The sequence below is a fragment of the Nonomuraea sp. B1E8 genome (assembly GCF_039871515.1).
Classification (GTDB): domain Bacteria; phylum Actinomycetota; class Actinomycetes; order Streptosporangiales; family Streptosporangiaceae; genus Nonomuraea.
On sequence record NZ_JBDPLS010000001.1, the window covers coordinates 1,297,349 to 1,408,231 of the forward strand.

Annotated in this window: 120 protein-coding genes and 3 pseudogenes (2 of these 123 only partly in view); 38 read left to right on the forward strand and 85 right to left on the reverse strand. The window is 69.8% G+C overall.

All coding sequences use genetic code 11. The features are described 5' to 3' along the window. Together ABGA98_RS06200 and ABGA98_RS06205 are read right to left on the reverse strand one after the other, a co-directional pair. A protein-coding gene (locus ABGA98_RS06200; protein ID WP_347617176.1) for a glucose-1-phosphate cytidylyltransferase crosses the window boundary here: on the reverse strand, positions 1–176 show its 5' end (the start). 604 nt of this gene lie to the left of the window's left edge; 176 of the gene's 780 nt are visible here — the first part of the coding sequence; it begins with the start codon at positions 174–176; its stop codon lies beyond the left edge, outside the window. Continuing rightward, on the reverse strand, positions 173–1,384 hold the full coding sequence (locus ABGA98_RS06205; protein WP_347617715.1) for a class I SAM-dependent methyltransferase: 1,212 nt from the start codon (positions 1,382–1,384) through the stop codon (positions 173–175). The genes ABGA98_RS06200 and ABGA98_RS06205 overlap by 4 nt, the downstream gene beginning before the upstream one ends. 47 nt (positions 1,385–1,431) lie before the next feature. On the opposite strand from ABGA98_RS06205, the gene rfbC reads away from it, so the two are divergent. Next, positions 1,432–2,010: a dTDP-4-dehydrorhamnose 3,5-epimerase gene (gene rfbC, locus ABGA98_RS06210; protein WP_347617177.1), complete on the forward strand. Its 579-nt coding sequence runs from the start codon at positions 1,432–1,434 to the stop codon at positions 2,008–2,010. Here rfbC and rfbD read toward each other — a convergent pair. From rfbD to ABGA98_RS06295, 17 genes are all read right to left on the reverse strand, one after another. Next, positions 1,992–2,849, reverse strand: a complete 858-nt coding sequence (gene rfbD, locus ABGA98_RS06215; protein WP_347617178.1) for a dTDP-4-dehydrorhamnose reductase — start codon at positions 2,847–2,849, stop codon at positions 1,992–1,994. The genes rfbC and rfbD overlap by 19 nt on opposite strands. An 11-nt stretch (positions 2,850–2,860) precedes the next feature. Beyond that, positions 2,861–3,784, reverse strand: coding sequence for a dTDP-glucose 4,6-dehydratase (gene rfbB / locus ABGA98_RS06220; protein ID WP_347617179.1), 924 nt, complete (start codon positions 3,782–3,784; stop codon positions 2,861–2,863). Further along, a complete protein-coding gene (locus ABGA98_RS06225) occupies positions 3,781–4,848 on the reverse strand; it encodes a glucose-1-phosphate thymidylyltransferase (protein ID WP_347617180.1) in 1,068 nt (355 codons plus the stop codon). Before ABGA98_RS06225 ends, rfbB begins: the two co-directional genes overlap by 4 nt. Positions 4,849–4,850: 2 nt before the next feature. Beyond that, positions 4,851–6,305, reverse strand: a complete 1,455-nt coding sequence (locus ABGA98_RS06230; protein WP_347617181.1) for a sugar transferase — start codon at positions 6,303–6,305, stop codon at positions 4,851–4,853. A 342-nt stretch (positions 6,306–6,647) separates the two neighbouring features. Beyond that, a complete protein-coding gene (locus tag ABGA98_RS06235; protein ID WP_347617182.1) occupies positions 6,648–6,998 on the reverse strand; it encodes a hypothetical protein in 351 nt (116 codons plus the stop codon). 94 nt (positions 6,999–7,092) lie between these two features. Continuing rightward, the gene (locus tag ABGA98_RS06240; RefSeq protein WP_347617183.1) at positions 7,093–7,722 is read right to left on the reverse strand and encodes a GntR family transcriptional regulator; all 630 of its coding nucleotides are present in this window, start codon (positions 7,720–7,722) and stop codon (positions 7,093–7,095) included. Then, the gene (locus ABGA98_RS06245) at positions 7,719–8,591 is read right to left on the reverse strand and encodes an EamA family transporter (protein ID WP_347617184.1); all 873 of its coding nucleotides are present in this window, start codon (positions 8,589–8,591) and stop codon (positions 7,719–7,721) included. The genes ABGA98_RS06240 and ABGA98_RS06245 overlap by 4 nt, the downstream gene beginning before the upstream one ends. 29 nt (positions 8,592–8,620) lie before the next feature. Then, positions 8,621–8,998, reverse strand: coding sequence for a hypothetical protein (locus tag ABGA98_RS06250; RefSeq protein WP_347617185.1), 378 nt, complete (start codon positions 8,996–8,998; stop codon positions 8,621–8,623). A gap of 178 nt (positions 8,999–9,176) precedes the next feature. Further along, positions 9,177–9,992 carry a glucose 1-dehydrogenase gene (locus tag ABGA98_RS06255; RefSeq protein WP_347617186.1) on the reverse strand — a complete coding sequence of 272 codons (816 nt, stop codon included), beginning with the start codon at positions 9,990–9,992 and terminating at the stop codon, positions 9,177–9,179. A 63-nt stretch (positions 9,993–10,055) separates the two neighbouring features. Beyond that, positions 10,056–11,381, reverse strand: a complete 1,326-nt coding sequence (locus ABGA98_RS06260; protein ID WP_347617187.1) for an MFS transporter — start codon at positions 11,379–11,381, stop codon at positions 10,056–10,058. Between the two features lie 62 nt (positions 11,382–11,443). After that, positions 11,444–12,163 carry an isocitrate lyase/phosphoenolpyruvate mutase family protein gene (locus ABGA98_RS06265; protein WP_347617188.1) on the reverse strand — a complete coding sequence of 240 codons (720 nt, stop codon included), beginning with the start codon at positions 12,161–12,163 and terminating at the stop codon, positions 11,444–11,446. Positions 12,164–12,215: 52 nt separating this feature from the next. Further along, positions 12,216–12,536, reverse strand: a complete 321-nt coding sequence (locus ABGA98_RS06270; RefSeq protein WP_347617189.1) for a DUF3870 domain-containing protein — start codon at positions 12,534–12,536, stop codon at positions 12,216–12,218. Between the two features lie 35 nt (positions 12,537–12,571). Continuing rightward, a complete protein-coding gene (locus tag ABGA98_RS06275) occupies positions 12,572–13,036 on the reverse strand; it encodes a cupin domain-containing protein (protein WP_347617190.1) in 465 nt (154 codons plus the stop codon). 216 nt (positions 13,037–13,252) lie between these two features. Beyond that, positions 13,253–13,771, reverse strand: a complete 519-nt coding sequence (locus ABGA98_RS06280; RefSeq protein WP_347617191.1) for a GNAT family protein — start codon at positions 13,769–13,771, stop codon at positions 13,253–13,255. An 11-nt stretch (positions 13,772–13,782) separates the two neighbouring features. After that, positions 13,783–14,154, reverse strand: coding sequence for an MmcQ/YjbR family DNA-binding protein (locus tag ABGA98_RS06285; RefSeq protein WP_347617192.1), 372 nt, complete (start codon positions 14,152–14,154; stop codon positions 13,783–13,785). A 78-nt stretch (positions 14,155–14,232) separates the two neighbouring features. Next, a complete protein-coding gene (locus ABGA98_RS06290) occupies positions 14,233–14,652 on the reverse strand; it encodes a VOC family protein (protein ID WP_347617193.1) in 420 nt (139 codons plus the stop codon). A 373-nt stretch (positions 14,653–15,025) separates the two neighbouring features. After that, positions 15,026–15,793 carry a class I SAM-dependent methyltransferase gene (locus ABGA98_RS06295; protein WP_347617194.1) on the reverse strand — a complete coding sequence of 256 codons (768 nt, stop codon included), beginning with the start codon at positions 15,791–15,793 and terminating at the stop codon, positions 15,026–15,028. Between the two features lie 158 nt (positions 15,794–15,951). On the opposite strand from ABGA98_RS06295, the pseudogene ABGA98_RS06300 reads away from it, so the two are divergent. Beyond that, positions 15,952–16,164: pseudogene (locus tag ABGA98_RS06300) on the forward strand (cellulose binding domain-containing protein); the annotation flags it as partial. 80 nt (positions 16,165–16,244) lie between these two features. Next, positions 16,245–17,438 carry an ROK family transcriptional regulator gene (locus ABGA98_RS06305; protein WP_347617195.1) on the forward strand — a complete coding sequence of 398 codons (1,194 nt, stop codon included), beginning with the start codon at positions 16,245–16,247 and terminating at the stop codon, positions 17,436–17,438. 74 nt (positions 17,439–17,512) lie between these two features. On the opposite strand, the gene ABGA98_RS06310 is transcribed toward ABGA98_RS06305, so the two are convergent. Then, positions 17,513–17,983 carry a hypothetical protein gene (locus tag ABGA98_RS06310; protein WP_347617196.1) on the reverse strand — a complete coding sequence of 157 codons (471 nt, stop codon included), beginning with the start codon at positions 17,981–17,983 and terminating at the stop codon, positions 17,513–17,515. A 132-nt stretch (positions 17,984–18,115) separates the two neighbouring features. Continuing rightward, positions 18,116–19,090, reverse strand: a complete 975-nt coding sequence (locus ABGA98_RS06315) for a YafY family protein (RefSeq protein WP_347617197.1) — start codon at positions 19,088–19,090, stop codon at positions 18,116–18,118. 62 nt (positions 19,091–19,152) lie between these two features. On the opposite strand from ABGA98_RS06315, the gene ABGA98_RS06320 reads away from it, so the two are divergent. Continuing rightward, a complete protein-coding gene (locus ABGA98_RS06320; RefSeq protein ID WP_347617198.1) occupies positions 19,153–20,337 on the forward strand; it encodes an epoxide hydrolase family protein in 1,185 nt (394 codons plus the stop codon). Positions 20,338–20,390: 53 nt separating this feature from the next. Further along, a complete protein-coding gene (locus ABGA98_RS06325) occupies positions 20,391–21,233 on the forward strand; it encodes an NAD(P)H-binding protein (RefSeq protein ID WP_347617199.1) in 843 nt (280 codons plus the stop codon). An 86-nt stretch (positions 21,234–21,319) separates the two neighbouring features. Here ABGA98_RS06325 and ABGA98_RS06330 read toward each other — a convergent pair whose 3' ends face one another. From ABGA98_RS06330 to ABGA98_RS06345, 4 genes are all read right to left on the reverse strand, one after another. Beyond that, positions 21,320–21,646 carry a PIN domain-containing protein gene (locus tag ABGA98_RS06330; protein ID WP_347617200.1) on the reverse strand — a complete coding sequence of 109 codons (327 nt, stop codon included), beginning with the start codon at positions 21,644–21,646 and terminating at the stop codon, positions 21,320–21,322. Between the two features lie 52 nt (positions 21,647–21,698). Then, positions 21,699–22,217, reverse strand: a complete 519-nt coding sequence (locus tag ABGA98_RS06335; protein WP_347617201.1) for a type II toxin-antitoxin system RelE/ParE family toxin — start codon at positions 22,215–22,217, stop codon at positions 21,699–21,701. Between the two features lie 3 nt (positions 22,218–22,220). Then, positions 22,221–22,529 (reverse strand): type II toxin-antitoxin system prevent-host-death family antitoxin, encoded by a 309-nt coding sequence (locus tag ABGA98_RS06340; RefSeq protein ID WP_347617202.1) that lies wholly within the window; start codon positions 22,527–22,529, stop codon positions 22,221–22,223. 139 nt (positions 22,530–22,668) lie between these two features. Next, the gene (locus ABGA98_RS06345; RefSeq protein ID WP_347617203.1) at positions 22,669–23,235 is read right to left on the reverse strand and encodes a helix-turn-helix domain-containing protein; all 567 of its coding nucleotides are present in this window, start codon (positions 23,233–23,235) and stop codon (positions 22,669–22,671) included. Positions 23,236–23,339: 104 nt separating this feature from the next. Between ABGA98_RS06345 and ABGA98_RS06350 the strand changes: the two genes are divergently transcribed. Continuing rightward, positions 23,340–24,296, forward strand: coding sequence for an NADP-dependent oxidoreductase (locus ABGA98_RS06350; RefSeq protein ID WP_347617204.1), 957 nt, complete (start codon positions 23,340–23,342; stop codon positions 24,294–24,296). Positions 24,297–24,441: 145 nt separating this feature from the next. After that, positions 24,442–25,041, forward strand: coding sequence for an SMI1/KNR4 family protein (locus tag ABGA98_RS06355; protein WP_347617205.1), 600 nt, complete (start codon positions 24,442–24,444; stop codon positions 25,039–25,041). On the opposite strand, the pseudogene ABGA98_RS06360 reads toward ABGA98_RS06355, so the two are convergent. After that, positions 24,926–25,447 (reverse strand): annotated as a pseudogene (locus tag ABGA98_RS06360) (transposase); the annotation flags it as partial. The gene ABGA98_RS06355 and the pseudogene ABGA98_RS06360 sit on opposite strands and share 116 nt — an antisense overlap. 143 nt (positions 25,448–25,590) lie before the next feature. Next, a complete protein-coding gene (msrA, locus tag ABGA98_RS06365) occupies positions 25,591–26,253 on the reverse strand; it encodes a peptide-methionine (S)-S-oxide reductase MsrA (protein WP_347617716.1) in 663 nt (220 codons plus the stop codon). 121 nt (positions 26,254–26,374) lie between these two features. Between msrA and rarD the strand changes: the two genes are divergently transcribed. Further along, on the forward strand, positions 26,375–27,346 hold the full coding sequence (rarD, locus tag ABGA98_RS06370) for an EamA family transporter RarD (protein WP_347617206.1): 972 nt from the start codon (positions 26,375–26,377) through the stop codon (positions 27,344–27,346). Here the strand turns inward: rarD and ABGA98_RS06375 are convergent. The 19 genes from ABGA98_RS06375 to ABGA98_RS06465 form a co-directional block, all read right to left on the reverse strand. Continuing rightward, positions 27,322–28,311 (reverse strand): polyprenyl synthetase family protein, encoded by a 990-nt coding sequence (locus tag ABGA98_RS06375; protein ID WP_347617207.1) that lies wholly within the window; start codon positions 28,309–28,311, stop codon positions 27,322–27,324. The genes rarD and ABGA98_RS06375 overlap by 25 nt on opposite strands. A gap of 11 nt (positions 28,312–28,322) precedes the next feature. Next, positions 28,323–29,906: an NADH-quinone oxidoreductase subunit NuoN gene (gene nuoN, locus ABGA98_RS06380; RefSeq protein WP_347617208.1), complete on the reverse strand. Its 1,584-nt coding sequence runs from the start codon at positions 29,904–29,906 to the stop codon at positions 28,323–28,325. Beyond that, positions 29,903–31,462, reverse strand: coding sequence for an NADH-quinone oxidoreductase subunit M (locus ABGA98_RS06385; protein ID WP_347617209.1), 1,560 nt, complete (start codon positions 31,460–31,462; stop codon positions 29,903–29,905). Before ABGA98_RS06385 ends, nuoN begins: the two co-directional genes overlap by 4 nt. Then, positions 31,462–33,309, reverse strand: a complete 1,848-nt coding sequence (gene nuoL / locus ABGA98_RS06390; protein WP_347617717.1) for an NADH-quinone oxidoreductase subunit L — start codon at positions 33,307–33,309, stop codon at positions 31,462–31,464. Before nuoL ends, ABGA98_RS06385 begins: the two co-directional genes overlap by 1 nt. Before the next feature lie 73 nt (positions 33,310–33,382). Beyond that, positions 33,383–33,679: an NADH-quinone oxidoreductase subunit NuoK gene (gene nuoK, locus ABGA98_RS06395; protein WP_132329277.1), complete on the reverse strand. Its 297-nt coding sequence runs from the start codon at positions 33,677–33,679 to the stop codon at positions 33,383–33,385. Next, positions 33,676–34,470 (reverse strand): NADH-quinone oxidoreductase subunit J, encoded by a 795-nt coding sequence (locus ABGA98_RS06400; protein WP_347617210.1) that lies wholly within the window; start codon positions 34,468–34,470, stop codon positions 33,676–33,678. Before ABGA98_RS06400 ends, nuoK begins: the two co-directional genes overlap by 4 nt. After that, complete coding sequence (gene nuoI / locus ABGA98_RS06405) at positions 34,463–34,978, reverse strand: NADH-quinone oxidoreductase subunit NuoI (RefSeq protein ID WP_347617211.1); 516 nt, start codon at positions 34,976–34,978, stop codon at positions 34,463–34,465. Before nuoI ends, ABGA98_RS06400 begins: the two co-directional genes overlap by 8 nt. Next, entirely contained in the window at positions 34,965–36,266 is a 1,302-nt protein-coding gene (gene nuoH, locus ABGA98_RS06410) for an NADH-quinone oxidoreductase subunit NuoH (protein ID WP_347617212.1), read from the reverse strand. The genes nuoI and nuoH overlap by 14 nt, the downstream gene beginning before the upstream one ends. Beyond that, entirely contained in the window at positions 36,263–38,650 is a 2,388-nt protein-coding gene (locus ABGA98_RS06415; RefSeq protein ID WP_347617213.1) for an NADH-quinone oxidoreductase subunit G, read from the reverse strand. The genes nuoH and ABGA98_RS06415 overlap by 4 nt, the downstream gene beginning before the upstream one ends. Further along, entirely contained in the window at positions 38,647–39,936 is a 1,290-nt protein-coding gene (gene nuoF / locus ABGA98_RS06420; RefSeq protein ID WP_347617214.1) for an NADH-quinone oxidoreductase subunit NuoF, read from the reverse strand. The genes ABGA98_RS06415 and nuoF overlap by 4 nt, the downstream gene beginning before the upstream one ends. Continuing rightward, positions 39,933–40,589 carry an NADH-quinone oxidoreductase subunit NuoE gene (gene nuoE / locus ABGA98_RS06425; RefSeq protein WP_347617215.1) on the reverse strand — a complete coding sequence of 219 codons (657 nt, stop codon included), beginning with the start codon at positions 40,587–40,589 and terminating at the stop codon, positions 39,933–39,935. The genes nuoF and nuoE overlap by 4 nt, the downstream gene beginning before the upstream one ends. Before the next feature lie 64 nt (positions 40,590–40,653). Further along, positions 40,654–41,979, reverse strand: a complete 1,326-nt coding sequence (locus ABGA98_RS06430) for an NADH-quinone oxidoreductase subunit D (protein ID WP_347617216.1) — start codon at positions 41,977–41,979, stop codon at positions 40,654–40,656. Next, positions 41,976–42,680 carry an NADH-quinone oxidoreductase subunit C gene (locus ABGA98_RS06435; RefSeq protein WP_347617217.1) on the reverse strand — a complete coding sequence of 235 codons (705 nt, stop codon included), beginning with the start codon at positions 42,678–42,680 and terminating at the stop codon, positions 41,976–41,978. Before ABGA98_RS06435 ends, ABGA98_RS06430 begins: the two co-directional genes overlap by 4 nt. Continuing rightward, a complete protein-coding gene (locus ABGA98_RS06440) occupies positions 42,677–43,228 on the reverse strand; it encodes an NADH-quinone oxidoreductase subunit B family protein (protein WP_347617218.1) in 552 nt (183 codons plus the stop codon). The genes ABGA98_RS06435 and ABGA98_RS06440 overlap by 4 nt, the downstream gene beginning before the upstream one ends. Positions 43,229–43,230: 2 nt before the next feature. Then, a complete protein-coding gene (locus tag ABGA98_RS06445; RefSeq protein WP_132592415.1) occupies positions 43,231–43,626 on the reverse strand; it encodes an NADH-quinone oxidoreductase subunit A in 396 nt (131 codons plus the stop codon). 64 nt (positions 43,627–43,690) lie between these two features. Then, entirely contained in the window at positions 43,691–44,971 is a 1,281-nt protein-coding gene (locus ABGA98_RS06450; protein WP_347617718.1) for a geranylgeranyl reductase family protein, read from the reverse strand. 230 nt (positions 44,972–45,201) lie between these two features. Beyond that, a complete protein-coding gene (locus ABGA98_RS06455; RefSeq protein WP_347617219.1) occupies positions 45,202–45,306 on the reverse strand; it encodes a DUF397 domain-containing protein in 105 nt (34 codons plus the stop codon). A gap of 202 nt (positions 45,307–45,508) precedes the next feature. Continuing rightward, positions 45,509–45,808, reverse strand: a complete 300-nt coding sequence (locus ABGA98_RS06460) for a Scr1 family TA system antitoxin-like transcriptional regulator (protein WP_347617220.1) — start codon at positions 45,806–45,808, stop codon at positions 45,509–45,511. Between the two features lie 279 nt (positions 45,809–46,087). Further along, positions 46,088–46,804, reverse strand: a complete 717-nt coding sequence (locus ABGA98_RS06465; protein ID WP_347617221.1) for a demethylmenaquinone methyltransferase — start codon at positions 46,802–46,804, stop codon at positions 46,088–46,090. 77 nt (positions 46,805–46,881) lie between these two features. Here ABGA98_RS06465 and ABGA98_RS06470 point away from each other — a divergent pair, with 77 nt between their 5' ends. Further along, on the forward strand, positions 46,882–48,087 hold the full coding sequence (locus ABGA98_RS06470; RefSeq protein ID WP_347617222.1) for a hypothetical protein: 1,206 nt from the start codon (positions 46,882–46,884) through the stop codon (positions 48,085–48,087). Here the strand turns inward: ABGA98_RS06470 and ABGA98_RS06475 are convergent. Next, positions 48,084–48,302: a DUF4229 domain-containing protein gene (locus ABGA98_RS06475; protein WP_347617223.1), complete on the reverse strand. Its 219-nt coding sequence runs from the start codon at positions 48,300–48,302 to the stop codon at positions 48,084–48,086. The two genes, ABGA98_RS06470 and ABGA98_RS06475, sit on opposite strands and share 4 nt — an antisense overlap. A gap of 256 nt (positions 48,303–48,558) precedes the next feature. Here ABGA98_RS06475 and ABGA98_RS06480 point away from each other — a divergent pair, with 256 nt between their 5' ends. Continuing rightward, complete coding sequence (locus ABGA98_RS06480) at positions 48,559–48,780, forward strand: BldC family transcriptional regulator (protein WP_026214226.1); 222 nt, start codon at positions 48,559–48,561, stop codon at positions 48,778–48,780. A 146-nt stretch (positions 48,781–48,926) separates the two neighbouring features. Here the strand turns inward: ABGA98_RS06480 and ABGA98_RS06485 are convergent, their stop codons facing one another. Continuing rightward, positions 48,927–49,169: a hypothetical protein gene (locus ABGA98_RS06485; RefSeq protein ID WP_347617224.1), complete on the reverse strand. Its 243-nt coding sequence runs from the start codon at positions 49,167–49,169 to the stop codon at positions 48,927–48,929. A 10-nt stretch (positions 49,170–49,179) separates the two neighbouring features. Next, entirely contained in the window at positions 49,180–50,400 is a 1,221-nt protein-coding gene (locus ABGA98_RS06490; RefSeq protein ID WP_347617225.1) for a hypothetical protein, read from the reverse strand. Between the two features lie 134 nt (positions 50,401–50,534). Between ABGA98_RS06490 and ABGA98_RS06495 the strand changes: the two genes are divergently transcribed. After that, positions 50,535–50,828, forward strand: coding sequence for a PLD nuclease N-terminal domain-containing protein (locus ABGA98_RS06495; protein WP_132592429.1), 294 nt, complete (start codon positions 50,535–50,537; stop codon positions 50,826–50,828). Here the strand turns inward: ABGA98_RS06495 and ccsA are convergent. From ccsA to ABGA98_RS06520, 5 genes are all read right to left on the reverse strand, one after another. After that, positions 50,825–51,901 carry a cytochrome c biogenesis protein CcsA gene (gene ccsA, locus ABGA98_RS06500; RefSeq protein WP_347617226.1) on the reverse strand — a complete coding sequence of 359 codons (1,077 nt, stop codon included), beginning with the start codon at positions 51,899–51,901 and terminating at the stop codon, positions 50,825–50,827. The genes ABGA98_RS06495 and ccsA overlap by 4 nt on opposite strands. Next, positions 51,891–53,450 (reverse strand): cytochrome c biogenesis protein ResB, encoded by a 1,560-nt coding sequence (locus ABGA98_RS06505; RefSeq protein ID WP_347617227.1) that lies wholly within the window; start codon positions 53,448–53,450, stop codon positions 51,891–51,893. The genes ccsA and ABGA98_RS06505 overlap by 11 nt, the downstream gene beginning before the upstream one ends. Further along, positions 53,450–54,172, reverse strand: coding sequence for a cytochrome c biogenesis protein CcdA (locus tag ABGA98_RS06510; RefSeq protein WP_347617228.1), 723 nt, complete (start codon positions 54,170–54,172; stop codon positions 53,450–53,452). The genes ABGA98_RS06505 and ABGA98_RS06510 overlap by 1 nt, the downstream gene beginning before the upstream one ends. Beyond that, a complete protein-coding gene (locus tag ABGA98_RS06515; protein WP_347617229.1) occupies positions 54,165–54,731 on the reverse strand; it encodes a TlpA disulfide reductase family protein in 567 nt (188 codons plus the stop codon). The genes ABGA98_RS06510 and ABGA98_RS06515 overlap by 8 nt, the downstream gene beginning before the upstream one ends. A gap of 83 nt (positions 54,732–54,814) precedes the next feature. After that, positions 54,815–55,453, reverse strand: coding sequence for a histidine phosphatase family protein (locus ABGA98_RS06520; RefSeq protein WP_347617230.1), 639 nt, complete (start codon positions 55,451–55,453; stop codon positions 54,815–54,817). Between the two features lie 114 nt (positions 55,454–55,567). Here ABGA98_RS06520 and ABGA98_RS06525 point away from each other — a divergent pair, with 114 nt between their 5' ends. Then, a complete protein-coding gene (locus tag ABGA98_RS06525) occupies positions 55,568–56,425 on the forward strand; it encodes a DMT family transporter (RefSeq protein ID WP_347617231.1) in 858 nt (285 codons plus the stop codon). Here the strand turns inward: ABGA98_RS06525 and ABGA98_RS06530 are convergent. The 8 genes from ABGA98_RS06530 to ABGA98_RS06565 form a co-directional block, all read right to left on the reverse strand. Continuing rightward, complete coding sequence (locus ABGA98_RS06530; protein WP_347617232.1) at positions 56,418–57,338, reverse strand: LysR family transcriptional regulator; 921 nt, start codon at positions 57,336–57,338, stop codon at positions 56,418–56,420. The genes ABGA98_RS06525 and ABGA98_RS06530 overlap by 8 nt on opposite strands. Positions 57,339–57,765: 427 nt before the next feature. After that, positions 57,766–59,055 carry a glutamate-1-semialdehyde 2,1-aminomutase gene (hemL, locus tag ABGA98_RS06535; protein ID WP_347617233.1) on the reverse strand — a complete coding sequence of 430 codons (1,290 nt, stop codon included), beginning with the start codon at positions 59,053–59,055 and terminating at the stop codon, positions 57,766–57,768. Positions 59,056–59,183: 128 nt separating this feature from the next. Next, positions 59,184–59,813, reverse strand: a complete 630-nt coding sequence (locus ABGA98_RS06540) for a bifunctional DNA primase/polymerase (RefSeq protein ID WP_347617234.1) — start codon at positions 59,811–59,813, stop codon at positions 59,184–59,186. A gap of 203 nt (positions 59,814–60,016) precedes the next feature. Next, positions 60,017–61,000 carry a porphobilinogen synthase gene (gene hemB, locus ABGA98_RS06545; protein WP_347617235.1) on the reverse strand — a complete coding sequence of 328 codons (984 nt, stop codon included), beginning with the start codon at positions 60,998–61,000 and terminating at the stop codon, positions 60,017–60,019. Then, on the reverse strand, positions 60,997–62,511 hold the full coding sequence (locus tag ABGA98_RS06550; RefSeq protein ID WP_347617236.1) for a uroporphyrinogen-III synthase: 1,515 nt from the start codon (positions 62,509–62,511) through the stop codon (positions 60,997–60,999). The genes hemB and ABGA98_RS06550 overlap by 4 nt, the downstream gene beginning before the upstream one ends. A gap of 35 nt (positions 62,512–62,546) precedes the next feature. After that, on the reverse strand, positions 62,547–63,467 hold the full coding sequence (gene hemC / locus ABGA98_RS06555) for a hydroxymethylbilane synthase (protein ID WP_347617237.1): 921 nt from the start codon (positions 63,465–63,467) through the stop codon (positions 62,547–62,549). Further along, positions 63,464–64,720 carry a glutamyl-tRNA reductase gene (locus ABGA98_RS06560; protein ID WP_347617238.1) on the reverse strand — a complete coding sequence of 419 codons (1,257 nt, stop codon included), beginning with the start codon at positions 64,718–64,720 and terminating at the stop codon, positions 63,464–63,466. Before ABGA98_RS06560 ends, hemC begins: the two co-directional genes overlap by 4 nt. After that, positions 64,717–65,394 (reverse strand): redox-sensing transcriptional repressor Rex, encoded by a 678-nt coding sequence (locus ABGA98_RS06565; RefSeq protein ID WP_347617239.1) that lies wholly within the window; start codon positions 65,392–65,394, stop codon positions 64,717–64,719. The genes ABGA98_RS06560 and ABGA98_RS06565 overlap by 4 nt, the downstream gene beginning before the upstream one ends. 138 nt (positions 65,395–65,532) lie before the next feature. Here ABGA98_RS06565 and ABGA98_RS06570 point away from each other — a divergent pair, with 138 nt between their 5' ends. Continuing rightward, on the forward strand, positions 65,533–65,769 hold the full coding sequence (locus tag ABGA98_RS06570) for a glutaredoxin family protein (RefSeq protein WP_347617240.1): 237 nt from the start codon (positions 65,533–65,535) through the stop codon (positions 65,767–65,769). On the opposite strand, the gene ABGA98_RS06575 is transcribed toward ABGA98_RS06570, so the two are convergent. Continuing rightward, positions 65,766–67,211 carry an antibiotic biosynthesis monooxygenase gene (locus tag ABGA98_RS06575; RefSeq protein ID WP_347617241.1) on the reverse strand — a complete coding sequence of 482 codons (1,446 nt, stop codon included), beginning with the start codon at positions 67,209–67,211 and terminating at the stop codon, positions 65,766–65,768. The genes ABGA98_RS06570 and ABGA98_RS06575 overlap by 4 nt on opposite strands. A gap of 239 nt (positions 67,212–67,450) precedes the next feature. Between ABGA98_RS06575 and ABGA98_RS06580 the strand changes: the two genes are divergently transcribed. The 3 genes from ABGA98_RS06580 to ABGA98_RS06590 are packed head-to-tail and all read left to right on the forward strand — an operon-like array spanning position 67,451 to position 69,786. After that, positions 67,451–68,089, forward strand: coding sequence for a sigma-70 family RNA polymerase sigma factor (locus tag ABGA98_RS06580; protein WP_347617242.1), 639 nt, complete (start codon positions 67,451–67,453; stop codon positions 68,087–68,089). 59 nt (positions 68,090–68,148) lie between these two features. Then, positions 68,149–68,892, forward strand: coding sequence for a DUF5667 domain-containing protein (locus ABGA98_RS06585; RefSeq protein WP_347617243.1), 744 nt, complete (start codon positions 68,149–68,151; stop codon positions 68,890–68,892). Positions 68,893–68,922: 30 nt separating this feature from the next. Beyond that, entirely contained in the window at positions 68,923–69,786 is an 864-nt protein-coding gene (locus tag ABGA98_RS06590; RefSeq protein WP_246083048.1) for an HAD-IB family hydrolase, read from the forward strand. Between the two features lie 87 nt (positions 69,787–69,873). On the opposite strand, the gene ABGA98_RS06595 is transcribed toward ABGA98_RS06590, so the two are convergent. The 6 genes from ABGA98_RS06595 to ABGA98_RS06620 all read right to left on the reverse strand — a co-directional run bounded on the left by ABGA98_RS06595 (position 69,874) and on the right by ABGA98_RS06620 (position 74,547). Beyond that, on the reverse strand, positions 69,874–70,743 hold the full coding sequence (locus ABGA98_RS06595) for a lysophospholipid acyltransferase family protein (RefSeq protein WP_347617719.1): 870 nt from the start codon (positions 70,741–70,743) through the stop codon (positions 69,874–69,876). A gap of 35 nt (positions 70,744–70,778) precedes the next feature. Next, positions 70,779–71,774 carry an NAD-dependent epimerase/dehydratase family protein gene (locus ABGA98_RS06600; RefSeq protein WP_347617244.1) on the reverse strand — a complete coding sequence of 332 codons (996 nt, stop codon included), beginning with the start codon at positions 71,772–71,774 and terminating at the stop codon, positions 70,779–70,781. Positions 71,775–71,798: 24 nt separating this feature from the next. Next, entirely contained in the window at positions 71,799–71,897 is a 99-nt protein-coding gene (locus ABGA98_RS06605) for an AURKAIP1/COX24 domain-containing protein (protein ID WP_018654693.1), read from the reverse strand. Positions 71,898–72,069: 172 nt separating this feature from the next. Continuing rightward, complete coding sequence (locus tag ABGA98_RS06610; protein ID WP_026214222.1) at positions 72,070–72,273, reverse strand: helix-turn-helix domain-containing protein; 204 nt, start codon at positions 72,271–72,273, stop codon at positions 72,070–72,072. A gap of 306 nt (positions 72,274–72,579) precedes the next feature. Continuing rightward, a complete protein-coding gene (locus ABGA98_RS06615) occupies positions 72,580–73,368 on the reverse strand; it encodes a phosphatase (protein WP_347617245.1) in 789 nt (262 codons plus the stop codon). A gap of 15 nt (positions 73,369–73,383) precedes the next feature. Then, positions 73,384–74,547 (reverse strand): acetoin utilization protein AcuC, encoded by a 1,164-nt coding sequence (locus tag ABGA98_RS06620; protein ID WP_347617246.1) that lies wholly within the window; start codon positions 74,545–74,547, stop codon positions 73,384–73,386. Between the two features lie 124 nt (positions 74,548–74,671). Here ABGA98_RS06620 and ABGA98_RS06625 point away from each other — a divergent pair, with 124 nt between their 5' ends. The 4 genes from ABGA98_RS06625 (at position 74,672) to ABGA98_RS06640 (ending at position 78,178) form a co-directional block, all read left to right on the forward strand. Further along, entirely contained in the window at positions 74,672–75,799 is a 1,128-nt protein-coding gene (locus ABGA98_RS06625) for a histidine kinase (RefSeq protein WP_347617247.1), read from the forward strand. Then, on the forward strand, positions 75,796–76,467 hold the full coding sequence (locus ABGA98_RS06630) for a response regulator transcription factor (protein WP_347617248.1): 672 nt from the start codon (positions 75,796–75,798) through the stop codon (positions 76,465–76,467). Before ABGA98_RS06625 ends, ABGA98_RS06630 begins: the two co-directional genes overlap by 4 nt. A gap of 80 nt (positions 76,468–76,547) precedes the next feature. Next, positions 76,548–77,438 (forward strand): ATP-binding cassette domain-containing protein, encoded by an 891-nt coding sequence (locus ABGA98_RS06635; RefSeq protein ID WP_347617249.1) that lies wholly within the window; start codon positions 76,548–76,550, stop codon positions 77,436–77,438. Beyond that, positions 77,435–78,178 carry an ABC transporter permease subunit gene (locus ABGA98_RS06640; RefSeq protein WP_347617250.1) on the forward strand — a complete coding sequence of 248 codons (744 nt, stop codon included), beginning with the start codon at positions 77,435–77,437 and terminating at the stop codon, positions 78,176–78,178. Before ABGA98_RS06635 ends, ABGA98_RS06640 begins: the two co-directional genes overlap by 4 nt. A 4-nt stretch (positions 78,179–78,182) precedes the next feature. On the opposite strand, the gene proC is transcribed toward ABGA98_RS06640, so the two are convergent. Together proC and ABGA98_RS06650 are read right to left on the reverse strand one after the other, a co-directional pair. Continuing rightward, entirely contained in the window at positions 78,183–78,977 is a 795-nt protein-coding gene (gene proC / locus ABGA98_RS06645) for a pyrroline-5-carboxylate reductase (protein ID WP_347617251.1), read from the reverse strand. A 60-nt stretch (positions 78,978–79,037) separates the two neighbouring features. Next, positions 79,038–79,919, reverse strand: a complete 882-nt coding sequence (locus tag ABGA98_RS06650) for a proline dehydrogenase family protein (RefSeq protein ID WP_347617252.1) — start codon at positions 79,917–79,919, stop codon at positions 79,038–79,040. Between the two features lie 88 nt (positions 79,920–80,007). On the opposite strand from ABGA98_RS06650, the gene ABGA98_RS06655 reads away from it, so the two are divergent. The 7 genes and pseudogenes from ABGA98_RS06655 to ABGA98_RS06685 all read left to right on the forward strand — a co-directional run bounded on the left by ABGA98_RS06655 (position 80,008) and on the right by ABGA98_RS06685 (position 88,181). Then, positions 80,008–80,436 carry a hypothetical protein gene (locus ABGA98_RS06655; protein ID WP_347617253.1) on the forward strand — a complete coding sequence of 143 codons (429 nt, stop codon included), beginning with the start codon at positions 80,008–80,010 and terminating at the stop codon, positions 80,434–80,436. 231 nt (positions 80,437–80,667) lie between these two features. Next, positions 80,668–82,542, forward strand: coding sequence for a molecular chaperone DnaK (gene dnaK / locus ABGA98_RS06660; RefSeq protein ID WP_347617254.1), 1,875 nt, complete (start codon positions 80,668–80,670; stop codon positions 82,540–82,542). Continuing rightward, positions 82,542–83,132 carry a nucleotide exchange factor GrpE gene (gene grpE / locus ABGA98_RS06665; protein WP_347617255.1) on the forward strand — a complete coding sequence of 197 codons (591 nt, stop codon included), beginning with the start codon at positions 82,542–82,544 and terminating at the stop codon, positions 83,130–83,132. Before dnaK ends, grpE begins: the two co-directional genes overlap by 1 nt. Before the next feature lie 21 nt (positions 83,133–83,153). Continuing rightward, positions 83,154–84,329, forward strand: coding sequence for a molecular chaperone DnaJ (dnaJ, locus tag ABGA98_RS06670; RefSeq protein WP_347617256.1), 1,176 nt, complete (start codon positions 83,154–83,156; stop codon positions 84,327–84,329). 3 nt (positions 84,330–84,332) lie between these two features. Beyond that, positions 84,333–84,614 (forward strand): annotated as a pseudogene (locus ABGA98_RS06675) (helix-turn-helix transcriptional regulator); the annotation flags it as partial. A 73-nt stretch (positions 84,615–84,687) separates the two neighbouring features. Further along, the gene (gene clpB / locus ABGA98_RS06680; protein WP_347617257.1) at positions 84,688–87,258 is read left to right on the forward strand and encodes an ATP-dependent chaperone ClpB; all 2,571 of its coding nucleotides are present in this window, start codon (positions 84,688–84,690) and stop codon (positions 87,256–87,258) included. A gap of 260 nt (positions 87,259–87,518) precedes the next feature. Continuing rightward, positions 87,519–88,181, forward strand: coding sequence for a hypothetical protein (locus tag ABGA98_RS06685; protein ID WP_347617258.1), 663 nt, complete (start codon positions 87,519–87,521; stop codon positions 88,179–88,181). Between the two features lie 189 nt (positions 88,182–88,370). Here ABGA98_RS06685 and ABGA98_RS06690 read toward each other — a convergent pair whose 3' ends face one another. Further along, a complete protein-coding gene (locus tag ABGA98_RS06690) occupies positions 88,371–88,901 on the reverse strand; it encodes a tetratricopeptide repeat protein (protein WP_347617259.1) in 531 nt (176 codons plus the stop codon). 157 nt (positions 88,902–89,058) lie between these two features. Between ABGA98_RS06690 and ABGA98_RS06695 the strand changes: the two genes are divergently transcribed. Further along, positions 89,059–89,394 (forward strand): hypothetical protein, encoded by a 336-nt coding sequence (locus ABGA98_RS06695; protein ID WP_347617260.1) that lies wholly within the window; start codon positions 89,059–89,061, stop codon positions 89,392–89,394. Between the two features lie 4 nt (positions 89,395–89,398). On the opposite strand, the gene ABGA98_RS06700 is transcribed toward ABGA98_RS06695, so the two are convergent. From ABGA98_RS06700 to ABGA98_RS06710, 3 genes are read right to left on the reverse strand one after another with little or no spacing between them, the layout of a single operon-like run. Further along, positions 89,399–90,058, reverse strand: coding sequence for a TetR/AcrR family transcriptional regulator (locus ABGA98_RS06700; protein ID WP_347617261.1), 660 nt, complete (start codon positions 90,056–90,058; stop codon positions 89,399–89,401). A 29-nt stretch (positions 90,059–90,087) separates the two neighbouring features. Next, the gene (locus ABGA98_RS06705) at positions 90,088–91,812 is read right to left on the reverse strand and encodes an SDR family oxidoreductase (protein ID WP_347617262.1); all 1,725 of its coding nucleotides are present in this window, start codon (positions 91,810–91,812) and stop codon (positions 90,088–90,090) included. A gap of 49 nt (positions 91,813–91,861) precedes the next feature. Continuing rightward, positions 91,862–92,956 carry a CapA family protein gene (locus tag ABGA98_RS06710; RefSeq protein ID WP_347617263.1) on the reverse strand — a complete coding sequence of 365 codons (1,095 nt, stop codon included), beginning with the start codon at positions 92,954–92,956 and terminating at the stop codon, positions 91,862–91,864. Positions 92,957–93,335: 379 nt separating this feature from the next. Between ABGA98_RS06710 and ABGA98_RS06715 the strand changes: the two genes are divergently transcribed. Further along, entirely contained in the window at positions 93,336–93,929 is a 594-nt protein-coding gene (locus ABGA98_RS06715; RefSeq protein WP_347617264.1) for a DUF6082 family protein, read from the forward strand. 138 nt (positions 93,930–94,067) lie between these two features. Here ABGA98_RS06715 and ABGA98_RS06720 read toward each other — a convergent pair whose 3' ends face one another. Continuing rightward, a complete protein-coding gene (locus tag ABGA98_RS06720) occupies positions 94,068–94,292 on the reverse strand; it encodes a DUF397 domain-containing protein (protein ID WP_347617265.1) in 225 nt (74 codons plus the stop codon). A gap of 50 nt (positions 94,293–94,342) precedes the next feature. Further along, complete coding sequence (locus ABGA98_RS06725; RefSeq protein WP_347617266.1) at positions 94,343–95,206, reverse strand: helix-turn-helix transcriptional regulator; 864 nt, start codon at positions 95,204–95,206, stop codon at positions 94,343–94,345. A 656-nt stretch (positions 95,207–95,862) separates the two neighbouring features. Here ABGA98_RS06725 and ABGA98_RS06730 point away from each other — a divergent pair. The 5 genes from ABGA98_RS06730 to ABGA98_RS06750 all read left to right on the forward strand — a co-directional run bounded on the left by ABGA98_RS06730 (position 95,863) and on the right by ABGA98_RS06750 (position 99,299). Further along, a complete protein-coding gene (locus tag ABGA98_RS06730) occupies positions 95,863–96,078 on the forward strand; it encodes a hypothetical protein (RefSeq protein WP_347617267.1) in 216 nt (71 codons plus the stop codon). 1 nt (position 96,079) lies between these two features. Continuing rightward, positions 96,080–96,730 (forward strand): hypothetical protein, encoded by a 651-nt coding sequence (locus ABGA98_RS06735; RefSeq protein WP_347617268.1) that lies wholly within the window; start codon positions 96,080–96,082, stop codon positions 96,728–96,730. A gap of 153 nt (positions 96,731–96,883) precedes the next feature. Next, the gene (locus ABGA98_RS06740) at positions 96,884–97,495 is read left to right on the forward strand and encodes an HD domain-containing protein (RefSeq protein WP_347617269.1); all 612 of its coding nucleotides are present in this window, start codon (positions 96,884–96,886) and stop codon (positions 97,493–97,495) included. Positions 97,496–97,615: 120 nt separating this feature from the next. Beyond that, positions 97,616–98,437: a Rieske 2Fe-2S domain-containing protein gene (locus tag ABGA98_RS06745; RefSeq protein WP_347617270.1), complete on the forward strand. Its 822-nt coding sequence runs from the start codon at positions 97,616–97,618 to the stop codon at positions 98,435–98,437. A gap of 28 nt (positions 98,438–98,465) precedes the next feature. After that, positions 98,466–99,299, forward strand: a complete 834-nt coding sequence (locus ABGA98_RS06750; RefSeq protein ID WP_347617271.1) for an NAD(P)H-binding protein — start codon at positions 98,466–98,468, stop codon at positions 99,297–99,299. Here the strand turns inward: ABGA98_RS06750 and ABGA98_RS06755 are convergent. From ABGA98_RS06755 to ABGA98_RS06770, 4 genes are all read right to left on the reverse strand, one after another. After that, positions 99,292–99,513, reverse strand: coding sequence for a hypothetical protein (locus ABGA98_RS06755; protein WP_132514846.1), 222 nt, complete (start codon positions 99,511–99,513; stop codon positions 99,292–99,294). The genes ABGA98_RS06750 and ABGA98_RS06755 overlap by 8 nt on opposite strands. A gap of 30 nt (positions 99,514–99,543) precedes the next feature. Further along, positions 99,544–100,299, reverse strand: coding sequence for a sulfite exporter TauE/SafE family protein (locus tag ABGA98_RS06760; protein ID WP_347617272.1), 756 nt, complete (start codon positions 100,297–100,299; stop codon positions 99,544–99,546). Positions 100,300–100,386: 87 nt separating this feature from the next. After that, positions 100,387–101,310, reverse strand: coding sequence for an SPFH domain-containing protein (locus ABGA98_RS06765; RefSeq protein WP_347617273.1), 924 nt, complete (start codon positions 101,308–101,310; stop codon positions 100,387–100,389). A gap of 107 nt (positions 101,311–101,417) precedes the next feature. Then, positions 101,418–102,206 carry an ABC transporter ATP-binding protein gene (locus ABGA98_RS06770; RefSeq protein WP_347617274.1) on the reverse strand — a complete coding sequence of 263 codons (789 nt, stop codon included), beginning with the start codon at positions 102,204–102,206 and terminating at the stop codon, positions 101,418–101,420. A gap of 69 nt (positions 102,207–102,275) precedes the next feature. Here ABGA98_RS06770 and ABGA98_RS06775 point away from each other — a divergent pair, with 69 nt between their 5' ends. Further along, positions 102,276–102,995: a hypothetical protein gene (locus tag ABGA98_RS06775; RefSeq protein WP_347617275.1), complete on the forward strand. Its 720-nt coding sequence runs from the start codon at positions 102,276–102,278 to the stop codon at positions 102,993–102,995. A gap of 5 nt (positions 102,996–103,000) precedes the next feature. Here ABGA98_RS06775 and ABGA98_RS06780 read toward each other — a convergent pair whose 3' ends face one another. Continuing rightward, on the reverse strand, positions 103,001–103,624 hold the full coding sequence (locus ABGA98_RS06780) for a response regulator transcription factor (protein ID WP_347617276.1): 624 nt from the start codon (positions 103,622–103,624) through the stop codon (positions 103,001–103,003). Then, positions 103,621–104,736, reverse strand: coding sequence for a GAF domain-containing sensor histidine kinase (locus ABGA98_RS06785; protein ID WP_347617277.1), 1,116 nt, complete (start codon positions 104,734–104,736; stop codon positions 103,621–103,623). Before ABGA98_RS06785 ends, ABGA98_RS06780 begins: the two co-directional genes overlap by 4 nt. A 94-nt stretch (positions 104,737–104,830) precedes the next feature. On the opposite strand from ABGA98_RS06785, the gene ABGA98_RS06790 reads away from it, so the two are divergent. The 3 genes from ABGA98_RS06790 (at position 104,831) to serB (ending at position 107,929) form a co-directional block, all read left to right on the forward strand. Further along, a complete protein-coding gene (locus ABGA98_RS06790) occupies positions 104,831–105,487 on the forward strand; it encodes an SDR family oxidoreductase (protein ID WP_347617278.1) in 657 nt (218 codons plus the stop codon). Continuing rightward, positions 105,484–106,506 carry an S-adenosylmethionine:tRNA ribosyltransferase-isomerase gene (locus tag ABGA98_RS06795; RefSeq protein WP_347617279.1) on the forward strand — a complete coding sequence of 341 codons (1,023 nt, stop codon included), beginning with the start codon at positions 105,484–105,486 and terminating at the stop codon, positions 106,504–106,506. Before ABGA98_RS06790 ends, ABGA98_RS06795 begins: the two co-directional genes overlap by 4 nt. A gap of 202 nt (positions 106,507–106,708) precedes the next feature. Beyond that, positions 106,709–107,929: a phosphoserine phosphatase SerB gene (serB, locus tag ABGA98_RS06800; protein ID WP_347617280.1), complete on the forward strand. Its 1,221-nt coding sequence runs from the start codon at positions 106,709–106,711 to the stop codon at positions 107,927–107,929. 1 nt (position 107,930) lies between these two features. Here the strand turns inward: serB and ABGA98_RS06805 are convergent, their stop codons facing one another. Beyond that, entirely contained in the window at positions 107,931–108,398 is a 468-nt protein-coding gene (locus ABGA98_RS06805; RefSeq protein WP_347617281.1) for a histidine phosphatase family protein, read from the reverse strand. A 375-nt stretch (positions 108,399–108,773) separates the two neighbouring features. After that, positions 108,774–110,883: the 3' portion of a sodium-translocating pyrophosphatase gene (locus tag ABGA98_RS06810; protein WP_347617282.1), read on the reverse strand. It continues 206 nt past the right edge of the window; 2,110 of the gene's 2,316 nt are visible here — the last part of the coding sequence; its start codon lies off the right edge, out of view; its stop codon occupies positions 108,774–108,776.

Consider the following 110,883-nt stretch of genomic DNA (forward strand, 5'->3'; position numbering starts at 1 on the left):
TCCGCGCCGTAGCCGAGGCAGAGCACGAAGTCCTTGTGACCGAAGTGCGCGTAATAGCGCATGACGTGCCAGAGCAGCGGCCTCGGGCCGACGAGCTGCATGGGCTTGGGCACGTCGCCCGGCGCCCCGGTGCGCATCCGCGTGCCGTACCCGCCGCAGAAGAGGACGACCTTCACACGACCTCCAACATGGGGATGGGGAAGACCAGCCGGCCACCCCAGTCATGGACGTACGCGAGCTGCTCGACCAGCTCGTCGCGCAGGTTCCACGGCAGGACGAGCACGTAGTCCGGCCGGTCGGCGGCGATCCGGTCCGGCGGGAAGATCGGGATACGGGCGCCCGGCGTGAACTTGCCGTGCTTGTACGGGTTGCGGTCCACCGTGTACGCGAGCAGGTCGGGCCGGACACCGCAGTGGTTGAGCAGGGTGTTGCCCTTGCCGGGAGCCCCGTACCCGACCACCGTCCGGCCCGCGTCCGCGGCGCCGACCAGGAAGCGCAGCAGGTCACGCCGGACCCGCGCCACCCGCCCCGCGAACTCGGCGTAGCCCGCGATCTCGTGCAGCCCGGCCGCCTTCTCCAGGGCCAGGACGTCGGCCACGCGCGGCGACGGCGCGACGCCGGCCTCCACGGGCCTGGCCCACAACCGGATGGAGCCGCCGTGGGTGTCCAGCAGCTCGACGTCCACCACCGCCAGGCCGCCGCTCGCCAGCGCCCGCTGCGCCGAGGCGACGGTGTAGTACTGGAAGTGCTCGTGGTAGATCGTGTCGTACTGGTTGCGCTCGATCAGCGTGAGCAGGTGCTGCACCTCGATGGAGACCAGCCCGTCGTCGGCGACCAGCGTGCGCAGCCCCTCGGTGAAGCCGATCACGTCGGGGATGTGCGCGTAGACGTTGTTGGCCACGACGTGGCCGGCGCGCCCGTGCTCCCGCACGATCTCCCGCGCGCTCTCCGGCGTCAGGAACGCCGTCACCGTCGGCACGCCACGCTCCCTCGCCGCCGCGCCCACGTTCACCGACGGCTCGACGCCCAGGCAGCGCACCCCCCGATCGACCACGTGGCGCAGCAGGTAGCCGTCGTTGCTGGCCACCTCGACCACGAAGGAGCCGGGCCCGAGGTCGAGCCCGGCCACGAAGGAGCGGGCGTGCTCCACCCACGAGGTGGAGTAGGAGGAGTAGTAGGCGTAGTCGGTGAAGGTCTCCTCGGGGGAGATCAGCGGCGGGATCTGCGCCAGCCAGCACGACGTGCACACGCGCAGATGCAGCGGAAAGGTGAGCTCCGGCTCGTCGAGCTGGCCGGCGGTGAGGACCCGCTCGCACGGGGGCGTCGCCCCCAGGTCCACGACGCCGGTCATGTCGGTGGAGCCGCATAAACGGCAAGAGGTCATTCGCACGCTCCGGAAGATGGGTGTTTCTCATTGGTACTGTGCGCCCCATGGATCCCCTCGGCATCGACGGCGCGTGGGTGCACACGCCGCGCGTCCACACCGACCCCCGTGGCTCGTTCCTCGAGGCGTTCCGCGCGGCCGACCTGCCGCGGCGGTTCGACCTCGCCCAGGTCAACTGCTCGGTGTCCGGCCGCGGGGTGCTGCGGGGCGTGCACTTCGCCGACGTGCCGCCCGGCCAGGCGAAGTACGTGATGTGCGTGTCCGGCAGCGTTCTCGACGTGGTCGCCGACCTGCGGGCCGGCTCGCCCACGTTCGGCCGCTGGGAGGCGCGGACGCTCGACGACCGCACGCGGCGCGGCATGCTCGTCGCCGAAGGGCTCGGGCACGCCTTCATGGCGCTCAGCGAGCAGGCCACGGTCGTCTACCTGTGCTCGCAGCCGTACGCGCCGGGCCGGGAGCACGGGGTCCACCCGCTCGACCCGGCGCTCGCGATCGGCTGGCCGCCCGAGGTGGAGCCCGTGCTGTCGGAGAAGGACGCCGCGGCTCCCTCGCTCGACGAGGCGCTCGCGGCCGGGCTGCTGCCGGACTATCGTGCGTGCCAGGAGTTCTACGCCACGTTGCATTGAGGCCCCGCATTCGCGGCGATGACCGGCCAGGCCGCGTGCAGCGCCGCCCGCCAGTGGCGCAGCGGCTCCGCTCTGGTGCAGGCCAGCACGCTGCCGGCCGGACGCCGCGCGGGGCGCGGGCAGTCGGCGCTGGTCACCGGCCGCACCCGCCCGGGGTCCGCGCCGAGCAGCGTGAAGACCTCCTTGGCCAGGCCGTACCACGTCGTCTCGCCCGAACAGGCGCCGTGGTAGACGCCGGGCGGCAGATCCGACTGCGCCAGCCGTACGAGGAAGTCGGCCAGGTCGGCCGCCCACGTCGGCTGCCCGCGCTGGTCGTCGACCACGTCCACGAACGGCCGCTCACCGGCCAGCCTGATCATGGTCCGGACGAAGTCGGTGCCGGCCGTGCCGTACAACCAGGCGGTCCGCACGACGTAATGGCCGTGCTCCAGCGCCGCGCGCTCCCCCGCCAGCTTGGTGCGCCCGTAGGCGTTGACCGGCCCGGTGGCCGCGTCCTCGCGGTACGGCGCCGCGCTCGCGCCGTCGAAGACGTAGTCGGTCGACACGTGCACCAGCCGCGCCCCGGCCTGGTCGCACGCCTCGGCCAGCCAGCGCACCGCGTGCCCGTTGACCGCCAGCGCCTCCGCCTCGCGCGACTCGGCCTCGTCCACGGCGGTCCACCCCGCGCAGTTGATCACCGCTCGGGGGCGGTAGGCGCACACGAAGTCGCGCACCGCGCGCCGGTCGCGCAGATCCAGCTCGCTGCGGGCGAGCGCCACCACCGGGTCGCCGGTCAGCGCCGTACGGTCGAGCACGTCGGTGGCCAGCATGCCGCCCGCGCCCGTGATGAGCCATCTCATGACGCCTCCTGTCAAGCCGCCCACCAGCCCCGGTGCTCGGCGTACCAGCGCACGGTGTCCTTCAGCCCCTGCTCGAACGGGATCTCCGGCCGGTAGCCCAGGGCGCGCAGCTTCGCGTCGTCGAGCGAGTATCGGCGGTCGTGGCCCTTGCGGTCCTCGACGTGCTCGACCAGGTCCCAGTCCCGGCCGCAGGCCTCCAGCAGGCGGCCGGTCAGCTCCAGGTTGGTCAGCTCGGCCGTGCCCGCGATGTGGTAGACCTCGCCGGGCTCGCCCTTGTGCATCACCAGGCGGATGCCCGCGCAGTGGTCCTGGACGTGGATCCAGTCGCGCACGTTGCCGCCGTCGCCGTACAGCGGGACGGTCGCGCCGCGCAGCAGCCGCGTGACGAACAGCGGGATGATCTTCTCGGGGTACTGCCGGGGCCCGTAGTTGTTGCCGCACCGGGTGATGGAGACGTCCATTCCGTGGGTGATCGCGTAGGAGCGGGCGATCAGGTCGGCGCCCGCCTTGGAGGCCGCGTACGGCGAGCGCGGCGCCAGTGGCGCGTCCTCGGTCCAGGAGCCGGACTCGATCGTGCCGTACACCTCGTCGGTCGACACCTGCACCACCTTGGCCACCCCGGCCTCCAGGCACGCCTGCAACAGCGTCTGCGTGCCCAGCACGTTGGTGCGCACGAACGCGGCCGCCCCCTCGATCGACCGGTCCACGTGGGACTCGGCGGCGAAGTTCACCACCACGTCGTGGCCGGGCACGACCTCGGCCAGCAGGCCGGCGTCGCAGACGTCGCCGTGCACGAACGTGTGCCGCGCCCCGCCGAGATTGGCCCGGCTTCCCGCGTACGTGAGCTTGTCCAGCACGGTCACGTCCGCACCGTCGAGGCCGTGCACGAAGTGGGAGCCGATGAACCCCGCGCCACCCGTCACCAGAATTCTCATGAACTGATTTGCACCTTGCTGTGATCGCCCAGCACGAGACGGTGGGCTCTGGGTGTGTGGGGCGCGGGGGTGACCTCGACGTCGTGGCCGATCAGCGACCACTCGATCCGGCCCACGCCCTCGATGGAGGCCCTGGGCAACACGATCGAATACTCGATCTCGCTGCCGGTGATCGTGCACGACGCGCCGATGGAGGTGAACGGGCCGACGTAGCTGTCGCGGATCCGCGCGCCGCCGCCGATGATCGCCGGGCCGACCACGCGCGAGCGCTCGACCACCGCGCCCGGCTCGACCACGACCCGGCCCACCAGGTCGCTGGCCGCGTCCACGTGCCCGCTCACGCGCGGCTCCACCGACTCCAGCACCAGCCGGTTGACCTCCAGCATGTCGGTGACGTTGCCGGTGTCCTTCCAGTAGCCGGTGATCACGGATGACTCGACGCGCAGTCCCGCCTCGATGAGCCACTGGATGGCGTCGGTGATCTCCAGCTCGCCCCGCCACGACGGCTTCAGCTCCGCCACCGCCGTGTGCACCGCCGGGTTGAACAGGTAGACGCCGACCAGCGCCAGATCGCTCTTGGGCCGCGCGGGCTTCTCCTCCAGGCCGACGACCCGCCCCGCGCCGTCGAGCTCGGCCACGCCGAACTGGCGCGGGTCGCCGACTTCGGTGAGCATGATCTGGGCGGCGGGCCGCTCGCGGGCGAACCGGGCGACCAGGTCGGTGATGCCGCCCACGATGAAGTTGTCGCCCAGGTACATGACGAAGTCGTCGTCGCCCAGGAAGTCGCGGGCGATCAGCACGCCGTGGGCCAGCCCGAGCGGCGCCTCCTGCCGCAGGTACGTCACCTGCAGCCCGAACGCCGACCCGTCGCCCACGGCCGCCTCGATCTCGGCCTGGGTGTCGCCGACCACCATGCCGAGCTCGGTGATCCCCGCCGCCGCGATCGCCTCCAGGCCGTAGAACAGGACAGGTTTGCCGGCGACCGGCACGAGTTGCTTGGCCGAGGTGTGCGTGATGGGCCGCAGCCGTGTGCCCGACCCTCCGGCGAGCACGAGTGCTTTCACAGCTAGTAGGCCCCTTCTCCGCGGGTGACGACGGACCAGGTCTTCCAGAGAATCTGCAGGTCGAGGATGAGCGACCAATTCTCCACGTACCGCAGGTCGAGGCGTACGGACTCCTCCCACGTCAGGTCGGAGCGGCCGCTTACCTGCCAGAGCCCGGTCATGCCCGGTTTGACCACCAGGCGGCGGCGGACGTCGGCCCCGTACTTGCCGACCTCTTCCGGCAGCGGCGGGCGCGGGCCGACGAGGGACATCTCGCCGCGGATGACGTTGAGGAGCTGGGGCAGCTCGTCGAGCGAGTATTTGCGCAGGTAGGCGCCTACCCGGGTGATCCTTGGATCGTTCCTCATCTTGAAGAGCACTCCGTCGAACTCGTTCGCGTCGAGGAGTGCACGCTTGCGCTGCTCCGCATCCACCACCATCGTACGAAATTTCACGACGCGGAATTCTTCGCCGCCTTTGCCGACCCTGACCTGGAAGAACAGCGCGGGCCCCGGGCTCGTCAGCCGGATCACCAGCGCGATCGCCAGCAGCGGCAGGGCGAGCAGCAGCAGCGCGGCCCCGGCCACGAGCCGGTCGAACATGCTCTTGACGAGCTGCTTCGTGCCGTCGAACTCCGGATGCTCCACGTGCAGCAGCGGCATCCCGGCCACCGGCCTGATGCTGATGCGCGGCCCGGCCACGTCAAGGAGCGCGGGCGCGACGAAGAGGTCGGTACGCGCGGTCTCCAGGCTCCAGGCCAGCCTGCGCAGCGCCGCCCCGTCCAGCTCCGGGCAGGCCAGGACGGCCACGGCGTCGGCCTTCTCGCGCTCCACCACGCTCGCCACGTCGCCGAACGAGCCCAGCACCGGAACACCGTCCAGGTCGACGTCCATGTGGCCCTCGGGAAGGCAGGCCCCCACCACGCGCATCCCGTGATAGGGCTGGCGCCTGAACTGCAGCACGAGGTCGAGAATCGACTCCCGGTGCCCGACCGCGACCACCTGGCGCATGTACTCGCCCACCGCTCTTCTCCGGTGCAGACGTTTACGCATGCGATAACGGAAATAGAGCGTGGCGAGCAGCGCGAGCGGCAACATCGCCATGACGAAACTGCGCGCGATCGTGGTCTGCGTGGCATAGGCCATGATGGCGACCGTGGCCATCAGCCCGGCGCCGCCGTTGAAGACGGCCTTGAACTCGTCGGTGCCCTCGCCGTTGGCGCGCTGGCGGTAGGCGCCGCCCATCATGAGCGCGACGGGCCAGGCGACGACGAGGCCGGAACCCAGCAGATATTCGGCCGGCGGAATGTACACGCCGGCGACGAGCCGGACACCCAGCACGCAGACGCACGCGAGCAGCACGCACATCGTGTCGCCGGATAACAGGAGCCGCAGGTACGCCCGCGTCCAGATGCTCGACGCACGACGTGGTACGGCCTCGAGGAGCACGACAGCGGACTCCCCAGTCCCCACCCTCATAACACCACCTGATACTCGATGCACCGCTGTTCCCGACAGGAGACCTGCTCATCGACCACCGCACCGGCGCCTCCTCCGGTCAGGCCGTGGCGGCGGTCCGTTCAGCAGGTTTTCCGATCGGGACTTGACGTTCCTTGCACCACACGGGTTGACAAGTCCCTCGAACAATCAAGGGCGGCGGCCCCCACTAAAGATTAAAGATCGATTCGAGTAGGGGGAATAACGGTATATGTCCACAATCGGACGATTGCCGAGCCGCATGAGGGCTTGACGGAACGGTCCAGAAGTGGCAGTGAACGATGAAATACGGCGACAAATTCGTGAATTGTCCAGCCGGTCGCGCTAGTCGTACTCCAGGTCCGGCAGCGCCGACGGCGGATCCGGGCTGCGCCACACGACCACCACCCCGTCACGCGTGGAGTCGGCGGCCAGGGCGAGCCGGTCGAGGTCGAAGTCCGGCAGGTAGCGCAGGCGGGCGAGAAAGCCGGCGTCCGTGGCGGAACGCGGCACGACGCAACCCTCTCCGTCGCGGTCGAGCAGGATGTAGAGGACGTCCGCGCCGGCTTCCGTGGCGACACGGACCTCGACGACGTCCTCCCAGGCGAGAGCCTCGACGCTGCCGTCAGCGTAGTGACGGGTGACGCCCTCTTCCGTGACGTACACGTAGGAGTCCGGCATCGGGTTGCCGTGCATGGGCGCGATTCTTGCGAGTTCAGGGGTGGTCCCGCAAGGGTTCGTCCGCAATGGAGGGCGTTTGCCGGGCACGCATTCGCCGCCCCTGAACGCCTCAGCGGTGGCGGCCGCCCCACGAGTGGCCGAGATGCGCCGCCACCGCCGCCCGCGCCGCGTCCCGCGGCCCTTCGGCGATCGTGTCGAGCAGCTCGCGGTGCTCGCGCACCAGCACCTCCCTGTCCTCGTAGACCTCGCGCAGCCGGACCAGCCCGAGCCTGGTCTCGGCGGCCAGGGCGCCGTAGAGGCGTTCGAGCCGAGGGCTTCCCACCGCCTCGATCAGCGCCTCGTGCAGCGCCATGTGCTCGGCCACGCTCTCCGACCACGGCGCCGTGGCCGGGAGCGCGGCCATCCGGTGCAGGGCCGCGTCGGCCTCCGGCACCCGGCGCCCGGCCACCGCCTGGGCCATCAGGTCCTCCAGCGGCCGCCGGACGTACATGAGATCGTCGAGATCGGAAAGCGTCACTTCCGGAACGTAGGCGCTGCGGTTGCGCTCGCGCCTGAGCAGGCCCTCGTGCACCAGCGTCGCCAGCGCCTCCCGTACGGTCGGCCTGGCCACGCCGTAGGACGCGGCGATCTCCTGCTCGGGCAGCGGGGTGCCGGGCGCGATCTCGCCGGAGAGCACCCTGCTGCGCAGGGCGTCGGCGAGCGCGCCCACGGTGGAGACGGGTCTGAGCGGCAACGTCACGGCTGCGACTCTAACGCCCTTTCCTGCCTTCTTTCCGGTACGGCCACCGCGACGAGGCTCAGGGCCAGCAGGACGAGCCCGGCGACGGACACCGGGGCGAGCCGCTCGCCCAGCACGACCAGGCCGAGCAGCGCCGCGACGGCCGGCTCGGCCAGCGCCAGCGTGGCGGCCGTGGCCACGGGGGTGGTGCGCAGCCCTCGGCCGTACAGGAAGTAGGACAGGGCGGTGGTGCCGAGCCCGAGATAGAGCACGGCGGCCAGCCCGCGCGGCTCCCCCAGCCAGGAGACCCCGTTCGCCATCAGGATCGGCAACATGATCACCGCCGACCCGCCGAACATCACCCCCATCACGGCGTCCGGTCTGACCCCCCGGCCGATCTCGCGGGCCGCCATGACGGCGTAGAAGGCGTACAGCAGCCCGCCCAGCAGCGCGAACAGCACCCCCGACACCACCTCCCCACCCGCCTGCGCCCCGCCGCCGACGATCAGCGCGGCGGACCCGCAGATGGCCGCCGTGGTGGCGACGGTCCAGCGCCCGCTCGGCCTGCCGCCGTGCAGGAGCCAGGAGAGCAGCCCGGTGAAGATGGGCCCGCTGCCGATCGCGACCACCGTCCCGATGGCCACACCGGTGCGGCCGACCGCGGCGAAGAAGCAGAGCTGGTAGGCGGCCACCGCCGCGGCGGCGGGCAGGAGCCCCGGCCTGAACGCGCTCCTGAGGCCGGCTCCGGCGTGGAGCGCGAGCGCCGTGCCCCCGATGACGAGCCGCGCGGCGGCCAGCGCCACGGAGTCGGCGGAGACGAGCAGCCCGGCCGTGCCCGCCGTGCCCCAGAGCACGGACGCGCCGACGACGGCGAGCGGTCCCTTCCTCATGCTCGCCATTGTGCCTTACTGTCTGACAATCAGACAACTCCGTCCAGGAGCCGGTCGATCAGCCGTCCCGCCGGGGCCGCCACCTCCCCCGCGTAGTCGTCGAGCACGGCGAGAGCGTCGGAGACTCCGGTCAGGCTCTTGCGCGGCAGGTCGAGCAGGGACTCACCCTCCGCCGTGATCGCGCCCGCCACGTGGAAGGCGCCGCCCGAGACGGCGATGGACACCTCGAACCGCACCTCGCGACCGTCGGGCAGGATGAAGGTGGCGCCTGTCCTGGCGCCCGCGGGAGGGAAGAAGTAGGAGAAGCGCTCGCTTCTCACGAAGGGATGGCGTAAGTCCGCGAGGATCTCCGACGCCCGGTTCAGGGCCGCCAGCAGCCCGGCCGCCGCCAGACTCCCGCTGTCCACGTGCAAAGGGTAGATCAGCGCGCCGGTCGGTGACCAGGAACGCCCGGAACCCTCTGCCACCCCGCCCAACCGGCCCTGTACGAGGACGTCACCCGGTGATCGGGGCCGGAGGCGAGTCTCCCGGCAGGACGGCGCGGACGGCAACCCGGGCCGGGCCTGCGGCATCAGCGGTCACACCCTAGTGACCATCGATGGCACGAGGGTCCCACGCGCCCGCACCGCCGGAGGCGCGAACGGTGCTCACCCAGGCGGCTCCCCCATCGACGGAGAGCACTTCGCCATTGACGTAGCCCGCGTCGTCGCTGAGGAGGAACGCCACCACCGCGGCGACCTCCTCCGGCGTTCCTGTTCGCCGTTGCGGCACCGTGGTCCCGCGTCGGAGCATGTCGGCCTCGGCGGCGGGCGACGCGGCGGCCGGGCCTGTGGGCACCAGACCGGGAGCGACCGCGTTGACCCGCACCCCCTTCGGCCCGCCGTACACGGCCGCGCCTCGGACCACGCCGAGCACTCCATGTTTGGAGGCTTGGTAGGGCAGCAGGTCGTGGCTGGCCCGTAGCCCCGCGATCGACGAGGTGACCACGATGGCCCCGCCGCCGCCCTGCCGTTCGTACTGGCGGAAGGCGGCGCGTACGCCGAGGAAGGGTCCCCGCAGGTTGACTGCGACGACGCGGTCGAACTCCTCGACGCCGACGTCGGTGAGCGGGGCAAGGCTGCCGGCGATGCCGGCGTTCAGGTGGTGCAGATGCAACTGGCCGAACGCCTCAACCGCGGCGGTGACGTACCCCTCCACCTCGTCCTCCCGGGACACGTCGGCCGCCACGGCGAGCGCGGGTGCCGGCAGTTCCGCGGCGACCCGTTGCGCTCCCTCGCCGTCGACGTCCACGACGACCACGTTCGCTCCTTCGGCGGACAGGCGCCGCGCGCTCGCCGCGCCGATCCCGCTCGCCGCCCCGGTGACCACCGCCACCTTGCCTGTCAGCGATCCGCTTGGCATCTGGTCTCCTTCACGTCACGGCTCGACGGGGATACGGCTCGATCATGGCGCAGATGCGGGCCGTCACCGGGCATCGAGTACCGCCCCGCGACCCGCGGACGTTTCGGTACGCCGTATATGGTGGTCGAGCGCCAGGGCGAGCGCGGACGAAGTCAGGATGCCGGCTCCCAGCACCAGCACGGCGAGCGTGAAGTCGCCGGTCGCCTCGCGGATGATGCCCGTGATCTGAGGGCCGATGTAGCCGCCGATGTTTCCGAGACCGTTGATGGTGGCCAGGCCGGCCGCGAGCGCCGAGCCCGCCAGGAAGGTGGAGGGGATGGACAACTGGATCGGGATGCAGCAGTAGAGCCCGACGCCTGCCACGCAGAAGCCGGCGATGGCGAGCACCGGCTGCTCGATGAGCAGGCCGGCGGCCAGGAAGCCGACGCTGGCCGTGGCCGCGGCTGCGGCGAAGTGCCGGATCCGCTCCTGGGTGCGGTCGGAATGCCGGGACCACCACACCATCGGGACGACGGCAAGGACCGGCGGCAGGGCCGCAACCCAGCCGATGGCGTTGGTGTCCAGCCCGAACTGGCGCAGGATCTGCGGGATGAAGAACTGGTATCCGAACAGGCTGAACGCGAACAGGATGTAGATGACGACCAGCACCGCGACGCGGGAGTTGAGCACGCCGCGCCTGAACGGGTGCGCCGCGTGGCCGCCGAGGCCCTCGCTCTCCTTGGCCAGCTCCGCGGTGAGCCAGGCCTTCTCGTCCGGGTCCAGGAAGGTCGCGTCCGCGGGCCGGTTGCGGATCACCAGGTAGAACACGAAGCCGAGGATCACGGGCGGCAAGCCTGTGACGAGGAACATCCACCGCCAGCCGGGCAGGCCGAGCAGGCCGTCCATCCCGGTCATGATGTGCGCGGAGATCGGCGTGCCGAACCCGGACAGCGGGACCGCGATCACCATCAGCGAGATGGCCGCCGCGCGCTGGGCCGGTGGGAACCAGCACGCGACGAAGAACAACATGGCCGGGGAGAAGCCGGCCTCGGCGATGCCGAGCAGCAGGCGCAACAGCATGAGGCTGATTTCGCCCTGGGCGGCCGCGGTCGCCATCGTCACCAGGCCCCAGCTGATGACGATGCGGGAGACCCACACCCGCACCCCGACCCGGGAGACGATGTAGTTGCTCGGGATCTCGAAGAGGGAGTAGGTCCAGAAGAAGATCCCGGCGACGAGCCCGTAGACGGCCGGGGTGATGCCGAGTTCCTCGTTCATCGTCAGCGCGGCGACCGAGACGTTGAGCCGGTCGAGGTAGAGGGCGAAGTAGCAGATTCCCAGCAGTGGCAGAAAGCGCCACATGACCTTGCGTAGCGTCCTGGTCCGGATGTCCATCGGGGCCGTTGTCATTGAGTCGACCTTTCTGCGCGGCCAGCGGGTGTCCCCGCGGCCCGCCGGCGTCCTGCCGGACGTCAGCGCTGAGTCAGAAGCCGTCTGAGATGGTCCGTAGACGGCGGTACGGAGATCGCCGTCACAAGTACGGCGGCGACTCCCCTCGGTAGTCGAGCGGTCGGCGGCAACTCGTGGCCGAGTCTGGAATGCACGGCCAACGCCCCCTGGGCGGCGGCGGCCAGCTCGGTGACGGTGCCGAGCAGGCGGTCGGCGACCCCTGCTCGAAGGACGGAGTTCAGCAGGGGCATGGTGAGCTCGGCACCGGCCTCGTGGTAGCGGCCGAGCCGATCCGCGGTGTCGGCGCGGCCGTGTTCCAACCCGTCGGCCCTGGCCACGAACAGCAGCTCGAAGCGGCTGCGGGCCTCGCTGATCAGATCCGCGAACGCCGTGGCGGGCAGCAGGGTCCCATCGGGCCGCGAGTCGCCGATCACCACCGCCCCGGCGCCGGCGGCCGACAACTCGGCACACAGCTCGATCGGCTCGCCGAAGCCGTCCTCGCCGTCCACGATCACGGGGATGGGTGAGCTCCGGCAGATCTGGCGTACGTAGGACACGTAGGTGTCCGCGCCCCAGCGCGGGATCATCGGCTCGTCGAACAGCGCGCGACCGACCGCGCCGCCGGAGACGAAGACCGCCCGGGCGCCGGCGGAGGAGGCCATCCTGGCGCTCAGCGGGTCGTGACAGCCCGGTATGAGAAGTGGGCGGTCGCGCAGCGCCGCGCGAAGCCTGGACGGTGACATGCATGCTCCTTCAGCCACACGCACGGTCGTGGTGTGGGGATGGACTGGGCGGTCAGCTGGACCGGTAGGCCGCGTAGCGCCGCCAGGCATCAGAGATCGCCTGCTTGAGCGAGCCGGCCGCGTTGCTGAGGAAGTGCGCGTCGATCTCGGCCAGGACGGGACCGATGTCGTCGGCGAAGTTCACTCCCACCAGGAGTTCGGACACCCAGTCGCGGACCATGCCGGCGATGGCGGTCGAGTCGACCTCTATGATCACGCCGGTCACGCGGTCGATGCGCAGGCTGACCGTCAGGAACTCGCTGGCGCCGTGGACCGCGGAGGTCCGCGGCACCCTGGCGTATCCCACCACGATCAGGCTTGCACGCGCACCCATAGCGGCAGTGTGCCACCGCTCGGTCAGCGAGGCCGTCATGGGGCCCGCTCCGTCAGCTTCTCGACCTCGGCGGCGTCGAAGTCGACGAACGTGGTGGTCGGCTCGGCCACGGGCCGGGGCGTCTCGCCGGCGTCGAACAGGCCGACCGCATGCGCGGCGAGCGTCGAGTCACTCTGGAGCCCGGGGGCGTGGACCTCCACCATCGTGCAGGGCTGCTCGGACCTGTTCCAGGCCCAGTGCACCGCGCCCGCCGGGATCCGCAGGAAGTCACCCGCTTCAAGCTGGAACGCTCGGTTCTCGACAAATATCCAGACCTGCCCGGCCTGCAGCCAGTTCAGCTGCTCGCAATCGTGGGTGTGCGGCTTGGAGTGGTAGCCGGGCGGCCGCGTCGCGATCATCAACGACGCGGCGTTGCCGTACACCGCTTTGGTGACGAACGACGTGGTGCCCATGTCGGCGAGCTGCTCTCGCACCTCGGCACCGGAAGCATGAAGGGACATGATCACTCCCTCGGCGACGCCGGGGACCGGCGGCGACGAACGGCGGCGCGTGGGCGACGCCTGCCAAGGGAGAGGGTCCGACTCTGATGTGGGTGGCTTGAGCATCCTGCTCGGCAGGCCACATCGTCGAAATCCGCTGTTGGTACGTGTGAGGCTAAACGAACGTTTGACCAGTCGCAAGACCCTGTTCTCGGTCCGTGGCCACCCACGCCGGATTCAGGCGCGCGATCGTGTCAAAGCTCTGCGATCGGTCGCGAGCCGGACGTGACGCTCGATGTCGTAGCGCACGCCCTCGTGGCAGAGCTTGCCCCGCTCGATCCCCTCGGGCCGGAAGCCCGCTTTGGTGGCGACCCGGCACGACGCCGGATTGTTCGTGCGGTGCCCCAGCTGCAGCCGGTGGAGGCCACGCTCGCCGAACGCCCATCGGGCCAGCTCGGCGGTGGCCGCCGCCGCGATGCCCCGCCCCCTGAACTCGGGCACGACCCAGTAGGACACCCACCCGTTGTCGTGCTCGTCGATCCCGGCGACCGCGACGTTTCCCACGACCCGCTCGCCGACCGTCACGGCGAAGGCGTGACCGGCCCCCGGCCAGGCGGCGATCCACCCCATGGCGTCCTGAAGGGTGACGACGGGCCACGGCGCCTGGTGCCGCAGATCGGGGGACTGGAAGGCGCGCAGCACGGCCGGGGCGTCGTCGGCGCGCCACTCCCGCAGCCGCATGTTCACATGGGTCACGCTGCCCGAGATTACCCAGACTGCACCTGTTGCCCGATCTGGTGGGTGGCTTCGAAATCGGCCACCAGCTGCTTCGGCGCGGTCAGGCACCACGCCTCGGCCACCAGCTCGAACAGCTCGTCAGAGTCGATCTTGTCGAGGTGGACCACCACCCAGCCGAACCGCCCTGCCGTGAACTGCACCTCGAACACCTCGGGCCGCTCGGCCACGAGGGCGATCTGCTCCTCGATCGTGGCCTTGAGCCCGACGGTCTCGGTCGCCTCCCACAGGTAGGCGAAGCCCTTGTCACGCACCTTGAGCCCGACCCACTCGCCGCCGTGGCTCATCCGGACCTCGGGCAGCTCGTTCAGCAACTCGAGGAAATCATCGACGCTCACACCCATGCCCGCCTGTGTACCAGACGCGGCCGACACTTCCGGGGCCCTCAGCGGACGCACGTGCCGGCCGCCTCCCCGAAACGATCAATCGTAATAGCGCACTTCCAGCACGTTGCCATCGGGATCAGGAAAGTAAATCGCCTCGGGAGCGATGCCCTGGGCGCCGAAGGTGTTGGTCGCGGTGCCGGAGATCTCCACTCCGTGCTGTTTCAACCGGACCTGGAGAGCGTCGAAATCCTCCCTGCCTACCGACAGACAGAAATGATTGATCGGATGTCCGGAACTACCCTTCACCCCCGTGTGCTCGTCGACCCCTTTTAAGGCGTCGTACGCGATGAGATCGAGGATCGTCTCAGCCGAGATCCGCACGCTGGGAAAGGCCGCCTTTCCATCGCGAAACTCCTCCGTCCGTACCCCGGGCAGCCCGAGCACCTGCTCGTAGAAATGCAGGGACCTGCGCTGGTCGGCAACCCAGCAGACGAGATGGTCAAGGCGCACATCCATGAAAACCTCCTGCTCCAATATCTGCCGCCCACCGCTCCTTGTCCACCTGCAGAACCAGCCGCCAACGAATTTCCGCCTCCGCGAAACACGTGGTTAACGTCAAGTTAGCGGTGATGACCTGCACGGTTGAGCCGGCCGCGACATTCCTGCCCACAATGAGGGTGTGATGGAGATCATCGCCACCGGGGCCAATAATAGACGCAGGGTTTCGGATTCATCATGACGGGATGGCAGGTGGCCGGCCGTCACGCGCACGCGCCCGATCGGGTCCCTCCCGTCGGGAGGCCGCCTGAAGGAGATCGTTCACCGGCGTCTCCTCCCCGGCATGGCCGTCCTCCATGAGAGGCGCCCACACCGCGAGAGGATTCACCCCTCAGGGCCGGCCGAGCGGGAGGCGGTAGACGGACACGTGCGAACGGGACTCCGCGGTGAACTCCGCTCCGGCCCAGTCGGCGTGCCTGGACTCCAGCTCGAACCCGGCCAGCTGGGCCATGAGATCGAGCTCGGCCGGCCAGATGTAGCGGTGCGGGCTGCGGAACAGCTGCGCCTGCCTGCTCTCGTCGAACTCGAAGTGGTGCGACACGACCAGCTGGCGCAGCACGTCGTAGGTGTCCAGGCCGATGTAGCCGGGCTCGGCGGTGAAGACCGTCGCCGGCTGGCCAGGGGGCAGCTTGCGCAGCTCAGGCACCCACAACTCGATCACGAACCGGCCGCCGGGCTCGAGATGGCGGGCGGCGTTGCGGAAGCACGCGACCTGTTCGGCCTGGGAGAGCAGGTTGGAGATGGTGTTGAAGACGAGATAGACCAGCGAGTACGTCCCTGGCGCGGAGGCGGTCGCCATGTCGCCGGTGACCACCGGGATCGTCGCCTCGTCCACCTTCGTACGCAGCCGCTCGATCATCGGCCTGGACAGCTCGATGCCCGTGACAGGCACCCCACGCTCGGCGAGCGGCACGGCCACGCGGCCGGTCCCGATGGCGAACTCGAGCGCCCGCCCGTCGCCCGCGAGCTCGGCGAGGCGGCTTACGGTCGGCTCCAGCACCTCGGGCGCGAACATGCCGGTGCCCGGCGTGTCATAACGCTGGGCGGCGTCAGCGTCCCAGATGCGCTCCTGGACGAATTCCGGCTCAGCCCTCGTCATGCCGTACATCCCATCCGCTCTTCGTGCCGTTCTCAGGCGATCAACAGTAGGCAGCCCACGGGCCCGGCGTCGAGCGAGTTTCCCGCCGGGCCGCGGCACGGAGCCGGCAGCACCGCCGCGGCAGCCTCCGGCGGGGCGACCTCAGGCGGGGCACCACGACGATCAACGGCTGGACCGTCACCTTCACCCTGCCGGCCGGACACACGCTGACCGGCTCGTGGAACGGCGCCACCACCGTCAGCGGGCAGACCGTGACCATCAGGAACGCCGGCCACAACGGCACCCTCGCCCCCGGGGCCGGCGGCGTCGGCTTCCAGGTGAGCCGCCCGGACGGCGACACCGCCCTTCCCTCCGGCTACACCTGCGCCTGACGCCCGCAGCCCAGGGAGTCGTTGTCCGGGTATCGTCCAGATCAGATACTTGAGGCAACGGGACGATCCCGGAGGTCAGGTTGGCCCAGGAGGAGATCCGCCGGCACAACGCCGGCACCCTGCTCCGGCACGTGCACCTGGGCGGCGCGGTCTCCCGCACGGCGCTGGCCGAGCGGATGAGGCTGAACCGCAGCACCATCATGGCGCTGACCACCGAGCTCGCCACGGCAGGCCTGGTCCGCGAGGAACTGCCCGCCGACACCGGCCGGGCGGGACGACCGTCGCTGGTGGTCCGCCCCCACTCCGGCCAGGTCTACGTGCTCGCCTTCGACGTCGCCGTGGACCGGCTGGTCGCCGCCCGGGTGGCGCTCGGCGGGATCATGCTGGACCGCAGGGAGGCGGTCCGCCCGCGCGCCGGAGCCGACCTCGACCGGGTGGTCGAGGTGCTCGCCCGCTTCGGCCGCCGGCTGCACCGTACGGCGCCCCCGGACTCCGTGTGCGTCGGCGTCGGCGCGTCCTACTGCGGCATGATCCGGCCCGGCGACGGCATGGTGCGCTTCGGGCCCGACATGGGCTGGGTGGACCAGGCGTTCGGCACCGAGCTCGGCCGCCGGCTGGGCCTCGGCCTGCCGGTGTCCGTGGGCAACGAGGCGCACCTCGGCGCGCTGGCCGAACAGCAACGCGGAGCGGGCGTCGGCTTCCAGAACCTGATCTATCTCCACGGGGACGTCGGCGTGGGCGGCGGCATCATCGTGGGCGGCAAGCTGCTGGACGGCGACGGCGGCTACGGGTGCGAACTTGGGCACATGGTGGTTAACCCGTACAACGGGCGCCCCTGCGGATGCGGCTCCCATGGTTGCCTGGAGGCGGAGGCCGGCGAGCGGGCGCTCCTCGACGCCGCGGGCCGGCCCGCCGACCTGTTCGGCCGCGACGCCGTACGCGCCGTGGTGGACGACGCCGACCGTGGCGATCCCGCAGCCCAGAAGGCGCTGCACCAGGTCGGCGACTGGCTCGGCATCGGCGTGGCCAACCTCATCAACCTGTTCAACCCCGGCATGGTCGTCTTCGGCGGCATGCTGCGCGACATGTATCCGGGCGCGGCGGGCCGGGTGCGCGCCCGCATCGCCGCCAACGTGCTGCCCGTCGCCCGCGAACGGGTGAGACTGCGCACCTCGGCGCTGGGCGACGACGCCACCCTGGTCGGCGCCGCCGAGCTCGGCTTCTCCGACCTGCTGGCCGACCCGCTGGGCGTGCTCACCCGTACGACGAGGTGACGCGGTCGCACCGGCCCTTCATCACGCCGTCCAGGACCGGACGCGACCCGAGCCACGGTCTCCGCGCTTCGGGCTCATACGGAGACCCGCACCGGCCCGAGATCACCCTCCGCGGCCTTGAGAGCCCCGGCGTGGTGAGCAGGATCTGCCTTGATCCTGGCAGTGGCCCGCCAGCCCGCTATGACCTCCTGGGTAGTGGCATCGACATCCAGCTCGGCCGCGTCGGAGAGCGCCTCGACCAGTTCGAGTGTGAAGGCACGCAGCTCGACCGAAGACAGATGCCGAACCCAGGGGAAGACCTCCGGCATGGCGATGACAAGAGCACGCGCGGTGGAATCGTGCCTGAGCATCGCAAGGAACAGACGCGACGCGGTAGTCAGCGTCCGGTCGCGATCTTCTTCCCGGTCCGCTGCAGTCAGGTAGAAATCCGGAGCGTCCCGGTGCGTGACGCGTACCCGTCCAACGCGTGCCGCACGCTCGGCAACCGCTCGCGGATTCCTCGACAGATCGGAGAAGGTCACTGCGTTGGCATGGCTGGTGCTCACCCCAATAGCGTATGTCAGATCACGTTCTGATGTATGTGACCCCAAGGAATCGATCAACCCGGATCCTCTCGGCTCGGGCAGGACGCCGGCCCGTTCCACGCGCTTGAACGGTTGCCCGCCTCGCCCGGCGCGTTACTCGTCCGGATCTTCCGAGGCCGTGGCGCGGTGGTAGCGGCCGGCGAGTTCACGCACGAGTTCGACGAGTTCCGCGGGTTCCGTCACGGTGAAGTCGACGCCGAGCAGGCCGAGATGAACGGCGAGCGCCTCGATGCTGTCCGCGCCGGTGTCCAGCAGGCAGCGGGTGTCGTCGACCGGCGTGATCGCCCCGATGGCGGCGTTGATCCGCTCGGCGAGCCGTTCGGCCGGTACGTGCACGACGACCCGGGCCCGGTGTCGCCAGGCGGCCGACGACACACCCCGGCGTACCTGGTCGACGGCTTCCTCGGGGAGTTCGCGGGGGGCGAACCGGGGACCCGTCGGGGTGCGCGGGTGGAGCCGGTCGACCCGGAACGTACGCCAATCGGCCCTCTCGACGTCGAACGCGACGAGGTACCACCGTCGTCCCCAGTTGACGAGCCTGTACGGTTCCACCTCGCGCCGGCTCGCCGAATCGTCGTGGCTTCGGTAGTCGAATCGCAGGCGCTCGTGGTCGCGGCAGGCGGCGGCGAGGACGCTCAGCGTGTCCGCGTCCACCCGCGGGCCCTGATCGTCCCGGGGTACCGCGACGGCGTACCGCTGGAGGGCGCTGACGCGGCGGCGGAGACGGGCCGGCAGCACCTGCTCCAGTTTCGCCAGCGCGCGCAGCGAGGTCTCCTCGACTCCGGTGATCGTGCCTCCGGCGGCCGTGCGGAGCCCGATCGCCACCGCGACCGCCTCCTCGTCATCGAGCAACAGGGGCGGCAGCGCGGCCCCGGCGCCGAGCCGGTAGCCGCCGACAGCACCTCGCGTGCCGTGCACCGGGTAGCCGAGGTTTCGCAGGCGTTCCACGTCATTGCGGACGGTCCGGGTGCTGACCGACAGCCGCTCGGCCAGTTCGGCGCCGGTCCAGTCGCGGGGTGTCTGCAGGAGCGAGAGCAGGCGCAGCAGCCGCGCCGAGGTTTCCAACATCCTTCGGAGCCTGCACCTTCATTAGGAACGAAGCTTGCCTATTCGGTTCCTATGTTAGAGCCATGACGAACGACAGCACGATCACCCCGTTCCGGATCGAGATCCCCCAGGCCGACCTCGACGATCTCCAGCAGCGGCTGGCCCGGACCCGGTGGGCCGAGGAACTGCCCGCCGGCGAGCCGGCACCGGCCGGCCCGGTGCCGCCCGGCTGGGAGTACGGCGTCCCGGTGGGCTACGTCAAGCAGCTGGTCGAGCGGTGGCGCACGGGGTACGACTGGCGTGCCTGGGAGGCCAAGCTGAACGCGTACCCGCAGTTCACCACAGGGATCGACGGCCAGAACATTCACTTCCTGCACGTGCGGTCGCCGGAGCCGGACGCGACACCACTGATCCTGACCCACGGCTGGCCGACCTCGCCGGTCGAATGGCTGGACGTGATCGGCCCGCTCACCGACCCGGGGGCCCATGGCGGCGACCCGGCGGACGCGTTCCACCTCGTCATTCCGTCGGTGCCGGGCTTCGCCTTCTCCGGGCCGACCCTGGAACGCGGCTGGGACCGGTACCGGGTGGCCAGGGCCTGGGCCGAGCTGATGCGCCGGCTCGGATACGACCGCTACGGCGCGGCCGGCAACGACGGCGGATCGCTGATCTCGCCGGAGGTGGGCCGAGCCGACCCCGAGCACGTCTGCGGCGTGCACGTGACGCAGGTCTTCTCATTCCCCTCGGGCGACCCCGCCGAGCTGGACGAACTCAGCGAGGAGGAGCGCGGCAAGCTCGCGTTCGCCGAGTGGTTCACCCAGAACCGGGGCGCCTACGACAAGCTCCACTCCACCGAGCCGCAGAGCCTGGCGCACGCCCTGGCCGACTCCCCGACCGGCCTGCTGGGCTGGCACGCCCAGCTCCTCGGCGCTTCGCTCGACCCGGACTTCGTGCTCACCAACGTGATGATGTACTGGCTGACCAACACCGCCGCCTCCGCCGCCCGGTTCTACTACGAGGACGCGGCGACGGCCCCCGCCCGGCAGAAGTCCAACGGCAGGGGAACCACCGTGCCCGAGCCGACCACCGTGCCTCTCGGACTGGCCAATTTCGCCTGGGACTACCAGTCGATCCGGACGTTCGCCGACCGCGACCACAAGAACATCATTTCCTGGAACGTCTACGACCGGGGCGGCCACTTCGCCGCGCACGACGCGCCCGACCTCCTCGTCGGCGACCTCCGGCGGTTCTTCCGCAAGGTGCGCTGACACCTCGGCCAACCCACTGTCCTCCACTGTCCTCCTACGAAAAGGAACCCCTCATGTATCTCGTCATCGGCGCCACCGCCCACTTCGGACGTCAGACGGTCGAGGAACTGGTCGCCGCGAACGCGCCGGTGCGGGCGCTTACCCGCACTCCGGAGCTGGCCGGGCTTCCCCCGCAGGCCGAGGTCGTCCGGGGCGATCTGACCAAGCCCGAGACCCTGCCCACCGCGCTGGCCGGCGTCGAAGCCGTCTTCCTGGTTCCGCAGTACGGGCTGGACTTCGCTCCGTTGCTGGAGGCCGCGGCCCAGGCCGGGGTACGACGGCTGGTGCTGCTGTCCTCCGGTGCGGTCGTCCCGGGCGCCGAGCGGCAGCCCAACGTGATCGCCCAGTATCACCGCGACGTCGAGCGGGCCGTCGAGGCGTCCGGGATCGAGTGGACGTTCCTGCGGCTGCTGTTCCCCGCCATCAACTCGTTGACGTTCGCGATGCAACTCCAGGGCGGTGACGTCATCCGCGCGCCGTACATGGAAGCGGCCTTCAGCGCGGTGCACGAAAGGGACGTGGCCGAGGTGGCCGCGCGGATCCTGGTCGACGGCGGGCACGCGGGGCAGGCCCACGACCTGACCGGCCCCGAGTCGGTGACCCAGGCACAGCAGGTCCGCATCCTCAGCGAGACGCTGGAACGTCCGCTCACCGTCGAGGACGTCGACCCGGAACCCGTGCTGCAGCAGATGAGCCGGTTCATGGACCACGAGTTCCTGGCGGCGCTGTTCGGTCTCATGGCGCAGGCGGTCGGCAAGCCCGCGCCGGTCAACGGCGTCATCGAACACGTCACCGGGCACCCCGCGCGCACCTACGCCCAATGGGCGGCCGACCATCGGGCCGACTTCACCGGCTGACGCATGTGGCCTGGGACCACCGAGCAGCCCCGGTCTGCAGCCAAGCGGTGCCGTCCGGTGGTTCCAGGACTCCGCCGGAAGCCGTCTCAGACAGGAACCACCTGCACTGCTTTCCCGCACAGCTTGCTCATGTCGTCCTCGTCGGACGTCAGAACGATGGCAGGGCGCACCGAGCGCAGTGCGGTTGCCGCGACCACAGCATCGATGGCGTCGTGACCATGCAGGCGGGCCTCTCGAAGAAGTTCGATCGCGCGCGACGAGATGTCCTCGGTAACCGGCTCGATCTTCAACCGGGACAGATACCACCTGAGACGATCGCCTTCGACGCGAACGTCCTGCGCCTCGATCGGTGTCATGGCGCTGACCACAACCCTGAAATCGTTGTCCTGCGCCTCTCGTACGAACGCCGTCATCGAAGTAGCAAAATACCGGTCCCCGATGTGCGCCAGGCAATAGATGAGCGACCTAATGAGGCTTGGATCGGTACTCAGCCCACGCGTCGACCGCCTCTTGAAGATCAAGGGCGGCAACATCCTCACGCGCCATCCCGACTGTGTAGATCAACCGGTCCGCGAGCCAATCTGGAACCGGTTCTCTAGGAGGGGCTTTCTCCACTCGAATGTGATCGGCCAGCGCACCGAGGCGTTCGATCACCTGGCCGAGCTTAATGATCTCGGGACGGTCCGCACCCACCTCGCGAACCCTCGCTGTCGCCTCCGCGTACACTTCCGCGTCGGCCCGCTCACCGACAGCCCACACCTCGCAGATCTCCACCGACTTGTCCTCGGTGGTGCGGTAGACGACACGCCAGGTGTTGCGACCGACCACCAGCTTCCGGAAACCGCTCAGTTCCCCGCCCAGCGGGTAGCCGGCCTCAGGGTTGTCCACCAGGAGCAGGATCTTCTTGAGCACCTTGGGCACCGCGTCTGGGCCGATGCGCCGGAGGTCGTCGACCGCCGGCGCCGTGAAGACGACGTCGGACACGATTCACTCATCGTCCGGGATGGCGGACAGCGATTCGCGGGTATGCCCGAAAGCGGCAAGCACCTCATCGAGCGAGATCCGCTCCCCCGCATCCGTGACCGACCGGGCAAGCACCAGCGCCAGATCACGAAGATCAGCCGCCGCTTCCTCCAACTCATTGAGCCGGCGAATGCTCACGACGGCCGCCACCGGCTGATGCCGACGGGTGACCACCAGATCGGTCCCCTGCTCCGCGTCAGCCACCAGGCGGGCAACGCCTCGCTGGGCCGCCTCCGTGACGCTCAGCTCAGTAGCGTCGTGCAGAACAGTCATACATCAACTGTACATCTTTCTATATACAAGCGCAGTGCCCCAGGCCGAGCATCGGCTCACGCCTCTCCGGAGGTCAGGCCCACCGGGCAGGCGACGCCCGTCCCGCCGATGCCGCAGTACTAGCCGCCTCGATCCGGGCTCAGGCCGGCCGGGCGGCGGGCCGGAGACCGTCCATCAGGAGGTCCAGCAGGCGACCGGCCTTGGCTTCATGATCGCGCCGGGGGGCCACGGTGAAGATGCCGATGAGGGAGGCGGCGATGTCTTCGGCGGTGACGTCGGAGCGGAGGTCGCCCGCCGCGCGACCGGCGTCGAGAATCGTGGTGATGGCCGCCAGCAGCTCGCTCCGGGTCTGTGCATGGGCGATCTCGCCCGACTCGATCATCGCGAGCAGCGTGTCGAGCATGCCGTTCTTGGTCGCGATCCAGTCCCCGAACAAGTCCATCCAGCGCCGCATCGCCGCAGCCGGAGGCAGCCGACCGAGCAGTTCGCGCGCGCCGGTCGTCAGCCGCGCGACCTGGTCCCGGTAGACCGCATCGACCAGCGACTCGCGGGTCGGGAAGTGCCGGTAGAGCGTGGCGATGCCGACTCCGGCCTCGCGGGCGATCGCACGCATCGACGGCTCGGTGTCAGCCGACATGAACATGCGGGTCGCCACCGCGAGCAACTGGTCGCGGTTACGGGCTGCGTCCGCCCGGGGCGCGCGCATCCCCCCCTCAGTCAAAGCGGATCACGCTCCGGTTGTGTTAGGGTCGTCCATGGAAACGGAGCATAGTCCGCTTCAAGGCGTTCCCTCCAAGGAGACAGGCGTACATGCAGCAACAGAGCGATCAACCGCCGGCGGCCAGGAGCAGGGCGGTCCGGCTCGATTCGTTCGGCGGCCCCGAAGTCCTGGACGTCCGTGAGGTTCCGGCTCCGCAGGCCGGCCCGGGACAGATCCGCGTGCGGGTCACCGCGGCCGGTCTGAACCCGATGGACTGGATCATGACCGCCGACGCGGAGACCGCCGCCCGGTTCGGCCTGAGCCTCCCGGCCGGGTTCGGGACCGACTACGCGGGACTGGTCGACCAGGCCGGTGACGGGGTGACCGGCTTCGCGCCCGGCGACCGGGTGTTCGGGGGCGCCCTGTCCCGCGCGGTCGCCGACTTTGTGGTGATCGACCCGGCCGGGGGGATCGCGGCGAACGAGGTCCATCACACTCCCGACGGCGTCGACGACCGCACCGCCGCCACCCTCGCGATCGCCGGCCGCACGGCATCCGCCGCCCTCGCCACGGTCGACCCCGGCCCGGACGACACAGTGCTGATCGGCGGCGCGGCGGGCGGGGTCGGGGTGTTCGCTGTCCAACTGGCCCGGATCGCAGGAGCGCACGTGATCGGGACGGGATCGGCGACATCATCCGATTTCCTGCGCGATCTCGGAGCCGAGCCGGTCGCCTACGGCGACGGCCTGGCCGACCGGGTCCGAACCCTCGCTCCCGGCGGCGTCACCGCCGCCATCGACCTGCACGGGACGGAGACAGTGCACGCCGCAAGGGAACTCGGCGTCCCGGACGGCCGCATCTGCACCATCGCCGCGCAAGTCGACGGCGTGCCGGCGGCCAACGGCGCGAACGCCGCCCCGGGCGCCCTGGAAGAGCTCGCCCGCCTGGTCGCGGCGGGCCGGCTGGGGGTGCCCATCGCGGCGAGCTTCCCGATCGAGCAGATCCGCCGCGCGACCGAGTTCCAGGCCGGCCGGCACGTGCACGGCAAGGTCGTCATCGACCTCTAGGGCGAACAACGTCGAGATCGCCTACACACCCACCAACTCCTCGTGGTTGAACCGCATCGAGGCGCAGTTCACCGCAGTGCGCGAGTTCACCCTCAACGGCAGTGCGACCTCGTAGGCTCTCGGCCACGTAGTCGAAGGGATTGCCGTGGAAAACTCGACGGGTATCGCAGCGCTGGCCAAGATCCTACCTCCAGATCTCGGCGCGGACGAGGAAATCGACTGGTCAGCAGCAGAGGCGCGGTGGGGCACGCGGTTCCCGCGCGACTACATGGCCTTCATGTCCATCTACGGCGCCGGCTCGTTCGCCGAGGTCGGCATCCTCATGCCGTTGCCCAAGGAGTACATCCAGTGGGACCCCGGGACCTTCGAGGAGGAGACGGAGCACGCCCGAGACACCTGGGAGATGCTGGGCGGTCAAGAAGGCCTCGACATCGACCCGAACCACATCCTCGCCTGGGGCATCACCTCGGGCCCCGACATCCTGTGCTGGCTGACCACCAACCCCGACCCCGACCAGTGGCCCGTCCTGGTCTGCGGCCGACATACCCCCGAGGACTTCACACTCTTCCCCTGTGGCATGGTCGAATTTTTCCGCAGGCTGCTTCTGGACGAGTACAACCCCTACCCCCTCAGCATCGACCTGCGCGATGCCCCGCCGCGCTACGTGCATTGGCTCGAAAGACAAAGACGCTGGAAAAAGGGCTTGGACCCCGACTCCGGGGTACCACGAACAGCCGACCACTAGAGGGTCTGTCGCGAGAGTGCTTGGTCACAACCACTCGTTGATGGCAGCGACCAGCACGGTCGCCCGTAGCGGCAGCCAACTTGTCGAATCTCGTGGCCACGGCCCGGTGCCTCTTTAGCCGGTTGATCCCGCACTCCACCGCATGGCGCTCGCGGTAGTCGATCTTGTCGAACTTCGGCGGCCTGCCACCTCGCGAACCGCGCTTCTTGCGGTTGCGGACCTGGTCGGCCTTCTCCGGGATCGTGCAGCCGATGCCGCGTCGGCGCAGGTAGACGCGGTTCTCGCGAGAGCCGTAGGCCTTATCCGCCCGGACCTTGTCCGGCCGGGACCGCGGCCGGCCGGGACCGATCCGAGACGCCCGGATGGCCTCCAGGACCGGCTGGAACTGCGGACTGTCGCGGCCGGCGACCGCCCGACGCGCGGCGGACCGCCGCAGGCGGCACGCCCTTGAACCTGTGAGGAAGGTTGTCGCCGAAGACGGCTCTGGCCCATGAACGACTCCGGATGTACCGAGCGACCATGGGCCAGGAACTAGCTATCTCCGCAGGTCTACGCCTCGCCAGTAGTCAGGCCGATCGGGCAGGCGACGCCCGTCCCGCCGATCCCGCAGTACCCATTGGGCACTTTGTACAGGTATTGCTGGTGATAGTCCTCGGCGAAGTAGAAGGGCCCCGCGGGGGCGAGTTCGGTCGTGATGTCGCCGTAGCCGGCCTGCTTGAGCACCTTCTGGTAGGCGTCGCGCGACGCCTCGGCGGCCTTCTGCTGCTCCGGGGAGTGGTAGTAGATGGCCGAACGGTATTGGGTGCCGACGTCGTTGCCCTGGCGCATGCCCTGCGTCGGGTCGTGAGCCTCCCAGAAGACCTTCAGGAGCTCTTCGTACGACACCTTCGCCGGGTCGAAGACGACCCTGACGACCTCGGCGTGTCCGGTGAGGCCGCTGCAGACCTCGTCGTACGTCGGGTTGGGGGTGTGGCCGCCCTGGTAGCCGGCGGCCGTCGTGACGACGCCCGGGGTCTGCCAGAAGATGCGCTCGGCGCCCCAGAAGCAGCCGAGGCCGAAGTCGGCGACCTCCAGCCCCGGTGCGTACGGCGGGGCGAGGGGAGCGTCGAGGACGGCGTGGCGGCCGGGCACGGGCATGGGCTCCGCGCGCCCCGGCAGGGCGTCCTCCGGTCGGACCATCGATGTTTTGTTGCCGCCGAACAGCCAGCCCATCATGCACCTCCAGAGGTCTTCCCTCAGCCTACATACCCGCCAACACTTAAGAGCTCCTGAATAATTCCTTATAGAGAAACACGTTTGTGTTTAAAGGTGGTAATGCCCGAAACTGGGGTACATGCCTGACCTTCGGCGCGGCGTACTGTTCGGCATCGCCGCCTACACCATGTGGGGCCTGTTCCCGCTCTACTGGCCCCTGCTGAAGCCCTCGGGCGCCGTGGAGATCCTGGGGCACCGGATGGTGTGGTCGCTGGTGGCCGTCGCCGCCGTGCTGGCCGTGCGCAGGCACTGGTCGTGGTTCAGGGAGCTGGCCCGCCGGCCGGGCAAGCTCGGCCTGCTGAGCCTCGCCGCCGCCGTGATCACCATCAACTGGGGCACCTACATCTACGCGGTGAACACCGGGCACGTGGTCGAAAGCGCCCTGGGGTACTTCATCAGCCCTCTCGTCAACGTGCTGTTCGGGGTGGTGCTGCTGCGGGAGCGGCTGCGGCCGTTGCAGTGGGCCGCGGTCGGGTTCGGGACGCTGGCCGTGTTCGTGCTGACGGTCGACTACGGGCGCCCGCCGTGGATCGCCCTGACGCTGGGGATGAGCTTCGGCGCGTACGGGCTGGTCAAGAAGCGGGCCAACGTGGCCGCGACCGAGAGCCTGGCCGTGGAGACGCTGGTCCTGCTCCTGCCGGCCCTCGGCTACCTGCTCTTCCTGCAGGGCACCGGCGCGGCGACGTTCGGGACCGAAGGGGTCGGGCACGCGGCGCTGCTGGCGAGCGCGGGGCTGGTCACGGCGGTACCGCTGATCTGCTTCGGGGCGGCGGCCATCCGGGTGCCGTTGAGCACCATCGGGCTGCTGCAGTACATCGCGCCGATCCTGCAGTTCGCGTGCGGCGTGCTGATCGTGCAGGAGGTCATGCCGCCCAGCAGGTGGATCGGCTTCGCGATCGTCTGGGTGGCGCTGGCGGTCTTCACGTACGACAGTCTCAGGACGGCGCGTGCGGCCGCCCGGGTGAGGAGATCGGCCGCCCTAGCGGGCGAACCGGCGGGCGAACCGGCGGGCGGCCCAGCGGGCGATCAGCCGCTGCGCTCCACCACGTAGTCACATAGCGCCAAAAATGCGTTCTTGGCGGGGATGTCGGGAAGGCCGAAAATGTCGGCACGGGCCTGGTCCACCCACGACTCCAGCTCCGCCCGTGCCCGAGCCATCCCCGGGTGCGCCCGCAGCAGCGTCAGCGCCTCCTCGACCTCTTCCTCGGCGACCGGCCCCGACAACAGCGAGGTCAGCCGGGACGTCTCCCCCGAGGCCAGCGCGTACAGGACCGGAAGGGTCCTGACGCCCTCGCGCAGGTCGGTGCCCGGCGTCTTGCCCGACTCCGCCCCGGTGGAGGCCACGTCGAGCAGGTCGTCGCCGAGCTGCCAGGCCACCCCGATGGCCTCGCACGCGCGGCTGAGCCGCTCCTCCACGTCCGCGGGAGCCCCGGACAACAGCGCGCCGAAGCGGCCCGAGGCGGCGATCAGCGAGCCCGTCTTGTCGGCCAGCACGCTGAGGTAGTGGCCGACCGGGTCCTCGTCGTCGCGCGGGCCGATGGTCTCGCGGATCTGCCCCTGGACGAGGCGGGAGAACGTCTGGGCCTGGATGCGGATCAGCTCGGGACCCAGGTCGGCCAGGATGTCGGAGGCCTGCGCGAACAGGTAGTCGCCGGTGAGGATCGCCACGGTGTTGTCCCACCGGGCGTTGGCGGAGGGCGTGCCCCGGCGCACCGGGGCCTCGTCCATGACGTCGTCGTGGTAGAGCGAGCCCAGATGGGTCAGCTCGATCACGACCGCGCCGGGCACCACACCCGGCGCGGACGGGTCGCCGAACTGCGCGGCCAGCAACACCATCAGCGTCCTGAACCGCTTGCCACCGGCCTCGATGAGATGCTTGGACGCCTCCGTGACGAAGGCGTCCTCGTTCTCCACGGACGAGCGCAGCAGCTTCTCGACCGCGGCCAGTCCGTTGGCCACGTCCTGCGCCAACCGCTCGTCCTCAATGGGAAGGTCAACCACGGGAGGCGCGGACATACGGGATCCCCTTATCTAATGAACAGGCTGCGAGCAGCGTCGTCAGCAACACCGAGCACGGACTCCGGGTAGAGCCCCACCCCTACGGTAACCAGCAGGGAGACGGCGATGACCGCCACGGTTCCCATACTGGGCACCGCGATCGCCGGTCCGTCGGCCGAGGGCTCGCTGAAGAACATCAGCACGATCACGCGGACGTAGAAGAACGCCGCGATAGCCGAAGCCACGACGCCCACGACCACGAGCGCCGCCATCCAGCCGCCCATCGAGTCGCCGGGCTGCGTGCCGCTGTCCAGCGCGGCCGCGAACACGGCGTATTTGCCGAAGAAGCCGCTGGTCAGCGGAATGCCGGCGAAGGCCAGCAGGAAGAAGGCGAACACCCCGGCCAGCATCGGCGCACGCTTGCCGAGCCCGGCCCAGCGCGACAGGTGCCCCGCCTCGCCGCCCGGGTCGCGGACGAGCGTGACCACCGCGAACGCGCCGACCGTGGTGATGCCGTAGACCGCCAGGTAGAACAGGATCGCCTTCAGCGAAGCCGCGTTCTGGGCGGCGGTGCCGAACGTGGCCATCACACCGACGAGCAGGAAGCCCGCGTGCGCGATGGACGAGTAGGCCAGCATGCGCTTGATGTCGGTCTGCGTGATCGCCAGGATCGAACCGACGATCATGGTGAGCGCGGCGACACCCCAGATGACCGGCCGCCAGTTCCAGTCGAGGTTGCCCAGACCCACCCAGAACACCCGCAGCACGGCGCCCACGGCCGCGACGAGCGTGCCGGAGGCCATCAGAGCGGTGATCGGCGTGGGAGCGCCCTGGTAGACGTCGGGCTTCCAGGCCTGGAACGGAGCCGCGCCGATCTTGAACATCAGGCCGACGCCGAGCATCGCGAGCCCGATCATCAGCAGCGGGTCGAGCGCGCCGCCGCCGGCCAGGGCCTGGTTGATGCCCGGCAGCGAGACGGTGCCCGCGAAGCCGTAGATCATGGCGGCGCCGTACAGGAAGAACGCCGAGGAGAACGCGCCCAGCAGGAAGTACTTCATGGACGCCTCCTGCGACAGCAGGCGGCGCCGGCGGGCCAGGCCGCATAGCAGGTAGAGCGGCAGCGACATGACCTCAAGGGCCACGAACATCATCAGCAGGTCGTGCGAGGCCGGGAACAGCAGCATGCCGCCCACGGCGAACAGGACCAGCGGATAGACCTCGGTGTGGCCGCCGCCCGCGGACTCGGCCTCCTCCTCGTCGGCGCTGCCCGGCACGGCCGCGGCCGAGGCGACGAAGTGGCCCTCGTCGTTGATGAGCAGCACGCAGACGAACGACAGGACGAGGATGACGCCCCAGATGAACAGCGAGGGCCCGTCCACCGCGAGCGCGCCCACGGCGGAGGCCGTGGTGGGCACCTGGCCGCGCAGGACCTGCACGAGGACCAGCGCGAACGCGCCGGCCAGGCTGAGCAGGGTGAGCGGCACGTGGATCGCCTTGCGCAGGTAGCGCGGCACGAAGGCCTCGACGAGCACGCCGATGATGGCCGCGCCGAAGACCACCAGCAGCGGCGCGAGCGTGCCGTATTCGATCGTCGGCGCTGGGATGGAGTTCACTGACCTGTCCCCTTCTCAGCGATGGTGGAGGTGGGTACGCCCACGTTGGTCAGCGTCTGTTGCACTGACGGATTGATCACGTCGAGCAGCGGCTTGGGGAAGAACCCGAACCCGATGATCAGGGCGACCAGCGGAGCCAGCACCCAGACCTCGCGGGCGTTCAGGTCCTTGAACGGCTTGACCGGCTCGGCGGTCGGGCCGTTCAGGGTCCGCTGCACCATCCACAGGATGTAGACGGCCGCCAGGATCACGGCCACCGCGGAGACGATCGCGGCCGCCGTCAGCGCCCCCGAGCCGTGGGCCTGGCTCGAGTACGTGCCGATCATGACCATGAACTCGCTCACGAAGGACGACAGGCCCGGCAGCGAGAGCCCGGCCAGACCGGCGACGAGGAAGAAGCCCGCGAGCACCGGCGCGACCTTCTGCACGCCTCCGTAGTCGCCGATGAACGGCGAGCCGCGCCTGGCGATCAGGAACCCGGCGGCCAGGAACAGCGCGCCGGTGGCGAAGCCGTGGTTGACCATGTAGAGGGCCGCGCCGGACTGGGCGACCGACGACATGGCGAACACGCCCATGACGATGAACCCGAAGTGCGAGATCGACGTGTACGCGATGAGCCGCTTCATGTCGGTCTGCCCGATGGCCACGATGGCGCCGTAGATGATGCTGATGACCGCCAGCACGATGATCGGCACCGTGAACGTCTTGGCCGCGTCGGGGAACAGCTCCAGGCAGAAGCGGAGCATGCCGAACGTGCCGACCTTGTCCAGGACGCCGACCAGCAGCACGGCGGCTCCGGCCGGAGCCTGCGCGGCCGCGTCGGGCAGCCACGTGTGCACCGGCCACAGCGGCGCCTTGATCGCGAACGCGATGAAGAACCCGCCGAAGAGCCACTTCTGCATCGTCGGGTCCTGGATGGCGCCGACGAGTTCGGGGAACATGAACGTCTGCTTGCCCGCGACCACGTAGAGCCCGATGACCGCGACCAGCATGAGCAGGCCGCCGAACAACGAGTACAGCAGGAACTTCACGGCCGCGTAGGACCGCTGGGCGCCGCCGTACGAGCCGATCATGAAGTACATCGGGATCAGCATGGCTTCGAAGAAGACGTAGAACAGGAAGATGTCGGTCGCCGCGAAGACGCCGATCATCATCGTCTCCAGCACCAGCAGCAGCGAGAAGTACGTCTTCACCGACCGCTTGGGCGTGATGAGCGTGCCGTCGGCGGTCTTGACGCCGTCGGCGTCGTGCCACGAGGCCAGCACCACGATCGGCACCAGCACCGCGGAGAGCGCGATCAGCACGAGCGCGACGCCGTCGACGCCGACCCCGAACTTCACGCCGAAGCTCGGGATCCAGTCGTACTCGGCGACGAACTGGAAGCGCTCGCCCGACGGCTTGAACCCGGCGGCCACGACGCCCGTCAGGACCAGCACCGCCAGCGAGACCAGCAGCGTGACCTGCTTGGCCAGCTTGTCTCTGCCCTTGGGAAGCAGGGCCACCACGATGGCGCCCAGCACGGGCACCGCCATGAGTATCGGAAGCCAGGGTGACATCAGATGGTCCCAACGAGGAGCAGGGCGCCGGTCAGCAGGGCGGCACCGATCAGGATGGACAGCGCGTACGTTCTGGCGAAGCCCGTCTGGATCCGCCGCAGGCGCCCGGAGCTGCCGCCGATGCCCGCCGCCAGACCGTTGACCAGCCCGTCGATGCCGCGGTTGTCGAAGAACACCGCGAAGCGGGTCAGCCACTGGCCGGGACGCATGAAGAGCGACTCGTTGAGCGCGTCACCGTACAGGTCGCGCCGGGCGAACGTGGTGAGGAAGGAGCCGCGCGGCTGCACGGACGGAACCTCGGCCCGGCCGTACCTCATCCACGCGAAGGCCGCGCCGACCGCGACGAGCGCCAGGGTCGCCAGGCCGGGGGTGCTGGTGAAGTGGAAGGCGGGCAGTTCCTCGGGCCGGCCGACCGCCGGGGCCAGGAACAACATCAGCCGGTTGCTCAGGACGAGGTAGGCGCCCAGGCCGAGCGCGCCGAGCGACAGGACCATCAGCGGGATGGTCATGACGGACGGCGACTCGTGCGGGTGGGCGTCGTCGGCCCAGCGCTTCTGGCCGAAGAAGGTCATGAAGACCATCCGCGACATGTAGAAGCCGGTGATGCCCGCGCCGAGCACGGCCAGCCAGCCGAGGATCGGCTGGTGGTGCACCGCGGTCTCGATGATGCCGTCCTTGGTGAAGTAGCCGGACAGCAGCGGGAACCCGATGATCGCCAGGTAGCCGATGAAGAACGTGGCGAAGGTGATGGGCATGAACTTGCGCAGCCCGCCGTACTTCCGCATGTCGACTTCGTCGTTCATGCCGTGCATGACCGAGCCGGCGCCGAGGAACAGGTCGGCCTTGAAGAAGCCGTGCGTGATCAGGTGGCCGATCGCGAACGCGTAGCCCGCGGGGCCGAGGCCCGCGCCGAGCATCATGTAGCCGATCTGCGACATCGTCGAGCCGGCCAGGCCCTTCTTGATGTCGTCCTTCGCGCAACCGATGATCGCACCGGCCAGCAGCGTGGCCGCGCCGACGACGGCCACGGCGAGCGCGGCCCCCGAGCCCTCGGGGAAGAAGAACGCCCCCGAGCGCACCACGAGGTAGACGCCGGCGGTGACCATGGTCGCGGCGTGGATCAGGGCCGACACGGGGGTCGGGCCCTCCATGGCGTCGAGCAACCAGGACTGCAGCGGCAACTGCGCCGACTTGCCGCACGCGCCGAGGAGCAGCAGCAGGCCGATGGCCAGCATGGTGCCGTTCTCGGTGCCGGGCGTGATCTGCTCGCCGAGGCCCTGGAACGTGAGCGTCCCGAACGTGGTCCAGATGACGAACATGCCGACCAGCAGGCCGAAGTCGCCGACGCGGTTGACGACGAACGCCTTCTTCGCCGCGGTGGCCGCCGACGGCTTGAACTGCCAGAACCCGATCAGCAGGTACGAGGCCAGGCCCACGCCCTCCCAGCCGATGAACAGGCCGACGTAGTTGTCGGCCAGCACCAGCAGGAGCATCGCGGAGACGAACAGGTTGAGGTAGGCGAAGAACCTGCGCCGGTGCTCGTCATGCGACATGTAGCCGATGGAGTAGATGTGGATCAGCGAGCCCACACCGGTGATCAACAGGGCGAAGCTGATCGACAGCGGGTCGATCAGCAGCCCCATGTCGACCATGCCGGGGATGAACTCGTAGAGGTGCACGGCCCGCCGGCGCTCCTCCTCCCCGAACCCGATCAGCTCGAAGAACCCCAGCACCGCCACGGCGAACGAGGCGAGGGACATGGCCACGCCCAGCAGATGGCCCCAGCGGTTCGTGAACCGGCCGAACGCCAGCAGGATGAACGCCCCGACGAGCGGGAAGGCGATCATCAGCCAGGACAGTCCGATCACGCCGCCGGTGTGCTGGGCGATCTCAGCGATATGAGATTCCACCAGTCACCTCTTAGTACTTCAGCAGGTTGGCGTCGTCGACGGACGCGGACCTGCGGGTTCGGAAGATCGTCACGATGATGGCCAGGCCGACGACGACCTCGGCCGCGGCCACCACCATCACGAAGAACGCGATGATCTGGCCTTCCAGGTTGCCGACCTGCCTGGAGAAGGTGACGAAGGCGAGGTTGCAGGCGTTGAGCATGAGCTCCACGCACATGAACACCACGATCGCGTTGCGCCGGATGAGCACGCCCATCGCGCCGATGGCGAACAACAACCCGGAAAGGATCAGGTAGTGCGTGGTCACTTGGTCACCCCGTTGCTCTCGTCGGCGTCGGTGTCCGCGCCGTCGTCATCGGCCCGGTGCTTGATGGCCGCGGCGAGTTTGGGGTCATCGGGCAGGTGGCCGTGCTCGACGTCGTAGCGCGCGATGTAGCGGTTGACCGAGGACTCCGCGACCGACCCGTCCGGCAGCAGCGCGGGCATGTCGATGGCGTTGTTCCTGGCGTAGGTGCCGGGGCCGGGCAGCGGCGACGGGCGGTCGCCCTGGAACCGGGCGCGGGACAGGTCTTTCTGCGTGGCCTTCTCGGTGAGCTGTTCGCGGTGCGCCAGCACCATCGCGCCGAGCGCGGCGGTGATCAGCAGCGCCGAGGTGATCTCGAACGCGAAGACGTACTTGGTGAACAGCAGCAGCGCGATGGAGCGGATGTAGCCGCCCTGCGCCGTGGCCTGCGCCAGCCCGACCTGGTCGCCGAAGAACGCGTTGCCGATGGCGAGGATGATCAGCGTCACGAATCCGAGCGCCGCGATGGAGGCCCAGAAACGCTGGCCCTTCAGCGTCTCGACGAAGGAGTCGGACGAGTCCACGCCGACGAGCATGAGCACGAACAGGAACAGCATCATGATCGCGCCGGTGTAGACGATGATCTGCACCGCGGCCAGGAAGGGCGCGTCCTGCACGGCGTACAGGACGGCCAGGCAGAGCATCACGGTGCCGAGCATCAGCGCGGAGTAGACGGCCTTCCGGTTGAAGACCACGCCGAGCGCGGCGCCGACGGAGACGACGGCGAGCACCCAGAAAGTGATGGTCTCACCCATTGGTCCGTCCCAGGCGGTAGTAGTCCTCTTCGGTCTCGCCGAGCCGCATCGGGTGCGGAGGCTGCTCCATGCCCTGGGTCAGCGGCGCGAGGAGCATCTCCTTGGTGTAGATGAGGCTCTCGCGGCTGCTGTCGGCGAGTTCGTACTCGTTCGTCATGGTGAGCGCGCGGGTCGGGCAGGCCTCGATGCACAGGCCGCACAGGATGCACCGCAGATAGTTGATCTGGTACGTGCGCCCGTAACGCTCGCCCGGCGAGAAGCGCTCCTCGTCGGTGTTGTCCGCGCCCTCGACGTAGATCGCGTCGGCCGGACACGCCCAGGCGCACAGCTCGCACCCAATGCACTTCTCCAGCCCGTCAGGCCAGCGGTTGAGCTGGTGACGCCCGTGGAAGCGCGGAGCCGTCGGCTTCTTCTCCTCCGGGTAGTTCGTCGTGACGGGCTTCTTGAACATCGTATGGAAGGTGACCCCGAAGCCCTTGACGGGGTTCAGCCAATCAGTTAGTCCCACTGGGAATCTCCTTGTGCTGCACCCCGTGGTAGTGCGGCAGATCGAGCGGCGGCACCGGGAAGCCGCCCGCCACCGGCTCCTTGGACAGTTCCTCGAACTCGGCCTCCACCTGGGCCTTCCTGGCCTCCCTGCGCCGCTGGTTGACGGTGTCGAACCGCATCCAGATGGCCAGCGCCCCGATCACGATCACCGCGCCGAGCCCGATGCCGATCATCCGGTCGCCCTCGTTGATCACGACGTTGCGCACCGCGGCCACCAGCAGGATCCACGCCAGGTTCACCGGGATCAGCACCTTCCAGCCCAACGCCATGAGCTGGTCGTACCGGACGCGCGGCAGCGAGGCACGCACCCACACGATGAAGCTGAAGGTCAGCACGAACTTGATGAAGAACCACAACACCGGCAGCCAGCCGACGTTCGCGCCGTCCCACAGCGAGATCGGCCACGGGGCCCGCCAGCCGCCCAGGAACAACGTCACCGCGATGCCGGAGGCGGTGAACGTGTGCAGATATTCGCCCATCATGATGAGGGCGAACTTCAGCGACGAGGAATATTCGGTCTGGAAGCCGCCGACCAGCTCGCCCTCGCCCTCGGGCAGGTCGAACGGGATGCGCGCGGCCTCGCCGAACATGCAGACCACGTAGATCAGGAACGACGGGATCAGCAGCACCGCGAACCACGTCTGCTCCTGCGCCGCGACGATCTCCGACGTCGACAGCGTGCCCGCGAACAGGAAGATGGCCACGAACGACAACCCCATGGCGATCTCGTACGAGACCACCTGGGCCGCCGACCGCAGCCCGCCCAGCAGCGCGTACGGCGAGCGCGACGACCACCCGGCCAGCACCACGCCGTAGACCGAGACCGCGCCCATGGCGAGCATGAACAACACCGCCACCGGCAGGTCGACCAGCTGCAGCGGCGTCTGCACGCCGAACAGGTTGACCATCGGCGCGAACGGCACGATCGAGAAGGCCAGGAACGCGGGCACCACCATGATGACCGGCGCCAGCAGGTAGAGGACCTTGTCGACGGTCCGCGGGAAGAGGTCCTCCTTCAGTCCCATCTTCAGGCCGTCGGCCACGGTCTGCAGCAGACCGAACTTGCCGGCCCGGTTGGGGCCGTAGCGGTGCTGCATCCGCGAGATCAGCTTGCGCTCGTACCAGACGCCGAACAGGACGCTCAGCATCAGGAAGACGAACAGCATCACGGCCTTGATGATGGTGATCCACAGCGGGTCCTTGCCGAAGTCGGCGAGGGTGGGATCGGCCGCGAGAAGGTGCATCATGAGGCGCTCCCGATCGTGACGATGTCGCCGGCCACCGCTCGCAGGTCACGCGTGACCGAGCAGCCGCCGGAGTTGGCCGGCACCCAGACCACGCGTTCCGGCAGGTCGGCGACGCGCACCGGCAGCGTGACGGTGTCGGCGCCCGTGCCGCCGATGACGAGCTTGTCGCCGTCGGCGACGCCGATCTCGGCGGCGGTGACCGCGCTGACCAGCGCCTCGGCCTCGCGGGCGGTGCCCGCGAGGTAGGGCTCGCCGTCCTGCAGCCTGCCCTCGTCGAGCAGCAGGTGCCAGGTGGCCAGCAGGGCCTCACCGGCCGCGGGGGCGACCTGGGCGCGGGTGGCGGTGTGCGGGGCGGTGACGCGGCTGCCGCGCCAGGCGCCCAGCCCCGACAGCTCCCGCCGCACGGCCTTGGCGTCGGGCAGGCCGAGGTGCACGTCCATCCGGTCGGCCAGGTTGCCGATCACCGCGAGGTCGGACTGCAGTCCGGGCACCTTGAGCGGCGCCTCGAACGAGCGGCCCCTGCCCTCCCAGTTGACGAACGTGCCGCCCTTCTCCTGGACGGCGGCGACGGGCAGCACCACGTCGGCGCGGTCGGTGACGGCGCTGGCGCGGATCTCCAGGCTGACGATGAACGGCGTGCGCTCGAGCGCGTCGAGCGCCGCCGCGGGGTCGGGCAGGTCGTAGGGGTCGACGCCGCCGACGACCAGCGCGTCCAGCTCGCCCTCGTGGGCGGCGGCGAGGATGCCGGCGGTGTCGCGGCCCGGCCCGGCGGGCAGCGAGGCCACGTTCCACGCCCTGGCGACCTCGGCCCTGGCCGTCTCGTCGTCGGCCGGGCGGCCGATCGGCAGCAGGTTGGGCAGCGCGCCCGCCTCGACCGCGCCGCGCTCGCCGGCCCTGCGCGGGACCCAGGCGAGCCGGGCGTCGGAGACGTTGGCCAGCCGGATCAGGGCGGAGAACGCGCCGGGCACGGTGGCCAGGCGCTCGCCCGCGAGCACGATCGTGCCCGCGGCCAGCGTGCCGAGCAGGTCCCCGATGGCGTCGGCCTCGGCGCCGGGAGCGGTGCGGATGAGCCTGCCGCCCATCTTGGCCAGGCCGGGCGACGCGAACGGCGCGATCGCGGTGACCTTGAGCCCCTTCTTCATCCACGCCTTGCGCAGGCGCAGGAAGACGATCGGCGACTCCTCCTCGGGCTCGAACCCGACGAGCAGCACGTGCGGGGCGTTCTCGAGGTCGGCGTACTTGATCTCGATGCCCTTGCCGGCCACCGCGTGGGCCAGGAACTGCGCCTCCTCGGCGGAGTGCGGCCTGGCGCGGAAGTCGATGTCGTTGCTGTTCAGGGCGATCCTGGCGAACTTGGCGTAGGCGTAGGCGTCCTCGACCGTGGCCCGGCCGCCGACCAGCACGCCGGCCCTGCCGCGTGCCCTGGCCAGGCCCTCGGCGGCCACCGACAGCGCCTCGGGCCACGAGGCGGGCACGAGCACGCCCTCCTCGTTGCGGACCAGCGGCGTCTTCAGCCGGTCGGGCTGCTGCGCGTAGGTGAACGCCCAGCGGCCCTTGTCGCAGTTCCACTCCTCGTTCACCTGCGGGTCGTTGCCCGCCAGGCGGCGGGTGACCCGGCCGCGCCGGTGGTCGGTGCGCATGCTGCAGCCGGAGGCGCAGTGCTCGCACGCGCTCGGCGTGGACACCAGGTCGAACGGGCGGGCCCTGAACCGGTAGGCGGCGCCGGTCAGCGCGCCGACCGGGCAGATCTGCACCGTGTTGCCGGAGAAGTAGGAGTTGAACGGCTTGCCGTCGGCCGTGCGCACCTGCTCCTTGGCGCCGCGCTCGAAGAACTCGATGAGCGGGTCACCGGCGATCTGGTCGGAGAAGCGGATGCAGCGCGCGCACTGCACACAGCGCTCGCGGTCGAGCAGCACCTGCGTCGACAGCGGCAGCGGCTTGGGGAAGGTGCGCTTCTGCTCCTGGAACCGGGACTCGCCGCGGCCGTTGGACATGGCCTGGTTCTGCAGCGGGCACTCACCGCCCTTGTCGCAGACCGGGCAGTCGAGCGGGTGGTTCAGCAGCAGGAACTCCATGGCCGCGCGCTGCGCCTTCTCGGCCACCGGCGAGGTGAGCTGCGTCTGCACCACCATGCCCTCGGCGACCTCGATCGCGCACGACGGCTGCGGCTTGGGGAAGCCGCGGCCGTTGCCCGCGTCGGGGATGTCGACCAGGCACTGCCGGCAGTTGGCCGCCGGATCGAGCAGCGGGTGGTCGCAGAACCGCGGGATCTGGATGCCCAGCAGCTCGGCGGCCCTGATGATCAGAGTGCCCTTGGGGACACTGACCTGGAACCCGTCGATGGTCAGGGTCACCAGGTTCGTTTCGGTCTCTACGACGGTCACTGCTCACCCCAGAGAGTGGACTTCTTCGGGTCGAACGGGCAGCCGCCGATCTCGAAGTGCTTGAGGTACTCATCGCGGAAGTACTTCACCGAGGAGTGGATCGGGCTGGTGGCGCCGTCCCCCAGCGCGCAGAACGACCGGCCCAGGATGTTGTCCGCGATGTCGGTGATCGTGGCCAGGTCGTCCTCGGTGCCCTGGCCCGCCTCCAGCCGCTTGAGCACCTGCTTGAGCCAGTAGGTGCCCTCGCGGCACGGCGTGCACTTGCCGCACGACTCGTGGGCGTAGAACTCCGTCCAGCGCAGCACCGTACGGACCACGCAGGTGGTCTCGTCGAAGATCTGCAGGGCGCGGGTGCCGAGCATCGAGCCCTTGGCGCCGACCGCCTCGAAGTCGAGCGGCACGTCGAGGTGCTCGTCGGTGAAGATCGGCGTGGAGGAGCCGCCCGGGGTCCAGAACTTGATCCGGTGCCCGGCGCGGATGCCGCCGGCCATGCTGAGGAGCTCGCGCAGCGTGATGCCGAGCGGCGCTTCGTACTGGCCGGGCCGGGTGACGTGGCCGCTCAGCGAGAAGATGCCGAAGCCCTTGGACTTCTCGGTGCCCATCCCGGCGAACCAGTCGGCGCCGTTGCCGATGATGGAGGGAACACTGGCGATCGACTCCACGTTGTTCACCACAGTGGGCGAGGCGTAGAGGCCCGCCACGGCCGGGAACGGAGGCTTGAGCCGCGGTTGACCCCTGAAGCCCTCGAGCGAGTCGAGCAGCGCCGTCTCCTCGCCGCAGATGTAGGCGCCCGCGCCGCTGTGCACGACCAGCTCCAGGTCATATCCGGAGCCGAGGATGTCGGCGCCGAGATATCCCTTCGCGTACGCCTCCCGCACGGCCGCCTGCACCCGCCTGATCACGTGCAGCACCTCGCCGCGCACATAGATGAAGGCGTGGTTGGCCCGGATCGCGTACGACGTGATGATGACGCCCTCGACCAGCGCGTGGGGGTTGGCCATCATCAGCGGGATGTCCTTGCAGGTGCCCGGCTCCGACTCGTCGGCGTTGACGACGAGATAGTGCGGCTTGCCGTCCCCCTGCGGGATGAACCCCCACTTCATGCCGGTCGGGAAGCCCGCGCCGCCGCGGCCGCGCAGCCCGGAGTCCTTGACGGCCTGGATGACGGCGTCGGGCTCCATGCCCAGCGCCTTCTTGGCCGCCTCATATTCGCCGTAGCCGTCGAGGGTGAAAGAGTCGGGCTGGTCCCATTTCGCGGTCAGGACCGGGGTGAGAGTGACGCTCATGCCTCAGGGGCCTTCCATCCGTTGGCCTTGGCGACCTTCAGGCCCTCCAGCGAGGGGCCGGCGGCCGACGGGCCGTCACCGGCCAGATCGTCGGGCAGGCCCGCGAGCACGCGCGAGGCTTCCTTGAAGGTGCAGAGCTTCTTCGGGCCGCGCGTGGGCCGCACGTCCTTGCCGTCGCGCAGGTCGTCGACGAGCTGCTTGGCCGACTCGGGCGTCTGGTTGTCGAAGAACTCCCAGTTGACCATCATGACGGGGGCGAAGTCGCAGGCCGCGTTGCACTCGAGACGCTCCAGCGAGACCTTGCCGTCGGGAGTCGCCTCGTCGTGGCCGACGCCGACGTGCTCCGAGAGCTCCTCCCAGATCTGGTCGCCGCCCATGACCGCGCACAGCGCGTTGATGCAGACGCCGACGTGATAGTCGCCGGCCGGCTTGCGCTTGTACATGGTGTAGAAGGTCGCGACGCCGGTGACCTCGGCCTTGCTGATGCCGAGCATCTCGGCACAGAACTCCTGCCCGTGGTCGGAGACGTAGCCGTCCTCCGACTGCACGAGGTGGAGCAGCGGCAGCAGCGCCGACCGCGTCTTCGGGTAGCGCCCGATGATCTCCTTGGCGTCCCGTTCGAGACGCTCACGGACATCCGGTGAATACGTCACGCGTCCTCCTCCGTCGGACACGTGACATACGTGCTGTGTCCCATTGTTCGTTCGCTGCGCTCACTCACCTGTCCACACCTCCCATGACAGGGTCGATAGACGCCACCGCGGCGATCACGTCGGCGACCTGGCCGCCCTCGGCCATCGCGGGGAAGCCCTGCAGGTTGCAGAAGGACGGCTCGCGGAAGTGCACGCGGTAGGGGCGCGTGCCGCCGTCGCTGACCACGTGCGCGCCGAGCTCGCCCTTGGGCGACTCGATGCTGGCGTACGCCTGCCCGGCCGGCACCCTGAAGCCCTCGGTCACCAGCTTGAAGTGGTGGATGAGGGCCTCCATCGAGGTGCCCATGATGTGGGCGATGTGGTCGGGCGAGTTACCGAACCCGTCGGGGCCGAGCGCGAGCTGCGCGGGCCAGCCGATCTTCTTGTCCTCGATCATCACCGGGTCGCCCTTGAGCGGCCCCGCGATGCGGTCGAGCGCCTGCTCGACGATCTTGAGGGACTCCTCCATCTCCTTCATCCGGACGAGATAGCGCGAGTAGACGTCGCACCCACGCTCGGTGGGGACGTCGAACTCGTACGTCTCGTAGCCGCAGTAGGGCTGCGACTTGCGCAGGTCCCACGGCAGGCCCGCGGCGCGCAGGATCGGGCCGGTGATGCCCAGCGCCATGCAGCCGGTCAGGTCGAGGTAGGCGACGTCCTGGGTGCGGCGAACGTAGACCGGGTTCTCGTCGAGGAGCTTGCGGATGTCCTTGATCCGCTTGGGCATCTCCTTGAGGAACTCGCCGACCTTGTCGACCGCGCCCGCGGGCAGGTCGACGCTCACGCCGCCCGGCCGGATGTAGGCGTGGTTCATGCGCAGGCCGGTGATGTACTCGAACAGGTCCATGACCATTTCGCGGTCACGGTAGCCGAACAGGAACGGCGTGGTCGCGCCCAGCTCCATGCCGAACGTGCCCATGGCCACCAGGTGCGAGGCGATGCGGTTGAGCTCCATCATCATCACGCGGATGGCCTGCGCCCGGTCAGGGATGCGGTCCTCGACGCCGAGCAGCTTCTCCACGCCCAGGCAGTAGGCGGTCTCGTTGAAGATCGGCGAGAGGTAGTCCATGCGGGTCACGAACGTGGTGCCCTGCGTCCACGTCCGGTATTCCATGTTCTTCTCGATGCCGGTGTGCAGGTAGCCGATGACGCCGCGCGCCTCGGTGACCGTCTCACCGTCGAGGGTCAGGACCAGCCGCAGCACGCCGTGCGTGGACGGGTGCTGCGGGCCCATGTTGACGACCAGGCGCTCGTCCTGCGAGTCGCGCACGCCGGACACGACCTGGTCCCAGTCGGCCCCGGTGACCGAGTAGACCTTGCCCTCGGTCGCCTCGTCATAAGCCGTGCTCACGCGTACGACCTCCTGTGATCGGGCGAGGGAATGGTGGCGCCCCGGTATTCCACGGGGATGCCGCCCAGCGGGTAGTCCTTGCGCTGCGGGTGGCCGTCCCAGTCGTCCGGCATCATGATCCGGGTCAGGCCCGGATGGCCGTCATAGATGATGCCGAAGAAGTCGTACGTCTCCCGCTCATGCCAGTCATGACCAGGGTAAACGCCTACGGTGGATGGAATGTGCGGGTCGTCGTCGGGGCAGGCGGCCTCGACGCGTACGCGCCTGTTGTGGGTGATCGAGCACAGGTGGATGACCGAGTGCAGTTCCTCGCCCGTCAGGTGCGGGTAGTGCACGCCGGACACGCCGAGCGAGAGCTCGAAGCGCAGCGCCGGGTCGTCACGCAGCTTCTGGCACACCTCGACCAGCCGCTCCCGCTTGACGTGCAGGGTGAGCTCGCCGCGGTCGACGACGACCCGCTCGATCGCGTCGTCGAGCGCGAGCGCGTCGACGATCTCGTCGAAGTAGCCGCCGTACGGGCGGGGCGTCGAGATCTGGGGCTGCCGGCGTACGACGAGGCCGCCGTAGCCGGAGGTGTCGCCGGAGTCCGCGGCCCCGAACATGCCGCGCCTGGCGACGGGCGTCTCGGGCACCGCGGGGACCTGGGCCTCAGGCGTCTGCCCGCTGTCCGGGCTGCCAGGGAGGTTGTCGGGCGAGGTCACTTCGATGCCCCCTGGTCGATCAGCGGCAGCGTACGCAGCGCCTGCAGTTCGAGCTCGTCGATCTGCTTGGCGCGGTGCGCGCCGAACTTCATGTTCTGGATCTTGTCGTGCAGCTTCACGATCGCGTCGATCAGCATCTCGGGCCGCGGCGGGCAGCCGGGCAGGTAGATGTCGACCGGAACGATGTGGTCGACGCCCTGCACGATGGCGTAGTTGTTGAACATGCCGCCGCTGGAGGCGCACACGCCCATGGAGATGACCCACTTGGGCTCGGCCATCTGGTCGTAGATCTGGCGCAGCACGGGAGCCATCTTCTGCGAGACCCGCCCGGCGACGATCATGAGGTCGGCCTGGCGAGGAGACGCCGAAGCGCGCTCCATGCCGAAGCGCGCCAGGTCGTAGTGGGGGCCACCGGTGGCCATCAGCTCGATGGCGCAGCAGGCGAGGCCGAACGTGGCCGGCCACACGGAGCTCTTACGCGCCCATCCGGCGGCCGCCTCGACGGTGCTGAGGATGAACCCGCTGGGGAGTTTCTCTTCAAGTCCCATTTTCAGTCCCAGTCCAGACCCTTGCGGCGCCACACGTACGCGTAGGCGGCGAGCACGGTGACGATGAACAGCAGCATCTCCACCAGGGCGAACAGCCCCAGGCCCGGGGCGATCGCCTGGCCCGCGTCGTTCAGCTCCGGCGCGAACGAGACCGCCCACGGATAGAGGAAGATGATCTCGATGTCGAACACGATGAAGAGCATCGCGGTGACCATGTACTTGAGCGGGAACCGTCCGCCACCGACCGGCTGGGGCGTCGGCTCGATGCCGCATTCGTAGGCGTCAAGCTTGGCGCGGTTCCAGCGCTTGGGGCCGGTGAAGGGAGCGATGGCGACCGAGAAGATCGCGAAGCCCCCCGCGAGAACGGCGAGCACCAGGATGGGCACGTAAAGGTCCATCGCTACGCCTCCTCTGGAGTCGCCGCGCGCGCGGGCGCGCAGCCGGATCTGTCAGTTGTGAGATTCATGCTGGTGGCGCGACCTTCGAGAGTGCGTTTATGATCTTGTCCGACGCATCGCCTCGCCGGTCGGTGAGATTACCAAGGAGTTTGAGCGCGAAGCGCATCAGCCTCGGGTGGGGAAGCCCGTGCCTGGTGCCGAAGCGCATCACGCCCGGCTTCCCGATCGCCTCGACGAACCATCTGCCGAGAGTGAAGTAACCACCGTATGCGTCTTTCAGCACGCGGGGGTAAGTCCGCAGGGTCCGCTCGCGCTGCGCGGGAGTGGTGCCCCTGAGGGCCTTTGCGATGATCTCGGCGGCGATCTCGCCGGTCTCCATGGCGTACGCGATGCCCTCGCCGTTGAACGGGTTGATCGAGCCGCCGGAGTCGCCCACCAGCATCAGGCCGCGCGTGTAGTGCGGCTGCCTGTTGAAGGCCATCGGGAGCGCGGCGCCGCGGATGGGCGCCGTCATGTTCTCCTCGGTGAAGCCCCAGTCGGCCGGCATCGACCGGCACCAGCGCCTGAGCAGGTCGCGGTAGTCGATGTTCTTGAACTGGGCGCTGGTGTTGAGCAGGCCGAGCCCCACGTTGGCGGTGCCGTCGCCGACGCCGAACACCCAGCCGTAGCCGGGCAGCAGCGTGTCGCCGTCCCACAACTCCAGCCACGTCTCCAGGTAGTCGTCGTCGTGGCGGGGGCTCTCGAAGTAGGTGCGCACGGCCACGCCCATCGGGCGGTCCTCGCGCTTGTGCAGGCCCATGCCGAGGGCGAGGCGGGTGCTGTTGCCGTCGGCGGCCACGACCACGCGCGACCGGAACGTCCGGCCGTCCTTGGTGGTCACGCCGACGATGTGGCCGCTGCGGTCGTCGAGCACCGGGCCGGTGACGGTGACGCCCTCCATGAGGCGCGCGCCCATCTTCACCGCGGTGGCCGCGACGATCTGGTCGAAATCCTGCCGGGTGCGTACGAGCCCGAAGTCGGGGAACCGCTCCAGCCGGGGCCAGTCGAGCTCGAACCGCAGGCCACCGCCCACGACGCGCAGGCCCTTGTTCCTGACCCAGCCGGGGGCGTCGATGTCGACCCCCATGTTGAGCAGCTGCTTGACCGCCCGCGGCGTCAGGCCGTCGCCGCAGACCTTCTCGCGGGGGAACCTGGTCTTCTCCAGGAGCAGCACGTCGAGGCCGGCCTGGGCGAGGTAGAAGGCGGCTGCGGAGCCGGCCGGGCCGGCGCCGACGACGATGACATCAGCGTCGGCTGTGCCCCTGGTCGCGTCAGCGCCACTCTGTCGGCTTCGCTCTCTCGGGATGAGCTCCTGCGCTTGAGGTCGGGCTGCTGGCACGGTCACTGGACTGTCCTGTCCTACACGCTCGAAGGCCTTGGGGTGTCGCGCCTTCGTTCCTTTGTGAACCCCTTCACAAACTTGTCGGCCCGAAGTCTACTGCTTTTCGTACACATAGTGGCAGTCGGGGGGCGCTTCCGGGACACGAGAAGGCCCTTCGTCCTGACGAAGGGCCATTACCTGCGTGCCAGGCGCCGTCAAACGTCGAACTCGTCGTTCCGGACCCCCTTGACGAAGGCCCGCCACTCGCCAGGGGTGAAGACCAGGGCCGGCCCTGAGGGGTCCTTGGAGTCACGGATCACGATCTCCTGGACTCGCTCCTGGCGAACTCGACACACTCACCTGCCGCTGCGCTGAACGAGCTCTTCCGCCAGCCATCCGACAGGACAGGACCGTTCATCGGACGGCGCCCCCTAGCCTCACGCGTCACTGCAGCCACACTACTGCTGAAGGCATTTTCGGCACGCAAAATAACCGATCGGTGACGATTGCTTGGCGAAGTGGTTACTCAAGGCCTGCGAGCGCGCAGATGAACCCGCGCGACTCCTCCTCGCTCATGGCCGCCTCCTCCAGCTCGTTGATGACCAGCGAGTACTGCAGGACCGTTTCCTCATCGTCCGACAGCGTAAAGGAGGGATAGTTCTCGTAGTAGACGACCTCGCCGGAGATGCTCCCTAGCACGGGCACGGAGGGGAAGCCGAACCGCGCGACCTGCACGCCGTGGAGCCCCGCCTCCTCGCGAAGCCGCCGCGGCTCGGCGGCGAGCTTCCGGCGGCGGAGTGTCGGATTGATTTCTCCGACCACTCGGCTCCTCCCAGGGAATTAACTGATTATGCCCATTTCAACTACTGGGCAATCCTCGCCGGGAAGGTTCGCTTTCGTCCCAGAAAGAGGCCCTGCCGCCATCCCCGCGGGACACACCCTCAGGGTAGCCCGCCACGAAGGAATGCGGGGGAAGAAGGGAGGGGCACATCCGGGACTTTCGGGTGCGCGAATGGGCGGATGGCCGGAACCCCATCCGCCCCGTAGCCGCGCCGCATCCCGAAGCGGCACCACCGCTGGGCCACCTGATCACCATCGAGCTCAGGCGGGCTTGAATCCCCTGTGCATGGCGACGATCCCCATCGTGAGATCGCGCCAGGCCACCCGTTCCCAGCCGGCGTCCTGGATCATGCGCGCCAGCGTCGGCTGGTCGGGCCAGTCGCGGATCGACTCCGCCAGATATTCGTAGGAGTCGTCATTGGACCCGAACACCTTGGCCACCTTGGGCAGCAACTTCATCAGATATTCGCGGTAGACCAGGTCGAACGGGGCGAAAGTGACGTGCGAGAATTCGAGGATCACCAGGCGCCCGCCCGGCCTCGTCACCCGCAACATCTCCTTCAGTGCCCCCGTGGTGTCGTGCACGTTGCGCAGCGCCACCGAGATCGTCACCGCGTCGAAGGAGTCGTCGGCGAACGGCAACCGCAGCGCGTCACCCGCGACGAACGGCACCCCCTGCCCCGTCAACGCGTTGCCGCCGTGGCGGCGCACGCCGGTGCGGAGCATGCCGAGCGAGAAGTCGGAGGCGATCGCCCGAGCGCCCAGCGAGGTGAACGCGTCGGTGGAGGTGCCCGTGCCCGCCCCGAGGTCAAGGACGATCTCCCCGGGCCCCGCGTCGACCGCGGCGGCCACCGCCTTGCGCCAGAGCCTGACCTGCCCGAGGGAGATCACATCGTTGACCAGATCGTAACGCCGGGCGGTGCGATCGAACATCGCGGCGACCTCGTCCGGCTGTTTGTCCAACTGAGCGCGCGTCATGCCCACACCATATGGCCATCGCAACATTCAACGGAAAGTATCCACTTCATTACGCAACGTCTGCTAGAAATTGGCGAATGCTTGCCCGTCTCGCCCTCGCGGCGATCATCGCCTCGGCCCCCACCGCGCACCCTCGTGTCGTGCTGGCCGACCCGATCGACAGCACTCCCCACGTGCTCGACGGCATCGTCAACGCCATCGCCGTCGTGGGCCGCACCGTCGTGGTCGGCGGCGCGTTCAGCGAGGTCGCCGACGCCGCCCGCACCACCACCTATCCGCGCTCCAACGTGTTCGCCTACGACCTGGCCACCGGCCGGGTCCTGGAGGACTTCGCGCCCGTCGTCCCCGGCGCGGTCCACGGCCTGGCCGCGGGCGAGCGCGGCACCGTCTACGTGGGCGGCCGGTTCCACGGCGTCAACAACGGGCCGTCCAGGGCGCTGGCCAAGCTCCGCCTCTCCGACGGCGCTCTGGTGCCCGGCTTCGCACCGCGCATCGGCGGCGGCACGGTGACCACACTGGCCCGCCAGGGTTCCAAGCTGTACGTCGGCGGCGACTTCGTCAGCCCGCGCACCGCGCTGGCCAGGCTCGACGCGGTCACCGGCGCGGCCGACCCCGACTTCGCCATCACGCCAGGCAAGCCGCTGACCAGGCAGGTGAAGGTCTACGCACTGGCCGTCTCGCGCGACAGGCTCGCCGTGGACGGCACGTTCACCACGCTCGACGGCGCGTCCAGGCCGCAACTCGGGCTGATCGACGTCAGCGGGCGCGTGGCCAGGGTCACTCCGTGGCGGACCGACGTGTACGCGCGCACGTGCATGGCCGCGTTCCCGTCGTACGTGCGCGGCCTCGACTTCTCCCCCGACGGCCGCTATTTCGCGGTGGTCACCACGGGAGGCCCGAGGGCCGGCATGTGCGACACGACCGCCAGATTCGAGACCTACGCCAAGGGCTCGCGCATCAAGCCGACCTGGGTCAACAGCACGGGGGGCGATTCGCTCTACGCGGTCTCGGTGACGGGGGCGGCGGTCTATGTGGGCGGGCACCTGCGCTGGCTGGACAATCCGCGGGGCCGCGACTCCGCCGGCCCTGGAGCGGTGTCACGGCCCGGCATCGGCGCCATTCATCCGCGTACGGGAAAGGCCCTGAGTTGGAATCCGACGCGCGAGCGCGGGATCGGCGTGAAGGCGTTTTACGCGCATCCCACCGGACTACTTGTCGGTAGCGACACAACGAGACTCGGACGGGAGTACCATGCCCGGATTGGCATGTTCCCCCTGCCCTAGTCGTCGTGCGGCTTCGGCCGGTCGACCCTGTCGCTGATGCGGGCACTCACGGCATCACGCTGCCTGGAGAGCAGGACGTAGCTGGCTATGCCGCTGATCAAGAATGAGCAGACGATCAGCACCAGCGGGTTACTCAGTCCGAGCAGCCACAGCACACCCAGGGTCACCAGAAACAGGCCGATCCGCGACGCGGTGTAAACGAGAACGGGACGCACGGGTTCGAGGTTACTCGGACCCGTGGCGCGGTCGCTCTTCGCATCAGACGCGAGCACTGCTACTGTCCCAGTCAGGGAGTTTCGTAAAGAAACACCCACGAGAGCCCCAAAGAGGCTCTATCATATAACAATCGGGCAGTCAGCTGATAACAACCCGTGATCTTTGCAGAAAACCACGGATAAATCAGGCTTCGCTCGACACACTGGTTACCTGTCCGCCCGCTGGCAGGAAGCGGGATGCGAGGGGGAGAGATTGGTGGAGAGTAGCAGCGAGCGTCTGCTGACCCCAGGAGAGGTTGCCGCCCTCTTCCGGGTAGACCCAAAGACGGTTACGCGCTGGGCTGCGGCAGGCCGCATCAGCAGTATCCGCACCCCCGGAGGGCACCGGCGCTTCCGCGAGTCGGAAGTCCACGCCCTTCTCCGAGGCGAGGACGTTCTCACGGCCGACAGGCCGGCAGGTGAGTCCCCGCGCGTCTGACGTTCCGTCCAGTCGGTGATCCTGTCCGCCAGGATCACCGCGGACGGGATCGACTTGTTGCGTGCTTCCCGGCCACACTTCCGTACGGTGAGCACGGGACGGCGCCATCCGCCGACCGTGGCTGGCGCCTGTCCGTCCTTTCCCCCTCAGGCGCCTTCCTGCTCGGCCTTGAAGGCCAGGAACTCGCGTTCCAGATCGTCGTTCTCCTCTTCCCAGCGCCGGCGGCGCTCGGACGCCTCCTCCTCCGTCAACGACTCGGGCAGGAACGTCTCGTAATCGGGATCATCGGGCTGGAGCTCCACGTACGCGTTACCGATCAGCCGACCGTCCTCGCTGGTCAGGCTCTGCGGCACGCGTAGCGTCCCGTCCGCGAGCCGGATGACGTACATGGTGGACCACCTAGATTCCGTAGCGCCGGTTGAAGAACAGCATGACGTCGAGCGCCATCCGCGTGTCGCCCCCGAGCATGTCCACCAGGGCGGGACGCTGGCGGGAGGCGATGGCGGCGAAGGCGTCGGCGAAGAACTCCTTGCGTCCCAGCCCGCCTCCCTGGCGGTGGAACGTCGAGGCCAGCACCGGCATGGCCGTCTCGTAGAGCTGCATGAACTCGGGCGAGTCCGAGACCCACTCGCCGTGCGCCGAGTCGACGTCGTCGATGGCGTGGCCCACCTCGTGCATCATCACGTCAGGAGTGGGCGAGGGGCGGTCGCCCACCACGATCTTGCGGTCGCCGTACGCACCCGCGCAGATGTCCCAGGTCGCGCGGCCAGACGGTAAGGGGGCGCCGCGTAAGTAGCCCATGTCGTCGAGATCGGGCACGCCTCCCTGGCCGACGTAGATGCCTTCGAGGCCGGCCGCGAGCTTGTCCTTGAGCCCGTCGGGCAGCCGGGCCAGGCTCTCCACCGCGTGGACGACCTCGGGGGACGGCGGCCCTCTCCGGACGTCCCACTGCCGGTGCAGGATCTGCTCCAGCTTGCCGCAGTGGCGTAAACCGTCGCCCATCGAGGGCACGTCGGGCCGGTTCGGCTGCGCTCTGGGCGGCTCCTCGTTGAGCTCGAAGTCGTACCAGGTGTAGCGAGGGCGCTCGGCCACGGCGGCGGGCAGCCGCGCGCGGCGCTCGCGCACCGTGAAGGCGTCCCACGTCACCTGGCGCTCGCGACGGCCCGGCGGCGTCCCCGCCTCCCCGCCAGGCCGGGCCCCGCGCTCCGGACGGTCACCGCCCGGCCATCCCCGCTCCGGCTGCCCGGCGATCGGCCAGACTCCGTGCTCCCGCTGGTCGGCTCCCGGCCACGACCTGCGGTCCGGCTGGTCGGCTCCCGACCACGACCTGCGGTCCGGCTGGTCGGGCCCCGGCCAGGACCGGCGGTCCGGCTGGCCCGCGCCGGGCCAGGCCGACCGCTCCTGGCGGCCGCTGAGCTTGCCGCTGCCCGCCGGACGCCGGCGGTCCGTGCCCTCGCGTTCTCTGGCCGCCGCGCGAGCCTCCCTGCGCCTTTCACGGGCGTTGGACCAGAACGAGCGCTCGGAGTCGGGCGGCGCCTCGCCGCGCCGGGAGAAGAGGTAGGAACCGCGCCGCCACCAACGACCGCGTCGATGCCGGCCCTTGTCATGAGAAAAGGCCATCGCACCTCTCAACGCCGTGAAGCCCATGCAGACCGGCACATCGGGTTCCACCGTACGACGTCGATCTTCCCCTAGTCACCCGAAATGGGACATCAAGCGGCACGATCACGCTGAGGATGGCTTACAGTTCGGGCATGGCAGGTGTTCTTATCGGCCTTGGGCTGCTCGCCTTCTGGCTCTTCTCCCTCTTCGACGTGGTGACCACGCCGGAAGACGAAGTTAGGAACGTACCAAAGGCGCTCTGGATCCTGATCGTCGTGCTGATCCCGCTGCTCGGCGGCCTGGTGTGGATGGCCCGTGGCCGTCCGCGGGCCCCGCGGGCGGCATGGCCCGTCCCCCCGGGCCCCGGCACGCCGAAGGGACCGGACGACGACCCCGACTTCCTCCGCGATCTCGACCGCCGCATGCGCGGTGACGACGTCAGCTAGTCCACGTCGGCGTAGCTGTGCAGGCCCTCGAAGAAGATGTTGACCCCGATCAGGTTGAACAGGAGGCAACCGAACGCCACCAACTGCACGATCGTCGCCGACCTCCCCCGCCAACCGGCCGTCACCCTGGCATGCAGGTAGGCGGCGTAGGCGACCCATGTGATGAACGCCCACACCTCCTTGGGGTCCCAGCCCCAGTAGCGGCCCCACGCGCGGTCGGCCCAGAGGGCGCCCGCGATGACGGCGAACGTCCACACCGGGAAGGCGAACACGATCGCCCGGTGCGCCACCCGCTCCAGGTCGGCGCGGGCCGGCAGCCGCGAAAGCCCGTCGCCGCGCAGCAGGTAGAGCACGCCTGACACTCCCGCGATCATGAACAGGCCGCTGGCGACGATCGCGGCGGAGACGTGGATGGCGATCCAGTACGTGTCGAGCGCCGGCACCACCGGCCCCGCCGTGGTGTAGAAGGCCTTCACCGCGAGGCCGAGACCGAGCGCGACGGTGACCATGACGAAGGAGCCGAGGAAGCGCACGTTGGTGCGCAGCTGGGTGACCAGGAACGCGGTCACGGCGGCGAAGCAGATGGCCACCACGAACTCGTACATGTTGCCCCAGGGCCACCGGTCGGCGGCCAGGCCGCGGGTGGCGATGGCGCCGAGGTTGGCGGCCCAGCCGAGCCAGGCGAGCGCCAGGGCGGCAGTGCCGGCCCTGACCGCGGTTCTCGACTGCGGCGCGCCGTCGTCCAGAGCCGCCGCGGCGACGTCTCCTCCGGGCGCCGTCGCGTCGCCGCCCGCGTCCACGTGGTCGCCGGGGAGCCCTGTGACCGCGTCACGGCCCGGCTCTCCGTCGCCGTTCGTGTCACCGACCGGGGCACCGGCCCTGGCGCCGCTCGGGGCGCCGACCGCGACCGGCTTCCTGGCGGCGAGCGAGCCGGCCGCGGACCGCGCGGCCATGCCGGGACGGGCCCGGCCGAAGGCGAGCTCGATCGCGAACCCGATCATGGCGACGAGGTAGAGCAGGACGGCGGCGACGACGAAAAGGTCGCTCAGCTCGGCGAGTTGCTCAGCGGACATCCTTTTCTCCTGCTGATAGATCCTTGACGATGTCGGCGAACTCCTCGGCGAAGCCCGCCGCGGAGCCCTCTGTGCGGGTCAGGCCGCCCACCTCGACCTTGCCGCCCTCGATCCTGACGAACACCCTGCGCCGCCTGATCATCAGCGACAGGGCGATGGCGACGACGGCGGTGCCGCCCGCCACCAGCGCGGGGATGCGGCCGGGGTCGTAGGCCGTCTGGAGCGTGATCCACTCCTTGACGCCGGTGAACTCGATGGTGCCCACGCCACCCGGCAGGTCGACCGACTGGCCCACGGCCAGCGGCTTGGGCGTGTCGGAGGCCATGAGCAGCGGGTTGAGCTTCTTCATCACCTCGGGCGGCGCCAGCTCGTAGACCGACTGGGGCCGTCCCGAGCGCACGCCCAGGTCACCGGAGAACGCTCCGAGCACCTGCACCTCGGGGTTGAGCTCGCCGGGGAAGGCGGAGGCGTGGCTGCCGTCGGTCAGCGGCACGCTCGTGGGCAGGAACCGCAGCAGGAAGCCCAGCTGCTCCGGCTGCGCGTCGGGCGCCTTGACCACGCATCCCGAGGTCATCGTGGCCTTGTCCTCGATGAGGCACGGGACGGGCCCTTCAAAGGCCACCTGACCCTTGCCGTCGGTCACCTTGAAGACGGGGGCGTAGCCGTTGCCGATCAGATAGGTCTGGGTGCCGCCGACGTCGAGGGGCTCGTTGACCTTGAGCTCGTAGTCGCGGGCGGGCGCCTCGGGCGAGTCGTTGACCTTCAGGCGGGCCGCGTAGTCGAGCACCTGGCCCTTCCTCTCGCCCGTGACCTGGTAGGAGACCTTGAGGTCGGCCAGCTGGAAGGAGAACGGCTCCAGCGACTCGGCCGACACCTGGCTGCCGGGCATGAACCGGTCGTAGGCGGCCACCGTGTTGGCGAACCCGTCGCCCTCGACGACCAGGACGTTGCCGCGGTAGCCGAAGAGCGAGCCGGCGCCGATCGCGACCAGGATGCCGAGCAGGGCGACGTGGAAGAACAGGTTGCCCGTCTCGCGCAGGTAGCCCTTCTCCGCCGACACCCAGCCGTCGCCGGTGGCGACGCGGAAACGCATCCTGCGTAGCCGCCGGGCGGCCTGCTCGACCGTGAGGTCGCCGTCGAACGTGGCGGAGTGGGGCAGCCTGGACGGCCGTTTCGGCGCGGCGGGCGGCTTGCGTCGCAACTCGCGCAGGTAGGTCGTGGTGCGCGGGACGATGCAGCCGATGAGCGAGGTGAACAGCAGCAGGTAGACGGCGGCGAACCAGGTCGAGCCGAACACGTCGAAGAGCTGGAACCTGTCGTACCACTCGGCCAGGGCCGGGTTCTGCTCGTAGAGCGTGGCCACCTTGCCGGGCTCGACGCCGCGCTGCGGCACCACCGAGCCGGGCACGCTGGCGAGGGCCAGCAGGAACAGCAGGATCAGCGCCGTCCGCATCGAGGTGAGGGTGCGCCATCCCCAGCGCAGCCAGCCCACCGGCCCGAACCCGGCCGGTCCGGGCGTGCGCGGCTTCTCCAGCTCCTGGACGCTCATCAGATCACCGGCTCGAAGGCGCCGATCAGACCCTGCATGGCCGCGATCATCTCTCCCCAGAGCCCGGTCACGAGCAGCACGCCGACGGCCACCATCATGCCGCCGCCGATCCTGGTGATCAGGCGCGAGTGTTTGCGGATGGCACGGAACGTACGCAGGGCTTTGCTGTAGGCGAGCGCCGCCCCCACGAAGGGCAGCCCGAGCCCGAGTGCGTACGCGACCGCGAGCAGCGCTCCGCGCCCGGCGCTGCCCTCGTTGAGCCCGAGCGCCAGCACGACGGCCAGCGTGGGCCCGATGCACGGCGTCCACCCGAGCCCGAACACCACCCCGAGCAGCGGCGCGCCCGCCAGCCCCGCGGACGGCACCCGGTGGATGCGCACGTCGCGCATCAGGCCGGGCACGACGCCCAGGAACGCGAGCCCCAGCAGGATGGTGAGCACGCCGAGCACCCGCGTGATGATCTCGGAGTTGCCGAGCATGACCGACCCGAGCCCGCCGAACAGCGCCCCGCTGAGCACGAAGACCAGCCCGAACCCGGCCACGAACAGGACCGTGCCGAGCACCAGCCGCCCGCGTCTTGGGTCGGCGCTCATGCCGGTCACGTAGGACAGGTAGCCGGGCACCAGCGGCAGCACGCACGGCGACAGGAACGACACCACCCCGGCGAGCACCGCGATCGGCACCGCGAGCAGCAGCGAGCCCGAGGCGACGACGTCATTCATCGCGCACCTTGGTCACCGCGTTGAGCAGGTCGGTGTATTTCACCGCGCCCAGCGCCCTGGCCGCGATCCGGCCCTGCTCGTCGATGATCAGCGTGGACGGGATGGCGGCCGGCGGCACCGTGCCCTGGAAGGCCAGCGCGACCTTGCCGGGCTGGTCGAAGATGTGGGGGTAGCCGGTCTTCTCGGTGCGCTCGAACGCCAGCGCGTCGGCCTGGCGGTCCTTGAAGTCGACGCCGAGAAACTCGACCCCGCTGTCCTTGGTCTTGGCGGCGACCTCCTTGAGCACGGGCGCTTCGGCCCGGCACGGGCCGCACCACGAGGCCCAGAAGTTGAGCACCACGACCTTGCCCTTGTGCGCGGCGAGCGATGCGGTGCCCCCGTCGAGCGTGGGGCCCTCGATCGTGGGCGCCGGCTTTCGCTCGCCCGCCTCGAACACCTGCATCTTCCCGTCGCCCGCGACGAAACGGGTGTCACCCGCCTGCGGCTGGCCGCTCTGGTTGCCCGCGCAGCCGGCGACCGTCGCAGCCAGGAGAACGAGAAGGATGGACTTGGTGCGCACGGAGGAAGATCTCCTTGTACTACAACCGGTAGAGCTTGCAACTCTACCGGCGACGCCGCCCGCCCCGGACATCGGGGAGCGCCTCAGGCTCCGGGGACGGAAGGGCCGGGATCGAGCGAACCGGCCGGCTCGCTGTAGCCCACGCTGACCAGACGATCTCCGTCGAACGTGAACGTGGTGAGGCTGGCCAGCGCGCACTGCCTGCGCCGGGGATCGTGCCAGAGCCTGCGCCGCTCGGCGGCCATCCTGATCGCCCAGATGGGGAGCTGGTGGCTGACGAGCACCGTCTCGTGCCCGCGCGCCGCCGCTCTGGCGTCGTCGATCATCGAGCGCATGCGCTGGACGATGGCCGGATAGGACTCGCCCCATGACGGGCGGAGCGGATTCCAGAAATAGCGGTAGTTGCGCGGGTTGCGCAGCAGCGCCAGGCCGGGCCCCGCCGTACGGCCCTCCAGCAGGTTGCCGGCCTCGATCAGCCGGATGTCCTGCGTGATCTCGAGGCCCAGCTTGTCGGCGAGCGGCGTCGCCGTCTCCATCGCCCGCTCGAGCGGCGAGCTGTAGACGGCGACGATGTCACGGCCGCCGACCGCCTTGGCGACCGTCTCGGCCATGAGCCGGCCGGTCTCCGACAGGTGGTAGCCGGGCAGCCTGCCGTAGAGAATGCCTTTGGGGTTGTGCACCTCACCGTGGCGCAGAAGGTGGACGACGGTCATTTCAGCCATGGTGTGGCACAGCCTATCCGCTCGGCCGCGCCAAGCCACGCGCCGAGCCACTGGAGCCCGCGTCGGCCCGGCGTTCACGCGACGATAAAGTCGCCCCCGAGGGGAGGCGCCGCGTTGAGTCCATGGGCACTCGTCCTCGTTCTGGTCGCCGCCGTCGCCCACGCCTCGTGGAACATCCTCAGCAAGAAGGCCTCCCAGGCCGACGGCCTCGTCTTCGTCTGGCTCGTCGCCGTCGCGGCCGCGGTCGTGTGGGCGCCGTTGTTCGCCGGATACCTGATCGTCACGGCGGACCTCCCGACCTGGCAGGACCTCGCCGTGATCAGCGGCAGCATGGCCCTGCACCTCGGCTACTTCGTGCTGCTCCAGCGGGGGTACGGCACCGCGGACCTGTCGGTCGTCTATCCGGTCGCGCGCGGCACCGGGCCGATGCTGGCCAGCCTCTTCGCCGTGCTGTTCCTCGGCGAGCGGCCGTCGCCGGCCGGTGTGGCGGGGATCGTGCTGGTCGGGATCGGCGTGTTCATGCTCAGCGGCGGCAACGCGAGGGCCGGGCTCAAGGCGGTGGCGCCCGGGCTGGCCACGGGGGTGTTCATCGCGGGTTACACGGTGTGGGACTCGCAGGTGGTGACCGCGTTCGCGGTGGCGCCGCTCATGCTCAACTACCTCGGCGAGGCCGCCCGTGCCCTCGTGCTCGCGCCCGTCGTGCTGGGCACGAGGCGGGAGCTGGTGCTGCCCGTGTGGCGGGAGCACCGGTTCCGGATCGTGGGGACGGCTGTGCTGATCTTCGTTTCGTACGTGCTGGTGTTGTTCGCCTTCACGATGGCGCCGGTGAGCGTGGTGGCGCCGGCCCGGGAGGTCAGCGTGCTGATCGGGGTCCTGCTCGGCGGGCGGCTGCTGGCCGAGGGCGACCTGCGGCGCAGGCTGCTGGCGGCGGGCGTGATCGTCGGCGGCATCGTGGCCGTCACGCTCAGCTGACCGCCCAGGCGTTCTCCTGCGTCCTGCTGGCCTCGGCGAGCGCCTCCACCATGGCCCTGATCGCGGGGCGGCGGGCGGCGTCGGAGCGCCAGATCGCGTAGATGCGGCGTGACTGGCGCGGCCTGAGGGGGACGAGGCTCACGCCGTCGGGCACGCAGTCCCGGCCGAGACGGGGGACGATCGCGCAGCCCAGCCCGGCGGCCACGAGCGCGAGCTGGGTCGGATATTCATCGGCCATGCAGGCGATCACCGGCTCGATCGAGGCGCTGCGCAACGTGAACACCAGCCAGTCGTGGCAGACGGTGCCGGGCGAGCCGCTGATCCACCGCTCGCCGTGCAGCTGGGCCAGCTCCACCTCCTTCCTGCCCGCCAGCGGGTGGCCGGCGGGGATGGCGACGTCGGCGATGTCGTCGAGCAGCGTGGCCCTGGACAGGCCGTCGGGGATGGCCATGGGCCTGTTGAGCCAGTCCTGGATCACTCCCAGGTCGAGCTCGCCCCTGGCCACGTCGCGCACGACGCGCTCGGGCTCGCGCTCGTGCAGCTGCACCCACAGGTCGGGGTGGCGCTTCCTGAGCGCGACGAGGGCGGCGGGCATGACGCCGCGCACGGCGGTGGGGAAGGCGGCGGCGTTGAGCCGGCCGACGACCTCGCCGCGCAGCGCCTCGAAGTCGGCCTCCGCGGTCTCGACCAGGGCGAGGATGCGCTCGGCGTGCTCGGCGAGCAGGCCGGCCGCGTCCGTCAGCCGCACGCCGCGGCCGTTGCGCTCCATGAGCTTGGCGCCGGTCTCCCGCTCCAGCTTGGCGATCTGCTGGGACACCGCCGACGGCGTCACCATCAGCGCGTCGGCGGCGGCACCGACCGACCCGTAGACGTGCACAGCGTGAAGAGCCTTGAGCCGGTTCAGGTCCAACATGTAAGCCAGTCTAAATGGTTTAGCGTAGAAAGTCTCGCTTGTCGTTGATTGTGTAGCAGACGAAAATAGATGCATGAGAATCATCAAGCTGAAGAGGCAACGTCCCGACACCGTCTCGTACCTCAAGGTCCTCGCCGAGCAGGCCCGCGAGCAGCGCATCCGCTACCAGAAGCCCGCACGCTGAGCGAGCCCCCACCACCTCGCCCTCGCCGTCGGCACAGCCGCGTGCTCATGGTCGCGCCCGCTTCGCCACGCGTTGGCTCCTACGTCGCTCTCTCGCGGCGAGTTCCTGCGCTTGGTCTGAGGCTTCAACTTCCTCGTGATGCAGACCGGCCTGCGCCACTTCCCACCCCTGCAGTACGCCGGACTCAGGTTCGCCCTGGCGGCGTTCCCCGCCCCGCTGTTCGCGGGGAGGCCGGGGGGCGCACTAGGCGGCGGCCGCGGCCGCCTTCGCCGCCGCCGGGAGCGCGTCGGCGACGCGGTTGAGCGCCTCGTCGTCGTGCGAGGCCGACAGGAACCACGCTTCGTACGCCGACGGCGGCAGGTAGACGCCCTGCTCCAGCATCGCGTGGAAGAACGCGGTGAACGCGGCGGTGTCCTGTGTCCTGGCCTCCTCGAAGCTCGTGACCTCCGACTCCGTGAAGAAGATCGAGAACAGGCTGCCCGCCCGCTGCAGCCGGTGCGGCACCCCCGCCGCGGCGAGCGCCTCGGACGCCGCGCCGCCCACCTGGGACGCCGCGGCGTCCACGCGCGCGTAGGCGTCGTCGTCGAGCGCCCGGAGCGTGGCCAGCCCCGCCGCGCAGGCCAGCGGATTGCCGGACAACGTGCCCGCCTGATAGACGGGGCCCTCAGGAGCCAGGTGGGCCATGACGTCGGCCCGTCCGCCGAACGCCGCCGCCGGCAGCCCGCCGCCCATGACCTTGCCGAACGTCATCAGGTCGGCGTCGACCGGGTCGAGGCCGTACCAGCCGGAGCGCGAGACTCTGAAGCCCGTCAGCACCTCGTCGACGACGAGCAGCGCGCCGTGGGCCGTGCACAACTCGCGCAGCCGCGCGTTGAAGCCGTCGCGCGGCGGGACCACCCCCATGTTCGCCGGGCACGCCTCGGTGATCACGCACGCGACGTCGCCGGCGGCGAACGCCTGCTCGACGGCCTCGATCGAGTTGTACGGCAACACGATCGTGTCGGCCGCCGCCGCCCCGGTCACGCCCGGCGTGTCCGGCAGCCCGAACGTCGCCACCCCCGACCCGGCCGCGGCCAGCAGCGCGTCGACGTGCCCGTGGTAGCACCCGGCGAACTTGATCACCTTGGACCGCCCGGTGAAGCCGCGCGCCAGCCGCACGGCGCTCATCGTCGCCTCGGTGCCGGAACTGACCAGGCGCACCTTCTCGACGGGCGCCACCCTGCCGACGATCTCCTCGGCCAGCTCGACCTCGCCGGGCGTGGCCGTGCCGTAGGAGAAACCGTGGGCGGCCGCCTCGGACACGGCCTCGACGACCGCGGGATGACGGTGGCCGAGGATCATCGGGCCCCAGGAACAGACCAGGTCGACGTAGCGGTTGCCGTCGACGTCGGTGAGGTAGGGGCCCTGCGCCGAGGCCATGAAGCGGGGCGTGCCGCCCACCGCGCCGAACGCGCGCACCGGAGAGTTGACGCCCCCGGGCACGAGCCGGCGGGCGCGGGCGAACAGGTCCTCGGAGTTCTGTGTACGGCTCACCCGACCCAGGTTAGCCGCGGGGCCCCTCGCCCCTCGTCGCGGGACGACCTCGCCATGGTGACGGATCGAGGCCCTGGAGAAGCTGGCCGCCCGGGCAGAGCGTGGCGAGTTCGACGAGGCAGCGTGACTCAGTCGGCCAGCCACTCCAGGATGCGCAGCGGGTCGGGCAGGGGCAGGCCGTCGGGCGGCCGCAGCCAGGAGACCGGCTGGCCGGCCGGCAGAGTGGAGGGCGGCGCGACGACGTAGCTGTCACGGCAGTGCCAGCGCAGCCCAGGCGTGTCGTCGATCGTCGCGGGATCGCAGTCGAGGTGGCACGACCACCACTCGTCCTCGTCCTCCGGGTTGCCCCGTGTGGCCACGTAGAACAAGACCCGGTCGCCTTTGGCGGCGACCGGGCCTGAGTGCGCTCCGGCGTTGTCGATGCGGGTGAGGGCGGAGAGGCCGATCGCGAGCGGCACGTCGAAGACGTCGAACACGCGGCCGGTGGGAAGAATCACATTGGCTTCCGGCTCGGCCTGCCACCAGCGCGTGAGCAGCGCCGCGTCGGTCGTGGCCTGCAGGTGCCAGGCGGGCGAGAGCGGATGGGCGCCGGGGTCGGGACAGCCGAGACGGTCACACGAACACGCGCGCGGGCCCTGTCGCAGCGGGAACGCCCCTGGCACCACGGGCCAGCCCATCGCGGCGTATTCGAGCACGAGATCGATGCGTGTAGGCCGCGAACGTTTTCTGGTACGCCGAGCCAGTGGTACCCCCACCATTGGTGTCTCCCGTCGAGTCCAGCGCCTGAGGAGGTCCCGGCTCCGGGCCGTACGCACACGCGGGACACACCGGCACTTGGTTGCCTGACGAGAACCTGCTCATGTGCGTGCCAGGTCGAGGCCGTAGCGGCAGCCGTGTAACAACTTTCTCGTCTGCTCGCACTCTAACGCACGAGCCTCACGCGTTGACGGGAACCCCTCGGTTAGAGCCGCCGCGCCACTTCGGTGGCCCAGTAGGTGAGGATCAGGTCGGCCCCCGCACGCTTGATCGCGACCAGTGACTCCATGATCGTCCGGTCGCGGTCGACCCAGCCGTTGGCCGCGGCGGCCTCGATCATGGCGTATTCGCCGCTCACCTGGTAGGCCGCCACGGGCACGTCGGCCTCGTCGCGGAAGCGGGTGATGACGTCGAGGTAGGCCATGGCCGGCTTGACCATGACCGCGTCGGCGCCCTCGGCGAGGTCGAGGCGGAGCTCGCGCAGCGCCTCCTCCTGCCGGCCCGCGGGATCCTGCTGGTGGGTGCTGCGGTCGCCGAACTGCGGCGCGCACTCGGCGGCCTCGCGGAACGGTCCGAAGAAGGCCGAAGCGTATTTCGCGGTGTAGGCCAGGATCGGGACCTCGCCGTGGCCGGCGCCGTCGAGCGCCGCCCGGATCGCCCCCACCTGGCCGTCCATCATCCCGCTCGGCGCCACCATCTGCGACCCGGCCGCCGCCTGGGCGACCGCGATCGAGGCGTACCGCTCCAGGGTGGCGTCGTTGTCGACGTCGCCAGAGGAGGTGAGGATGCCGCAGTGTCCGTGGTCGGTGAACTCGTCGAGACACGTGTCGGCCATCACCACGATGGCGTCGCCGACCTCGGCGTTCACCTCGCGCAGCGCGACCTGCAGGATGCCGTCGGGGTCGTCGGCGGCCGAGCCGCGCGCGTCTTTCACGGCCGGGATGCCGAACAGGATCAGCCCGCCCACACCCGCCTGCGCGGCCTCGTGGGCCGCCTTGCGCAACGAGTCGCGGGTGTGCTGGACCACGCCCGGCATCGAGGCCACGGGCTGCGGCTCGGCGATGCCCTCCTTGACGAACGCGGGCAGGATCAGGTCGGCGGGGTGCAGCCTGGTGCCGGCCACCATGCGGCGCAGGGCTGGGCTCCTGCGCAGCCTGCGGGGACGGGCGACGGGGAATCGCGCGCTCATCTGGCTCTCCTCCTGGCGCCGCGGCGGTTCTGCGAGGGCCGGCGCGGGGTGTCGCCGGCGGCCACGGCCGCCTGGCGCTGCTTTGTTCCGAACTCGGCCAACGCGGTGGCCAGGGCGGACGCGGACGGTTTGCCGGCCATGACGTCGACCCGGAGCCCGAACTCCTCGGCGGTCTTGGCCGTCTGCGGCCCGATGACCGCGATCACGGTGACGTTGTGCGGCTTGCCCGCGATGCCCACGAGGTTGCGCACGGTGGACGACGACGTGAAGAGCACGGCGTCGAAGCCGCCGCCCTTGATGGCCTCGCGGATGGGCGCGGGCGGCGGCGCGGCCCGCACGGTGCGGTAGGCGGTGACGTCGTCGCACTCCCAGCCCAGCTCGGTGAGCCCGGCCACGAGCGTGTCGGTGGAGATGTCGGCCCTCGGCAGCAGCACGCGGTTGATCGGGTCGAGCATCGAGTCGTAGGGCGGCCACTCGGCCACCAGCCCCTCGGACGACTGCTCGCCCGACGGCAGCAGGTCGGGCTTGACCCCGAACTCGACCAGGGCCCGCGCGGTCGCGTCACCCACCGCGGCCACCTTGAGCCCGGCGAACGCGCGCGCGTCGAGGCCGTATTCCTCGAACTTCTCGCGCACGGCCTTGACCGCGTTGGCGCTGGTGAAGGCCACCCATTCGTAGCGGCCGGTGACCAGGCCCTTGATGGCGCGGTCCATCTGCTGCGGGGTGCGGGGCGGCTCGACCGAGATGGTCGGCACCTCCTCGGGCACCGCGCCGTACGAGATGAGCTGCTCCGACAGGCTGCGGGACTGCTCCTTCGTACGCGGCACCAGCACCCGCCACCCGAACAGCGGCTTGGTCTCGAACCACGAGAGCCTGTCGCGCGCCTCCACGGCGTCGCCGACCACGATGAGGGCCGGCTCGGCGAACCCGGCGTGCTTGAGGTCGGCCTGGAGCCGGCCGAGCGAGGACACCACGGTGTACTGCTCGGTGGTGGTGCCGCCGCTGGTCACCGCGACGGGGGTGGTGTCGGGCTTGCCGCCGGCAATGAGCGCCTTGCCGATGGCCACGGCGTCGCCGATGCCGTGGTAGATCACCAGCGTGCCGCGGCAGGCGGCGTGGACGGCCCAGTCCTGGTCCTGGGCCGCGTCGACGACCCTGAACTCCGGCACCTCGGTGGCCGCCGGGATGCCGGCGTAGTCGAGCACGGCTGTCGCGGGCGGCACGCCGGGCACGATCTCGAAGTCCACCCCCGCCGCGGCGCAGGCCGCGACCTCCTCGGTGATCGACGAGAACAGCGTCGGGTCGCCCTCGCACAGGCGGACCACGACTTCCCCACGCGCGGCGCGCTTGACGGCGGACTGGAGGTCGTCCTCGACGACCTCGACGCCTTCGCGGCAGTGCCCCAGCAGCGGGCCGTGCGTTTCCGTGTCGAGCACCACCACGCCGGCCTTGCCGAGCAACTCGGCGGCGCGGAGCGTGAGCAGCTTGGGATCGCCGGGTCCCGCGCCCACGAACGCGACGAGACCGGAGGTTGGACTATCGGAGCTCAATGGGACTGCTCCCCCATCAATCTGTCGGCCCCTTCGGAGATCATCTCGGCCGCCAGGAGGCGGCCCAGGTTAGCAGCCTCCGAAGGAGAGCCGGCGGCGGACTTGCGGACCGCCTCGCGGCCGTCGAGCGAGACGACCACTGCGGTCAGGTTCAGAGTGTGCCCGTCATCGGCCGCGAACGCACCCACCGGTGCCGAGCATCCGGCCTCGAGCGCGTTCAGCACGGCGCGCTCGGCCGTCACAGCGGAGCGGGTGCGCGGGTCGTCGAGCACGCCGAGGAATTCGACCAGGTCGGCGCGGTCGGCGCGGCACTCCACCGCCAGCGCGCCCTGCCCGGGCGCCGGCAGCAGCTCCTCGATCTCGAAGATCTGCGCGACCTCCGCGTCGCGGCCGATCCTGTTCAGGCCGGCGGAGGCGAGCACGACGGCGTCGAGCTCGCCGGAGGTGACCTTGCCGATGCGCGTGTCGGCGTTGCCGCGGATCGGGACGTATTCGAGGTCGGGCCGCAGGGCGCTCAGCATGGCGACCCGGCGGGGGGAGCCGGTGCCGACCCTGGCTCCGGGGGCGAGATCGGCGAACTTGCGCGGCCCGACCAGCGCGTCGCGGTGGTCGTGGCGGGCGGGGAGCGCGGCCAGCGTGAAGCGGGGGTCCTGGGTGGTGGGCAGGTCCTTCAGCGAGTGGACGGCGAAGTCGACCTCGTCGTCGATCAGCTTGTCGCGCAGCGCGCTGACGAACACGCCCGTGCCGCCGAGCTGCGCGAGGTGGGCCTTGGTCACGTCGCCGAAGGTCGTGATGCCGACCAGCTCGATCGCGCGGCCGGTGCGCCCCATGTAGGCGTCGGCCACCATCTGGGACTGCGTGGTCGCCATGAGGCTGCGGCGGGTGCCCAGCCGCAACGCGCGCGGGAGCGAGGTCACAGCTCCACCTCCCTCACGGCCTCGGGCATCTTCGGATCCAGGCCGAACAGCTCGCGCAGCGCTTCGGCATAATGATCGCCGCCTGGGCAGGTGGCGAGCCGCTTGACACGCACGGTCGGCTCGTGGAGCAGCTTGTCGACGACCCGCTGCACGGTCATGGCGACCTCGTCGCGCGCCCGCTCGTCCAGGTCGGGCATCCGCATCAGGAGGCGGCCGAGCTCCGACTCGACGACGTCGGCCGCCTTGCTCCTCAGCGCCACCACGGTCGGCGTGACCCTGGAGGCCCGCTCGGCGTCGAGGTAGGCCCGCAGTTCTTCGGCGACGAGGGCGCGTACGGACTCGACCGCGTCGCCCTCGCGCGCGCCGACGCCGGAGTCCTGGATCGTCTCCAGGTCGACCAGCGTGACGCCGGGCACGGCGCGTACGGCGGGGTCGATGTCGTGCGGCAGCGCCAGGTCGAGCAGGAACACGGGACGGGTCAGCATGCCGGGCGTGATGACGTGGCGGCCCGCGCCTGTGCAGGTGATGACGAGGTCGGCGCCGGCCAGCTCGTCGGCCACGGCGGAGAACTCGACCGCCCGGCCGCCGACCGACTCGGCCAGCCGGGCGCCGCGGTCGTAGGTGCGGTTGGCCACGACGATGTCGGTGACCCCGGCCCGTGCCAGCGTGGCGGCGGCCAGCGAGCTCATGGAACCCGCGCCGACCACCAGCGCCCGCCGCCCGGCCAGGTCACCGGCCAGCGTGAGGCCCGCGGTGACGAGGGAGGCGCCTGCCTGGTCGATGCCGGTCTCGTGGTGGGCCCGCTTGCCCACCCGCAGCGCCTGCTGGACCAGCTCGTTGAGGGTGGCGCCGACGGTGCCGCGGCGCTGCGCCAGCTTGAGGGAGCGGCGGACCTGGCCGAGGATCTGACCCTCGCCGACGGCCATGGAGTCGAGGCCGCACACCACGGAGAACAGGTGCTCGACGGCCCGCTCTTCGTAGTGCACGTAGAGGTGTGGCGTGAGCTCCTCGACGGGGACACCCGAGTGCACGCCCAGCAGGCGGCTGACGGCGGTGACGGCGGCGTGGAAGCGGTCGACCGTGACGTAGACCTCGACCCGGTTGCAGGTCGAGACGACCATGGCCTCAGCCACGCAGGGGTCGCCCTGCACGTCGTGCAGGAGCTTGGCGAGCGCGTCACCCGTCACCGAGACGCGCTCGAGCAGGGCCACCGGCGCCGTCCGGTGGCTGAGTCCGATAGCCAGAACACTCATTGACTGTCCATCGCCATGAGTGGCCCCCCAGCCTTGCGTTGCTCGTGGAACGCGAGAATCTGCAGTTCGATTGATAGGTCGACTTTACGGACATCGACGCCGTCCGGAACCGAAAGCACAACTGGGGCGAAATTCAAGATGCTGGTCACTCCCACGGCTGTCACGCGATCACACACCTTCTGCGCCGCCGCCGCAGGTGTCGCCAGAACCACGATCGAGACTCCACGCTGAACGATCACGGCTTCCAGGTCGTCGATGTGCTCCACATTCAATCCCGCGATGGTGTCGCCCACGACTTCGGGGTCGGCGTCGACAAGCGCCGCGACCCGGAAGCCCCTGGAGACGAAGCCGCCGTAGTTGGCCAACGCGCGCCCGAGGTTGCCGACTCCCACGATGGCGACCGCCCAGTCTTGCGTCAGGCCGAGCTCGCGCGAGATCTGGTAGACGAGGTATTCGACTTCATAGCCTACGCCACGCGTGCCGTACGAACCGAGATGTGACAAATCCTTGCGGAGCTTCGCGGAGTTGACCCCGGCGGCCCCCGCCAGATCCTCGGAGCTGACGGTCGCGATGCCTCGCTCGGCCATCCCGTGCAGCGCCCGCAGGTACAACGGGAGCCTGGCGACCGTCGCCTCGGGGATGCCGCGGTCACGGGGTTGGGACGGGCTCTTCACGTGCCGGAGCTCCAGGGAACAGGCGGCTTGGGGACCGCGGTGAACGGAATCGAACCGTCTTTCAGGTTAATCCCTTTGTGAACCGATGCACAAAGTCACGGGCGCGGAGTGGCGGACGTCTCGCATACCGTTGGCCTCATGCATCGCATCACCCTGCTCGGCAAGCCCGGCTGCCACCTGTGTGACGACGCGCGCGAGGTCATCGCCCGAGTGGCCGGCGAGCTCGGCGTGCCGTGGGAGGAGCTCAGCATCGACTCCTCCGAGGAGCTCAAGGAGAAATACTGGGAGATGATCCCGGTCACGCTGATCGACGGCGTGCAGCACGACTTCTGGCGGGTCGACGAGACCCGCCTGCGCGCCGCGCTCAGCGCCTAGAACATCACCGTCGGCAGTGGCACCACCTTGGCGGCGTTGACGTTGAGCTCGATGACGTTGGTGGCCAGCACCATCGCCTGCCGCTCGTTGATGAACCTCTCGACGTGCGGCTGCCGCTGGTGGTCGCGGTAGGCGATCTCGTCGCGATAGAGCTCGTAGACGATGCGCTGCAGGGGCGCCGACTTGACCGCGTGGCAGGCGTAGACGAGCGTGTCGGGCTCGCCGCGGCGCACCGCCTCGACCGTGGCCTCGGCCAGCATGTCGAACGCGTCGCCCGCGCCGTCCATGATCGTGAAGACGGTGAGCAGGCCGTAGATGTTGGGCGAGGGCTTGCCGCCGGCCTGCTGCTGTGCCGGGGTGAACACGTCGGCGCCGGGAAAGACCGACCCCGTGCCCGGCATGGCGGAGTCGGGGCGCTGGGACGGCGCGCCGGCGGGCGGCGCGCCGTTCATGATGTAGCCGGTCGAGGGCCCGGCGTCGGGCGGCGGCGCCATGCGGGCGGCGTAGTCGACCTCCTGGTCGCCCGCGCGATATTCGGCCACCAGATCGCCCAGCCCCGACGATCTGCGCGGCGGTTCGGCGGCGGGCACGCTCTCCGGCCTGCCCCGGTGAACCGGCTGCTCGTCGCGGAACATCGGGCGCTCCCCTGCCGGGACCGCGGGCGCCGGCCGCTCCTCGCGGTGCTGTGCCCGTACGTCGCGGCGCTGAGAGCGATCGTCACCGCGCGGCGGGCGCTCGTCGCGCTGGGGGGCGAAGTCGTCCTCGTCGTCCTCGTACGGCGCCAGGGGCCGCAGCACGGTGTACCAGACGGCCGCCGCGGCGACGGCGAGCAGCGCCGTGGTGAACACCGCGGGCACCGAGAACCGCATCGCGCCCACGAGCGCCAGCCCTGACGGGACGATGACGGCCGAGGCGTGCAGGTTGTCGGTGTCGTACTCGTCGCCGTCGCGCCACCTGAGCCCGGCGACCACGAGCATGGCCAGCATCACCAGCGCGTCGATGGCGTGCACGCCGGTCAGCAGGTAGCTGGGGATGATCGCCCAGACGGCCGAGCCCGACGGCAGCGCCTGGCCCATCTGCTCGACGCGGAGCGGGTCGAAGATCATGATCGCGACGGACACGACGGTGAGCGCGATGCCGAACAACCAGGCCAGGAATCTCGGCGGCGCCTTCTCCGCCAGCAGCTGCACCATGCCGACGGCCAGCCAGAGCGGGGCCAGCAACGACCCCGTCACCTGGTAGATCCGGAACGTGACGCTGCCGAACCCGAAGAAGGAGCCGATGGCGATCACGCCCAGTGACAGCGCGAGCGCCGCCACCGCGACGGTCCAGGCGATCAACCACCCGTCCGGCTCGTCCCTCAGGCGTTGGATCAGGGCGCCCGCCGCGAACGCGGCCAGCAGCGCACCGGCAAGGGCTATGACAGCAACGAGGATCTCCATGGTGACTCCAATGCTGCCGGACTATGCCTCCCAGCCGGTAGCCGTAGACGAAACGTGCCTGCTCGGGCCTCCCTTGGGGGCCACGGGCAGCGAGATGCGCGCCGCAGGCGGCGGGGGTTCGCGATAACACGGTATCTTCCGATTACGCCTAGTCATGCAAGCATGCTGTGGATTGTGGAATTTCCGGTTGATTTCTAGAGTGTTCGAGCAGCCGCACCCCTTACCCCCAGGGATACCGGATGCCTGACTCGTCGCCGTTCGCCGGGCTGCTTGCGCCTGCGGGCGCCGCGCCTGCCCTGACGGGCGAGCTCGCCGTGCACGAAGAAGTGCCCGATGACGTACGTACGCTGGTGCTTCATGCCAAGAGCGGCTGCACGGAGTCGTTTGGCACGCTCTACGACCGCTACGTGGACCTCGTCTACCGCTACATCTATTTCCGGGTGGGCTCCCACCCCCTCGCCGAGGATCTGACCAGCGAGACCTTCCTGCGCGCGCTGCGCAGAATCGCCGACTTCACCTGGCAGGGCCGCGACTTCGGCGCCTGGCTCGTGACCATCGCGCGAAACCTGGTGACCGACCATTTCAAGTCCGGCCGCTACCGGCTCGAGGTGCCGACAGGAGAGGTGATCGATGTCCCGCTCGACGGCTCGCACATCCCGGAGAACGCCGTGGTCACGGCCATCATCAACGACCGGGTGCTGCGTGCCGTCCGGGATCTCAATCCCGAACAGCAGGAATGCGTGGTCCTGCGCTTCCTGCACGGCCTGTCGCTCGCGGAGACCGCGCTCATCATGGGAAAGAAGAGCGGAGCGATCAAAGCGCTGCAGTTCCGGGCCGTCCGGGCGCTGGCCAGGGCTCTCAAGCACGACCTGGCGTAACCTCCACCATCCGCACCTCGTTAGGCAAATGTCACAGCAGGATCCGTAAGGGAGCCGTCATGGGTAGGGCACGCGATCGGCGGGAGCGCGTGCTCGAGCAACTGACGGACCTGCCCAGGCTGCCTCTCGGCGGCGCCCCTGACCCCGCCTTCCGCGACCGGCTCCGTGCCGAACTGCTCTCGGAGCCGATCACCGGGCCGATCACCGGGCCGATCACCGGGCCGATCACCGGGCCGATCACCGGGCCGATCACCGGGCCGATCACCGGGCCGATCAATGGGCCGATCACCGGCGAACTCCTGCCCGAGAGGCCGGCCCGCCCCAGACACGCCCGCCGCCGGCCCGCGCACCCGAGGCCGCTGCTGTCGCAGCTGGCCGCCGTCGGGCTGTCGGCGGCCATGATGGTCGCGTCCTTCGCCACCTACCAGGCGGTCCCCGGTGACTCCCTCTACCCTCTCAAGCGCGCCGCGGAGAGCGCTCTCGTCAGGCTCAGCACCAACGAGGCCGCGCGCGGCGAGCGCGAGCTCCGTTCGGCCAAGGCCCGCGCGGAGGAGGTCGCCAGCCTGCTCGGCTCGTCCAACGGCGGCCCGCTGGTCGGCAGGACGCTGAAGGACATGGAGGAATCGACACGCGCGGGGATCAGCAGGCTGAGGCGGGCCGAACCGCGCTCGCCGAAGATCAAAAAATTCGCCCGCCACCAGCAGGAGGTCGTCGGGCCGATGTTGCGGCAGCTCAAGCGGGACCAGCTGGCCCAGGCCGAGGGCTACCTCGACTACATCAAGGGTCTGGTCGCCCCCGGGTAGGTCGATAAGCTGAAGCGCATGTGGCGGCTAATGCGACGACGACACGAAACGGAGCCCCAGGCCGCCGGCGAGGCCGCGGCACAGGCAGCGGTCACCGTCGCGCCGGTCGAGCCCGACCTCCAGTCGGCGGCCTTCTTCGACGTCGACAACACGATGATGCGCGGCGCCTCGATCTACCACTTCGCCCGCGGGCTGGCCACCCGGGGATTGTTCACCACGTCCGACCTGTTCAAGTTCGCGGTGGGGCAGGCGGTGTTCCGGCTGCGCGGCAACGAGAACCCCGAGCACATCGCGGTGGCCAGGGAGACCGCGCTCGCGTTCGTCGCCGGCGCCAAGGTCGACGACGTCGTACGCCTCGGCGAGGAGATCTACGACGAGGTCATGGCCGACCGCATCTGGGGCGGCACGCGGGCGCTCGCCCAGAGCCACCTCGACGCGGGCCAGCGGGTCTGGCTGGTCACCGCCACCCCCGTCGAGCTGGCCAGGGTCATCGCGCAGCGGCTCGGGCTGACGGGCGCGCTCGGCACGGTCGCCGAGTCGAGCAACGGCGTCTACACCGGGCGCCTGGTCGGCGACCTGCTCCACGGCCCGGCCAAGGCGGAGGCGGTCAGGGCGCTGGCGCGCAGGGAGGGGCTCGACCTGACCCAGTGCACGGCCTACAGCGACTCCGCCAACGACCTGCCGATGTTGTCGCTGGTCGGGCGGGCCGTGGCCATCAACCCCGACAGCGAGCTGCGCGAATACGCCAAGAAGCACGACTGGCCGATCAGAGACTTCAGGACCGGCCGCAAGGCCACGCTGACGGCGCTGCCCATCGCCGCGGGCGTGGGCGCCGTGGCGGGCGGCGTCGCCGCGGGCATCGCCCTGCGCAGGCACTACCGCACACAGGGCTGACGCCCTGTTCCAGCCGAAGGCGCTCGCCACAACCCGGTCGCGAGCCGGCCACCACGTGGGCGCCCTCGCCGTGCGAGGTCTGGGCCGTCAGAGAAAGAGCGGGAAAGCCGGCCCGCGCCGCAGCCGCAGCTCGTTGAGCAGTTGCTGGATGACCTCGCGCACGTGGTCGGTGAGGTTGAACACCAGCATGGGATCGTCGGCGGCCGACGGCTCGTAGTCGTCGGTGCGGATCGGCTCGCCGAACTCGATCACCCACTTCGACGGCAGCGGCACCAGGCCGAGCGGCCCGAGCAGCGGGAAGAACGGCGTGATCGGCAGGTAGGGCAGGCCGAGCAGCCGGGCCAGGAACCTCAGGTCGCCGAGTTTGGGATAGATCTCCTCGGCCCCGACGATCGCGGTGGGCACGATCGGCACCCCGGCACGGATGGCCGAGGCCACGAAGCCGCCACGGCCGAACCGCTGCAGTTTGTAGCGCTCGGAGAACGGCTTGCCGACGCCCTTGAACCCCTCGGGGAACACGCCGACCAGCTCACCCTTGCGCAGCAGCCGGTCGGCGTCCTCGCGGCAGGCCAGCGTGTGGCCCGTCTTGCGGGACAGGTGGCTGAGCAGCGGCAGCTGGTAGACCAGGTCGGCGCCGAGCAGCCGCAGCGCCCTGCCCGCCTCGTCGTGCAGGGCGACCTGCAACATCAGCGCGTCGACGGGCAGCGTGCCGGAGTGGTTGGCGACGACGAGCGCGCCGCCCTCGTCCGGGATGTTCTTCAGCTCGGCCGTCTCCACCCTGAACCAGTGGTGGTAGAGGGGCCTGATCAGCTCCAGGACGACCTTGTCGGTCAACTCGGCGTCGTAGCCGAACTCGTCGACGTCGTAGTCGCCGCTGATGCGCCTGCGCAGGAAGGCCAGGAGCTTCGCCAGAGGCTCGGGCTCGGGCTCGCCGGTGTAGGACGGCGCCGCGCTGATGGGGATGACGCGAGCGTCGTCCTCGTCGGGAACGCTCAACTCCGCACACCTCCGAACGGCTGCAGCCGGCGCGAGCGCAGGAAGTCGTCGAAGGCCGCCGCGGTCGTGAACTTGGGCCTCCACCCGAGCTCGTTCTCCAGCCTGGAGGTGTCGACCGCCCGGCCGTGGCTCATCAGCCTGAGCTGCTCGGGCGAGTATTCGACCAGGCCGAGCCCGCGCGCGGCGCTGCCGAGCGTCGTGAAGGCGGGCGCGGGCAGCGGCAGCGACGGCCGCCCCGCCCTTCTCGTGCACTGCGACAGGAGCAACACGCCCACCCCGGCCACGTTGAACGTGCCGGGGTGATCCTCTGTCGCCATCCGCCGCAGCACCTCGACCGCGTCGTCCTCGTGGACGAACTGCAGCCGGGGGTCGAAGCCGAGCACGGTCGGCAACACCGGTTGGGTGAAGTAGCGCGTCAACGGCGAGTCGACGCCGGGACCCATGAAGTTGGCGAAGCGCAGCAGCGACACCGTCACGTCAGGACGGCGCCGCGCGAAACCCCGCACGTAGCCCTCGACCTCGACCGCGTCTTTGGCATAGCCGTGGCTGGGGCCGTCGTGCGGCTCCAGGTCCTCGGTGAACACCGCAGGATCGCGCGGCGACGAGCCGTAGACGGCGGTGGTGGAGCGGACCACCACGCGCCGCACGGTCGCCGACCGCTGGCAGGCACCGAGCAGTTGCATGGTGCCGATGACGTTGTGCTCTTTCATGGCGGCCCTGCCGCCGCTCCTTGACGGAGCGCTGACCAGGCTCATGTGCACAACGGTGCCGATGTCCGCGGCCGCGATCACCTGGGCGATGTCGGGGCTGCGCAGATCCACCCGGACGAACTCCGTCCGGCCGAGCGACATGCCACCGTCTCGCGTCAGCGAGGGGGGCGGCACGGTGTCCACTCCGATGACACGGCCGATGTCCGGGTCGGCGGCAAGCTCGCTCGCCACCCGGGCGCCTATGTGGCGCGAGACCCCGGTGACGAGCACAGTGTGGGTCATCAGCGCCTCGCAGCTGCGTCGGTGTTACTTCTTGTTGCGCCGCTGGATGCGGGTCTTCTTGAGCAGCTTGCGGTGCTTCTTCTTCGCCATCCGCTTGCGGCGCTTCTTGATCACAGAGCCCACGGGACCCCCAGGTCGTGACTAAGTCTGAACGGAGTGCGAGCGCACACCGGCTCACAGACTACCGGCGATCGACGGTAGATCGCCCATCGGGGGGCGAGCACCCGGTCGCGTCTTATGGCGACCGGGCCTCTCCCGCGACAGCACTCACGACATGGTCGTCCACGTCGCTACGCTAACCAGCCTCGATGTAGGCCTCACGCAGATAGTCGTGTACCGCCTGCTCAGGGACCCTGAACGACCGGCCGACTCGGATGGCCGGCAGCTCGCCAGAGTGGACGAGCCGGTACACCGTCATCTTGGACACCCTCATGACCGTGGCCACTTCAGCAACGGTCAGGAACTTCACCTCACTGAGAGGTCTTTCGCCTGCACCCATCGGACGCCTCTTCCGCACGTGTTTACGGGTTATCCCCACTGGTGCCATTGCTCACGCACGTGTACTGCCGTCAGCGTAAGTCGGGACTCCGAGTGCGCAAACCCCCTATTTTCTCAGTCAACGGAGCCACCTGTCAGCCGAACCAGCAAAGTCGCTGGCCAGCAGCCGGGCCGAGCACCTCACCCGGACGTTGGAACTGTCCAAGTTGCCACACATAAGAGTCGCCGGAGCGGTGCCAAAAGTTGGCAAAGGGACGGCGAGCCTCTTGGAATGCAGGCGCGAAAAGACGGTATGGGGATGACCGAATTAGACCTGAAGGGCTCGTGAGACCAGAGTGACGAGCCGCTCCGTCAACGGAGCGTAATATCGGGGTAGCACATTGTCGTCAAGTGGCACTACTACGTCAATCTTCCCTTCAGCCTCACCGACGAACAATCCCGGGTCATTGCTGTCGGCGAACCCCACAGTGGGCGCACCTGCCTCTCCCGCCGCTCCTGCCCAGCCGTGGTCGGCGATAACCAGGTCGGGCCACTCGCCGTCGAGCTCGGAGAGCATGTGGCGCATCGGGTCGGCGTCGTGGGTGTGCACGAACCCGCCCTTGTCGTCGAGCATCGCGACACCCTGCAGATAGCGGATCTGCCGCGGCCGGGCGAACCCGGACCCGGAGTACGTCCAGCCCTCCCCGGGGGTCAGCAGCCGCGCGCCGCGCTCGGCGCAGAGCCTGGCCAGCGGCAGGTGGACGGCGAGCAGGCCGGTCGGGTGCCCGGTGGCGAACAACACGGACGGGCCGGGCCGCGACAGCACGGCGGCGACGCGCTCGGCCATGGCGTCGACCGCGTCGATCGTCAGGTCGGGGTCGATGGTGTCCTGGCCCCAGCGGTGCGACGGGTCGGAGACCACGCCGGCGGACTTCGCCATCAGCGCCAGGATGTCGCGGTAGGACCACGGCTGGTCGAACGTGAGCCCCAGCATGTAGTAGGGGTCGCCGTTGGCCAGGGAACTGTAGTGGTCGAGGTTGTTCTCGCGGGAGGTCGCGACATCGCCGGCGATGCGGCTCTGGACAAGGTGCTCTCGGAGTTCGTCGCGGCTCAGCACTGCTTTTCTTCCTCGTCAGGGCAGGGGGTCGAGCCCGTGCAGGGGGAAGACCGCGTTTCGGGTCGCCATGATCGCACGGTCAATGGGGTCAGATGGGTCATAACCACCGGAAAGGTCGTTGAATTCCGGATGACGACCGTCGGTCATGGTCAGCGGCGCCGTCTCGCCGGTGCGATCGCGTACGAACTGGCGCCACTCGTCGCCCGTCGGCGTGGCCGGATCGATCGGATGGCCCGCCAGCTCCGCGATGAGATGCGTCCACGCCCGCGGCACCACCTGCACCAGCTCGTAACCGCCGCCGCCCGTCGCGATCCACCGGCCGCCCGCCGTCTCGTGAGCCAGGCGGTGCAGGGCGGAGTAGGCGGTGCGCTGGCCGTCGAGGCTGAGCATCAGGTTGGCCAGCGGGTCGAGCGCGTGACTGTCGCAACCGTGCTGCGTCACCAGGATCTCCGGCCCGAACTCGCGCAGCAGCGGCGGCACGACCGCGCCGAAGGCCCGCAGCCAGCCGGGGTCGCCGCAGCCGGCGGGGAGCGCCACGTTGACGGCGGTGCCGTCGGCGCCGGTCTCGTGGGGGAACCCGGTGCCGGGGAACAACGTGCGCGGGCTCTCGTGCAGGCTGATCGTCAGGACCCTCGGGTCGTCGTAGAACACCGCCTGCACGCCGTCGCCGTGGTGCACGTCCACGTCGACGTACGCGATGCGGCTCGCACCCTGGCGCAGCAGCCACGCGATCGCCAGCGCGGGATCGTTGTAGACGCAGAACCCACTGGCCGTGGCGGGCATCGCGTGATGCAGCCCGCCCGCGATGTTGACGGCGTGCTCGGCCGAGCCCTCCCAGACCGCGCGGGCGGCGGCCAGCGAGGCGCCGGCGATCAGCGCGGAGGCGTCGTGCACCCCCTTGAACGCGGGGTTGTCGGTGGTGCCGAGCCCGGCGCCGAGATCGGGCCGGCCGTCGGCGGACACGCGCCTGACTGCCTCGATGTAGTCGCGCTCGTGGACCATGGCCAGCTCGTCGTCGGTGGCGGGCACGCATCCGGCCACCTCGACCTTGTCGAGGACGCCGAGCTCGCGGGCGAGCGCCATGGTCAGCTCGACCCGCACGGGGGCGAGCGGATGGCCAGGGCCGAAGTCGTAGGAGATGAGAGCGTCGTCCCAGATCACCTGTGTCGACCGGCTCATGCCACCCCTCCGCGATCGCCCTGTCCCGCCGACGTTACCGCAGCGCAGACACCGCGTTGTAGCCCGGGTTCATCCGGTGGACATCTCCCCGCGACCTCGCCGATTCGTGACTTAGTGTCTTAGCGTGCGCCCAGCACGGTCCTTACTCAGGCTCATCCGCTTCTTCCGGCGTCCCAAGGTCTTCGACAGGACGCTGGTGATCGTGTTCGGGTTTCCCGCGATCATCGGGATCCCCGTCATGCTCGTCATGGGGAACACCGCGCTCGCCCTGACCGCGCTGCCCTACCTGGTCGCCGTCATGCTCCTGCTCATGCGGCGCCACCGGCCGGTCCTGGTCACCGCGCTGGTCACCGCGATCAACGCGGTCGGCGTGGCGGCGGACGTCGTGCCGTCCAGCAACGCCCCCACGCTCGTCGCCTACTACAGCCTGGGCCGCTACACCGCCGGCCGCACGACCGCGATCGCCTCGGCGGCGGCGGTCGTCGCCTACGCGACAGTGCTGGAGCTGGACCAGGTCAACGGCGGCTGGGTCGCGGCCCTGTTCAACATCGGCGTGCCCGTCGGGGTCGGGCAGCTCGTCCGGCTCAGGACCGAGCTGAACGAACGCGGCAGGCGGGACGCCGCCGACGCCGCGGTCCGCGCCGAGCGGCGGCGCATCGCCAGGGAACTGCACGACGTGGTCGCCCACCACATCACCGTGATCAACGCCCTGGTCGGCGGCGCCAGGGCCACGCTCCCAGCAGAGCAGGAGGTCACCAGGGACGCTCTGGAGAGCGCCGAGCAGACCGCCCGCCAGGCGATGTCCGAGATGCGCCGCCTGCTCGACGTGCTCAGAGCCGACGGCCACGAGGGGCCGGACGCCGCCACGGGGGTGGGGGCCGAGCGACTGCCTGCGCTGATCAAGGAGGCCAGGTCGGCGGGGCTGCCCGCGCACCTGACCGTCAAGGGAGAGCCCGTCGCGCTGCCCGCCGTCGTGGACCACGCGGTGTACCGGATCGTGCAGGAGGCGCTGACCAACACGCGCAAGCACGCACCCGGGGCGCGGGCGAGCGTGCGGCTCGCGTACGAACCGGACGCCGTCGAGGTCGAGGTGGTCGACGACGGCAGCACGAAGGGAACCGGGTCGCCGGGGTTCGGGCTCGGAGGCATGGCCGAGCGGGTGGCGCTGTGCGGCGGCCAGCTCTCCACAGGGCCCCGCGCCCCGCAAGGAGGTTTCCGCGTACACGCCCGCATCCCCCTGGAGACACCGTGATCAAAGTGCTGCTGGCCGACGACCATGCGCTGGTGCGCGTGGGCTTCAAACTGATGCTCGACGCCCAGCCGGACATGTGTGTCGTGGGCGAGGCCGGCGACGGCGCGCGGGCGGTGGACCTGAGCCGGCGGCTGCGCCCCGACGTGGTGCTGATGGACCTGCACATGCCGGGCCTCGACGGGGTTCGCGCGACCGAGCTGATCACGTCGGAGCTGCCGGACGTCCGGGTGCTCGCGCTGAGCACGTTCGACCTGGACGAGAACGTGGTCGCGGCGCTCAGGGCGGGAGCCGGCGGGTTCCTGCCCAAGGACGTCTCCCCCGAGGAGCTGATCGAGGGCGTGCGCGTGGTGCACCGCGGCGAGTCCGCCGTCGCTCCGCGCCTGCTCACCAGGCTGATCGGCACGTTCGTACGGGCCGCCGGAGCCCTGGACGCCGGCCCTCGGCGCCCGGTGCCCGCCGAGGTGGCCGGTCTGACGGAGCGCGAGCGGGAGATCCTCGTGCTGATCGCCCGCGGCCGGTCGAACGCCGAGATCGCCACGGCCCTGTCCGTCTCCCCCTCGACCGTCAAGAACCACGTGACGAACCTGTTCGCCAAGATCGGCGTCAGGGACCGGGCGCAGGCGGTGATCGTCGCCTACGAGGCGGCGCTCGTCCACCCGGGAGAGTAGGACCAGGCTCCCAGACCTCCGCGCGGGAAGCGGTTCCCGCGCAGGAGGCACACGACCTCCCGCGACGGCACGCTGGGATCATGACCGCGATACGGGCAACGAACCTGAGCAAGCGCTACGGCAAGACCGTCGCCGTGTCGGACCTGTCGTTCGACGTCGAGCCCGGCCGGGTGACCGGTTTCCTCGGCCCCAACGGCGCGGGGAAGTCCACGACCATGCGGATGATCCTGGGGCTCGACCGGCCGTCGGACGGCACGGCGCTCGTGGACGGGCTGCCGTACGCCGAGCTGCGACACCCGCTGCGCAAGGTGGGCGCGCTGCTGGACGCCAAGGCCGTGCACGGCGGGCGCAGCGCCCGCAACCACCTGCTGGCCATCGCGCAGAGCAACGGCATCCAGAACGGCCGCGTGGACGAGGTGCTGGAGGCCGTGGGCCTGCGCGAGGTGGCCGGGCGCCGGATCGGCGGGTTCTCGCTGGGCATGTCGCAGCGCCTGGGCATCGCCGCCGCGCTGCTCGGCGACCCGGAGATCCTGCTGTTCGACGAGCCCGTCAACGGGCTCGACCCCGACGGCATCCTGTGGATCCGCACGTTCATGCGCGAACTGGCGGCCGAGGGCCGCACGGTGTTCGTCTCCAGCCATCTGATGAGCGAGATGGCGCAGACCGCCGACCATCTGATCGTGATCGGTAAGGGCACGCTGATCGCCGACACGAGCGTGGAGGAGTTCATCGGGCGCAGCTCGCAGGGCTACGTACGGGTGCGCTCGCCGCGGCTGGCCGAGGTCGCCGAGCTGATCAAGGTGGGCGAGCTCCACCACGACCACCTGCGGGTGACCGCGATGAGCCCGGTCGAGATCGGCACGCTCACCGCGCGGGCCGGGATCCCGCTGGCGGAGCTGACGTTCGTGCAGCCCTCGCTGGAAGCGGCGTACATGGAGCTGACCAAGGACAGCCTGGAGTTCACCTCATGATCGACATTCTCAGGTCCGAATGGACCAAGATCCGCTCGGTCCGCTCCACGATGTGGACGCTGGCCGTCACCGCCGGGCTGATGCTGGGCATCGGCGCGCTCATCGCCTCCGCGGCCAGGGGCTCGACCGAGGACGTCATCCCCGGCGCCCAGACCGTCATGCTGAGCCTGACCGGCATCATGTTCGCGTCGCTGTCCATCGCCACGCTGGGCGTGCTGGTGATCTCCAGCGAATACCGTACGGGCGGCATCCGCACGTCGCTGATGGCCGTGCCCAAGCGGATGAGCCTGCTGACCGGCAAGGTCGTGGTGTTCACGGTCACCTCCCTGGTCGTGTGCACGCTCGCGTCGGCCGCCTCGCTCGCCGTGGGCGTCGCCATCACCCAGCCGCCCTCGCTCGACATGGCGGAGGCCGTGCGGGCGGTGGTGGGCTGCGGCCTCTACCTCACCGCGTGCGGCCTGTTCGGGCTGGCGCTGGGCACGCTCGTACGCCACACGCCCGGCGCGATCGTCTCGGCCATCGCGCTGATGCTGGTGCTGCCCCAGATCACCGGCATGCTGCCGGGCCAGATGAGCCGGACGGTGGCCGACCACTTCACCACCAACGCGGGCATGCAGGTGGCCGTCCCGCTGGTCCGCAACGCCTCGCTCGGCCCGTGGAGCGGCTTCGGCGTCTATCTCGTCTGGATCGCCGTGACCATGATCGTCGGCGCCGTGTTGCTGCGGCGGCGCGACGCCTGAGCGATCAGCCGGAGGCGAGCTCGCGGCCGCGGTCGCGGGCCGCCTCGATGGCGGCCAGGAACGCGGCCCGCACGCTGTGGCGCTCGAGCTCGGCGATGGCCGCGATCGTGGTGCCGCCAGGAGAGGTGACGGCCTCGCGCAGGATCACCGGGTGCTCGCCCGAGTCGCGCAACATCACGGCGGCGCCGACGATGGACTGGGTGACCATGTCGAGCGCGGCCGCCCGCGGCATGCCGAGCAGGATGCCCGCGTCGACCATGGCCTCGACGAGGTAGAAGAAGTAGGCGGGGCCGCTGCCGGAGAGCGCGGTGGCGGCGTCCTGCTGCGACTCGGGGATGCGCAGCACCTTGCCGACGGGGCTGAGCAGCGCCTCGGTGAGCTTGAGGTGCTCCTCGCCCGCGTGGGCGCCCGCCGAGATCACGCTCATCGCCTCGTCGAACTTGATGGGCGTGTTGGACATCACCCTGACCACCGGCACCTCGACGCCGAGCCGCTGCTCCACGAACGACGTCGTGATGCCGGCCGCGGCGGTGATCACCAGGCGGTCGGCGGGCACGTAGGGGGCGATCTCGGCCAGCAGCGTCGCCATGTCCTGGGGCTTGACGGCGAGGATCAGCGTGTCGGCCGCCTTGGCCGCCTCGGAGTTGGTGACGGTGCGCACGCCGTAGGTCTCGCGCAGCGCCTGCGCCCGCTCGGCCCTGCGGGTGGTCGCCATGACGTCGCCGGGCATGAAGCCGGCGCGCAGCAGCCCTGACAGCAGCGCCTCGCCCATCTTGCCCGTGCCCAGAATCGCGATCATTTCCGCCCCTCGAGGAATAGACGCTGATGCAGCTTACCGGCCCGTCCCTGGCATCGCGGACTAGCCTCGTGACAGCAGGGAGCGCAGGAAGAAGGCCAGGTTGCGGGGGCGCTCGGCCAGGCGGCGCATCAGGTAGGGATACCAGTCGGCGCCGTAGGGGACGTAGACGCGCATCGTGAAGCCGAGGGCCGCCAGGCGGGCCTGCTCGTCGGGGCGCACGCCGTACAACATCTGATATTCGAAGCCGGCCGGGTCGCGGCCGTCGAGCACGGCGAGCGTCGAGGCGATGCGCACCAGCCTGGGGTCGTGGGTGGCGACCATGGGATAGCCGGCGCCGGCCATCAGCACCTTCAGGCAGCGTACGAACGAGCGGTCGATGTCGGCGGTCGAGGTGTAGGCGCCGGGAGCGGTGTAGGCGCCCTTGCACAACCGCACCCTGGCGTCGCCGAGCTGCTCGCAGCGGTCGAGCGAGTCGGGCAGGTAGGCCTGCACCACCACGCCCACGTCGGGGTGCTCCTTGCGCAGCGCGGCGTGCACGGCGTGCAGCATGGCGATCGTGTCGTGCTCCTCCGCGTCGAGCGTCACCGTGACGTCTCTGGCCGCGGCGGCCCTGCAGACGGCCGCGGCATGGTCGAACGCGAGCTCCTCAGACAGCCGCAGCCCGAGCGCCGTGAGCTTGACCGAAACGTCGGCGCCCGCCGGCAGCAGGCGGAGCAGCGACAGGTAGGCGGTCACGGTCTCCTCGGCCTGGGCCCGGCCGGTCACATCCTCGCCGAGGTGGTCGACGGAGACGCGCAACCCCCTGCGGGACAGCTCGTCGACCGCGGCGCCGACGTCGTCGGCGACATAGCGCCTGACCACATCCCTGGTCAGCGGCGACGCGGCGATGACGCGCTCGGCGCGCCGGCTCTTGGAGACAGCGAGCAATGCCTGACGGAGCACATGACCAGACTATGGTGAACCGGCGGCCGGCGGGATCCGTGGTAGGGGTATGCGGACAATGACAGCGCCCCTTCTGGCCGGATGTCTGATGCTGGCGACGAGTTGCGGCACGGCCCAGCCTGCTGAGCGGGTCTCCTCCCCCAGCCAGGACAAGCCGCCCGTCGTGTCCAACCCGGTCGGCACCGTGCCCAGCAAGGCGCCCCCGAAGGGCCCCAAGCAGGTCAAGCCGACGGGCGACGCCATCAACGTGCACAAGGCCCGCTGGGCCAAGGCCAAGCCGGTCGCCAAGGGCAAGAAGCTCCAGCTGACGTGGGAGTCGGGGGTGGAGCCCTGCACGGTGCTGGACCGCGTCAAGGTCAAGGAGACGTCCAAGCGCGTCACGGTCACCCTGTATGAGGGCACGTCCCCCAAGGCCAGGAACGTCTCCTGCATCATGATCGCGATCGAGAAGACCACCACGGTCAAGCTCAAGAAGCCGCTCGGCGAGCGGAAGGTGGTGGACGGCGCCAAGCCGTAACGCGAGCAGCCCGGCCCGCGAACCCCCGGCGACGCACCCACGGCGCCGGGGGTTCGCTGTGCGCGGAACCCCCGGCCCTGCTGCCCCGTTGCTCGTGATGTGGCCTTTATTGCGGGAATGTCTCGGCGCTCATGAGGGTTGAGTCGAGTAGGCTCAAGTCGTTTGCCAAAGACGACACACATCCGTTAGCTTGAGTCTGCCAGACTCAACTTTGACCACAAGGACTCACTCATGGCACGTGCGGTAGGTATCGACCTTGGGACGACCAACTCCGTCGTCTCGATCCTCGAGGGCGGTGAGCCCACCGTCATCGCGAACGCGCAGGGCTCGCGGACCACGCCGTCCGTGGTCGCCTTCGCGAAGAACGGCGAGGTCCTGGTCGGCGAGGTCGCCAAGCGCCAGGCGGTCACCAACGTGGACCGGACGATCCGGTCGGTCAAGCGGGAGATGGGCACCACCTGGTCCCAGGAGATCGACGGCAAGAAGTTCTCGCCGCAGCAGATCAGCGCCTTCGTCCTGCAGAAGCTCAAGCAGGACGCCGAGGCCTACCTGGGCGAGAAGATCACCGACGCGGTGGTCACCGTCCCCGCCTACTTCAACGACGCCCAGCGCCAGGCCACCAAGGAGGCCGGTACGGTCGCGGGCCTCAACGTGCTCCGCATCATCAACGAGCCGACCGCCGCGGCCCTCGCCTACGGGCTCGACAAGGAGCAGGACCAGACCATCCTGGTCTTCGACCTCGGCGGCGGCACCTTCGACGTGTCCCTGCTCGACGTCGGCCAGGAGGACGGCCACGGCTTCGTCGAGGTCAAGGCCACCTCCGGTGACAACCACCTCGGTGGCGACGACTGGGACCAGCGCGTCGTCGACGAGCTCGTCAAGCGCTTCCAGAACGCCCACGGCGTCGACCTGGCCAAGGACAAGATGGCCCTGCAGCGCCTGCGCGAGGCGGCGGAGAAGGCCAAGATCGAGCTGTCCAGCCAGTCCGAGACCAACATCAACCTGCCCTACATCACGGCCTCGGCCGAGGGCCCGCTGCACCTCGACGAGAAGCTGACGCGCTCCGAGTTCCAGCGGCTGACGGCCGACCTGCTCGAGCGGACCAAGGGCCCGTTCAACCAGGTCATCAAGGACGCCGGCATCAAGGTGGCCGACATCGCCCACGTGGTGCTCGTCGGCGGCTCGACCCGCATGCCCGCCGTCTCCGAGCTCGTCAAGGAGCTGACCGGCGGCAAGGAGCCCAACAAGGGCGTCAACCCCGACGAGGTCGTCGCCATCGGCGCCGCCCTGCAGGCCGGCGTGCTCAAGGGCGAGGTCAAGGACGTCCTGCTGCTCGACGTGACCCCGCTGTCGCTGGGCATCGAGACCAAGGGCGGCATCTTCACCAAGATCATCGAGCGCAACACGACGATCCCGACCAAGCGCTCCGAGGTCTTCACCACGGCCGAGGACAACCAGCCGTCGGTGCAGATCCAGGTCTACCAGGGCGAGCGCGAGATCGCCTCCTACAACAAGAAGCTGGCCACGTTCGAGCTGACCGGCATCGCGCCGGCGCCGCGCGGCATCCCGCAGATCGAGGTCACCTTCGACATCGACGCCAACGGCATCGTCAACGTCTCCGCCAAGGACCTGGGCACGGGCAAGGAGCAGACGATGACGATCACCGGCGGCTCCGCGCTGCCGAAGGACGACATCGAGCGGATGATGCGCGAGGCCGAGTCGTACGCCGAGGAGGACAAGAAGCGCCGCGAGGAGGCCGAGGTCCGCAACAACGCCGACGGGCTCGCCTACCAGACGGAGAAGTTCCTCCGCGAGAACGACGACAAGGTCCCCGGCGAGATCAAGACCGAGGTCAACGACGCCCTGGCCGAGCTGAAGAAGGCTCTGGAGGGCACCGACACCGACGTCATCCGCACCTCTGCGGAGAAGCTCGCCACCGTCAGCCAGAAGATGGGTTCGGCGATCTACGCCCAGAGCCAGGGCCAGCAGGCCGGCGGCGAGGGCGCCCCGCAGGACGCCGCGTCCGGTCAGGAGGGCCAGAAGGCCGATGACGACGTGGTCGAAGCCGAGATCGTCGACGAAGACCAGCCGAAGAAGGACAAGTGATGCCGCCGCGTGAGAACGGGCACGAGGAGCCAGTGATCCGCGACAACCGCAAGATCGACCCCGAGACGGGCCAGGTGCGCGAGGCCCCGGCCGACGAGCAGGAGGCGCCCGCCGAGGCGCCGCAGGCGCAGAACGGCGAGCTGGCGGCCCAGCTCGCCGAGCGGACCGCCGACCTGCAGCGGCTCCAGGCCGAATACACCAACTACCGCAGGCGGGTCGAGCGCGACCGGGTGGCGGTCCGCGAGCAGGCGGTCGCGGGGGCGCTGACAGAGCTCCTTCCCGTGCTCGACGACATCGGAAGGGCCCGCGACCACGGCGAGCTGACCGGAGGCTTCGCGAAGGTGGCGGAGTCCCTGGAAGCAGTGCTCACCAAGCTGGGGCTCAGTCCCTTCGGGCAGAAGGGCGAACCGTTCGACCCGACGGTCCATGAGGCGCTGATGCACAGCTACTCGACCGAGGTGACCGAGCCGACCGCCATCGAGGTGCTGCAACTCGGCTACCGGATGGGCGACAGGGTGCTGCGCCCGGCGCGGGTGGCCGTCGCCGAGCCCGAGGACGCCACCCCCGCGTCCGATGACGACGACAACTGACACGAGGACGAAGGGCCGTAGATGAGCACCAAGGACTACTTGGAGAAGGACTACTACGCCGTCCTTGGTGTGCCCAAGACCGCCACCGCCGACGAGATCAAAAAGGCCTACCGGAAGCTGGCCAGGCAGTACCACCCCGACACCAACAAGGGCGACGCGACCAAGGAGACCAAGTTCAAGGAGGTCTCCGAGGCTTACGACGTCCTGTCCGACAACAAGCGCCGCAAGGAATATGACGAGGCGCGCACGCTGTTCGGGTCCGGGGTGGGCGGCCAGCGGGCCGGCGGTGGCGGGTTCCCGTTCGACTTCGGCGACCTGTTCGGCGGCACGGCGCAGCCGGGTTCCGGCGGAGGCGCGGGTGACCGGCTCGGCGACCTGTTCGGCGGGCTGTTCAACCGGGGCGGCTCCACCCGCACCTCGACCACGTCCAGGCCGCGGCGCGGCCAGGACGTCGAGTCCGAGGTGACGCTGACGTTCACCGAAGCGGCCGAGGGCACCACGGTGTCGCTCAGGCTCACGAGTTCGGCCGCCTGCGCCGCGTGCACCGGCACGGGCGCCAGGGCGGGCACGACCCCCAGGGTCTGCCCCACCTGTGAGGGCACCGGGGCGGCCAGCCGCAACCTGGGCAACTTCGCCTTCTCCGAACCCTGCCGCGACTGCAAGGGCCGCGGGCTGCTCGTCGACGACCCCTGCCCCGTGTGCGAGGGCAGCGGCCGGGCCAAGAGCACCCGCACCATCCAGGCCCGCATCCCCGCGGGCGTGGCCGACGGCCAGCGGGTCAGGCTCAAGGGCAAGGGCGCCCCGGGCGAGAACGGCGGGCCCGCCGGCGACCTCTACATCCAGACGCACGTCAAACCGCATGCCGTGTTCGGCAGGTCGGGCGACAACCTGACGATCACCGTCCCCGTGACGTTCACGGAGGCCGCTCTGGGCGCCGAGATCAAGGTGCCCACCCTCAAGGGCATGCCGGTGACGCTGCGCATCCCCCCGGGCACGCCCAACGGCCGCACGTTCCGCGTGCGCGGCAGGGGCGTCACCCGCAAAGACGGCACCAGGGCCGACCTGCTCGCGACGGTCGAAGTGGTGGTGCCGAAGACGCTCGACGACAAGTCGCGCGAGCTCCTCACCGAGTACAACACCGCGAACGCCAGTGAGGACCCACGCGCTGAGCTCATTCAGCGAGCCAGAAGCGAGTAGCCGATGGACGCCAACTATTTCGACCTGTCAGATGACACACCCGTCTATGTGATCTCGGTGGCCGCGCAGTTGTCGGGGCTGCATCCCCAGACCCTGCGCCAGTACGACCGGCTGGGGCTGGTCAGCCCCGGCCGCACCGCGGGGCGCGGCCGCCTCTACTCGACACGCGACATCATCCAGCTCCGCGAGGTGCAGCGGCTCTCCCAGGAGGAGGGCATCAACCTCGCGGGCATCAAGCGGATTCTCGAGCTCGAGAACGAAGCGCTGCGGCTGCGGGAGGAGGTTCACCGCCTACGTGCCGAGATGCGGATGGTCCGAGCGCTGATCCGCTACGAGCTGCCACCGGGGGCCTAGAACGATGGACTACAAGCTCACCCAGAAGAGCCAGGAGGCGCTCTCGGGTGCCATGCGGCGTGCCGCCGCCGAGGGCAACCCCGAGATCGCCCCCGTTCACCTGCTGACCACGCTGCTCTCCCAGACCGGCGGCACCGCCGTGCCGCTGCTCGAAGCCGTCGGCGCCGACTGGCGCACGCTGCGGGCGCGGGCGGAGGAGCAGCTGGCGACGCTGCCGAAGGCGCAGGGCGCGACCGTGGGGGCGCCGTCGAGCTCGCGCCACCTCCTGACCGTGATGAACACCGCCGCCCAGCACGCCAACCGGCTCGAAGACCTCTACGTCTCGACCGAGCACCTGCTGGTGGGCCTGGCCGCCGACGGCGGACCCGTGGCCGACCTGCTGAAGGCGCAGGGCGCGATGCCGCAGGCGCTGCTCGACGCCTTCGAGAAAGTACGCGGCCACGCCCGCGTCACCAGCGAGACCCCTGAGGACACCTACCAGGCGCTGGAGAAGTACGGCGTCGACCTGACCGAGCACGCGAGGGGCGGCAAGCTCGACCCGGTCATCGGCCGCGACTCCGAGATCCGCCGCGTCGTCCAGGTGCTCAGCCGCCGCACCAAGAACAACCCGGTGCTCATCGGCGAGCCGGGCGTCGGCAAGACCGCCGTCGTCGAAGGGCTGGCCCAGCGCATCGTGGCCGGCGACGTGCCCGAATCACTACGCAACAAGCGGCTGATCTCGCTCGACCTGGGCGCGATGGTGGCGGGAGCGAAATACCGCGGCGAGTTCGAGGAACGGCTCAAGGCCGTGCTCTCCGAAATCAAGGAGAGCGACGGGCAGATCGTGACGTTCATCGACGAGCTGCACACCGTCGTCGGCGCGGGGGCCGCCGAGGGCGCGATGGACGCCGGCAACATGCTCAAGCCCATGCTGGCCCGCGGCGAGCTGCGCATGATCGGCGCGACCACGCTCGACGAATACCGCGAGCGCATCGAGAAGGACCCCGCGCTGGAGCGCCGCTTCCAGCAGGTCTACGTGGGTGAGCCCACGGTCCCGGACACGATCGCGATCCTGCGCGGGCTCAAGGGCCGCTACGAAGCCCACCACCAGGTCCAGATCGCCGACAGCGCGCTGGTGGCCGCCGCCGCGCTGTCCGACCGCTACATCACCAACCGCTTCCTCCCCGACAAGGCCATCGACCTGGTCGACGAGGCCGCCTCGCGGCTGCGCATGGAGATCGACTCCCGCCCCGTGGAGATCGACCAGCTCCAGCGCAACGTCGACCGGATGAAGATGGAGGAACTGGCGCTGTCGAAGGAGACCGACGAGGCCTCCGTCCAGCGGCTCGAACGCCTGCGCCAGGAGCTGGCCGACCGCCAGGAGGAGCTCAACGCCCTCGTCGGCCGCTGGGAGCACGAGAAGGCCGGGCTCAACAAGGTCGGTGAGCTGAAGAAGCAGCTCGACGAGGCCAGGAGCGCCGCCGAGCGGGCCCAGCGCGACGGCGACTTCGAGGCCGCGTCCCGGCTCATGTACGCCGAGGTGCCGCGGCTGGAGCAGGCGCTGAAGTCCGCGTCCGAGGCCGCGCAGCCCGACAACACGATGGTCAAGGAGGAGGTCGGGGCCGACGACATCGCCGAGGTGATCTCGTCGTGGACCGGCATCCCCGCGGGGCGGCTCCTGGAGGCGGAGACGGCCAAGCTGCTGCGCATGGAGGAGGAGCTGGGCAGGCGGCTCATCGGCCAGCAGCAGGCCGTACAGGCCGTTTCCGACGCCGTACGCCGCAGCCGGGCCGGCATCGCCGACCCCGACAGGCCGACGGGCTCGTTCGTGTTCCTCGGGCCGACCGGTGTGGGCAAGACCGAGCTGGCCAAGGCGCTGGCGGAGTTCCTGTTCGACGACGAGCGGGCGATGACCCGCATCGACATGAGCGAATACTCCGAGAAGCACAGCGTGGCCAGGCTCGTCGGCGCGCCTCCCGGCTACGTCGGCTACGAGGAGGGCGGCCAGCTCACCGAGGCCGTCAGGCGGCGCCCGTACACCGTGGTGCTGCTCGACGAGGTGGAGAAGGCCCACCCCGAGGTGTTCGACATCCTGCTGCAGGTGCTCGACGACGGGCGGCTGACCGACGGCCAGGGCCGCACGGTCGACTTCCGCAACACGATCCTGATCCTCACCTCCAACATCGGCTCGCAGTTCCTCGTCGATCCCAAGCTGGAGAACGGCGCCAAACGCGAGGCCGTCATGGGGGCGGTGCGCAACTCGTTCAAGCCGGAGTTCCTCAACCGGCTCGACGACGTGATCCTCTTCGACGCGCTCGGCTCCGAGGAACTGGCGCGCATCGTCGACCTGCAGGTCGACCGCCTGGCGCAGCGCCTGGCCGACCGCAGGCTGACGCTGGAGGTCACGCCGGCGGCCCGCGAGTGGCTGGCGCTGACGGGCTACGACCCGATGTACGGCGCCCGCCCGCTGCGCCGCCTGGTCCAGTCGGCCATCGGCGACAAGCTGGCCAAGGCGGTGTTGTCGGGCGAGATCGCCGACGGCGACAAGGTCATGGTGGAGCTCGGCGACGACGAGCTGCTCATCCAGCGCGGCTGAGGCCCGGCCCGGAGCCCGGAGACCCGAGCGGTTTCCGAGCTCCGCGAGCTCCGCGAGCTCCGCGGGCTCCGCGGGCTCCGGCGTGTCATGCCGCGGTCATGCGGCACGGAGCTGGGTAAGGTTCGCCCCACACTTCGGACAAGCCGCGCTCCCCCGGCCGGCCGGCTGGCTACGTTCAGCGTTCGTCAGATCAGCGAAACCGATCAGGGGGACGTGCAGTGTCATCCCAGAAAGTCCGAAGCATCCTCGCGGTGGCGGCGGTGACCGCTGGTGTCACGTGGTGGGCCGCGACCCCCTCGACGGCTGACTCCTGCTCGAACACCAAGCCGGTCGTGTTGTCGCCGGACTCGGCCCTGTCCTTCTGCCACGAGCAGTCGAGGGTGAACATCAACGACGGCGGCTCGGGCGGCAGCCGGATGGTCGCCGAGGAGTCGGGCAAGCTGGCCATGGCGACCGGGCGGCTGGCCAGGCAGCTGGGCCTGACGGGCCTGGCCACCGGAAAGTCGGCGCTGGGCGGCGCCGACATCGGCGGGGTCGCGGCGACCTGGGGCATGCCGATGCTGACCTCCGCCTCGCCTGTGGTGTTCCCCACGGTGCCGGGCCGGGCCGGCATGACGGACATGTCGACCCTGACCAGCGTGCCGGCGCTGCCCTCCCTGCCGTCCCTGCCCGAGACGCCGCTGCTGGCCAAGCTGCCGGTGGAGATGTCGCTCGGCCAGGCCTCCCACGACAACCGCATCGCGGGCTCCCGCATCCGGTCGCCGAAGGACCTGGACAAGCCCGTCCGCGAGGTCGGCGAGGACGTCATCGGCGTGCTGCTGCCGAAGGCGGTGGAGAGCGTCGAGGGCACCTCGATGCTGACCGGCGGCCGGTCCGCGGTGCCGGGCGTCACGGGGCTCACCGACGGCCTCGGCCTGCGGTGAGCACACCGTCCGCCGGCCATCTCGTCCGGGCGCGGAACGTGCCTGCCGCGCCCGGATCTCCATAACCGAAGGGGCCGCGGCCGTCCGGCCGCGGCCCCTTCGCCCTTTATGCGAGCATGGCGCAGTGGACTCCGGCCACCGGCGGCCCCTCCCGAGGGCGGGCCGCGACGTCGCGCGAGGGCGATCGGGTCAGGAGACCATCTCGTCGAGCTCGTCCTCGGGGAGCCCGAGATCGACCCTGATGCGGTAGCGGGTGCGCAGCAGCGCCACCTGCTCGGGGTCGTTCTCGTCGCAGTCGAGGACCGCCTGGGTGGCCCATTCGAGCCCACCCCGGAGATCTCCGTAGGCGACGAGCGTCTCGGCGATCGTGTGGGCGGTCGCCGTGGAGACGTCGCCCTCAGCGCGTATCGTCTCGATGACCTCCCTCGCCTCATCGGGCCTGTCGAGCTCGAAGAGCGTGTCGGCGATGCCGGCACGCGGGTCGAAACCCGCCTCGCCACCGTCTTCGACCGCGCGCTGGAAACACTCCATCGCGCGCGCGGGCTGGCCCGCCGCTCGCCACTCCTCGGCGGCGAGGACCAAGATGGAAGCCCGGGAGACGTCGCCCGAGGAATAGTCGAGCGCGACGTCGTAGAGCCGACTGGCCAGGGAATCGTGGTCGTCGGCCAATAGAGCCTGCTCAAGCAGACGATCAAGGTGCTCACGGGTCACATGCGCCACACCGCGAGACTACCGAGCCGCCCGGCCGTTTGCCTGGTCAATCCACACACTCACAAATCGGTAACGACTCGCCCAACTCTGCGCCTCCTGAGCGTGTTCGTGCAGGTCACGGGCATATAGCAGATGCTCCGCTGTCAAGCGAGCGAAGGGGGCCGTGATGGGCGTGTCCAAGCAGATGACCTTCACGCTGGCCTGCGCTGTCGTACTGTCGGCCCTCATCCCCGGCCTCGCGGGTTATCTGTCGGCCCGTCTCGAGGCCATCGAGTCGGCGGAGCGCAGCCTGCGCGCCCTGGAGACCCGGCTGCACATCCGGGAGGCCAGGGACGCGCGTCCCGTCTCCTATCCGGGGCCGTGCCTGCGCACGCCTGCCGCGCCGGGCTACGAGGAGGTGCCGGCGGCCGCGCTCGGCCAGCGGCGGCACTGGCAGCCGGACGACGTGACCGCCTGGCTGCCCGGCCTGGTGACGGAGCCGCCGTACGCGGGCGGCCACTGAGCGCTCAGTCGTGCGGCGACCATGAACGCAGCTGGCGGGAGAGAAAGCCGCGGATCAGGTGTTTGGCCGCCTCGATGATCTCCGGCTCCCCGTCGGGATCGCGGCGGAAGGCGAGTTTCAGCACCGCGTCGCCCGCCTCGACCGCCACCAGCACCGCGAGGTCGAGCTCGGGGCTGTCGGCCAGGCCGAACTCCTTCAGGAACAACCCGCGCAGCCGCCCGGCGATCACGGTGTTGTTGTCGGAGTCGGAGTCGAGCAGGTTGAGGTCGACGACGTCACCGAAGTGCAGGCTCTTGAAGCCGGCGACCGTGCGGTGCATGTCGACGTATTCGTCGATGATCGCGTCGACCGCCTCCCACCACCCCCGGTGGTCCTCCTCCAGGAACTTGCGGTCGACCCGGCGGACGAACTCCTCGACGTTGCGCCGGGTGAGTTCCTGCGTGATCGCCCGCTTGTCGGGAAAGAACTGGTAGACCGACCCGATCGCCACGCCCGCCCGCTCGGCTATGCGGGTGGTGGACAGGGCTTCGTACCCGGTCTCGTCGAGCAGTTCGGCGCAGGCGTCGAGCATGCGCTCGACGCGCCGGGCGCTGCGGCGCTGTGCGGGTTGCCGCCTGAGTGCTTTGGGCTGGCTGCAGTCTTCATCAATGTGCGGCGAGGACACGGAATCATCTTCTCCCGTACGTGCGATCGTTACCCGCGATTTCTGGATACCGCCGTGGTTCCGGTCAACCGTGCCAGCCCGCGCATCGCCCGTGGCGAAATCCGCGATAGGGCGTATCCGATTTTTCCTTCCAGGTTGACCGGAACGACCGCCTGATTTCTGTGCACCGCACGCAGAACGTGCGCAGCCACGCGCTCGGGTGGATATCCGCGTCGCGCCAGGCCGCGTACGGCGTCGTCGTGCAGGTCCGCACCGGTGTACGTGGCGTTGCGCGCGATGGCCGTGGAGACGAAGCCCGGGCAGATGGCGCTGACCCCGATGTCGTGCCCGGCCAGCTCGGCTCGCAGGCAGTCGCTGAGCATCTTCACCGCGGCCTTAGAGGCGGAGTACGCGGGCAGCAGCCGTGAGGGCGCGAAGGCGGCCAGGGAGGCGACGTTGACGATGTGGCCGCCCTGGCCGCGCTCGACCATGGCGGCGGCGAACAGGCGGCATCCGTGCACGACGCCCCACAGATTGATGTCGACGGTCCTGCGCCAGTCGTCCACGGTGTGGTCGAGAAACGATCCGACGACCGCGATCCCGGCATTGTTCACCACAATGTCCGGCACTCCATATTGGGCGATGATATTTCGCGAGAAATTCTCCATCTCCTCCATATCCGAGACATCGACCCGCGCCGCGTGTGCCGTACCCCCGAGATCCTTCCCGATCATCTCGGCGACCCGCCGGGCGGCGGCGAGATCGATGTCCGCGCAGACCACCTCGGCGCCGTGCGCCGCGAACGCCCGCGACGTCGCCAGCCCGATCCCCGACCCGGCCCCCGTCACCACCACCAGCCGCCCGCCGAACGCCCTCCGCCCGCTCCCCACCCGCGCCCGCCGCAACGCCGTGCCGGCCCGGGCGCCCTCGACATGGCCGGCGAACTCGGCGATCATCCCGGCGACGGCGCCGGGACGGCTGCGGTGGGCCCAGTGCCCGGCCGCGAGCCTGCGGCGCCACAGCCCGTTCACCCACCGGTCGAACGAGGCCGGCAGCGCGGGCGTCACGAACCGGTCCCGCGTGGCCTCGATGACCTGTACGGGCACGTCGGAGACGCGCGGGTCGAGGCCGGGGTCGCCGAATGTGGCGGCCATGTTGCGCCGGTAGAGCCAGAGCCCGTTGCGCCCGTCCTCGGCCAGGGTGGGCGCCGGATGCCCCGGCCGTGGCGTGACGCCCTCGCCGAGCAGGGTGCGGGTGACGATCCGCGGCATGACGGAGCCCCAGGCCAGTTCGGGCAGCGCGGGCAGCAGAAAGGCGCCGATGTACCACGACCTCATCCGCTGCGCCGCGACGTCACGCCGCCGCCCGTACCGCATGAAATGCCGCATCTGCCGCAGCCCTGGCCCGCCCAGGCTGGTGAACGAGGCCACCCGATCACGGATCCCCTCCCGCGCGACGGCCTCCCAGCCCTGCAGCGATCCCCAGTCGTGCCCCACGAGGTGGACCCTGGGCTTGCCCACGGCGTCGAGCACGGCGGCGAGATCGGCGATCAGGTGGTCGAAGTCGTAGGCGCGCCGGTCGCGCGGGGCCGAGGAGTCGCCCGCCCCGCGCACGTCGTAGCGCACCACGTGGAAGCGGTCGCGCAGGAGCGCGGCCACCTCGTCCCAGACGCGGTGGGTGTCGGGATAGCCGTGGAGGAGAACGATCGTCGGCCGGTCGGGGTCGCCCTCCTCGAACAGCGCCAGGCGTACGTCACCGGACTCGACCCACCGCATCGCGACCTCCTATTGGACGCACTGTCCAGCAGAATACCAACGGGAGGGATCATTCGCCGGGCCGGGCCGACAGGCCCGTGCAGGAGCGCAACTCCTTCCAGTCCGCGACCGCCCGCGTCCTGGACGACCCCTTCATCGGCACCGGGACGCCGCCCTGGATCGTGGCCGGCGTCCAGGTGTCCTTCAGCACCTTCCGCCCGTTGATCGTCAACGTCAGCACCCCGGTCCTGCCCGTGGTCGCCGGGTTGGAGTTGTAGAAGACGAAGTTGCCCATGCCGTAGTTGACGTACGCGTTCTTGAGATATCCCGACCCGAGCAGGATGTGGGCGTGCCCGCCGACCACCACGTCGGCGCCCGCCTTGACCAGCTTGGGGGCGAGCGAGCGCTGCGCCGGGTTGGGACACTGCTCCATCTCGGTCCCCCAGTGCAGGTGGACGATCACCGTGTCGGAGTTCTTGCGCGCCTTGCGTACGGCCCGGAGCAGACTCGCCTCGTCCTTGGCCGAGGCCAGCCCGCCCTTGCCGGACGTGGCCGTCCACGACTGGATGAACTCCGCGTCCATGACCTGGGTGGCCCCGATGATCGCCACCCGGTTGCCGTTCACGGTCTTCCGGTACGGCCGGTACGCCTGCGCCGCGTCCTTCCCGATCCCCACCACGGGGAACTTGCTGCGCTTGATCGCCGCCAACGTGTCGGCCAGCCCGTCGTCCATGTAGTCCATGCCGTGGTTGTTGGCCATGGACGCCACGTCGACCCCGGAGGCCTTCAACGCGCTCAACGCGCTGGGCGGGGCCCTGAACGTGAACTCCTTGCCCGGCGCCGGCGTACCTCCGGTGGTGATGGCCGTCTCCAGGTTCACCATGGATAAATCCGCCTTGCGCAACACGCTCGCGATCGGCCCCAGAGCCGTGCGCGGGCTGGAGAGCCGGGGGCGCAACATCCCCTCGAAGTGCACGTCCCCGCCGAAGGCGATCGTGTACGGCCGCCGCTGCGGCGTCGGCTTCGCCGAGGGCGTGGCCGAGGGCGTGGAGGGTGCCCGCTGCTGCTCCACCTGCCCGCGTTGCGGCTCCCTTTCCGGCGGCGACGAGCATGCCGCCAGGGACACGACGACAGCGAGCACCGGGAGGGCATGGGGGAGTCTCATCTACCGCCACTTCCACTCGAATCCTGTCTTCCAGGGATCGAGCATGCCATGCAGGGCGGTTACCGTGCAGTCCACACGTTTGACAACAAATCGGACACTTCGTGGCGCGTCTCGTCATCCTTCGACGTGCCAGCGATCATCCAGGGCTTGGGAAAGGCCGTGAGACTGGTCGTGCTCGGCACAGGAGCCGGCACGCGCTGCTTCTAAGGCGCGAGTCGTTCGTATGACACCTTGTGCCTATGGCCCCCGTCACCCTCGGCGCCCGTCGCGCTCGTCGGCGTTCCTTCTCACGACGATCGCGCTTGGAGCACTTGCGGCGACATTGCTCTCGCCGCTGCTGCTGAGTCTCCTCCTGCCCGCCAGCTCACATTGGCCGCAGTTGAGTGACATCGGCGAGACCTACGGCGCCGCATCCGCCGTGCTCTCCGCTTTGGCGCTCATCGCCATCGGCGCTTCTCTTTTCCTGCAAGCCAGGGAAATGAAATTCTCACGCGAAGAAGCGGAGCGGGCCCACCATTTCCAGCTCCTGCAGCTGCAGATAGAAAATCCCGTACTGAGCGGCGCAATGCACCGAGCGGATAGCGGGCTGGACCCGAGACTGCACCTCTACCTCAATCTTGTGCTCTCCTATTGGGAGATGCTTTTCAGGGTGGGCCAGATGCATGAGCCGGTGCTGCAAGAGTATGCGCGCCACGACTTCCTCGGCACGGAAGTTGGCAGGCGTTTCTGGGAGGGCACGCGAGGCCGTCGACTCGCCCTGGCCAAGGACCGCCGCAGCAAGCAATTCGTCACAGTGATCGACCGCGCCTGGCGTCAGACGGTGGAGACGCAGGGCACTCAGCCACCACGTCAGAGCGTCCAGAAAGCCCAGAGGAGCCTGCTTGCCGCGCTCAGTGCCGCTGCGGTGACCGCGCTGGTCGGAGTCGGGATCACATGGTTGAGCCGAACCAAAAGGATGCGCGCCGATGATTGATCATCACAGCCGCAGATGTGCCATGATGTGCAGGTCTTCTCTGCTCCATACTGCGGAAGTGCGGGAAGTCCGGAGGCGTGCCATGCCTCCACCCGAACGGCCCTGCAAGTTGTGCCACCAACTTGCCAGGGCCGTTCGTCATGCGCTCGCCCCTCGTGCGGTCAGGTCGAACTCACCCTGGCGAACACCTGCCGTGAAGGCTTCCCACTCGCCTGGCGTGAAGACCAGCACGGGCCCGTCCTGCGTCTTGCTGTCCCTCAGCGCCACATTGCCATCGGCCAAGGGCGCAACCTCGACACAGGCTCCTGCACCGTTGCAGAAGGTGCTCTTCCGCCACGCTTCCTTCTTAGTATGGATGTACATATTCTCTCCAAATACACAAAAGGGCCCCATCGCCCTCTTATGGCTTTTTACTACCGTCGCCAGAACATGATTTTACGCTGAATCAGGACACGGGATTCATCCTCACTCAGAGCCTCCGATTGGATGTGATCGAACGCTATTTCGTAGCCAGCTACTCGTTCGAGATCCTCGACAAAGTCAGCCGTGTACAGCTGCTCAAGGTACACAACATCATCAAACGCCGAAAAGTTCAAATGAATGAAGGCACCTGTATTAACCGGATGAAGTGCATCCAACGGGAGGATCCGGACACTGACGTGCGGCAACATCGAGATCTCCAGGAGATGCTCCATCTGCTCCCGCATCACGGCGGGCTCGCCGAAACGGCGCATCAACACCGACTCATCGAGCACCGCGACAACAGAGCAGGGATCGGCCCTGTGGAGCACTCGCTGCTGCCTGTCGAGACGAGCCTCGACCCGGCTCCTGACACCACTGTGCGTGATGCGCGCGATACCTCGGGTTGCCAGGATTACTTCCCTGGCATAGTCCTCAGTTTGCAACAGGCCCGGCACAACCTGGGGTTCCCAGTCGCGCTGGAATGTCGCCTCCGCCTCAAGCCCGAGGAATCTCGTGTATTCCTCAGGAAGAGTGTCTTCGTAATCTTCCCACCACCCGCGCTGCTCCGCATCCCGCAACAGGCCGAAGAGCTCGTCAAGTTTCGCCCCGTCGACGCGGTAGAGCTCGGCCAGGGCCTTGATGTCGTCGGCGACGGGCATGGTCTTGGCCGCCTCGATGCGGCTGACCTTGCTCGCCGACCAGCCGAGCTCGCGGGCGGCCCTGGCGCCGGTGAGTTTCCTTCGCTCCCGGAGGAGGCGCAACTCCTGCCCTAGCCGGAGCCTGCGTACTGTGGGACTGCCCTGCTGCGATGGCACCGTCCACTCTCCTTGTCGGGAATGAAGGTGTAGCCGGAAGGGGTCGTTTGGGGCCCGGCTTTGTGGGCCGTACGGGCCAATCGTACATGCAACTTGCATGGATAGTCGCGTACGGCCTTGCCATGAAGGCTTTCACGGGGAGAGCGTAGGGGCAAGACAAGCTCGGTAGGGGGCGGCGAAGCCGGAGTTCGTGCCAGGTCGACCGACCTCTGACTCTTCTCGTGCAAGTTGCATCGCAAGCCGTGAAGCAAGTCGCGAAGAAACTTAAATCTTCCCTTGCCTAAAGTCTTGCAGCATCGCTGACCTAGGGGGACGATCGATCTCAGGAGGGACCTTGGATGGTGAGGAGGCCGATATGACCACACGGCCGTACGCATCAGGCCCTCAGCCCACGATCGCGCGCCCTCACGCGGGCCGCCTCGCCGGCAACGTCGCCGTCCCGGAACTGAGAATCCGCCCCAGGGAGGCCACTTGCCGGAAGGACCGATTCATCGCCTGACCGCGCAGCGAGAGTCCGCTCATTCGAGCACGCAAAAAGCCGGTCCGAGGCCGATATCCGACTCGCCGCATATGGGCTGCCACCCTGCGACGAGACCGGCCATCAGCCGTCGGACCGGCAAAGAAGCCACCTCAAAATGCCGCGAAAGGGGTCTTCTATGTACTCACAAGGTACCAAGGGACTCAGCCGAATCAAGTCCCGGATCCGGGAACTCATCGCGTGGGCCGACCGGGAAATCTGCATGGAGCCCGACGAGTTCGCGCACCGCATGGGCTGGACCGTCGAACGGGTGGGACTCGGCGCCCGCCGCTACCGCGACCCGCGCTTCGACCAGCTCCGCCTCCCGCACCGCGTGACGGAGGAGGTGTCTTGACGTGCCGAGGAACCCGCGCAACCAGATCTACCCCGGCCACGAGGACCTGCCCGCCGCAGGACGGAGCGGCCGGCTCGTCAGGCTCTGGCGGATCCGTACGGAGCTGCTGCTCGCGGCGGCGCTGACGCTGTTCACGCTGTCGTTGCTCGGCGCCACCCAGGAGGGCCGGTGGATGCCCTTCATCCTGCTGAGCAGCGCCATCTCGGTGCCGGCCGTCACCAGGACCGGCCGCAACTGGGTCACCTCCCACGTCTGGTGCGTGATCTCCCGGCACCGCCTGCAGCGGGTCTGCCTGGAGACCACGATGCACACCAGGGCGGGGCGGATCCCGCTGGTGCTGTGGATCACGCCCACGTCCAGGGGCGAGAAGGCGCTGATCCTGACGAGGGCCGGGATCTGCGCCGAGGAGTTCGAGGCGTACAGCGAGGAGATCGCCGCAGCCTGCTGGGCCAGGAGCGCGAACGTCTACCGGCACCGCACGCGGTCGCAGTTCCTGATCGTGGAGATCGTCCGGCGCGACGAGGTGCCGGGCGCGGCCTCCCCCGGCCTGGACAGGTTGTACGGCCGGCGAGCGTGGATCCCGCTGCGGCCCGACTTCGAGGAGCCGCCTGATCTCCGCGCGGACGTGACGCTGGCACGGGCCGGCCACTAGACCTGGGGGACCGCGCCTACCCCAGGGCACAAGTCCCGGAGACCGCGGGGGCTCCGGGACTTCCCCATGCGCTCGACGTTCCGAGTGGTCACGCACTGTTCAACGGAGATCCGGCCAGGATTTCACCATCCCGGGTGATCACCGCACATTAGGGTGTCGCGCGTGACTATCGCACCAGAAGAGGACCGCCTGAACACCCAGATCGCCTTCGCCATCGAGATCGACAAGTTGAAGCGGATCATCCGCCGCAACCATCTCATCGACGGTTCGCGACGGGAGAACACCGCAGAGCACTCCTGGTACGTGGGCACGTTGGCGATGGTCCTCGGCGAGCACGCCCCACCGGGGACCGACCTCCAACGGGTGGTGGCCATGCTCCTGGTGCACGACCTGGTGGAGATCGACGCCGGTGACACCTTCGTCTACGATCCGGTGGCCGTCTCGGCCCAGGCCGAGGCCGAGCGGGCCGCCGCCGACCGCATCTTCGGCCTGCTGCCCGCCGACCAGGCAGGGTGGATGCGGGAGTTGTGGGACGAGTTCGAGGCCAGGAAGACGCCGGAGGCGAAGTTCGCCAAGGCGCTCGATCGTTTCGCCCCGATCCTGGCCAACCACCACACCGAGGGCGGCACCTGGCCGCTGTTCAAGGTGACGGCCGCCCAGGTCAGGGAGAAGGTGCGGATCATCGAGGAGGGCTCGCCCTCACTCGGTTCGTACGCGTCGGAGCTGGTTGAGCTTTCCGTGGCGAGAGGCCACCTGTCCGAGTGATGCCCTCATGGCCGGGGTAGGGGACTTGTCGTGAAAGAGGAAGTGCGAGCGAAGCGTCGGCAGCTAAGGGGTTTCGCCGGGCCGGTCACCCTCGCCGATCGGCTCGAGAAGTCGAGAGCCATGGACAAAGCCGTCATGGCGCTGGCGAAGGCCGTACGCCGGCGCATCCCCCAAGGACGGCTCCGCGACCTGCTGCACGGCGTGCCCACCGGCAAGCCACTGCACCCGCCGCTCGCCACGGTGAGCCTCGGCTGCTGGATGTCGGCCGCCGTGCTGGACCTGGCGCGCGCCGATCCCCGGGCCTCGCGCCTGCTGCTGGCCACCGGCATCGCCAACGCCCTGCCGACGGCCGCGGCCGGACTGACCGACTGGTCGTCCCTCCACCGCGAGCAGCAGCGGGTGGGTCTCGTGCACATGGCGTCGAACGTGGCCGCCCTCGGCCTGTTCTCCGCCTCGCTGCTGGCACGGATGCGCGGGCACGAGCGTCCCGGCCGGTGGTTGTCGTTCGCCGGGCTCGGCGTGGGCAGCCTCGGCGCCTATCTCGGCGGCCACCTGGCCTACCGGCAGGCGGCAGGGGCCAACCACGCCCCGCAGGTCACCCATCTGGTGCCGCTGGGCTGGCACGACCTGTGCGCGCTGAAAGACCTGCCCGACGGCCGTCCCGTGGCGCGCAGGCTCGGATACATCCAGCTCTTCGTGTTGCGCCAGGGCGAGGCCGTGACCGTGCTCGGCGACCGCTGCCCCCATCTGGCCGGGCCGCTGCACCAGGGCAGGCTCGTCATGGAGGACGGCGAGGCGTGCGTGGTCTGCCCGTGGCACAGCAGCACGTTCCGGCTGGCCGACGGCTCGGTGAAACACGGCCCCGCGACCGCCCCCGCGCCCATGTTCGAGACGCGCGTGAGGCGCGACGGCACGCTCCAGGTGCGCCCGGGGTTGACCTGAACTTAACTTGAGGTCCTACGGTCGCCACATGGGAAAGATTCTGGTGACCGGCGCGACCGGCAACGTTGGCAGGCATGTGGTGACCCGGCTCGCGAAGGCCGGGCTGGAGGTCCGGGCGCTCGCCAGGGATCCCGAACGGGCGCACCTGCCCGTCGAGACCGTACGCGGCGACCTGACCGCCCCCGAGACCCTGGAGCCGGCGCTCGACGGCGTGGAAAGTGTGTTCCTGCTCTGGCCCGGATACTCGGCCGAGAGCGCCGCGGGCACGATCACGGCGATCGCCAAGCACGCGCGGCGCGTGGTCTACCTGTCGGCGGACGTCGAGGAGTTGGCGGACGACGAGGAGCCGTCGTACTTCCACCAGGGGGTGGAGCGGCTGATCCGGCACTCGGGAATCGCCTGGACGTTCCTGCGGCCCGGCGGATTCGCGGCCAACACGCTCATGTGGGCCGACCAGATCAGGCAGGGCGTCGTACGCTGGCCGTTCGGACAGGCCGCCAGGTCGCTGATCCACGAGAAGGACATCGCGGCCGTGGCCGTGCACGTGCTCACCTCGGCCGGGCACAGCGGCGCGAAATACGCGCTCACCGGCCCCGAGCAGCTCACCCAGGCCGAGCAGGTGCGCATCATCGGCGAGGTGCTCGGCCGCGAGGTGCGCTGGGAGGAACTCCCTGTGGACAAGGCCCGTGAGCAGCTCCTGGCGGCCTGGGGCGACCCGTCCTTCGTGGACCTGGCGTTGCAGGGGTGGGAAGCGTTCGTGGCCCGCCCCGAGCGGGTCACCGACACCGTGGAACGGCTGCTCGGGCGCCCTCCGCTGACGTTCCGCCGGTGGGCGGAGGACCGCGCGGCGGACTTCAGCTGACCTCGTCGGCGGGGTGCTCGACGAGGGCGAGGATGCGGCTGGACATGAACCGGGCCGTACGCACCGGGGTGCCGGTCCTGGTGACCTCGCTGACCTCGACGAGCCCCCGCCGCGTGTTCACCTCGACCCGCCGGCCGGCGCGGGTGGCCGTGATCTCGTAGGTACGCGGTGACCCTCCCGCGTCAATGACGATCTCCACCCAATCACCCTTCATGTACAGATTCATACCCAGATAGCCAGAAATTTATCCGTACACCAGTACGATAATGGCCGCGATTCCCACGCAGACGATGACCCCGCGCAGCACGGGCGCCGGGATGCGCCGGCCCAGCCTGGCCCCCAGGAAGCCGCCGGCCATCGCGCCCAGCGCCACCCCGGCCACGGCCTGCCAGTCGACGTCCGCGACCACCGTGAACAGCACCGCGGCCACGGCGTTGACCAGCAGCGCGAGCACGTTCTTGGCGGCGTTCACCCGCTGGAGGCCGTCGTCGAGGAAGATGCCGATCAGCCCGATCAGCAACACCCCCTGGGCCGCCCCGAAATAGCCGCCGTAGATGCCCGAGGCCAGCACGCCCAGCCACAACGCCAGGCCGCCGTGCGGATGCGCCCGCCCCCGCCGCTCGGCCAGCCAGGCGTTGAGCCTGGGCTGCACCAGGACCAGCAGGCAGGCCAGCGCGATCAGCGCGACGACGACCACCTCGAACACGTCGGGGTCGAGGAACAGCAGCAGGATGCCGCCGATCAGCGCGCCGAGCGCCGAGGCCGCACCCAGGCGCACCAGGCGGTCGCGCTGGCCCTGCAGCTCCACGCGGTAGCCGTAGGCGGCCGTGAAGGAGCCCGGCACCAGCCCGATCGTGTTGGACACGTTGGCGGTGACGGGATCGACGCCCACCGCCACCAGCGTGGGGAACGTGATCAGCGACCCCGACCCGACGACCGCGTTGATGGCGCCCGCCATCACCCCGGCCACGCAGACCGCAGCCAGCTCCCACCCCGTCACAGACCCTCCCTGACCCGAGAAACCCGCTCGCCGGACCGCCGTCCGGCCATGCCTACGGCCGGGGCGATGGCCCTCGCAGCGGGTCGCTCACTGGGTGTCCGAGTTTTTGGGGGGTGTGAAAAGACCGCCGAGATTCTCCAGCGCCTTGCCCATCTCCGACGGCACGATCCAGATCTTATTGGCCTCGCCCTTGGCGATCTCCGGCAGGGTCTGCAGGTATTGGTAGGCGAGCAGCTGCTGGTCGGGCTTTCCCTCGTGGATGGCCTTGAAGACCATGCCGATCGCGTCGGCCTGGCCCTTGGCGCGCATGGCCTGGGCCTCGGCGTCCGCCTGGGCGCGCAGCACGGCCGCCTCCGCCTCGCCGCGTGCCCGCAACACCGAGGCCTGCTTGTCGCCCTCGGCCGCGAGGATGGAGGCCTGGCGCTGCCCCTCGGCGGCCAGCACCGCGGCGCGCTTGTCGCGGTCGGCGCGCATCTGCTTCTCCATCGAGTCCTGGATGGAGGCCGGGGGGTCGATGGCCTTGAGCTCGACCCGGTTGACCCGGATGCCCCACTTGCCGGTGGCCTCGTCGAGAACGCCGCGCAGCGCGGTGTTGATGTCCTCGCGCGAGGTCAGCGTGCGCTCGAGGTCCATGCCGCCGACGACGTTGCGCAGCGTCGTGACCGTGAGCTGCTCGACGCCGGTCAGGAAGTTGGCGATCTCGTAGGTGGCCGCCTTGGGGTTGGTGACCTGGAAGTAGATGACGGTGTCGATCGAGACGACCAGGTTGTCGGAGGTGATCACGGGCTGCGGCGGGAACGACACCACCTGCTCGCGCAGGTCGATCAGGTCCTTGATGCGGTCGATGAACGGCACCACCAGGTTGAGCCCCGGCGTCAGCGTGCGGTGGTAGCGGCCGAGGCGCTCGATGATGGCCGCCGTGGCCTGCGGGATGATGCGGATCGTGCGAGCCACCGCGAAACCCACCGCCGCGACCACGACAAGGGCGACGATGAGCTGCTCGATGGACATGGCGACGCTCCGAAGTCGAGGGGACCGACTCCGTAGATCTTATTTGGTTTCCGCTATCCGCAGCGGCCACTCAGTGGCGAGCGACTTCTATCGGCATCAATGGCGAGCTAATGCGGACGCGCGTACCAGCGGCCCTCACCGCTCCGCTCCAGCGAGAGCGGCACGCCGAACGTGTGGGAGAGATTGTCGGACGTCATCACGTGCTCCAGCGGCCCCTGAGCCACCACGGAGCCGTGCCGGAGCAGCAGCCCGTGCGTGAACCCCGTCGGCACCTCCTCCACGTGGTGCGTCACCAGCACCAGCGTCGGCGAGCGGTAGTCGCCCGCCAGCAGCGACAGACGGCGCACCAGGTCTTCGCGCCCGCCCAGGTCGAGCCCGGCGGCCGGCTCGTCGAGCAACAACATCTCCGGGTCCGGCATGAGCGCGCGGGCGATCTGCACCCGCTTGCGCTCGCCCTCGGACAGCGTGCCGAACCGCCGCCTGATCAGATGGGCCGCGCCCATCATGTCGATCAACTCGACGGCCCTGGTGACGTCGTTGGAGTCGTACTCCTCCGTCCAGCGGCCCATGATCGCGTACGACGCGGTCAGCACGAGGTCGATGACCTTCTCCTCGGGCGGGATGCGCTCGGCCAGCGCGGCGCTCGCCAGCCCGATCCGCGGCCGCAGATCGAAGACGTCCGCCTGCCCCAACCGCTCGCCCAGCACCTCGACCAGGCCCTCACTCGGATAGAGCAACGTGGCAGCGACCTGCAGCAACGTGGTCTTACCTGCGCCATTGGGGCCGATGACCACCCAACGCTCGTCCTCGTTGACCGTCCAGTCGATGCCGCGCAGCAGGGCCGCTCCGTCGCGCCTGACGGCGACGTCCTGGAGCCGCAGCACCTGACCACCCATCCCCGATCCCTCCTTCAGGAGTCACCCACGGGACAAACCTATTGCAGGGCGAGCGCTTATCGTGGATCGGTGCGCCCTGAATCGCCTGTCTGTCCCTCCCTGGTCGCCTGGGGCAACGCCTGGCTCGCCGGTCACGTCGGCCTCGACGAGGCGGCTGACCACGTGGAAGCCGCCGGCGGTCCCGTCGTCGCGGGCGACGTTCCGTTGCGTAAATACCTCGCAGATCTCCGCGTGGGCGGCCTGCGCGAGCTGCGGCTCGCCCTGCCGGCGCCCGGCGACCCGCTGGGCCTGTCGGGCCCGGCGTCGTTCAACTCGGCCGCGGTCGACGTCGGCCAGGCCGCGATCGCCGTGGCCGACAGCCGGAACATCGGCCTGCTGCCCCTTCCGGACCACCGCGGATCGTCCTATGTCGGTGTGCGTCTGGAAGTGCACGACTCCGGCCCCGTACGCCATGACCTGCCCTCGCTCGCCGAGGCCGAGCGCGACCTGTCCGACGCGATGCGGTCGGCCACCGAGGCGCTGACCTCCGTCGACGGCCCGGTGGCCGACCGTCCCGACCGGCTGGGGCAGCGCGGCGGGGAGCTGGCGCCGGGTTATCCGGCTCGCGCGCACCGCGTGGCCACCCTCGCCACGCGGCTGGCCACCGTGCTGCGCCTGGCCGACGACCGCGGCCTCACCGTCGCGCAGGTCGCGGCGCGCGGAGCGGCGCTGCGCGAGCTCGACCGTGCGGTACGCCGCGCGCTCGTGGCGGCCCACCACGCGATCTTCGAGCCGATCAGGAACCAGTAGCCGGCTCAGCCGAGGCCGTGCCGCACGGCGTAGAGCGCGGCCTGGGTGCGGTCCTGCACGCCGAGCTTCATCAGCACGTTGGACACGTGGGTCTTGACCGTCTTCTCCGCCACGGCCAGGCTCCGCGCGATCTCCCTGTTGGACCGGCCGGCCGCGATGAGCGACAACACCTCCCGCTCCCGCTCGGTCAGCGGCACCGGCCCCGGCACGCCGGACGCGCCGTTGGGCGGGGCCAGCATCGCCTCCGCCGCCTCGGGCGCGAGCAGCACCTGGCCGCCGTGCACCGCGCGCACCGCCTGGACCAGCGCGGACGGATCGACGTCCTTGTAGAGGAACCCGGACGCTCCCGCGCGCATCGCGGGGCCCACGTCGGACCGGTCGCTCACCGACGTCAGCACGACGATCCTGGTCGCCGTGCCGGTCAGCCGCTCCAGCGCGCCGAGGCCGTCGAGCACGGGCATCTTCAGATCCAGCAGCAGCACGTCGGGGCGGAGCTCGCCGACCAGCTCGACCGCCTGGGCCCCGTCGCCCGCCTCGGCGACCACGGTGATGTCGTCCTGGAGGTCGAGGAACGTACGCAGCCCCTGACGCACCACCGGGTGATCGTCGGCGATCAGCACCCGGATCACGCGCCCACCTCCACGCGCACCACGGTCCCCCTGCCCGAGGCCGACTCGACGGTCATGACGCCTCCGACGGACTCGGCCCTGTCACGCATCGACGCCAGGCCAAGCCCACGCGAGTCGGCCTGCTCGAAACCTCTGCCGTCGTCTTCGACGGTCAACACCAGCTTGCCCTCCTCGTATGCCAGGCGCACCGAGACGCGGGACGCCTCGGAGTGCCTGAGCGCGTTGTGCAGCGCCTCCTGGGCCACCCTGAGCGCCGCCACCTCGACCGCCGGGTCCAGCGACGGCAACTCGCCGCACTCGAACACCACCAGGGACGGGTGGAGCCGGTCGAGCATGCGCACGTGCTTGCGCAGCGTCTCCGGCAGTCCGTGCCGGTCGAGCTCGGCCGGGCGCAGCTCGACGATCACGGCACGCAACTCGGTCAGGGCCTCGCCGGCCAGCCGCTGGACGCGTTCGAGCTCAGGGGCGACCTTGCCGGGGGCCTTGTCGAGCATGGCCTGCGCCGCCTGGGCGGTCAGCCTGAGCGAGAACAACTTCTGCGTGACCGCGTCGTGCAGCTCCTGGGCGACCCGGTTGCGCTCCTCCAGCATGGCCAGCTCGCGGCCGCGTTCGTAGAGGCGGGCGTTGGTCAGCGCGATCGCGGCGTGCGCGGCGAAGAGCGTGAGGAGGTCCTGGTCCTCCTGCGTGAAGCCGCCGGGGGTGCGCTTGTTGGCCAGGAAGATGATGCCGAGCACCTCGTCGCCGTCGCGGATCGGGACGCCGAGGAAGTCCTTCATGACCGGGTGCGCCTTGGGCCACCACTCGAACCGCGGGTCCTCGCGCAGGTCGGGCAGCCGCGCGGGGACGCCGTCGCGGAGCATCGCCCCCAGCATGCCGTGCTGCCTCGGCAGCGGCCCGATCGCGTCCCACTGCTTGTCGGTGATGCCCTCGGCGACGAACTCGGCGAACGATCCGTCGTCGTCGGGCACGCCGAGCGCGGCGTAGCGGGCGTCGAGCAGCCGCTGCGCCGAGCGGACGATGACCTGCAGCACCTCGCGGACCGACAGGTGGCGGGTTACCGCGAGCACCGCGGAGCTCACCGCCTGCAGGACTGCGTCTCGGTCGGTGGCCACGTCACCTACCTTAAGGTCCTAGGACCATGTTCCCAGGGCCGGTCCGGTCCTCAGCCCGATGTCCGCCGCACATCGCGTTCCTAACGTCGTGGGCATGACGAACACCGCACTCATCACCGGCGCGTCCCGCGGCCTCGGCCTCGCCCTGGCGAGGTCCCTGGCAGGAGCGGGATGGAACCTCGTGCTCACCGCCCGCGGCGCGGACGACCTGGAACGGGTCGCCGCCGAGCTGGGCGCCACCGCCATACCCGGCGACGTGCGGGACCCCGCGCACGTCCGGCGGCTCGCCGGGGCCGCTCCCGAGCTGGATCTGCTGGTCAACAACGCCAGCGACCTGGGCGTGACCCCGTTGCCGCCGCTCGCGGCCTACCCGCTGGAGGCGTTCAGGGCGCTGCTGGAGACGAACGTGACCGCTCCCCTCGCCCTCATCCAGGCCACACTGCCCGCGTTGCGGGCGGCCCAGGGCGCGGTCGTGAACGTCACCTCCGACGCGGCCACGGGCCCGTACGAGGGCTGGGGCGGCTACGGGGCCACCAAGGCGGCGCTGGAGCAGCTGTCCAACGTGCTGGCCGCCGAGGAGCCCGAGTTGCGCGTCTGGTGGGTGGACCCGGGCGAGATGAACACCCGCATGCTGGCCGACGCCGTGGGCGCCGAGGAGGCCGGCGCGGCGGCCGATCCCGCCAAGGTCGCCGCGGCGCTGCACGACCTGGTCGGCGCCCGCCCGGCCAGCGGCAAGGTGAGCCTCCAATGACCGCGTCGCTGACCGGCGCGCTGGACTTCTCGCTGCCGCCCGGCCTGTCCGCCCACGAGCCGCCGGAGGCGAGGGGGACGGCCAGGGACGCGGTACGCCTGATGGTCTCGCGCGGCGACCTGGACCCCCTCCACCACCGCTTCGCCGACCTGCCGAAGCTGCTCGACCCCGGCGACCTGATCGTGGTGAACAACTCGGCGACCCTGCCGGCGGCGGTCCGGCTGGACCGGCTGGCCGTGCACTTCTCGACCGCGCGGGAGGACGGCACGTGGCTGGTGGAGCTGCGCCGCCGTACCTCGAAGGCGTCCGAGCCCTACGGCGGCGGCGAGCCCGGCGAGTGGCTGCCGCTGCCGGGGCGGGCCACGTTGCGGCTGATCGAGCGGGAGACGCCGCGCCTGTGGCGGGCCACGCTCGACCGGGACGTGAAGCGGTACCTGCGCGGTCACGGGGTGCCGATCCGCTACTCGTACGTGGAGCGGGACTGGCCGATCGAGGACTACCAGACGGTGTTCGCGACCGTGCCGGGCAGCGCCGAGATGCCGAGCGCGGCCCGGCCGTTCACCGCCGACCTGGTGGCGGCGCTCGTGGCGCACGGGATCGGGATCGCGCCGATCACCCTGCACACGGGCGTGGCCTCGCCGGAGAAGGACGAGCCGCCCTACGCGGAGCGGTACGACGTGCCCGGACCGACGGCGCGGCTGGTGAACCTGGCCAGGGAGAACGGCAACCGGGTGGTGGCCGCGGGCACGACCGTCGTACGCGCTCTGGAGACGGCCGCCGGAGCGGACGGGCGCGTGGCCGCGTCGGCGGGCTGGACCCGGCACGTCGTCACGCCCGAGCTCGGCGTGCGGGCCGTCACGGGGCTGATCACCGGGTTGCACGAGCCGCGCTCCAGCCACCTGCTCATGCTGAGCGCGATCGCGGGCGAGAACGTGCTGGCCCGCGCGTACGAGGCGGCGCTGCGGGAGCGGTATCTGTGGCACGAGTTCGGCGACACCCACCTGATCCTGCGGAGCTAGCCTGTGGCCGACGGCCCTCGCTGCCGTCACCGGGCCCTTGCTGGCCTCGCTGCTCCTCGCCGACGCCGACATCCCCGGCCTTTGCCGACATTTTGCCGGGCAGCGGCGGGCCGGTGGACGGCGTACTCCGATGGTCACGCCCGCGTCCCAAAGCCCATCCTGCTTCGCGAGCATCCGAGCGGGCGCAGTACCGTGACTGGATGTGGACCAGCGCACCCTCCTGATCACGTTGAACGGCCCTGACCGCCCGGGCGTTACTTCACGGCTTTTTTCCGTTCTGTCCGGCTTTCCGGTGACCGTTGCGGACATCGAACAGGTCGTCATCCGAGGCCGGCTCACGCTCGGCGTGCTCGTCGCCTACGCCGGCGGCCCCTCCACCGGCACCGGCACGACACTCGGCGCCATGTGGACCGCCGTCGAGCGGGTGGCCGAAGACCTCGGCATGGAGGTGGAGCTGTCCACCGGCTCCCAGGCCAAGGAGCAGCGCCGCCGCGGCCGCCTGTCGGTCAGCGTGCTCGGCGCCACCCTGCAGCCGGCCGCCATCGCGGGCATCGCCGGCCGCATCGCCGCCGCCGGAGCCAACATCGACCGCATCGAACGCCTCGCCCAGTGGCCCGTCACGTGCATCGAGCTGTCGGTCTCCGGAGCCGACCCCACGTCGTTGCGGGTCGAGCTGGCCGCCGAGGCCGCCGCCCAGGAGGTCGACGTGGCCGTGCAGCGCACCGGCCTGTCGCGGCGGGCCAAGCGCCTGATCGTCATGGACGTCGACTCCACCCTCATCCAGGGCGAGGTCATCGAGCTGCTGGCCGCGCACGCGGGCTGCCTCGACGAGGTGGCCAGAGTCACCGAGGAGGCCATGCGCGGCGAGCTCGACTTCGCCGAGTCCCTGCGGCGGCGGGTGGCGCTGCTCGAAGGGCTGCCCGCCGAGGTGATCGACCACGTACGCAAAGAGGTCGTGCTCACGCCGGGCGCCCGCACGCTGGTCCGCACGCTCAAACGGCTCGACTACCGCTTCGCCATCGTCAGCGGCGGGTTCACGCAGATCACCGACGGCCTGGTGGAGGAGCTCGGCATCGACTACTCCGCGGCGAACGTGCTCGAAGTGATCGACGGCCGGCTGACCGGCCGCGTGGTCGGGGAGGTCGTCGACCGTCCTGGCAAGGCGCGGGCGCTGGAGAGGTTCGCCCACGAGGCCGGCCTGCCGATCTCGCAGACGGTGGCCATCGGCGACGGCGCCAACGACCTCGACATGATCGCGGCGGCCGGGCTGGGCATCGCCTTCAACGCCAAGCCCGTCGTACGCCAGGCGGCCGACACCGCGGTCAACACCCCCTACCTCGACTCCATCCTCTACCTGCTGGGCATCTCGCGCGACGAGGTGGAGGCGGCCGACGCCGAGGACGGCGTGCTCACGGCGGGCTGAATCAGCCCTCCTTGGGGTCCCAGCGGGTGACCAGGCGGCCCTCACCCGGCGAAAGCTCCGCCCACGGCGACTCGACCCCGATCGCCGCGAAGGCCCCGGGCCTGAACACGTAGTCGCCGCCCGCCAGCCCCAGCGCCAGCTCGTGCACGCCCGGGTTGTGCCCGCACAACACCACCGTGCCCAGCCCGGGATCACACCGGCGCACCAGCTCCAGCAGCTCGTCCGGGTACGCCTCGTAGATGTCGCGCTCGTAGCTGATCTCAGCGCCGGGGAAGGCGAGCTCCGCCGTGCGCCTGGTCCGCAGCGCCGGCGAGCAGAGCACCACCTCGGGGGTGAACCCGGCGGCCCTGATCTCGTCGCCGGCCCGCTCGGCGTCGCGCTCGCCCCGGTCGGTCAGCGGCCGCTCGCGGTCGAGCAGGCCGGCGATCTGGGCGGCCTTCGCGTGACGCAGCACAATCAAGGTCCGCACCGGTCATCCATTCCTCGTCGCCCAGGTGGCCAGCCCGACGAGCACGGCCAGGACGACCAGCATCGCCAGCAGGATCAAGCCCAGGGCCTTGCCTCCGCTCGGCCGCTTGTCATCGTTCACGTGCCCAGTCTCCCATCGGGATGCTCAGGTCCCTCGACTCCCCTGGACATCCGGATCTACCCCGGACTTCCTGTGGAAGACGTTCCCCTGGGAGCTTCCTGGTGAAGCGGGCGTTGCCCCGGGAAGGGCAGGACCTCGAAAAGCCGAGCCCGGAGAAGTCGGGACCGCGGGGAAGCCGGGCCCTGGGAGGCGGGACCCCGGGGAAGCGGAACGCCCGCCCCCGTGAGGGGAGCGGGCGTTCGCTGGTTCAGCCGGTTACGACGCGACGGTTTCCTTGTCGCGGTTGTTGTCGTTGGCCGGCTCGCTCGTCACCGACCGCCGCTTGGACACGATGATGGCCGCGACCACCACGCCCACGGCGATCACGGTGATGCCGATGCGGATCGCCGGGCTGCCCGCGTAGAGGACCACCGCCGGGGCGACCAGCAGCGCCACCAGGTTCATCACCTTGATCAGCGGGTTGATGGCCGGGCCCGCGGTGTCCTTGAACGGGTCGCCGACCGTGTCGCCGATGACCGTGGCGGCGTGGGCCTCCGAGCCCTTGCCGCCGTAGTGACCGTCCTCCACCAGCTTCTTGGCGTTGTCCCAGGCCCCACCCGAGTTGGACAGGAAGACGGCCATCAGGGTGCCGCAGGCGATGGCTCCGGCCAGGAACGCGCCCAGCGGCGCATAACCGAGGGCGAACCCGACCGCGATCGGGGTCATGACCGCCAGCAGGCCGGGCGTGGCCAGCTCGCGCAGCGAGTCGCGGGTGCAGATGTCGACCACCCGGCCGTACTCCGGCTTCTCGGTGCCGTCCATGATGCCCGGCTTGTTGCGGAACTGGTCGCGTACCTCGAAGACCACGCGCATCGCGGCCCGGCCGACCGCCGAGATCGCGAGCCCCGAGAAGAGGAACACGACCGCGGCGCCGATGATCAGGCCGACGAGCACGTTGGGCTGGTCGATGCTGAGGCTGAACGAGGCGAACGTGCCGAGCGTCTCCTTGACCGCCGCGCTCGCCGCGGTCAGCTCGGTCTCGACCGCCGTACGGAAGGCGCCGAAGAGCGCGGTCGCCGCCAGCACGGCCGTGGCGATCGCGATGCCCTTGGTGATGGCCTTGGTGGTGTTGCCGACGGCGTCCAGGCTGGTGAGCACGCGGGCGCCCTCTCCCTCGACGTCACCGGACATCTCGGCGATGCCCTGGGCGTTGTCGGAGACCGGGCCGAAGGTGTCCATCGACACGATGACGCCGACCGTGGTCAGCAGGCCGGTGCCCGCCAGGGCCACCGCGAACAGCGCGATCGTCACGTTGCCGAAGCCGAGCAGGAACGCGCCGTAGACCGCGCCGCCGATGATCAGGGCGGAATAGACGGCCGACTCCAGGCCGACGCTGATGCCGGCCAGGATGACGGTGGCCGGGCCGGTGGCCGAGCTCTCGCCGATCTCGCGCACGGGACGCCGGTTGGTCTCGGTGAAGTAGCCGGTCAGCAGCTGGATGGCGCTCGCGAGCACCAGGCCGATGAGGACCGCGCCGATGGCGATGAGCCGCGGGTCGGCGGTGGACTCGACGGCTGCGCCGGTCAGGCCACTGAAGCTGCTGGGCAGGTACCAGAACGCGGCCGCCGTGACGAGCACCGCCGAGATGGCGGCCGAGATGAAGAAGCTGCGGTTGATCGCCGCCATGCCGTTGCGGTCGCGGTCGCGCATCCCGGTGACGAAGATGCCGATGATCGCGGTGACCACACCGATCATCGGGACGATGAGGGGGAAGACGAGCCCCTCCTCGCCGAAGGCCACGCGGCCCAGGATGAGGCTGGCGACCAGCATGACGGCGTACGACTCGAACAGGTCGGCCGCCATGCCGGCGCAGTCGCCGACGTTGTCGCCCACGTTGTCGGCGATGGTGGCGGCGTTGCGCGGGTCGTCCTCGGGGATGCCCTGCTCTACCTTGCCGACCAGGTCGGCGCCGACGTCGGCGGCCTTGGTGAAGATGCCGCCGCCGACTCGCATGAACATCGCCAGCAGCGCCGCGCCGAAGCCGAAGCCTTCGAGCACGCCGGGCGCGTTGCCCTGGTAGATGAACACGACCACGGCCGCGCCGAGCAGGCCGAGGCCCACGGTGAACATCCCGGCCACGCCGCCGGTGCGGAACGCGATGCGCATGGCGCGCTTCTCGCCCGAGTCGTTGGCCGCGGCGGCGACGCGCACGTTTCCGCGCACGGCCAGCCACATGCCGATGAACCCGGTCAGCGCGGAGAACACCGCCCCGACCACGAAGAAGATCGATCGCCCGATGCGGACGTCCATCTCTCCGGGCAGGAGGAGCAGCAGGAAGGGAATCACGACGACGAAGATCGCCAGCGTGCGGAATTGGCGGGCTAGG

Bases quoted from the DNA above. Each gene is read 5' to 3' on its own strand.
- ABGA98_RS06445 (WP_132592415.1), bottom strand. From the start codon at position 43,626: ATGGACCTTTACGTGCCCATCCTGGTGCTCGCCGTTCTCGCGGGGGGC.
- ABGA98_RS06295 (WP_347617194.1), bottom strand. From the start codon at position 15,793: ATGACGAGGGCTGAGCCGGAATTCGTCCAGGAGCGCATCTGGGACGCT.
- dnaJ (WP_347617256.1), top strand. From the start codon at position 83,154: ATGAGCACCAAGGACTACTTGGAGAAGGACTACTACGCCGTCCTTGGT.
- clpB (WP_347617257.1), top strand. From the start codon at position 84,688: ATGGACTACAAGCTCACCCAGAAGAGCCAGGAGGCGCTCTCGGGTGCC.
- ccsA (WP_347617226.1), bottom strand. From the start codon at position 51,901: ATGTCCGCTGAGCAACTCGCCGAGCTGAGCGACCTTTTCGTCGTCGCC.
- hemB (WP_347617235.1), bottom strand. From the start codon at position 61,000: ATGAGCGCGCGATTCCCCGTCGCCCGTCCCCGCAGGCTGCGCAGGAGC.
- ABGA98_RS06285 (WP_347617192.1), bottom strand. From the start codon at position 14,154: ATGGGTGTGAGCGTCGATGATTTCCTCGAGTTGCTGAACGAGCTGCCC.
- ABGA98_RS06560 (WP_347617238.1), bottom strand. From the start codon at position 64,720: ATGAGTGTTCTGGCTATCGGACTCAGCCACCGGACGGCGCCGGTGGCC.
- ABGA98_RS06340 (WP_347617202.1), bottom strand. From the start codon at position 22,529: ATGACTGTTCTGCACGACGCTACTGAGCTGAGCGTCACGGAGGCGGCC.
- dnaK (WP_347617254.1), top strand. From the start codon at position 80,668: ATGGCACGTGCGGTAGGTATCGACCTTGGGACGACCAACTCCGTCGTC.
- ABGA98_RS06345 (WP_347617203.1), bottom strand. From the start codon at position 23,235: ATGCGCGCGCCCCGGGCGGACGCAGCCCGTAACCGCGACCAGTTGCTC.
- ABGA98_RS06465 (WP_347617221.1), bottom strand. From the start codon at position 46,804: ATGACGCGCGCTCAGTTGGACAAACAGCCGGACGAGGTCGCCGCGATG.
- proC (WP_347617251.1), bottom strand. From the start codon at position 78,977: ATGATCGCGATTCTGGGCACGGGCAAGATGGGCGAGGCGCTGCTGTCA.
- ABGA98_RS06385 (WP_347617209.1), bottom strand. From the start codon at position 31,462: ATGTCACCCTGGCTTCCGATACTCATGGCGGTGCCCGTGCTGGGCGCC.
- ABGA98_RS06620 (WP_347617246.1), bottom strand. From the start codon at position 74,547: ATGAGCCGGTCGACACAGGTGATCTGGGACGACGCTCTCATCTCCTAC.
- ABGA98_RS06330 (WP_347617200.1), bottom strand. From the start codon at position 21,646: ATGACGGCGTTCGTACGAGAGGCGCAGGACAACGATTTCAGGGTTGTG.
- ABGA98_RS06590 (WP_246083048.1), top strand. From the start codon at position 68,923: ATGCGACGACGACACGAAACGGAGCCCCAGGCCGCCGGCGAGGCCGCG.
- msrA (WP_347617716.1), bottom strand. From the start codon at position 26,253: ATGGGCTGGCTGTTCGGCGGCAACAAAACATCGATGGTCCGACCGGAG.
- ABGA98_RS06325 (WP_347617199.1), top strand. From the start codon at position 20,391: ATGTATCTCGTCATCGGCGCCACCGCCCACTTCGGACGTCAGACGGTC.
- ABGA98_RS06495 (WP_132592429.1), top strand. From the start codon at position 50,535: ATGGCAGGTGTTCTTATCGGCCTTGGGCTGCTCGCCTTCTGGCTCTTC.
- ABGA98_RS06350 (WP_347617204.1), top strand. From the start codon at position 23,340: ATGCAGCAACAGAGCGATCAACCGCCGGCGGCCAGGAGCAGGGCGGTC.
- ABGA98_RS06235 (WP_347617182.1), bottom strand. From the start codon at position 6,998: ATGCACGGCAACCCGATGCCGGACTCCTACGTGTACGTCACGGAAGAG.
- nuoH (WP_347617212.1), bottom strand. From the start codon at position 36,266: ATGATGCACCTTCTCGCGGCCGATCCCACCCTCGCCGACTTCGGCAAG.
- rarD (WP_347617206.1), top strand. From the start codon at position 26,375: ATGCCTGACCTTCGGCGCGGCGTACTGTTCGGCATCGCCGCCTACACC.
- ABGA98_RS06750 (WP_347617271.1), top strand. From the start codon at position 98,466: ATGGGAAAGATTCTGGTGACCGGCGCGACCGGCAACGTTGGCAGGCAT.
- ABGA98_RS06585 (WP_347617243.1), top strand. From the start codon at position 68,149: ATGGGTAGGGCACGCGATCGGCGGGAGCGCGTGCTCGAGCAACTGACG.
- ABGA98_RS06245 (WP_347617184.1), bottom strand. From the start codon at position 8,591: ATGAGGAAGGGACCGCTCGCCGTCGTCGGCGCGTCCGTGCTCTGGGGC.
- ABGA98_RS06770 (WP_347617274.1), bottom strand. From the start codon at position 102,206: ATGGGTGGTCAGGTGCTGCGGCTCCAGGACGTCGCCGTCAGGCGCGAC.
- nuoL (WP_347617717.1), bottom strand. From the start codon at position 33,309: ATGATCGCCTTCCCGCTCGTCGGGGCGTTCATCCTGCTGGCGTTCGGC.
- ABGA98_RS06795 (WP_347617279.1), top strand. From the start codon at position 105,484: ATGACCGCGTCGCTGACCGGCGCGCTGGACTTCTCGCTGCCGCCCGGC.
- ABGA98_RS06375 (WP_347617207.1), bottom strand. From the start codon at position 28,311: ATGTCCGCGCCTCCCGTGGTTGACCTTCCCATTGAGGACGAGCGGTTG.
- ABGA98_RS06270 (WP_347617189.1), bottom strand. From the start codon at position 12,536: ATGGGTGCGCGTGCAAGCCTGATCGTGGTGGGATACGCCAGGGTGCCG.
- grpE (WP_347617255.1), top strand. From the start codon at position 82,542: ATGCCGCCGCGTGAGAACGGGCACGAGGAGCCAGTGATCCGCGACAAC.
- rfbC (WP_347617177.1), top strand. From the start codon at position 1,432: ATGGATCCCCTCGGCATCGACGGCGCGTGGGTGCACACGCCGCGCGTC.
- ABGA98_RS06275 (WP_347617190.1), bottom strand. From the start codon at position 13,036: ATGTCCCTTCATGCTTCCGGTGCCGAGGTGCGAGAGCAGCTCGCCGAC.
- ABGA98_RS06440 (WP_347617218.1), bottom strand. From the start codon at position 43,228: ATGGGACTTGAAGAGAAACTCCCCAGCGGGTTCATCCTCAGCACCGTC.
- ABGA98_RS06510 (WP_347617228.1), bottom strand. From the start codon at position 54,172: ATGAATGACGTCGTCGCCTCGGGCTCGCTGCTGCTCGCGGTGCCGATC.
- ABGA98_RS06230 (WP_347617181.1), bottom strand. From the start codon at position 6,305: ATGAGGGTGGGGACTGGGGAGTCCGCTGTCGTGCTCCTCGAGGCCGTA.
- ABGA98_RS06490 (WP_347617225.1), bottom strand. From the start codon at position 50,400: ATGGCCTTTTCTCATGACAAGGGCCGGCATCGACGCGGTCGTTGGTGG.
- ABGA98_RS06755 (WP_132514846.1), bottom strand. From the start codon at position 99,513: ATGAAGGGTGATTGGGTGGAGATCGTCATTGACGCGGGAGGGTCACCG.
- ABGA98_RS06655 (WP_347617253.1), top strand. From the start codon at position 80,008: ATGCTGGCGACGAGTTGCGGCACGGCCCAGCCTGCTGAGCGGGTCTCC.
- ABGA98_RS06540 (WP_347617234.1), bottom strand. From the start codon at position 59,813: ATGGTGGGGGTACCACTGGCTCGGCGTACCAGAAAACGTTCGCGGCCT.
- ABGA98_RS06265 (WP_347617188.1), bottom strand. From the start codon at position 12,163: ATGTCACCGTCCAGGCTTCGCGCGGCGCTGCGCGACCGCCCACTTCTC.
- ABGA98_RS06315 (WP_347617197.1), bottom strand. From the start codon at position 19,090: ATGTTGGAAACCTCGGCGCGGCTGCTGCGCCTGCTCTCGCTCCTGCAG.
- ABGA98_RS06570 (WP_347617240.1), top strand. From the start codon at position 65,533: ATGCATCGCATCACCCTGCTCGGCAAGCCCGGCTGCCACCTGTGTGAC.
- ABGA98_RS06765 (WP_347617273.1), bottom strand. From the start codon at position 101,310: ATGTCCATCGAGCAGCTCATCGTCGCCCTTGTCGTGGTCGCGGCGGTG.
- ABGA98_RS06575 (WP_347617241.1), bottom strand. From the start codon at position 67,211: ATGGAGATCCTCGTTGCTGTCATAGCCCTTGCCGGTGCGCTGCTGGCC.
- ABGA98_RS06260 (WP_347617187.1), bottom strand. From the start codon at position 11,381: ATGACAACGGCCCCGATGGACATCCGGACCAGGACGCTACGCAAGGTC.
- ABGA98_RS06720 (WP_347617265.1), bottom strand. From the start codon at position 94,292: ATGTACATCCATACTAAGAAGGAAGCGTGGCGGAAGAGCACCTTCTGC.
- rfbD (WP_347617178.1), bottom strand. From the start codon at position 2,849: ATGAGATGGCTCATCACGGGCGCGGGCGGCATGCTGGCCACCGACGTG.
- ABGA98_RS06790 (WP_347617278.1), top strand. From the start codon at position 104,831: ATGACGAACACCGCACTCATCACCGGCGCGTCCCGCGGCCTCGGCCTC.
- ABGA98_RS06530 (WP_347617232.1), bottom strand. From the start codon at position 57,338: ATGTTGGACCTGAACCGGCTCAAGGCTCTTCACGCTGTGCACGTCTAC.
- ABGA98_RS06320 (WP_347617198.1), top strand. From the start codon at position 19,153: ATGACGAACGACAGCACGATCACCCCGTTCCGGATCGAGATCCCCCAG.
- ABGA98_RS06710 (WP_347617263.1), bottom strand. From the start codon at position 92,956: ATGAGACTCCCCCATGCCCTCCCGGTGCTCGCTGTCGTCGTGTCCCTG.
- ABGA98_RS06705 (WP_347617262.1), bottom strand. From the start codon at position 91,812: ATGCGGTGGGTCGAGTCCGGTGACGTACGCCTGGCGCTGTTCGAGGAG.
- ABGA98_RS06640 (WP_347617250.1), top strand. From the start codon at position 77,435: ATGATCGACATTCTCAGGTCCGAATGGACCAAGATCCGCTCGGTCCGC.
- ABGA98_RS06635 (WP_347617249.1), top strand. From the start codon at position 76,548: ATGACCGCGATACGGGCAACGAACCTGAGCAAGCGCTACGGCAAGACC.
- ABGA98_RS06505 (WP_347617227.1), bottom strand. From the start codon at position 53,450: ATGAGCGTCCAGGAGCTGGAGAAGCCGCGCACGCCCGGACCGGCCGGG.
- ABGA98_RS06695 (WP_347617260.1), top strand. From the start codon at position 89,059: ATGGGCGTGTCCAAGCAGATGACCTTCACGCTGGCCTGCGCTGTCGTA.
- ABGA98_RS06745 (WP_347617270.1), top strand. From the start codon at position 97,616: ATGGACAAAGCCGTCATGGCGCTGGCGAAGGCCGTACGCCGGCGCATC.
- ABGA98_RS06400 (WP_347617210.1), bottom strand. From the start codon at position 34,470: ATGGGTGAGACCATCACTTTCTGGGTGCTCGCCGTCGTCTCCGTCGGC.
- ABGA98_RS06610 (WP_026214222.1), bottom strand. From the start codon at position 72,273: ATGGGTGCAGGCGAAAGACCTCTCAGTGAGGTGAAGTTCCTGACCGTT.
- ABGA98_RS06520 (WP_347617230.1), bottom strand. From the start codon at position 55,453: ATGGCTGAAATGACCGTCGTCCACCTTCTGCGCCACGGTGAGGTGCAC.
- ABGA98_RS06470 (WP_347617222.1), top strand. From the start codon at position 46,882: ATGCTTGCCCGTCTCGCCCTCGCGGCGATCATCGCCTCGGCCCCCACC.
- ABGA98_RS06580 (WP_347617242.1), top strand. From the start codon at position 67,451: ATGCCTGACTCGTCGCCGTTCGCCGGGCTGCTTGCGCCTGCGGGCGCC.
- rfbB (WP_347617179.1), bottom strand. From the start codon at position 3,784: ATGAGAATTCTGGTGACGGGTGGCGCGGGGTTCATCGGCTCCCACTTC.
- nuoF (WP_347617214.1), bottom strand. From the start codon at position 39,936: ATGAGCGTCACTCTCACCCCGGTCCTGACCGCGAAATGGGACCAGCCC.
- ABGA98_RS06730 (WP_347617267.1), top strand. From the start codon at position 95,863: ATGTACTCACAAGGTACCAAGGGACTCAGCCGAATCAAGTCCCGGATC.
- ABGA98_RS06255 (WP_347617186.1), bottom strand. From the start codon at position 9,992: ATGCCAAGCGGATCGCTGACAGGCAAGGTGGCGGTGGTCACCGGGGCG.
- ABGA98_RS06290 (WP_347617193.1), bottom strand. From the start codon at position 14,652: ATGGATGTGCGCCTTGACCATCTCGTCTGCTGGGTTGCCGACCAGCGC.
- ABGA98_RS06600 (WP_347617244.1), bottom strand. From the start codon at position 71,774: ATGACCCACACTGTGCTCGTCACCGGGGTCTCGCGCCACATAGGCGCC.
- ABGA98_RS06485 (WP_347617224.1), bottom strand. From the start codon at position 49,169: ATGTACGTCATCCGGCTCGCGGACGGGACGCTACGCGTGCCGCAGAGC.
- ABGA98_RS06205 (WP_347617715.1), bottom strand. From the start codon at position 1,384: ATGACCTCTTGCCGTTTATGCGGCTCCACCGACATGACCGGCGTCGTG.